The sequence below is a fragment of the Streptomyces sp. PsTaAH-137 genome, assembly GCF_003259365.1.
Lineage (GTDB): Bacteria > Actinomycetota > Actinomycetes > Streptomycetales > Streptomycetaceae > Streptomyces.
Genome location: NZ_QLLY01000020.1, coordinates 1 through 115,343 on the forward strand (window position 1 = coordinate 1; position 115,343 = coordinate 115,343).

At 71.3% G+C, this 115,343-nt stretch carries 95 protein-coding genes and 1 riboswitch (1 of these 96 running past the window's edge); of the genes, 66 read left to right on the plus strand and 29 right to left on the minus strand.

All coding sequences use genetic code 11. From position 1 onward, the window contains the following. The 3 genes from K377_RS33625 to K377_RS33635 form a co-directional block, all read right to left on the minus strand. A partial coding sequence (locus K377_RS33625; RefSeq protein WP_237551428.1) for an alpha-amylase family glycosyl hydrolase occupies positions 1 to 587 on the minus strand: 587 nt, incomplete at its 3' end. A 36-nt stretch (positions 588 to 623) separates the two neighbouring features. After that, positions 624 to 3,317, minus strand: a complete 2,694-nt coding sequence (locus K377_RS33630) for a maltotransferase domain-containing protein (protein ID WP_111667406.1) — start codon at positions 3,315 to 3,317, stop codon at positions 624 to 626. A gap of 196 nt (positions 3,318 to 3,513) precedes the next feature. After that, positions 3,514 to 4,731 carry a S8 family peptidase gene (locus K377_RS33635; protein ID WP_111667407.1) on the minus strand — a complete coding sequence of 406 codons (1,218 nt, stop codon included), beginning with the start codon at positions 4,729 to 4,731 and terminating at the stop codon, positions 3,514 to 3,516. 194 nt (positions 4,732 to 4,925) lie between these two features. Between K377_RS33635 and K377_RS33640 the strand changes: the two genes are divergently transcribed. From K377_RS33640 to glgP, 3 genes are all read left to right on the plus strand, one after another. Next, positions 4,926 to 5,477, plus strand: coding sequence for a 1,4-alpha-glucan branching protein (locus K377_RS33640; protein ID WP_111667408.1), 552 nt, complete (start codon positions 4,926 to 4,928; stop codon positions 5,475 to 5,477). 165 nt (positions 5,478 to 5,642) lie between these two features. Next, positions 5,643 to 6,206 carry a hypothetical protein gene (locus K377_RS33645; protein WP_111667409.1) on the plus strand — a complete coding sequence of 188 codons (564 nt, stop codon included), beginning with the start codon at positions 5,643 to 5,645 and terminating at the stop codon, positions 6,204 to 6,206. A 137-nt stretch (positions 6,207 to 6,343) separates the two neighbouring features. After that, complete coding sequence (gene glgP, locus K377_RS33650) at positions 6,344 to 8,965, plus strand: alpha-glucan family phosphorylase (protein ID WP_111667410.1); 2,622 nt, start codon at positions 6,344 to 6,346, stop codon at positions 8,963 to 8,965. Positions 8,966 to 9,026: 61 nt separating this feature from the next. Here the strand turns inward: glgP and K377_RS33655 are convergent, their stop codons facing one another. From K377_RS33655 to K377_RS33670, 4 genes are all read right to left on the minus strand, one after another. After that, positions 9,027 to 10,589: a M4 family metallopeptidase gene (locus K377_RS33655; RefSeq protein WP_111667411.1), complete on the minus strand. Its 1,563-nt coding sequence runs from the start codon at positions 10,587 to 10,589 to the stop codon at positions 9,027 to 9,029. 242 nt (positions 10,590 to 10,831) lie between these two features. Beyond that, positions 10,832 to 12,907 (minus strand): M4 family metallopeptidase, encoded by a 2,076-nt coding sequence (locus K377_RS33660; RefSeq protein WP_111667412.1) that lies wholly within the window; start codon positions 12,905 to 12,907, stop codon positions 10,832 to 10,834. A gap of 519 nt (positions 12,908 to 13,426) precedes the next feature. Beyond that, positions 13,427 to 15,301, minus strand: a complete 1,875-nt coding sequence (locus K377_RS33665; RefSeq protein WP_111667413.1) for an ABC transporter ATP-binding protein — start codon at positions 15,299 to 15,301, stop codon at positions 13,427 to 13,429. Then, positions 15,298 to 17,172 (minus strand): ABC transporter ATP-binding protein, encoded by a 1,875-nt coding sequence (locus K377_RS33670; protein WP_111667414.1) that lies wholly within the window; start codon positions 17,170 to 17,172, stop codon positions 15,298 to 15,300. Before K377_RS33670 ends, K377_RS33665 begins: the two co-directional genes overlap by 4 nt. A gap of 189 nt (positions 17,173 to 17,361) precedes the next feature. On the opposite strand from K377_RS33670, the gene K377_RS33675 reads away from it, so the two are divergent. The 5 genes from K377_RS33675 to K377_RS33695 all read left to right on the plus strand — a co-directional run bounded on the left by K377_RS33675 (position 17,362) and on the right by K377_RS33695 (position 21,962). Then, entirely contained in the window at positions 17,362 to 18,168 is an 807-nt protein-coding gene (locus K377_RS33675) for a hypothetical protein (RefSeq protein WP_146614808.1), read from the plus strand. 108 nt (positions 18,169 to 18,276) lie between these two features. After that, positions 18,277 to 19,209, plus strand: a complete 933-nt coding sequence (locus tag K377_RS33680) for an ABC transporter ATP-binding protein (protein ID WP_111667416.1) — start codon at positions 18,277 to 18,279, stop codon at positions 19,207 to 19,209. Next, a complete protein-coding gene (locus K377_RS33685; protein ID WP_111667417.1) occupies positions 19,206 to 19,991 on the plus strand; it encodes an ABC transporter permease in 786 nt (261 codons plus the stop codon). The genes K377_RS33680 and K377_RS33685 overlap by 4 nt, the downstream gene beginning before the upstream one ends. A gap of 35 nt (positions 19,992 to 20,026) precedes the next feature. Further along, entirely contained in the window at positions 20,027 to 21,325 is a 1,299-nt protein-coding gene (locus K377_RS33690) for a sensor histidine kinase (RefSeq protein ID WP_111667504.1), read from the plus strand. Then, entirely contained in the window at positions 21,315 to 21,962 is a 648-nt protein-coding gene (locus K377_RS33695) for a response regulator transcription factor (RefSeq protein WP_111667418.1), read from the plus strand. The genes K377_RS33690 and K377_RS33695 overlap by 11 nt, the downstream gene beginning before the upstream one ends. A gap of 22 nt (positions 21,963 to 21,984) precedes the next feature. Here K377_RS33695 and K377_RS41870 read toward each other — a convergent pair whose 3' ends face one another. Next, on the minus strand, positions 21,985 to 23,001 hold the full coding sequence (locus K377_RS41870; RefSeq protein WP_161195012.1) for a haloacid dehalogenase-like hydrolase: 1,017 nt from the start codon (positions 22,999 to 23,001) through the stop codon (positions 21,985 to 21,987). 114 nt (positions 23,002 to 23,115) lie between these two features. Between K377_RS41870 and K377_RS33705 the strand changes: the two genes are divergently transcribed. Then, entirely contained in the window at positions 23,116 to 24,282 is a 1,167-nt protein-coding gene (locus K377_RS33705) for a hypothetical protein (protein ID WP_237551429.1), read from the plus strand. A gap of 13 nt (positions 24,283 to 24,295) precedes the next feature. Here K377_RS33705 and glgX read toward each other — a convergent pair whose 3' ends face one another. Beyond that, positions 24,296 to 26,587, minus strand: coding sequence for a glycogen-debranching protein (glgX, locus tag K377_RS33710; protein ID WP_375605981.1), 2,292 nt, complete (start codon positions 26,585 to 26,587; stop codon positions 24,296 to 24,298). A 163-nt stretch (positions 26,588 to 26,750) separates the two neighbouring features. Between glgX and K377_RS33715 the strand changes: the two genes are divergently transcribed. The 8 genes from K377_RS33715 (at position 26,751) to K377_RS33750 (ending at position 34,548) form a co-directional block, all read left to right on the plus strand. Next, positions 26,751 to 27,959 carry an Ig-like domain-containing protein gene (locus tag K377_RS33715; RefSeq protein WP_258395218.1) on the plus strand — a complete coding sequence of 403 codons (1,209 nt, stop codon included), beginning with the start codon at positions 26,751 to 26,753 and terminating at the stop codon, positions 27,957 to 27,959. Between the two features lie 199 nt (positions 27,960 to 28,158). Then, positions 28,159 to 29,358 carry an Ig-like domain-containing protein gene (locus tag K377_RS33720; RefSeq protein ID WP_111667420.1) on the plus strand — a complete coding sequence of 400 codons (1,200 nt, stop codon included), beginning with the start codon at positions 28,159 to 28,161 and terminating at the stop codon, positions 29,356 to 29,358. A gap of 119 nt (positions 29,359 to 29,477) precedes the next feature. Then, positions 29,478 to 30,245 (plus strand): enoyl-CoA hydratase/isomerase family protein, encoded by a 768-nt coding sequence (locus K377_RS33725; protein WP_111667421.1) that lies wholly within the window; start codon positions 29,478 to 29,480, stop codon positions 30,243 to 30,245. A 284-nt stretch (positions 30,246 to 30,529) separates the two neighbouring features. Continuing rightward, the gene (locus tag K377_RS33730) at positions 30,530 to 31,033 is read left to right on the plus strand and encodes an ATP-binding protein (protein ID WP_111667508.1); all 504 of its coding nucleotides are present in this window, start codon (positions 30,530 to 30,532) and stop codon (positions 31,031 to 31,033) included. 302 nt (positions 31,034 to 31,335) lie between these two features. Continuing rightward, entirely contained in the window at positions 31,336 to 32,130 is a 795-nt protein-coding gene (locus K377_RS33735; RefSeq protein WP_111667422.1) for a polysaccharide deacetylase family protein, read from the plus strand. Further along, positions 32,127 to 33,308: a YncE family protein gene (locus K377_RS33740; RefSeq protein WP_111667423.1), complete on the plus strand. Its 1,182-nt coding sequence runs from the start codon at positions 32,127 to 32,129 to the stop codon at positions 33,306 to 33,308. The genes K377_RS33735 and K377_RS33740 overlap by 4 nt, the downstream gene beginning before the upstream one ends. 51 nt (positions 33,309 to 33,359) lie before the next feature. Further along, positions 33,360 to 34,277, plus strand: coding sequence for a MerR family transcriptional regulator (locus K377_RS33745; protein ID WP_111667424.1), 918 nt, complete (start codon positions 33,360 to 33,362; stop codon positions 34,275 to 34,277). Between the two features lie 55 nt (positions 34,278 to 34,332). Then, positions 34,333 to 34,548, plus strand: a complete 216-nt coding sequence (locus K377_RS33750) for an EF-hand domain-containing protein (protein ID WP_111667509.1) — start codon at positions 34,333 to 34,335, stop codon at positions 34,546 to 34,548. Between the two features lie 68 nt (positions 34,549 to 34,616). Here K377_RS33750 and leuA read toward each other — a convergent pair whose 3' ends face one another. After that, a complete protein-coding gene (gene leuA / locus K377_RS33755; protein ID WP_111667425.1) occupies positions 34,617 to 36,320 on the minus strand; it encodes a 2-isopropylmalate synthase in 1,704 nt (567 codons plus the stop codon). Positions 36,321 to 36,506: 186 nt separating this feature from the next. Between leuA and K377_RS33760 the strand changes: the two genes are divergently transcribed. Together K377_RS33760 and K377_RS33765 are read left to right on the plus strand one after the other, a co-directional pair. Continuing rightward, positions 36,507 to 37,193: a FadR/GntR family transcriptional regulator gene (locus K377_RS33760; protein WP_111667426.1), complete on the plus strand. Its 687-nt coding sequence runs from the start codon at positions 36,507 to 36,509 to the stop codon at positions 37,191 to 37,193. A 67-nt stretch (positions 37,194 to 37,260) separates the two neighbouring features. Further along, on the plus strand, positions 37,261 to 37,923 hold the full coding sequence (locus tag K377_RS33765) for an NADPH-dependent F420 reductase (protein ID WP_111667427.1): 663 nt from the start codon (positions 37,261 to 37,263) through the stop codon (positions 37,921 to 37,923). Between the two features lie 19 nt (positions 37,924 to 37,942). Here the strand turns inward: K377_RS33765 and K377_RS33770 are convergent, their stop codons facing one another. After that, the gene (locus K377_RS33770; protein ID WP_111667428.1) at positions 37,943 to 38,494 is read right to left on the minus strand and encodes a glycoside hydrolase family 25 protein; all 552 of its coding nucleotides are present in this window, start codon (positions 38,492 to 38,494) and stop codon (positions 37,943 to 37,945) included. A 248-nt stretch (positions 38,495 to 38,742) separates the two neighbouring features. Here K377_RS33770 and K377_RS33775 point away from each other — a divergent pair, with 248 nt between their 5' ends. After that, positions 38,743 to 39,732, plus strand: coding sequence for an Ig-like domain-containing protein (locus K377_RS33775; protein ID WP_111667429.1), 990 nt, complete (start codon positions 38,743 to 38,745; stop codon positions 39,730 to 39,732). A gap of 15 nt (positions 39,733 to 39,747) precedes the next feature. Here K377_RS33775 and K377_RS33780 read toward each other — a convergent pair whose 3' ends face one another. From K377_RS33780 to gcvT, 4 genes are all read right to left on the minus strand, one after another. After that, on the minus strand, positions 39,748 to 41,118 hold the full coding sequence (locus tag K377_RS33780) for an L-serine ammonia-lyase (protein WP_111667430.1): 1,371 nt from the start codon (positions 41,116 to 41,118) through the stop codon (positions 39,748 to 39,750). Positions 41,119 to 41,258: 140 nt separating this feature from the next. Further along, positions 41,259 to 42,530: a serine hydroxymethyltransferase gene (glyA, locus tag K377_RS33785; protein ID WP_111667431.1), complete on the minus strand. Its 1,272-nt coding sequence runs from the start codon at positions 42,528 to 42,530 to the stop codon at positions 41,259 to 41,261. A gap of 8 nt (positions 42,531 to 42,538) precedes the next feature. Next, positions 42,539 to 42,916: a glycine cleavage system protein GcvH gene (gene gcvH / locus K377_RS33790; protein WP_111667432.1), complete on the minus strand. Its 378-nt coding sequence runs from the start codon at positions 42,914 to 42,916 to the stop codon at positions 42,539 to 42,541. A gap of 55 nt (positions 42,917 to 42,971) precedes the next feature. After that, positions 42,972 to 44,099 (minus strand): glycine cleavage system aminomethyltransferase GcvT, encoded by a 1,128-nt coding sequence (gcvT, locus tag K377_RS33795; RefSeq protein WP_111667433.1) that lies wholly within the window; start codon positions 44,097 to 44,099, stop codon positions 42,972 to 42,974. 138 nt (positions 44,100 to 44,237) lie between these two features. Beyond that, positions 44,238 to 44,335: riboswitch (glycine riboswitch) on the minus strand. Positions 44,336 to 44,440: 105 nt separating this feature from the next. Between gcvT and K377_RS33800 the strand changes: the two genes are divergently transcribed. From K377_RS33800 to K377_RS33850, 11 genes are all read left to right on the plus strand, one after another. Beyond that, positions 44,441 to 45,115, plus strand: a complete 675-nt coding sequence (locus K377_RS33800; protein WP_375605982.1) for an AAA family ATPase — start codon at positions 44,441 to 44,443, stop codon at positions 45,113 to 45,115. A gap of 91 nt (positions 45,116 to 45,206) precedes the next feature. Next, entirely contained in the window at positions 45,207 to 46,025 is an 819-nt protein-coding gene (locus K377_RS33805; RefSeq protein ID WP_111667434.1) for an enhanced serine sensitivity protein SseB, read from the plus strand. Positions 46,026 to 46,160: 135 nt separating this feature from the next. Then, complete coding sequence (locus K377_RS33810) at positions 46,161 to 46,961, plus strand: enhanced serine sensitivity protein SseB C-terminal domain-containing protein (protein ID WP_111667435.1); 801 nt, start codon at positions 46,161 to 46,163, stop codon at positions 46,959 to 46,961. 438 nt (positions 46,962 to 47,399) lie between these two features. After that, positions 47,400 to 48,404: an ABC transporter permease gene (locus K377_RS33815; protein WP_111667436.1), complete on the plus strand. Its 1,005-nt coding sequence runs from the start codon at positions 47,400 to 47,402 to the stop codon at positions 48,402 to 48,404. Positions 48,405 to 48,510: 106 nt separating this feature from the next. Next, entirely contained in the window at positions 48,511 to 50,283 is a 1,773-nt protein-coding gene (locus K377_RS33820) for an ABC transporter substrate-binding protein (RefSeq protein WP_111667437.1), read from the plus strand. Between the two features lie 123 nt (positions 50,284 to 50,406). Then, positions 50,407 to 51,408, plus strand: coding sequence for an ABC transporter permease (locus K377_RS33825; RefSeq protein WP_111667438.1), 1,002 nt, complete (start codon positions 50,407 to 50,409; stop codon positions 51,406 to 51,408). After that, a complete protein-coding gene (locus K377_RS33830) occupies positions 51,405 to 52,502 on the plus strand; it encodes an ABC transporter ATP-binding protein (protein WP_111667439.1) in 1,098 nt (365 codons plus the stop codon). Before K377_RS33825 ends, K377_RS33830 begins: the two co-directional genes overlap by 4 nt. 26 nt (positions 52,503 to 52,528) lie before the next feature. Then, the gene (locus tag K377_RS33835; protein WP_272920585.1) at positions 52,529 to 53,698 is read left to right on the plus strand and encodes an ABC transporter ATP-binding protein; all 1,170 of its coding nucleotides are present in this window, start codon (positions 52,529 to 52,531) and stop codon (positions 53,696 to 53,698) included. A 167-nt stretch (positions 53,699 to 53,865) separates the two neighbouring features. Next, positions 53,866 to 55,260, plus strand: coding sequence for a M1 family metallopeptidase (locus K377_RS33840; protein WP_111667441.1), 1,395 nt, complete (start codon positions 53,866 to 53,868; stop codon positions 55,258 to 55,260). A 28-nt stretch (positions 55,261 to 55,288) separates the two neighbouring features. Next, positions 55,289 to 55,960, plus strand: coding sequence for a trimeric intracellular cation channel family protein (locus tag K377_RS33845; RefSeq protein WP_111667442.1), 672 nt, complete (start codon positions 55,289 to 55,291; stop codon positions 55,958 to 55,960). Positions 55,961 to 56,022: 62 nt separating this feature from the next. Continuing rightward, entirely contained in the window at positions 56,023 to 56,907 is an 885-nt protein-coding gene (locus tag K377_RS33850) for a thioesterase family protein (protein ID WP_111667443.1), read from the plus strand. A gap of 7 nt (positions 56,908 to 56,914) precedes the next feature. On the opposite strand, the gene K377_RS33855 is transcribed toward K377_RS33850, so the two are convergent. Then, positions 56,915 to 57,781, minus strand: a complete 867-nt coding sequence (locus K377_RS33855; RefSeq protein WP_111667444.1) for an alpha/beta fold hydrolase — start codon at positions 57,779 to 57,781, stop codon at positions 56,915 to 56,917. Positions 57,782 to 57,799: 18 nt separating this feature from the next. Further along, positions 57,800 to 58,423: a TetR family transcriptional regulator gene (locus K377_RS33860; RefSeq protein WP_111667445.1), complete on the minus strand. Its 624-nt coding sequence runs from the start codon at positions 58,421 to 58,423 to the stop codon at positions 57,800 to 57,802. 100 nt (positions 58,424 to 58,523) lie between these two features. Here K377_RS33860 and K377_RS41875 point away from each other — a divergent pair, with 100 nt between their 5' ends. The 3 genes from K377_RS41875 to K377_RS33870 all read left to right on the plus strand — a co-directional run bounded on the left by K377_RS41875 (position 58,524) and on the right by K377_RS33870 (position 60,248). Then, a complete protein-coding gene (locus K377_RS41875; RefSeq protein ID WP_181512707.1) occupies positions 58,524 to 58,679 on the plus strand; it encodes a hypothetical protein in 156 nt (51 codons plus the stop codon). Positions 58,680 to 58,711: 32 nt separating this feature from the next. After that, positions 58,712 to 58,996 (plus strand): hypothetical protein, encoded by a 285-nt coding sequence (locus tag K377_RS33865; RefSeq protein WP_111667446.1) that lies wholly within the window; start codon positions 58,712 to 58,714, stop codon positions 58,994 to 58,996. Between the two features lie 82 nt (positions 58,997 to 59,078). After that, positions 59,079 to 60,248, plus strand: coding sequence for a cysteine desulfurase family protein (locus K377_RS33870; protein ID WP_111667447.1), 1,170 nt, complete (start codon positions 59,079 to 59,081; stop codon positions 60,246 to 60,248). Positions 60,249 to 60,252: 4 nt separating this feature from the next. Here the strand turns inward: K377_RS33870 and K377_RS33875 are convergent, their stop codons facing one another. Further along, complete coding sequence (locus tag K377_RS33875; RefSeq protein WP_111667448.1) at positions 60,253 to 60,960, minus strand: N-acetylmuramoyl-L-alanine amidase; 708 nt, start codon at positions 60,958 to 60,960, stop codon at positions 60,253 to 60,255. A gap of 89 nt (positions 60,961 to 61,049) precedes the next feature. On the opposite strand from K377_RS33875, the gene mnmA reads away from it, so the two are divergent. Beyond that, positions 61,050 to 62,198 (plus strand): tRNA 2-thiouridine(34) synthase MnmA, encoded by a 1,149-nt coding sequence (mnmA, locus tag K377_RS33880; RefSeq protein ID WP_111667449.1) that lies wholly within the window; start codon positions 61,050 to 61,052, stop codon positions 62,196 to 62,198. On the opposite strand, the gene K377_RS33885 is transcribed toward mnmA, so the two are convergent. Both K377_RS33885 and K377_RS33890 read right to left on the minus strand, forming a co-directional pair. Next, positions 62,195 to 62,593 carry a hypothetical protein gene (locus tag K377_RS33885; protein ID WP_111667450.1) on the minus strand — a complete coding sequence of 133 codons (399 nt, stop codon included), beginning with the start codon at positions 62,591 to 62,593 and terminating at the stop codon, positions 62,195 to 62,197. The two genes, mnmA and K377_RS33885, sit on opposite strands and share 4 nt — an antisense overlap. Before the next feature lie 76 nt (positions 62,594 to 62,669). After that, the gene (locus tag K377_RS33890) at positions 62,670 to 62,999 is read right to left on the minus strand and encodes a DUF427 domain-containing protein (protein ID WP_111667451.1); all 330 of its coding nucleotides are present in this window, start codon (positions 62,997 to 62,999) and stop codon (positions 62,670 to 62,672) included. 75 nt (positions 63,000 to 63,074) lie between these two features. On the opposite strand from K377_RS33890, the gene K377_RS33895 reads away from it, so the two are divergent. From K377_RS33895 to K377_RS33970, 16 genes are all read left to right on the plus strand, one after another. Next, the gene (locus tag K377_RS33895) at positions 63,075 to 63,620 is read left to right on the plus strand and encodes a TIGR00730 family Rossman fold protein (RefSeq protein WP_161195013.1); all 546 of its coding nucleotides are present in this window, start codon (positions 63,075 to 63,077) and stop codon (positions 63,618 to 63,620) included. A 16-nt stretch (positions 63,621 to 63,636) separates the two neighbouring features. Further along, positions 63,637 to 64,335, plus strand: coding sequence for an SDR family oxidoreductase (locus tag K377_RS33900; RefSeq protein ID WP_111667453.1), 699 nt, complete (start codon positions 63,637 to 63,639; stop codon positions 64,333 to 64,335). A 172-nt stretch (positions 64,336 to 64,507) separates the two neighbouring features. Beyond that, positions 64,508 to 65,515, plus strand: coding sequence for a methionine synthase (locus K377_RS33905; protein ID WP_111667454.1), 1,008 nt, complete (start codon positions 64,508 to 64,510; stop codon positions 65,513 to 65,515). Beyond that, positions 65,512 to 67,740 carry an NAD-dependent DNA ligase LigA gene (gene ligA / locus K377_RS33910; protein WP_375605983.1) on the plus strand — a complete coding sequence of 743 codons (2,229 nt, stop codon included), beginning with the start codon at positions 65,512 to 65,514 and terminating at the stop codon, positions 67,738 to 67,740. The genes K377_RS33905 and ligA overlap by 4 nt, the downstream gene beginning before the upstream one ends. Positions 67,741 to 67,969: 229 nt before the next feature. Then, positions 67,970 to 70,399, plus strand: coding sequence for a bifunctional diguanylate cyclase/phosphodiesterase (locus K377_RS33915; RefSeq protein WP_111667455.1), 2,430 nt, complete (start codon positions 67,970 to 67,972; stop codon positions 70,397 to 70,399). A 230-nt stretch (positions 70,400 to 70,629) separates the two neighbouring features. Beyond that, on the plus strand, positions 70,630 to 70,926 hold the full coding sequence (gene gatC / locus K377_RS33920; RefSeq protein ID WP_018531282.1) for an Asp-tRNA(Asn)/Glu-tRNA(Gln) amidotransferase subunit GatC: 297 nt from the start codon (positions 70,630 to 70,632) through the stop codon (positions 70,924 to 70,926). A gap of 5 nt (positions 70,927 to 70,931) precedes the next feature. Continuing rightward, positions 70,932 to 72,425, plus strand: a complete 1,494-nt coding sequence (gene gatA / locus K377_RS33925) for an Asp-tRNA(Asn)/Glu-tRNA(Gln) amidotransferase subunit GatA (protein WP_111667456.1) — start codon at positions 70,932 to 70,934, stop codon at positions 72,423 to 72,425. Further along, positions 72,422 to 72,664, plus strand: a complete 243-nt coding sequence (locus K377_RS33930; protein WP_111667457.1) for a hypothetical protein — start codon at positions 72,422 to 72,424, stop codon at positions 72,662 to 72,664. Before gatA ends, K377_RS33930 begins: the two co-directional genes overlap by 4 nt. Before the next feature lie 16 nt (positions 72,665 to 72,680). Next, positions 72,681 to 74,195 carry an Asp-tRNA(Asn)/Glu-tRNA(Gln) amidotransferase subunit GatB gene (gene gatB, locus K377_RS33935; protein ID WP_111667458.1) on the plus strand — a complete coding sequence of 505 codons (1,515 nt, stop codon included), beginning with the start codon at positions 72,681 to 72,683 and terminating at the stop codon, positions 74,193 to 74,195. A 94-nt stretch (positions 74,196 to 74,289) separates the two neighbouring features. Beyond that, positions 74,290 to 75,543, plus strand: coding sequence for an SLC13 family permease (locus tag K377_RS33940; protein WP_111667512.1), 1,254 nt, complete (start codon positions 74,290 to 74,292; stop codon positions 75,541 to 75,543). Positions 75,544 to 75,714: 171 nt separating this feature from the next. Further along, a complete protein-coding gene (locus K377_RS33945) occupies positions 75,715 to 77,934 on the plus strand; it encodes an MMPL family transporter (RefSeq protein ID WP_111667459.1) in 2,220 nt (739 codons plus the stop codon). Beyond that, positions 77,912 to 78,481: a GNAT family N-acetyltransferase gene (locus K377_RS33950; RefSeq protein WP_111667460.1), complete on the plus strand. Its 570-nt coding sequence runs from the start codon at positions 77,912 to 77,914 to the stop codon at positions 78,479 to 78,481. Before K377_RS33945 ends, K377_RS33950 begins: the two co-directional genes overlap by 23 nt. Positions 78,482 to 78,516: 35 nt before the next feature. Further along, positions 78,517 to 79,113, plus strand: coding sequence for a hypothetical protein (locus K377_RS33955; RefSeq protein WP_111667513.1), 597 nt, complete (start codon positions 78,517 to 78,519; stop codon positions 79,111 to 79,113). Between the two features lie 199 nt (positions 79,114 to 79,312). After that, complete coding sequence (locus tag K377_RS33960; RefSeq protein ID WP_111667461.1) at positions 79,313 to 79,504, plus strand: hypothetical protein; 192 nt, start codon at positions 79,313 to 79,315, stop codon at positions 79,502 to 79,504. A 122-nt stretch (positions 79,505 to 79,626) separates the two neighbouring features. Further along, on the plus strand, positions 79,627 to 82,680 hold the full coding sequence (locus tag K377_RS33965) for a helix-turn-helix transcriptional regulator (protein WP_111667462.1): 3,054 nt from the start codon (positions 79,627 to 79,629) through the stop codon (positions 82,678 to 82,680). 60 nt (positions 82,681 to 82,740) lie between these two features. Continuing rightward, positions 82,741 to 82,932 carry a DUF6191 domain-containing protein gene (locus K377_RS33970; protein ID WP_202454841.1) on the plus strand — a complete coding sequence of 64 codons (192 nt, stop codon included), beginning with the start codon at positions 82,741 to 82,743 and terminating at the stop codon, positions 82,930 to 82,932. Here K377_RS33970 and K377_RS33975 read toward each other — a convergent pair. Together K377_RS33975 and K377_RS33980 are read right to left on the minus strand one after the other, a co-directional pair. After that, complete coding sequence (locus tag K377_RS33975; protein ID WP_258395233.1) at positions 82,925 to 84,094, minus strand: sorbosone dehydrogenase family protein; 1,170 nt, start codon at positions 84,092 to 84,094, stop codon at positions 82,925 to 82,927. The genes K377_RS33970 and K377_RS33975 overlap by 8 nt on opposite strands. Positions 84,095 to 84,201: 107 nt before the next feature. Beyond that, complete coding sequence (locus K377_RS33980) at positions 84,202 to 85,143, minus strand: aldo/keto reductase (protein WP_111667514.1); 942 nt, start codon at positions 85,141 to 85,143, stop codon at positions 84,202 to 84,204. A 148-nt stretch (positions 85,144 to 85,291) separates the two neighbouring features. Between K377_RS33980 and K377_RS33985 the strand changes: the two genes are divergently transcribed. From K377_RS33985 to serA, 6 genes are all read left to right on the plus strand, one after another. Continuing rightward, a complete protein-coding gene (locus tag K377_RS33985) occupies positions 85,292 to 86,230 on the plus strand; it encodes a 2-hydroxyacid dehydrogenase (RefSeq protein WP_111667465.1) in 939 nt (312 codons plus the stop codon). Positions 86,231 to 86,679: 449 nt separating this feature from the next. Continuing rightward, the gene (locus tag K377_RS33990) at positions 86,680 to 89,538 is read left to right on the plus strand and encodes a bifunctional diguanylate cyclase/phosphodiesterase (RefSeq protein ID WP_375605984.1); all 2,859 of its coding nucleotides are present in this window, start codon (positions 86,680 to 86,682) and stop codon (positions 89,536 to 89,538) included. A 253-nt stretch (positions 89,539 to 89,791) separates the two neighbouring features. Continuing rightward, positions 89,792 to 91,642 carry an acetolactate synthase large subunit gene (locus K377_RS33995; RefSeq protein ID WP_181512708.1) on the plus strand — a complete coding sequence of 617 codons (1,851 nt, stop codon included), beginning with the start codon at positions 89,792 to 89,794 and terminating at the stop codon, positions 91,640 to 91,642. A 23-nt stretch (positions 91,643 to 91,665) separates the two neighbouring features. After that, positions 91,666 to 92,193, plus strand: coding sequence for an acetolactate synthase small subunit (gene ilvN / locus K377_RS34000; RefSeq protein WP_111667467.1), 528 nt, complete (start codon positions 91,666 to 91,668; stop codon positions 92,191 to 92,193). Positions 92,194 to 92,288: 95 nt separating this feature from the next. Then, positions 92,289 to 93,290, plus strand: coding sequence for a ketol-acid reductoisomerase (gene ilvC / locus K377_RS34005; protein WP_111667468.1), 1,002 nt, complete (start codon positions 92,289 to 92,291; stop codon positions 93,288 to 93,290). Positions 93,291 to 93,568: 278 nt separating this feature from the next. After that, entirely contained in the window at positions 93,569 to 95,170 is a 1,602-nt protein-coding gene (gene serA / locus K377_RS34010; protein WP_111667469.1) for a phosphoglycerate dehydrogenase, read from the plus strand. A 45-nt stretch (positions 95,171 to 95,215) separates the two neighbouring features. On the opposite strand, the gene K377_RS34015 is transcribed toward serA, so the two are convergent. Then, positions 95,216 to 98,140: a helix-turn-helix transcriptional regulator gene (locus K377_RS34015; protein ID WP_111667470.1), complete on the minus strand. Its 2,925-nt coding sequence runs from the start codon at positions 98,138 to 98,140 to the stop codon at positions 95,216 to 95,218. A 215-nt stretch (positions 98,141 to 98,355) separates the two neighbouring features. After that, positions 98,356 to 99,846: an MFS transporter gene (locus K377_RS34020; protein WP_111667471.1), complete on the minus strand. Its 1,491-nt coding sequence runs from the start codon at positions 99,844 to 99,846 to the stop codon at positions 98,356 to 98,358. A 110-nt stretch (positions 99,847 to 99,956) separates the two neighbouring features. On the opposite strand from K377_RS34020, the gene K377_RS34025 reads away from it, so the two are divergent. Beyond that, positions 99,957 to 100,526: a TetR/AcrR family transcriptional regulator gene (locus tag K377_RS34025; protein WP_111667472.1), complete on the plus strand. Its 570-nt coding sequence runs from the start codon at positions 99,957 to 99,959 to the stop codon at positions 100,524 to 100,526. A gap of 10 nt (positions 100,527 to 100,536) precedes the next feature. On the opposite strand, the gene K377_RS34030 is transcribed toward K377_RS34025, so the two are convergent. Beyond that, the gene (locus K377_RS34030; protein WP_161195014.1) at positions 100,537 to 101,721 is read right to left on the minus strand and encodes a CdaR family transcriptional regulator; all 1,185 of its coding nucleotides are present in this window, start codon (positions 101,719 to 101,721) and stop codon (positions 100,537 to 100,539) included. A gap of 185 nt (positions 101,722 to 101,906) precedes the next feature. Between K377_RS34030 and K377_RS34035 the strand changes: the two genes are divergently transcribed. Further along, positions 101,907 to 102,833: a proline dehydrogenase family protein gene (locus tag K377_RS34035; protein ID WP_111667474.1), complete on the plus strand. Its 927-nt coding sequence runs from the start codon at positions 101,907 to 101,909 to the stop codon at positions 102,831 to 102,833. A gap of 66 nt (positions 102,834 to 102,899) precedes the next feature. Next, positions 102,900 to 104,531 (plus strand): L-glutamate gamma-semialdehyde dehydrogenase, encoded by a 1,632-nt coding sequence (gene pruA, locus K377_RS34040; protein ID WP_111667516.1) that lies wholly within the window; start codon positions 102,900 to 102,902, stop codon positions 104,529 to 104,531. A 112-nt stretch (positions 104,532 to 104,643) separates the two neighbouring features. Here pruA and K377_RS34045 read toward each other — a convergent pair whose 3' ends face one another. Next, positions 104,644 to 105,570, minus strand: coding sequence for an NADP-dependent oxidoreductase (locus tag K377_RS34045; protein WP_111667475.1), 927 nt, complete (start codon positions 105,568 to 105,570; stop codon positions 104,644 to 104,646). A 350-nt stretch (positions 105,571 to 105,920) separates the two neighbouring features. Between K377_RS34045 and K377_RS34050 the strand changes: the two genes are divergently transcribed. Continuing rightward, positions 105,921 to 106,064: a hypothetical protein gene (locus K377_RS34050; RefSeq protein ID WP_111667476.1), complete on the plus strand. Its 144-nt coding sequence runs from the start codon at positions 105,921 to 105,923 to the stop codon at positions 106,062 to 106,064. A gap of 17 nt (positions 106,065 to 106,081) precedes the next feature. On the opposite strand, the gene K377_RS34055 is transcribed toward K377_RS34050, so the two are convergent. Continuing rightward, positions 106,082 to 107,653 (minus strand): metallophosphoesterase family protein, encoded by a 1,572-nt coding sequence (locus K377_RS34055; RefSeq protein ID WP_111667477.1) that lies wholly within the window; start codon positions 107,651 to 107,653, stop codon positions 106,082 to 106,084. A 130-nt stretch (positions 107,654 to 107,783) separates the two neighbouring features. On the opposite strand from K377_RS34055, the gene K377_RS34060 reads away from it, so the two are divergent. Continuing rightward, positions 107,784 to 108,836 (plus strand): 3-isopropylmalate dehydrogenase, encoded by a 1,053-nt coding sequence (locus tag K377_RS34060; protein ID WP_111667478.1) that lies wholly within the window; start codon positions 107,784 to 107,786, stop codon positions 108,834 to 108,836. Between the two features lie 259 nt (positions 108,837 to 109,095). Further along, positions 109,096 to 110,184, plus strand: a complete 1,089-nt coding sequence (locus tag K377_RS34065; RefSeq protein WP_111667479.1) for a branched-chain amino acid aminotransferase — start codon at positions 109,096 to 109,098, stop codon at positions 110,182 to 110,184. A gap of 58 nt (positions 110,185 to 110,242) precedes the next feature. Here K377_RS34065 and K377_RS34070 read toward each other — a convergent pair whose 3' ends face one another. Together K377_RS34070 and K377_RS34075 are read right to left on the minus strand one after the other, a co-directional pair. Further along, positions 110,243 to 111,424, minus strand: coding sequence for an NAD(P)/FAD-dependent oxidoreductase (locus tag K377_RS34070; protein ID WP_111667480.1), 1,182 nt, complete (start codon positions 111,422 to 111,424; stop codon positions 110,243 to 110,245). Between the two features lie 131 nt (positions 111,425 to 111,555). Continuing rightward, positions 111,556 to 112,257, minus strand: coding sequence for a TetR/AcrR family transcriptional regulator (locus K377_RS34075; RefSeq protein WP_111667481.1), 702 nt, complete (start codon positions 112,255 to 112,257; stop codon positions 111,556 to 111,558). 143 nt (positions 112,258 to 112,400) lie between these two features. On the opposite strand from K377_RS34075, the gene ureA reads away from it, so the two are divergent. The 3 genes in view from ureA to K377_RS34090 are tightly spaced (at most 10 nt apart) and all read left to right on the plus strand, a layout consistent with a single transcriptional unit that may run on beyond the window. Then, a complete protein-coding gene (ureA, locus tag K377_RS34080; protein WP_111667482.1) occupies positions 112,401 to 113,099 on the plus strand; it encodes an urease subunit gamma in 699 nt (232 codons plus the stop codon). Beyond that, complete coding sequence (locus K377_RS34085) at positions 113,096 to 114,808, plus strand: urease subunit alpha (protein ID WP_111667483.1); 1,713 nt, start codon at positions 113,096 to 113,098, stop codon at positions 114,806 to 114,808. Before ureA ends, K377_RS34085 begins: the two co-directional genes overlap by 4 nt. 10 nt (positions 114,809 to 114,818) lie before the next feature. Further along, on the plus strand, positions 114,819 to 115,343 hold the 5' portion of the coding sequence (locus K377_RS34090; protein ID WP_111667484.1) for an agmatine/peptidylarginine deiminase. The gene runs 501 nt beyond the window's last position; the window shows 525 of its 1,026 coding nt (coding positions 1-525); its start codon is at positions 114,819 to 114,821; its stop codon lies off the right edge, out of view.

Below are 115,343 nucleotides of genomic sequence, written 5' to 3' on the forward strand. Positions count from 1 at the left end.
ACGGCCGGGTTCTCATAGTTCAGGTCCGGCTGGTGGGAGAAGAACCGGTGCCAGAAGTACTGCTTGCGCACCGGATCGAAGGTCCAGTTCGACGCCTCCGTGTCCACGAAGATGATCCGCGCGTCCTGGTACTGCTTGTCGTCGTCCGCCCAGACGTAGTAGTCGCCGTAGGGGCCGTCGGGATCCGAACGCGACTGCTGGAACCACTCGTGCTGATCACTCGTGTGGTTCATCACGAAGTCGATGATCACGCGCATACCGCGCTGATGCGCGGCATCCACGAACTCCACGAAGTCCGCCAGATCACCGAACTCGGGAAGCACCGAGGTGTAGTCCGAGACGTCGTAACCGCCGTCGCGGAGGGGGGACTTGAAGAAGGGAGGGAGCCAGAGGCAGTCCACTCCCAGCCACTGGAGGTAGTCCAGTTTCGCCGTGATGCCCTTGAGGTCGCCGACACCGTCACCGTTGCTGTCCTGGAAGGAGCGGACCAGGACCTCGTAGAAGACGGCACGCTTGAACCAATCCGGGTCCCGGTCCTTCTGGGGAGTGTCCTCGAAGGTGTCGGGTACGGGCTCATTCATGATCATGGGTGGGTGACCCTCCGAATTTCTCTTCCAGAGAATTCATCGCGGCGTGGACGGTCGCAGGACGCTGAGGATGTGCGCGGGCGAACGGCCCGGCTCGAGGCGCACGTAATTCGTCCTGCCCCAGTGGTAGCTGTCGCCGGTGAGCTCGTCACGCACCGCCAGGGACTCGTGCCAGCCGAGCCCCAGGTGTGGCATGTCCAACGAGACCGTCGCCTCCTGGGTGTGGTGCGGGTCGAGGTTCACGACGACCAGAACCGTGTTCGAGCCACTGCGTTTCGAGTACACGAGAACCGCGTCCTTGTCGGCGTGGTGGAAGTGCACGTCCCGCAGTTGCCGTAGCGCCGGGCTGCGCCGCCGGATGTCGTTGAGCGCGGTCAGGAGCGGAGCGATCGTTCGTCCCTCGCGCGCCGCTGACTCCCAGTCCCGCGGCCGTAGTTCGTACTTCTCGGAGTGCAGATACTCCTCGCTGCCGGGGCGCAGCGGAGTGTTTTCGCACAGCTCGTATCCGCTGTAGACACCCCAGGCAGGGGAGAGCGTCGCGGCGAGCACGGCGCGCAGTTCGAAGGCGGGACGGCCGCCGTGCTGGAGAAACTCATGCAGGATGTCCGGTGTGTTGGTGAAGAAGTTCGGCCGCATGCAGGCCGCTTTCTCGCCCGCCAACTCCTCGATGTACTCCGTCAGTTCCTGCTTCGAATTCCGCCAGGTGAAGTAGGTGTACGACTGCTGGAAGCCGATCTCGGCGAGCGTGCGCATCATCGCCGGGCGGGTGAACGCCTCCGCCAGAAAGATGACATCGGGGTCGCCGCGGTTGATGTCCGCGATGACCGCTTCCCAGAACGCGACCGGCTTGGTGTGCGGGTTGTCGACGCGGAAGATGCGGACTCCGTGCGCCATCCAGTGCCGCAGCACACGGGTCGTCTCCGCGATCAGGCCGGGCAGATCGGCGTCGAACGCGATCGGGTAGATGTCCTGGTACTTCTTCGGCGGGTTCTCCGCGTACGCGATCGTGCCGTCGGGCCGGTGGTGGAACCACTCCGGGTACTTCTCCACCCAGGGATGGTCGGGGGAGCACTGGAGCGCGAAGTCGAGCGCCACCTCCAGGTCCAGCTCCCGCGCCCGCGCGACGAACGCGTCGAAGTCGTCCAGGGTGCCGAGGTCCGGGTGGATCGCGTCGTGCCCGCCCTCGGGGGAGCCGATCGCCCAGGGCACGCCGACATCGTGCGGTCCCGGGGACAGCGAGTTGTCCGGGCCCTTGCGGAACGTGGTGCCGATCGGGTGGATCGGCGGCAGATATACGACGTCGAAGCCCATCTCCGCGATCGCCGGCAGGCGCTCCGCCGCCGTGGCGAAGGTGCCGCTCACGGACGGTTTCCCGGGTTCGACGACCGCGCCCTCCGAGCGCGGGAAGAACTCGTACCAGGAGCCGTACAGCGCCCGCTCCCGCTCCACGAGCAGCGGCAACTCCTCGCTGAGGGTGACCAGTTCGCGCAGGGGGTGGCGGGCCAGGACCTCGTCCACGTCCGGGGTGAGGGCGGCGGCCAGGCGGGTCGCGGCCGGGCGGGTGGTGTCGCGCAGCGCGGCGACGGCCTCCAGCACGGGTGCGCGGCGCGACTCCGGGACACCGGCGGCGGCCCGCTCGTGCAGCAACGCACCCTCCTCCAGTACGAGTTCGGTGTCGATGCCCGCCGGGACCTTGATCCGGGCCGTGTGCCGCCAGGTCGTCACGGGGTCGCCCCACGCCTCGACGCGGAAGGTCCAGGAACCCATCGCGTCGGCGGTGACCTCGGCGCCCCAGCGGTCGGTGCCCGGGGCCAGCTCGTGCATCGGCGCCCAGTCGCCCTCCTGCCCGTCCGGGCCGGTCAGCACGACATTGGCGGCTACCGCGTCGTGCCCCTCCCGGAACACGGTGGCCGTCACCCGAAAGGTTTCTCCCACCACGGACTTGGCGGGCCGGACGCCTCCGGCGATCAGCGGGCCGACGTCCCGGATGGGGATGCGGCCTGTCGTGACCTGGACGGGGAGCGGGGCCGGGGCCGTCGACGCGGGCGGCTGTTCGGGGTGGGGGTCCACCAGCGCCGCCAGTACCGCCAGGGCCGGCTGCTCGGGGGAGGAAGGAACGGGCGTGGGGGCCGCTGCCGGGCTGGGGCTCTGCGCGATGGCCTTCTCGGCGGTGGCCTTCTTGGTGGTGGCTTTCTTGGCTGTGGTCTTCTTGGCCACAGCTTTCTTCCCGACGGCCTTCTTTGTGACGGCCTTCTTTGTGACGGCCTTCGTTGCGACGGCCTGCTTCGCGGCAGCCGTCCTTGCGGTCGCTGATTCGGCGGTCGTCGTCTCCGCCGTGGTCTTGCTCGCGGTGGTCGTCTTGGCGACGGCCTTCTCCGCGGCAGATGTCCTGGCGACGGCCTTCTTCGAGACGGCCTTCTCGGCGGCGACCGTCCTCGTGGTGACCTTTTTCGCGACGGCCTTCTTCGCGGCCGTCGCCTTCTTCGCGAGGGCCTTCGTCGCCGCGGTCTTCTTCTGTGGGGGCTTCTTCTCGGGTGCCTTGGTGCGCCCGAGTGCCTTCTTCGCGGGCGTCTTCGGTGCCTTCCGCGCGGGCTGCTCCTGGGGCGCCTGTCGCGGTTCGGACGGTGGCTGATCCGGTATCTGCTGGTCGGGTGTTCGCCGGGCCAGGTCCTGCTGTTCAGGCGTCGGCTGGTCGGGGTTCGGCTGGGGGGACGAGCCCTTTGGGGGCATGACCGCTCCTGTCCGCGGAGGATTCGGGGGTTGCGGAGGCGCACTTCGAGTCAGAGGGCCGTGCGGGGTACCGGGTGAGCCTTCCACGGCCGATGGGCGGGCAATCCGGTGCTTTGTTAACTACTCGCGCGTAAGGGCACACACAACACCGGTCCCGCCGTGGGCGACGGGACCGGTTCATGAACTCACCTTCCGCCTAAGGGGTCTTGACCTGCAACAGCTTGTTCGGTGAGCCGGGTCCGGCGCCGGTCACCCGGCCCGACACGGCCCGCCCGACGAGCGCCTTGCCGACCTCCGCGGGGGTCGCCCACGCATGATCGGCGAGATACAGCGCGGCGGCACCCGCGGCGTGCGGAGACGCCATGGACGTACCGGAGTAGGTGGCTTTCCCTGTGTCGCTCGCGAACGACGCGGACGTGATGTCGACGCCGGGCGCGAACAGGTCTACTCGAGTACCCCAGTTCGAGAAACTCGCACGCGCGTCTTTCCGATCCGTCGCACCGACCGTGATCGCCTCCTTGACCCGGGCGGGGGAGTACAGGCTCGCCGGCAGGCCGTCGTTGCCCGCCGCGACCGTGTACGTGACGCCCGAGGCGATGGAGTTGCGGACCGCCTCGTCGAGCTGGGCGTTGGCGTAGCCACCCAGACTCATGTTGGCGACGGCCGGCTTCCTCGCATGCTTGGTCACCCAGTCGATACCGGCGATGACCTGGGTCGTCGTCCCGGATCCAGCGTCGTCGAGAACGCGCACGGCGACCACGTTAGCCTTCTTCGCGACCCCGTACTCGGTGCCCGCGATGGTTCCGGCCACATGGGTTCCGTGCCCGTTCTCGTCCTGGGCGACCGCGTCGTTCTCGACGAAGTCCCAGCCGGACTTCGCCCGTCCGCCGAAGTCTTCGTGCGTCGTGCGGATGCCGGTGTCGATCTCGTACACGGTCACGCCCTTGCCCGCCGATTTCGGCCAGGTGTAGGACTTGTCGAGCGGCAGATCACTCTGGTCGACGCGGTCCAGGCCCCACGAGGGCGGGTTCTTCTGGGGGCGGTCGTAGGTGACCGCGGTGTCCTGGACGACGGACGCCACCTCCGGATCGGCCGCCAGCCGCCTCGCCCGTGACGCGTCGGCCCGCACCGCGTACCCGTTGAGCGCGGTGCTGTAGGTGTGGCGTATTTCCACCCCGTATTTCGCAGCAAGTCCCTTGCCTGCCACGGACGGAGCGCTCATTCCCCCCTTCAGCGTCACGATGTAGCTGTCCGCCACGGCGCCGGGTTCCCCGGCGCCCTGGATCCGTCCCTGCGCGGGGGCGGCCTGGGCGGGCAGGGTGATGGCCGAGAGCGCCGCGACTGCCGCGAGCACGGTGAGTCCACCGGTCCCGCGCAGCCTTCGCTTCCGCGTCCCTGGCACGGTCACTGCCATGTGCGAGTTCCCCTCCTCAACTCGACGTGCAATCACGCCAGTTGGCAGCCTCTCGTGTGGTGTGAAGCGCCACAAGGTTGTACGAGGGGGCGGAATCGGCCATATCGCCCGTGGCGGGAACGTACGGGGCAGGACGGTTGCGGCGAGAACCGGTCGACCGGTGCCGCGCGGACCGTCTGCGGCAGGATGGCGGCATGTCCATCATTCACCGCACCACCCTCACGCCCACCAAGCTCGAACTGCTCGCCGACTGGCTGCCGAAGCAGCCCTGGTACCGGGGCGCGGGCACCCCTGAGCTCGCCAAGGCCGGCGGCTTCCGGCTCGACGACCCGGCCGGGGAGGTCGGCATCGAGTTCATGGCGGCGACCGACACCTCGGGGCCGGAACCGGTGACCTACCACGTGCCGATGACCTACCGCGGGGCTCCGCTGCCGGACGCCGACGGCGCGCTGATCGGAACCCTCGTGCACGGGGTGCTGGGCGAGCGCTGGGCGTACGACGGCGCGCGGGACCCGCTGCTCGTCGCGGAGCTGACCGCGCTGATCGAGGGTGACGTGCCCGCGCACGCGCAGAGCGTCGACGGCGCCCTCGACCCGACCGTGCACGCCGTCCCCGGCGACGGCCGGCCCGAGATCGTGCGCGTACTGGAGCCCGGCGCCACCACCCCGAGCGGGGTCACCGCCGAATGGGAGACGCCGGACGGCGACCGGGTGCGCGGCGTCTTCGTCGTCGTACGCGCCGACTGACCGCCACCCCCGCCGACGCACCGCCCGGACGGGATGCCGGACACCGCCGGGGCCGCGGTCTCCGCCATCGTGCCCACGCCCGCGACGGCTCGTTGAGGGTGATGTGACGTCACGCCGAGCGGGGGAGAAGCAGGGATGAGTGCACGGATGCCAGTACGGACGGACATGACCGCACGCGACGCCGGACGCCCGGGGCGGTTCGGGGGCGGACGGCGACGGCGGGCCTCTCTCGGCGCGGCCGCGCTCCTGTCGGCGGCCGGCGTGCTGGCCTCCGGCGCCGCCCCGGCGCAGGCCTACAGCCCCAACCCCAAGGTCACCGCCGTCTACCGGGACACGAGCACGTGCCCGTGCAGTGGCGGTGCGCTGACCGATCCCTACGACAGCACGTCGTTCGCGCGCGATCCGGGTGGTTATGCCGTCAAGCTCTCGCTGAAGAAGGGGAGTTCGTTCGTCGGCAAGGTCGAATTCCACCCGAACGACGAGAAGCTCTGGGTGTACGACACCAAGAACGACAACGACACCATCTACGTGCACATCACGTACACCTCGGGCCGCACCACCCACGATCTCGGCACCTACACGGCCCCCGCCACCGCCGCCGTCGCCGACCACATGACCAAGGACTTCGACATCCCCGAGGGCGCCGGAGTCGACATCTCGGTCTACGACGACGCACGCCTGACCGACTACATCGGCGGGGCCCGCGGCACCGGCGGGGCCGTGGCTTAGGGGACGGCGGAATCCGGGCGCCCCGCCGTGCGCCGTGGCTAGCGGGCGGGGATGCGCACTACCTTCGGAGGCTCGGGCCGCACAGTGCTGTGCCGGCCCGGCCCGCTGTGTCCCTGCGTACTTACCGAGGTGATCACGTGAAGGCCATCCGTCGATTCACCGTACGTCCGGTCCTGCCCGAACCCCTCGCCCCGCTCCATGAGCTGGCCCGCAACCTGCGCTGGTCCTGGCATCCGGGAACCCGCGATCTGTTCTCCCTCGTCGATCCGGCGCGCTGGGCCGCGTCCGACGGCGACCCGATGCGGCTGCTGGGTGACGTGCCGCCCTCCCGGCTCGCCGCACTCGCCACCGACGAAGCCTTCCTGGCGCGGCTGAGCGAGGTCGCCGACGATCTGCGCGGCTATCTCCACGACGACCGCTGGTACCAGAGCCGGAGCGGCGGCCCCGAGCGGCTGCCGTCCTGCATCGCCTACTTCTCACCCGAGTTCGGCGTCACCGCCGCGCTGCCGCAGTACTCGGGCGGTCTCGGCATCCTCGCCGGTGACCATCTCAAGGCCGCGAGCGACCTCGGGGTCCCGCTCGTCGGCGTAGGACTCCTCTACCGGCACGGCTACTTCCGGCAGTCACTGTCCCGGGACGGCTGGCAGCAGGAGACGTATCCGGTCGCCGACCCCAACGAACTGCCGCTGTCCCTGCTGTGCGAGCCCGACGGCACCCCCGCGCACATCAGCCTGGCCCTGCCCGGCGGACGCAGTCTCCTCGCGCGGATCTGGCAGGCCCAGGTCGGGCGCGTACCGCTGCTCCTGCTCGACTCCGACGTCGAGCAGAACGACGCCCACGAACGCGAGGTGACCGACCGGCTCTACGGCGGCGGCAGCGAGCACCGGCTCCTCCAGGAGATGCTGCTCGGCATCGGCGGGGTGCGCGCGGTGCGCACGTACTGCCGGCTCACCGGGCACGCGCCGCCCGAGGTCTTCCACACCAACGAGGGCCACGCGGGCTTCCTCGGCATGGAGCGCATCGCCGAACTCGCCACGCAGGGGCTCGACTTCGACGCGGCGACCGAGGCGGTGCGGGCCGGAACCGTCTTCACCACGCACACCCCGGTCCCGGCCGGCATCGACCGCTTCGACCGCGAACTCGTCGCCCGGCACTTCGGCGACGGGGCCGAACTCCCCGCGCTCGACGTGGAACGCATCCTCGGCCTCGGCATGGAGACCTACCCGGGCGGCGACCCGAACGTCTTCAACATGGCCGTGATGGGCCTGCGGCTCGCCCAGCGCGCGAACGGCGTCTCGACGCTGCACGGCCACGTCAGCCGCGAGATGTTCTCGGGCCTCTGGCCGGGCTTCGACCCGGAGGAGGTCCCCATCACCTCGGTGACGAACGGGGTGCACGCCCCGACCTGGGTCGCCCCCGAGGTCTTCCGGCTCGGCGCCCGGCAGATCGGCGAGCGGCGCACCGAGGACGCCCTGTCCGTCGGCGGCTCCGACCGCTGGGACGCCGTCGGCGACATCGCGGACCGCGACATCTGGGAGCTGCGCAGGTCGCTGAGGGGCCAGCTGGTGGACGAGGTGCGCACCCGGCTCGCCGCGTCCTGGCGGCAGCGCGGCGCCGGTTCGGCCGAACTCGGCTGGATCGACGGCGTCCTCGACCCGGACGTCCTCACCATCGGGTTCGCGCGCCGCGTCCCCTCGTACAAGCGGCTCACCCTGATGCTGCGCGACCCGGACCGGCTGATGCGGCTGCTCCTCGACGAGGAGCGCCCGGTCCAGATCGTCGTCGCGGGCAAGGCGCACCCGGCCGACGACGGCGGCAAGCGCCTGGTCCAGGAGCTGGTCCGGTTCACCGACGACCCGCGCGTGCGGCACCGCATCGTGTTCCTGCCCGACTACGGCATGGCGATGGCGCAGAAGCTCTACCCCGGCTGCGACATCTGGCTCAACAACCCGCTGCGTCCCCTGGAGGCGTGCGGCACGTCCGGCATGAAGGCGGCGCTCAACGGCTGCCTCAACCTCTCGGTCCTGGACGGCTGGTGGGACGAGTGGTTCGAGCCGGACTTCGGCTGGGCGATCCCCACCGCCGACGGCACCGCCACCGACGAGCACCGCCGCGACGAACTGGAGGCGAACGCCCTCTACGAACTCCTGGAGAGCCGCGTCGCCCCCCGCTTCTACGAGCGCGGCCCCGAGGATCTGCCCGACCGCTGGATCGAGATGGTCCGCCAGACCCTCACCCACCTCGGCCCCAAGGTGCTGGCGGGCCGCATGGTCCGCGAGTACGTCGAGAAGCTGTACGCCCCCGCCGCCCGCGCCGACCGGGCGCTCACCCCGGACGCGGCCCGGGAGCTGGCCGCCTGGAAGTCCCGGATCCGCGCCGCCTGGCCGCACGTCGCCGTCGACCATGTGGAGGCGTCGGCGGCCTCGGCCGAACTGGGCGCCACTCTCGCGCTCCACGTCCGCGTCGCCCTCGGCGATCTCGGCCCCGACGACGTCGAGGTACAGGTCGTCGCGGGCCGCGTCGACGCCGAGGACAGCATCGCGGAGGCGGCGACCGCCCCGCTGAAGCCGGTCTCGGGCCCGGACGACGACGGCCGCTGGTCCTACGAGGGCCCCCTCTCCCTCGACCGCACCGGCCCCTACGGCTACACGGTCCGCATCCTCCCGGCCCACCCCCTCCTCGCCTCCCCGGCGGAGACGGGCCTGGTGACGGTGCCGCCGGAGGCGCTGGGGGAGGGGGCGGGGGTGCTGATGCGCTGAGGGCACGAGTGAGGGGCGGCACCCTTGAGGTGCCGCCCCTGCAACTACGCCAGTAACAGGCTTACTTGACGTTCACGCCCGCCCAGGCCGCGTCCACGGCCTTGTACTCGGCCGAGTCCGCGCCGTACAGATCCTTCGCGGCGTTCAGCGTGCCGGTGCGGGCCGCCGCGTAGTTGGTGCTCGACGTGAAGTACGTCGTCAGCGCCTTGAACCAGATCTGCTCGGCCTTGTCGCGGCCGATGCCGGTGACCGTCGAGCCGTCGGAGGTCGGGGAGTCGTAGTCGACGCCGTTGATCGTTTTCTTGCCGCTGCCCTCGCTGAGCAGGTAGAAGAAGTGGTTGGCGATGCCCGAGGAGTAGTGGACGTCGACGTTGCCGGCGCCGGTCTTCCAGGCGTCGAGGGAGGCGCCGTCCTTGCTGGGCTTGTCCATGTAGCGCAGCGGGGAGCCGTCGCCGTTGATGTCGATCTTCTCGCCGATGAGGTAGTCGCCGACGTCCTCGCTGTTGTTCGCGTAGAACTCCACCGAGGTGCCGAAGATGTCGGACGTCGCCTCGTTCAGGCCGCCGGACTCGCCGGAGTAGATCAGGCCCGCGGTCGCCGCGGTGACGCCGTGGCTCATCTCGTGCGCGGCCACGTCGAGGGCGGTCAGCGGGTTCTTGTTGCCCTCGCCGTCGCCGTACGTCATGCAGAAGCAGCTGTCGTCCCAGAACGCGTTGACGTACGCGTTGCCGTAGTGGACGCGGGAGTAGGCGCCCTTGCCGTCGCCGTTGATGCCGCTGCGGCCGAAGACCTCCTTGTAGAAGTCCCAGGTCTCCTGCGCGCCGTAGGCGGCGTCGACTCCGGCGGTCGCGGGGTCGTTGACCGTGCCGTCGCCCCACTTGTCGTCGGCGTCGGTGAACAGCGTGCCCTTGCCGGACGAGCCGTTCTTCAGGTCGTACGTGGAGTGGCCGCCGCGGGTGCCGTCGGTCAGGGAGTACGACGAACCCGACTGGGTGGTGCCGATCTCGACGCTGCCGCTGTACTCGGACTCGCCGGTGCCGGTCTTGATCTCGTCGAACTGGGTGATCTTCTTGCCGGACGCGGCGTCCGTGACCACGTGCAGCCGGCTCGGCGTGCCGTCCTTCTTGGTGGACTTCACGACCTTCTCGTACGCGAGTCTCGGCGTGCCGGTCGCCGCCCAGACGATCTTGCGGGCGCCGGACGGGGCCGCCGTGAGGGAGGCACCGGTGGTCGAGACCGCGATCGACTTCGACGTGGCCTTCGTTACGCCCTCGCGCTTGCCGGACTTCGACTCGTGGACGACCAGGTCGCCGCCGAGGACCGGGAGGCCGTCGTAGGTGCGCTCGTAGCGGGTGTGCGTGGTGCCGTCGCGGTCCTTGACCACGTCGCGGACGGCCAGCTTCTCCTTGGAGCCGAGCTTCAGCTCCTTCGCCGTCTCGGCGGTCTGCGCGCTCGCGTCCTTGATCAGGTCCGCCCGGGCGTTCGCGCTGAGAGCCAGTGGGGTGGCTCCGGGCACGGACTGGGCCGCGGCGCCGGTGGCGGTGAACGTCCCGGCGATCAGGGCGCCGGCGGCGACGGCCGTGGCGATGGACAGAGTGGTGCGACGGGATATGTGCGAGGTCACGAAGAAAGCTCCTCAAGTGAAGTGGGGGGATGAGCTTTGCCGTGCGGGTGGTGCGGGGATGACTCTGACAGTTGAGTACTGCACGTGTCATGTACGCGATCGCAGGTTGGCCGGAATTCGTCCGTTGAGCGATAACTGACGTACGGATTGCGAACACCGTGTGACAGCGGACAACGTGAACGGGCGCGCCGCACCGGGGAGTTGAACCACCGGTGCGACGCGCCCAGCTGGTGCGGAGGTGCTTACGGGAACGTCAGCTTGAAGCTGTTGATGTAGCCCGTGTCCTGCGCTCCGAGGTCCTGGACCTTCAGCTTCCAGACGCCGTTCGCGGTCTCCGTGGAGGCGTTGACCGTGTACGTGGCCTGAATGTTGGGGGTCGGGTCGTAGACCGACGAGTGCAGCCGGTACGTTTTCCCGCTCGGGCCGACCAGGTCGACCTGGAGGTCACCGCTCCAGGTGTGCACGATGTCGACGCCCACCGAGAGGTTGGTCGGCGCCTTGCCCGTGATGCCGGAGACGGTCACGGACGAGGTGACCGCGGCGCCCGGGTAGTCCGGGACGTTCACGTCGGTGTCGTTGGTGAACGTCTTGCCGCCCGGGTTGCCGCCGCCACCGGAGCGCGCGCCCACGTTGATCGCGGCGAACGCGTCCTGCACCGCCTTGTACTCGGTCGACGTCGTCCCGTACAGCTCACCGGCCGCCGCCAGCGCGCCGGTGCGCGCACCCGCGTAGTTGGTGGTCGAGGTGAACTTGGTGGTCAGCGCCTTGAACCAGATCAGCGCGGCCTTGTCGCGGCCGATGCCGGTGACGGCCAGGCCGTCGGAGGTCGGCGAGTTGTAGGTGACCCCGTTGATCGTCTTCGTTCCGCTGCCCTCGCTGAGCAGGTAGAAGAAGTGGTTGGCCGGGCCGGACGAGTAGTGCACGTCGACCGAGCCGATGCCCGAGTACCAGGAGTCCTTGGACGCGCCGTCCTTGCTCGGCTTGTCCATGTAGCGCAGCGGGGTGCCGTCGCCGTTGATGTTGATCTTCTCGCCGACGAGGTAGTCGCCCAGGTCGGAGGAGTTGCCGGCGTAGAACTCGACGGCCGCCGCGAAGATGTCGGAGGTCGCCTCGTTCAGGCCGCCGGACTCACCGCTGTAGTTGAGCCCCGCGGTGTTGGAGGTGACGCCGTGCGTCATCTCGTGCGCGGCCACGTCGATCGACGTCAGCGGGTGGGTGTTGCTGGTGCCGTCGCCGTACGTCATGCAGAAGCAGCTGTCGTCCCAGAACGCGTTGACGTACGCGTTGCCGTAGTGGACCCGGCTGTACGCGCCGACGCCGTCGCCGCGGATGCCCGTCCTGCCCTGGACGTTCTTGTAGTAGTCCCAGGTCAGCGCGGCGCCGTAGTGCGCGTCGGCGGCGGCCGTCTCGGTGTTGGACGCGGCGCCGTTGCCCCACACGTCGTCGCTGCCCGAGTAGAGGGTGCCGGTGCCGGACGTGCCGCGGTTCAGGTTGTACGTCTTGTGGCCGCCGCGGGCGCTGTCGTTCAGCGTGTACGTCGAGCCCGACTGCGACGTGCCGAGGGTGACGGTGCCGCTGTACTGGGTGTTGCCCGTGCCCGTCTCGATCGCCTGCCACTCGTGCAGCTTCTTGCCGGTGGTGGCGTCGGTGATCACGTGGAGGGCGTTCGGGGTGCCGTCCTCCTGGAGCCCGCCGACCACGGTCTCGTACGCGAGGGTGGGCTGCCCCTTCTTCGCTCCCTGGCCGAGCCAGACCACCTTGCGCGGCGCCTTGTCGGCCTCGGTCTTCTTCGAACCGTCGGCCTTCGCGAGGGTGAGGGCCTGCGCCTCGGCGGTGGACGCCTTCACGTCCGCCGTCGTGTCCACGCCCTTGAGCTGCGCCTTCGACGCCTTCGTCACGCTCTGCTCGGCACCGGACTTGGCGGTGTCGACGATGAGGTCACCGCCGAGGACCGGCAGTCCCGCGTAGGTGCGCTCGTAACGGGTGTGCGTCGTGCCGTCCTTGTCCTGGAGCACGTCGCGCACGACGAGCTTCTCGGAGCTGCCGAGGCCCAGGTCCTTCGCGGTGTCGGCCTTGCCGGCGTTCGCCTCGCGCAGCAGCTCGGCCCGCTTGGCGGGGGAGAGCTTCACGGGCAGCGCGCCCGGGTCGGCGCCGCGGGCGACGTTCGCCGTGATGCCGGCGGCGGCCGAGGCGGTGCTCTGGGTCGCGTCGGCGGAGGCCGGTCCGGACTGGACGGCGACGGCGAGCAGCGCGGCGACGGCGCCGGCGGCGGCTGCCGCGGTGGCGCGGCGTCTGTGGGAGGTGGAAGAGCTTCTCAACGCTGAACTCCTTCTGCGTGGCCGCGGATTGCGCGGCCAGTGGGGTTCGGGCGGCGGGTGGCCGTCCGGGCAGAACGCAGTGCAGGCGGTGCGGGTGGAGCGCATGGAGCAGGTGAAGCGGCCGGAACGCCCGGATGCTGTGAAGCAGTTGTGCGGCGGCCGATGGGAAGAGTGGCAGCAGCAAGCGCCGACTGTCAGGAGCGCATCAAGAGGTTGGCCGGATTTGGTTCGGTGGGCGGATGAGGCCGTCCGTTATACGGAGTGCGGGACCGGGGTGAAGAGTGGGTGAATTTGCGGTCCGTACCGGTCCGCGGGCCCGCCGTCCCGCCTGCCCGGGGCCGTCACCGCCGAGGCCCACGGGGGCGGCCGCCGTCCCGTGCGGGGCGGCGGCCGGCCGAAGGTGTCGTTCCGCTTCGCGTTCGCGGCGAGCACATCGCCGGTTCCCGGCTACGGGGCCGTCCGGCGGCCGGATTCACGCCGTGGCTGTTTTTCGTCCCGGAGGCGAGCGGCGATGATCGTTCAGCCCACCAGCGACTCCCGCCAGGCCCGGTGCAGACCGGCGAAGACGCCGCTGCCGCCGATGAGTTCGGCCGGCGATCCGTCCTCCACGATCCGGCCGTGCTCCATGACGAGGACCCGGTCGGCGATCTCCACGGTGGACAGCCGGTGCGCGATGACCACGGCGGTCCGGCCGCGCAGCACGGTCCGCATCGCGCGCTGCACCGCCCGCTCCCCGGGGATGTCCAGGGAGCTCGTCGCCTCGTCGAGGATCAGCACCGCCGGGTCCGCGAGCAGCGCCCGCGCGAACGCCACCAACTGGCGCTGCCCCGCCGAGATCCGCCCGCCGCGCTTGCGCACATCCGTGTCGTACCCGTCGGGCAGGGCGGTGATGAAGTCGTGCGCGCCGATCGCCTTCGCGGCCCGCTCGATCTCCTCGCGGCTCGCCTCGGGCCGCCCGATCGCGATGTTCTCGGCGACGGTCCCGGAGAACAGGAACGCCTCCTGCGTCACCATCACCACGCCCCGCCGCAGCTCGGCGGTGGACAGCTCGCGCAGGTCGACGCCGTCGAGCAGGACCCGCCCGTGCGACGGGTCGTAGAACCGCGAAAGCAGCTTCGCCAGCGTCGACTTGCCCGCGCCCGTCGATCCGACGACGGCCACCGTCTGCCCGGCGGGCAGCGTCAGACCGAAGCGCGGCAGCACCTCGCCGCCGGTCCGGTAACCGAACGACACGTCGTCGAAGACGACCTCGCGGCCCGGCTGCCCGTCCGCAGCGGCGGGCAGTTCGCGCGGCGCCTCCGGCTCCGGCACGGACGGCGTCTGCGCGAGGAGCCCCGCGATCTTCTTCAGCGACGCGGCGGCGCTCTCGTACGAGTTGAGGAACATCGCGAGCCGGTCGATGGGGTCGTACAGGCGCCGGATGAACAGCACCGCGGCGGCCAGGACCCCCAGGTCGAGCGTGCCGCCGGCCACCCGGTACGCGCCCCACAGCACCATGCCCGCCACCGCCGTGTTCGCGATGAGCCGGGACCCGACGACGTACCGCGCCATCTCGAGCAGCGCCGTGCCGTTGGCCCGCTCGTGGCGGTGGTTCAGCTCGGCGAAGTGCGCGTCGTTCGCGGCCTCGCGGCGGAACGCCCGCACCGGCCGGATGCCGTTCATCGTCTCCACGAACTTCACGATGACCGTCGCGATCGCCGACGACCGCTCCCCGTACGCCTTCGCGGCCCGCCGCCGGTACGCGCGGATCAGCACGTACAGCGGCACGAACGAGGCCGCGGCCACCGCCCCTGTGCCCAGGTCGAGCCAGAGCAGGCTGACCGTGATGTAGACGGACGCCAGGATGACGTTGACCAGTTCCTGGAGGCCCTCGCTCAGCAGCTCCCGCAGCGACTCCACGTCCGTCGTCGCCCGCGAGATGACCCGCCCCGACGTGTACCGGTCGTGGAAGTCGACACTGAGCGCCTGCGCGTGCCGGAAGATCCGGCCGCGCAGCTCCACCAGCACGTTCTGACTGACGCGGGCCGACAGCTGGATGTACGCGTACTGGAACGCCGCCGACGCGCACGCCGTCAGCAGGAAGGCGGCGCCGACCGCGATCAGCGGGCCGTAGGAGTGGTCGCGGAACGCCGGCACCGCGCTGTCGATCGCGTACGCCACGATCAGCGGCCCGGACTGCACCGCGCCCTGCTGGAGCAGCAGCGCGAGCACCGTCAGCCAGGCCGTACGCCGATGGGGCGCGAGCAGCGAGCGCAGCAGCGTGCCCGTCGCGCCCTTCGGCGTCGGCAGGTCGTCCTGGTCGTACGGGTCCCCGGCGGAGCCCGGCCGCACGTCCTCGTCGGGGGCGCCGTCCTGCGGGGCCGCCGGTCCCGTGGTCACCTGTGCCGTCGTCATGCGTGTGCCGCCTTCCCCGCCTCGGCGGCATCGTGATCGTCGTCGTGGCCGTCGTCGTCCTCCGACATCAGATGCCGGTACTCGGCGCTGGTCCGCAGCAGCTCCTGATGCGTGCCGACCGCCGTGATCCGCCCCTGCGACAGCAGCGCCACCCGGTCCGCGAGCAGCACCGTGGACGGCCGGTGCGCGACCACCAGGGCCGTGCTGTCCGCGAGGACGCGCCGCAGCGCCGCCTCCACCGCGGCCTCCGTGTGCACGTCCAGCGCGGACAACGGGTCGTCCAGGACCAGGAACCGGGGCCCGCCCACGACGGTGCGGGCCAGCGCCAGCCGCTGCCGCTGCCCGCCGGACAGGCTCAGGCCCTGCTCGCCGACCTCCGTGTCCGGCCCCTCGGGCAGCCGCCGCACGAAGTCGGCCTGGGCGACACCGAGCGCCCGCTCCACGTCCTCGTCCGTCGCGTCCGGGGCGCCCATCAGCACGTTCGCCGCGACGGTCGCCGAGAACAGCGTCGGCTCCTCGAACGCCACCGACACCAGCGTGCGCAGCTCCTCGCGCGGCATCGCGGTCACGTCCCGCCCGTCCAGCGTGATCCGCCCGGCCGTGACGTCGTACAGGCGCGGCACCAGCGCGGTCAGCGTGGTCTTGCCGCTGCCGGTCGCGCCGACCAGCGCCAGCGTCTCGCCGGAGCGGATGTGCAGATCGATCCGGGCCAGCGTCGGCACCGAGCCGGGGGCCGCGTCCGGGTAGCGGAACTCGACGCCCTCGAACCGCAGTCCGCTCCCGCCGCCGCCCTCCGCGTCCACCCGCGTGCGCTGCTCGTGGACGCGCGGATCCTCCTCCTTCTCGTCCATCACCTCGAAGTAGCGCCGGGTCGCGGTCGCCGCCTCCTGGCTCATCGCGAGCAGGAACCCGATGGACTCGATGGGCCAGCGCAGCGCGAGCGCCGTCGACAGGAACGCCACCAGCGTCCCCGCCGACAGATCGCCGTCCGCGACCCGCACCGTGCCCAGCACCAGGGCGGTGCCGAGCGCCAGCTCCGGCAGCAGGGTGATGACGACGAGGATCCCGGCGAGCAGCCGCGCCTTGGTCAGCTCGGTGCCGCGCACGGTCTGCGACAGCTCCCGGAACGCCCGCGCGTGGCTGCGGTGCCGCCCGAACCCCTTGATGATCCGGATGCCGAGCACCGACTCCTCGACGACCGTGGTCAGATCGCCGACCTGGTCCTGCGCCCGCCGCGACGCCTCCGCGTACCCATGCTCGAACCGGTAACAGACCGCCATCAGCGGCACCGCGGGCGCGAGCAGCACGAGCCCGAGCGCCCAGTCCTGCACCACGAGGACGGCGAGCCCCGCCACGATGGTGACCGTGTTGACGATCAGGAACGTCAGCGGGAAGGCGAGGAACATCCGCACGACCATGAGGTCGGTCGTGGCCCGTGACAGCAGCTGCCCCGAGGCCCACTTGTCGTGGAACGCCACCGGCATCCGCTGCAGATGCCGGTACAGATCGGCCCGCATCCCCGCCTCGACCCCGGCGAGCGGCCGCGCCACCAGCCAGCGCCGCAGCCCGAACAACAGCGCCTCCACGATCCCGAGCGCGAGCAGCACCCCGGCGCCGAGCCACACGCCGGACGGGTCCCGGTCCGTCACGGGACCGTCGACGATCCACTTCAGCACGAGCGGGAACACGAGCCCGAGACACGACGCGACCACGGCGATCACGGCGGCCCCCGCCCAGCGCGCCCGCACGGGGCGCACGTACGGCCACAGCCGCGCGAGGGTGCGCACGGCCGACTGCCGTACGGGCGGGGCCTGGTGGGGCGCACCGTCACTCCGGTCAGGATCCGTGGTCGTTGCATCTGTAGTCGTCATCAGGGGTGAGACTACGGTTCGGCACTGACAACGCCCACCGGGTTTCGGGCTGGATCCGGACGCGCCGCGACGTGAGAAGATCGCGCGTCGATCCGAGCGGGATCCGAGGAGGATCCGTTCGCCTGATCGCCGTTCGCCGTCGTCCGGCATCTCCGGACGACAACTCTCGTCACGTGTAAGGAGCCTCGATTGAGAAGAGGACTTGGCTTCGGGCTGCTGTCCGGAGCCATAGGGGTGGGGCTCGTCGCGACGACGGCCATGACCGCCGAAGCCACCACCTATGAGGGCGGCGTCTCGTTCTCCAACGTCGTGTTCAACGACGGGAACCCGATCGTCGTCGGCACGACGAACAGGGTGAGCGTCCCGTTGACGTTCACCGTGAAGAGCACCTCGGCGCTCGACGAGTGGGAGGTGTTCGCCTACCGGGGCACGCTCGGCAAGAGCGACTACGGGCTGGCTCTCAGCGAGATCGAGTACAGCTGCTCGAAGTCGACGAGCGGCGGCGTGACGACCCGCGCCTGCGAGCGGGAGATCAGCATCGACCCGCGCCACATGCCCAGCGGCAACGGCGGCTCGCTCGTCAACAGTGACGCCACCGCGTGGAAGACGGCCGGCAGGGGATACAAGACCAGCGGCAGCGCCGACACCGACGGCCTCTCCGGCACCGTCACCCTCCAGCGGTACTCCCGGCTGACCGCCAACGCGTCGCCGGAACCCGCCGTCAAGGGCAAGAAGATCACCGTCACCGGTGTCGTGCAGCGCGCCGACTGGTCCGCCCACAAGTACGTGAACTACGGCGACCGCAAGGTCTACCTCCAGTTCAAGCCCGCCGGTTCGGACACGTACACGTCGGTGAAGTACGCCTACGCGAGCAGCACCGGGAAGCTCTCCACCACCGTCACCGCCGACAAGAGCGGCACCTGGCGCTGGAAGTACTACGGGAACTCCACCACCGGAGCGAGCACCTCCACCGGTGACTCCGTCACGGTCGGCTAGCGACCGTCGGCACCCCCGAGTCGTAGCGGCCCATCAACCGATCGGTTGATGGGCCTTCGAGCGCGATGGGCGATGTCCGGACCCCGCCCCTGACGCGAGCCTTGAGGCATGACGACAGGGACCAGTACAGACACCGGACCGCTCATCGAGGTGAGCGGTCTGCGGAAGGCGTATGCGGGGCGGGCCGTCGTCGACGGGGTGTCGTTCTCCGTCGCCGAGGGCGAGATCTTCGGGATCCTCGGACCCAACGGGGCCGGCAAGACCACCACCGTCGAGTGCGTGGAAGGACTGCGGACACCCGATGAGGGGCGGATCCGGGTCGCCGGGCTGGACCCCGTACGCGATCACGCCGCCCTCACCGGCATCCTCGGCGCCCAGCTCCAGGAGAGCGAGATCCAGCCCAAGCTGACCGTGAAGGAAGCGCTGGAGCTGTACTCGGCGATCTACCCCGACCCCCTCGACTGGCGGCCGCTCGCCGAGCGGCTGCGGCTCACCGAGAAGCTGGACACCCGGTTCGCCAAGCTCAGTGGTGGCCAGAAGCAGCGGCTCTTCATCGCCCTCGCGCTCGTCGGCAACCCGCGCGTCGTCGTCCTCGACGAGCTGACCACCGGCCTCGACCCGCGCGCCCGCCGCGACACCTGGGAGCTGATCGAGGAGGTGCGGGACAGCGGCGTCACCGTCCTGCTCGTCACCCACTTCATGGAAGAGGCGCAGCGGCTCTGCGACCGCATCGCGGTCATCGACAAGGGGCGGGTGGCAGCCCTCGACACCCCGGCCGGGCTGATCCGGCAGGCCGCCGGCGCCACCGTCATCTCCTTCACCCCGTCGGCGCCGCTCGACGAGGACGCGCTCGCCGCGCTGCCCGGCCTCGCCTCCCGCGACCACCGCGACGGCCGGATCACCCTCACCGGCGGCGACGAGACCGTCAACGCGGTCATCACGCTGCTCGCCCGGCACCACATCACCGCCCACCAGCTGCGGGTCTCCGACGCCACGTTGGACGACGCGTTCCTCGACCTGACGGGAGTCGGCCAGTCATGAGCACCGCCGTCGTCACCAACGCCCCGAACAAAGCCCCGAACAAAGCCCCGAACAAGGCTGTCCTGAAGGCCGAGTTCTCCCTCTTCCGCCGCGAGGCCGGCAGCCTGATCGGCATCCTGCTGTTCCCGATCGCCCTGCTGGTGATCCTCGGCTCGATCCCGTCGTTCCGCGAGGTCGACTCCGGGCTCGGCGGCATCCGCCTGGTCGACGCGTACGTGCCCGTCACCGTGCTGCTCGCCATGATTGCCGGCGGCATCCAGTCGATGCCGCCGATCATCACCGGGTACCGAGAGCGCGGCGTGCTGCGCCGCATGTCGACGACACCGGTACGCCCGTCCGCGCTGCTCAGCGCCCAGATGGCCATCCACGGAGCGGCGATCCTGCTGGGCGCCGCGCTCTGCCTGGCCGTCGGCCGCGTCGCCTTCGACGTGGCCCTGCCCCGGCAGCTCCCCGGCTACCTGCTCGCCCTCGTCCTCTCCGTGATCGTCGCCCTCGCCCTGGGCGCGCTGATCGCCTCCCGGGCCCGTACGACGAAGATCTCCAATGCGATCGGCACCGTCGTCTTCTTCCCGGCGATGTTCTGCGCGGGCGTGTGGGTGCCGGTCCAGGCGATGCCGGACGCGCTCGCGCACATCGTCGAGCTGACGCCGTTCGGCGCCGCCGCCCAGGCCCTGAACCAGGCCATGGCCGGGGACTGGCCCGCCTGGTCCCACCTGCTGGTGCTGGCCGTGTGGGCCGTCGGCCTGTCCGGCGCCGCCGCCCGCTGGTTCCGCTGGGAGTGAGCATGACCGAGGGCGCGGACCTGCACACTGGCGGCATGCCCCAAGGATCCGTACGCGACCGCACGGCCGCCGCCGAGCTCGCCGACGCCGTCGCCACCGCCGAGAGCCCCTGGCGCGTCGTGCACCGCTACGGCGCGTACGTGCTGCTCGCCGTAGCGGTCCTCCTGCTGGCCGCCACCTCCGACGTGATCGGCATGTCCCGCACCGACTGGGACGTCGCGGGAGGCCTGTCCGCCCTGGCGCTCGTGCTCCAGCTGGCCTGGACGGCGGCGGAGCCGGAGCCGATGCGGGTGTCGGCCGTGAGCGCGGCCTTCTACTGGACGCGGTGGGCGATCGCGTTCGTCGTCACTCTGATCAACCCGTTCTTCGCGTTCTTCGCCGCGGTCGGCTACTACGACGCCGACCGGCTGCTGCCGCGCTGGCAGCAGCGGCCCGCGATCCTCGCCTCGGTCGTCATCGTGGCGGGCTCCCAGTCCGGCGGTCTCTGGCCCGACAGCCCGCTCGCCTGGGCGGTTTTCGGCGCGCTGGTCGTCGCCAACATGGCCTTCGTCGTCATCACCGGGCACCTTCAGGAGAAGGAACAGGAGCGCGCCCGCGTCCAGGTCCGCACGATCCGCGAACTGGCGGAGACCAACGCGGCCCTCCAGGCGGCCCTCGACGAGAACGCCCATCTGCACTCCCAGCTCCTCGTCCAGGCCCGCGAGGCGGGCGTCGCCGACGAGCGCCGCCGCCTCGCCGCGGAGATCCACGACACCATCGCGCAGGGCCTGACCGGCATCATCGCCCAGATCCAGGTCGTCAAGAACGCCCCCACCCTGGAGATCGCCCGCGAGCACCTGGACCGGGCCGACGCCCTCGCCCGGCACAGCCTCGGCGAGGCCCGACGCTCCGTGCACAACCTCTCGCCCGCCGCGCTCGCCGACGCCGGCCTGCCCGAGGCCCTGAAGAAGACGGTCGCCGACTGGGGCGGACGCACCGGCGTGCGCGCCGAGTTCACCGTCACCGGCACCGCCCAGCCGCTCCACGACGAGATCGAGGCGACGCTGCTCCGGATCACCGAGGAGGCCCTGTCCAACGCCGCCCGGCACGCCCACGCCACCCGCCTCGGCGTCACCCTCTCCTTCATGGCGGGCGAGGTCACCCTCGACGTGCGCGACGACGGCCGCGGCTTCGACCCGCTGGCCCTGCCCGCGAGAACCGGCAGCGGGGGCTTCGGCCTCGACGGGATGCGGGCCCGCGCCGAACGGCTCACGGGCGACGTGACGATCGAGTCCGAGCCGGGCAGCGGCACGGCGATCTCCGCTCGCGTACCTTTGGTGCCCCATGACCAGTGACAGCAGCGCCATCACCCTCCTGATCGTCGACGACCACCCGGTCGTCCGCGACGGCGTCCGCGGCATGTTCGAGTCCGCCCCCGGCTTCACGGTCCTGGGCGAGGCGGCGAACGGGGTGGAGGCGGTCACCCGCGTCGCCGAACTCGACCCGGACGTCGTCCTGATGGACCTGCGGATGCCGGGCGGCGGCGGTGTCGACGCCATCAGGGAGCTGGCCCGGCGCGGCGCCCGCGCCCGCGTCCTGGTCCTGACGACGTACGACACGGACTCCGACACCCTGCCCGCGATCGAGGCGGGCGCCACCGGCTACCTGCTGAAGGACGCCCCGCGCGAGGAGCTCTTCGCAGCGGTCCGCGCGGCCGCCGAGGGCCGCACGGTGCTCTCCCCGGCGGTCGCCTCCCGCCTGGTCACCGCGGTCCGCACGCCCGCCGCCCCCGCCGACGAGACCCTCTCGGCCCGCGAGCGCGAGGTCCTGGTCCTGGTCGCCCGGGGCACCTCCAACAAGGAGATCGCGCGCGAGCTGTTCATCAGCGAGGCCACCGTCAAGACCCATCTCACCCACATCTACGGCAAGTTGGGCGTCAAGGACCGCGCGGCGGCGGTCGCGGTGGCGTACGACCGCAAGATCCTCGGCTGAGCCCCGCCCGTCCGCGCCGGCCTCAGGCGATCTCTTCCGGCGTCACCGTCACCCACCCCTGATCGGCCGTGACCGCCAGCCCCAGCTCCCGTTGGCGCCGCGCCCCGTCCGCCTTCAGCCGCTCCAGCTCCGCCGCCGAGCCGTTCGCGCGGTCGACCCACAGCCGTACGCCCCCGCGCTCGACGTCCACCGACCGCAGCAGCATCGGCCCGTCGCTCGCGGGCGTGTCCCCGGCGGCGAGCACCGGGCCGCGCCAGGCGTCGATGTGCGTACGGATGGCGGCCGGTTTCCCCTCGCACCAGGTCAGCGGCGCCAGCAGCGTGGACGTCAACTCCCAGTCTGACAGCGCCTGTTCGTCGTACGTACCGGCCGCGATCTCCTTGCGGGAACTCGTCACGTCCCCGGTCGACGGGTCCCTGAGCAGCGCACTCGCCCCGATGACGTTCCCCGGCGGCAGGCCGTAGCCGTGGCGCGGATCGGTGAGCAGCATCCGTACGAGATCCTCGGAGGCGGCGCTCACCACATACACCTCGATGCCGTGCGCCCGCAGCACCCGGTACAGCTCCTGCATGCCCCGCGACACCCGCGGCGGCCCGCCCCCGCCGGGCAGCGCGCCCTCGAACGCCAGCAGCGCGTCGACATGGCCCCTGAGCTCCCGCAGGGTGAACCCGGCGAAGACCTGCGCGGCCCACGGGTAGGCGATCAGGTCGTCGAGGGCGCACAGCCGCGCGTAGTACTCGGTCAGCGTCTCCCGGCGGCCCGCCGTGTCCCGGAACGGGACCACCGCGAGCGCGGGGTCGACGGTGTCCCGCGTCAGCACGCCCCGCAGCTCCAGGAAGGGCAGCAGCGACTCCTCCAGATCACCGCGGTACGTGGTGTTGTCCGCGTCGAACACCGCGTAGGCGCCGCTGTGTTCATGGGCGGCGACGACCTCGGCCAGCTCCCCGGCCTGCGGGCGCGGCCAGTGCGACAGCCCGGCGGCGATCTCGTCGACGGTGGTACGGGTACGGGTGCGGGTGCTGGGGTCGATGCGGGTCACGCCGGGACATCGTAGGGCGCCGCGTCCCGGCGGCTCTTACCGGCCTTCTCCGGACACAGCCGGATTCGCCGTTGTCACCCCGCGCCCGGCGACGACACGCTGACCGGCGTGGTCATGTCCTCCGCCACCGGGCGTCCCGACGACGTCCCGGCCCCGCGGCAGCGGCCCGCGCGCGTGCTGCGCGCCCTCGCCGTGTTCGCCGCCGTCCGGCTCACGGGTGCCGTGCTCGTCGTCGTCCTCGACCACTGGGCGGGCCGCCCACCGGCCCAGGCGCTGACGCACACCTGGGACTCCAAGTGGTACCTGAGCATCGCCCGGCACGGCTACGACCATCACTGGCGGGAGTCCGCGGCCGGCCTCCTCCAGACCGACCGGGCGTTCTTCCCGCTGTACCCGGCGCTGATCAGAGCCGTCTCCACGGTGCTGCCGCTGTCGACCGGGCAGGCGGCGCTGCTGATCGCGTGGAGTGCGGCGCTCGTGGCGGCCTGGGGCGTGTACGCGGTCGTCCACCGGGTCCACGGGGTCGCCGTCGCCACCGTCACCGTCGCGCTGTGGGCGATGCTGCCGCACTCGGTCGTCCTCACCCTCGCCTACACCGAGCCGCTGTTCTGCGCGCTCTCCGCCTGGTCGCTGCACGCGCTGCTCACCCGTCGCTGGCTGCTCGCGGGCGCGCTGTCCGCGTTCGCGGGCCTGACCCGGCCGAGCGGGTTCGCGGTCGCCGCGGCCGTCCTGGCGGTGGCCGTCCACGAGGCCGTACGCCACCGGGGGCGGATCCCCGTGACCCTGTGGGCGGGGGCGCTCCTCGCGCCCGCGGGCTGGGCCGGATACGTGCTGTGGGTCGGCGCGCGCACCGGCGACCTGCTGCACGGCTACTTCACCGTGCAGGCCGCCTGGAACTCGCGGATCGACTTCGGCGTCCGGACCCTGCGCTTCCTGCGCGGCCTGTTCCTGGACGGCGGCAAGGCCGGCTATCCGCTGGCGCTGGTGATCGTCGCGGCGGCGCTGCTGCTCTTCGCCCTGCTGTGCCTGGACCGGCCACCGCTCGCGCTCCTGGTGTACACGGGCGCGCTCGTGGCCCTGGTGGTCCTCGGCTCCGGCCCGTTCGGCTCCAAGCCGCGCTTCCTGCTGCCCGCGTTCCCGCTGCTGATCCCGATGGCGCGGGCCATGGTGCGGGGCTGGTGGGCGCGGCGGGCCCAGGTGATCGCGGTGGCGACGGCGCTGGGCGCGGTGTCCCTCTGGTACGGGGCGTACCTGGTGGTCCTCGCCCGGCAGCCGCTCTGAATCCGGCCCGGACCTACGCCCGCACCCGCAGCAGCAGCACCGTCCGCGCCCCCACCGTCACCGTGCCGCCCGCCGGGTGCCGTACGCCGGGCGGTGCCTCCTGGGACTCCTCGCCGGTGTCGACGACGACCTCGTACTCCCGGGCCCACGGCTCGCCGGGCAGCACGAAGCTCTCCGCGCGGTCGCCCGCGTGCAGCACCGCGAGGAAGCTGTCGTCCTCGACCGGTTCGCCGCGCGCGTCCCGGCCCGGGATGTCCCGCCCGGAGAGGTACATGCCGAGCGTCGCCGCCGGCGCGTACCAGTCCCGCTCCGTCATCTCCGTACCCCGGGAGGTGAACCACGCCAGGTCCCGCAGCCCGTCCGCCGAGTGCGCACGCCCCGAGAAGAACGCCCGGCGGCGCAGCACCGGATGCGCGTGGCGCAGCGCGATCAGCCGGGCGGCCAGGTCGAACAGTGCGCGCCAGCCCGGGTCGTCCAGGAGGCTCCAGTCGACCCAGCCGATCTCGTTGTCCTGGCAGTAGGCGTTGTTGTTGCCGCGCTGGGTGCGCCCGAACTCGTCGCCCGCGACCAGCATCGGCACGCCCGTCGACAGCAGCAGCGTCGTCAGCAGGTTCCGCAGCTGCTGCCTGCGCAGGGCCGCCACCGACGGCTCGGCAGGCTCGCCCTCGGCGCCGCAGTTCCACGACCGGTTGTCGTTCGACCCGTCCCGGTTGCCCTCGCCGTTCGCCTCGTTGTGCTTGCGCTCGTAACTCACCAGGTCGCGCAGGGTGAACCCGTCGTGCGCGGTGATGAAGTTGACCGACGCGTACGGCCTGCGCCCGCCCCACGCGTACAGGTCGCTCGACCCCGACAGGCGGTAGCCCAGATCCCGTACGTCGGGCAGCGCGCCGCGCCAGAAGTCCCGTACGGCATTGCGGTAACGGTCGTTCCACTCCGTCCACAGCGGCGGGAAGGCGCCCACCTGATAGCCGCCCGAGCCCACGTCCCACGGCTCGGCTATCAGCTTCACCCGGCGCAGCACGGGGTCCTGCGCGATGACGGCGAGGAACGGGGAGAGCATGTCGACGTCGTGCATCGAGCGCGCCAGCGCCGCCGCCAGGTCGAAGCGGAAGCCGTCGACACCCATCTCCGTCACCCAGTACCGCAGCGAGTCGGTGATCAGGCGCAGCACGTGCGGCTGGACGACGTGCAGGGTGTTGCCGCAGCCCGTGTAGTCGGCGTAGCGCCGGGCGTCGCCCTGGAGACGGTAGTAGCCGCGGTTGTCGATGCCCTTGAGAGACAGCATCGGGCCCAGCTCTCCGGCCTCCGCCGTGTGGTTGTAGACGACGTCGAGGATGACCTCGATCCCGGCGTCGTGCAGCGCCCGCACCATCCGCTTGAACTCGCCGACCTGCTGCCCGGCCGTGCCGGAGGCCGCGTACGCCGCGTGCGGGGCGAAGTAGCCGATCGAGTTGTAGCCCCAGTAGTTCTTCAGGCCCCGGCGCAGCAGATGGTCCTCGTGCGCGAACTGGTGCACCGGCAGCAGCTCCACCGCCGTCACCCCTAGCTTCACCAGGTGCTCGATCGCCGCCGGATGCGCGAGACCGGCGTACGTGCCCCGCAACTCCTCAGGAATCCCCGGGTGTTGCCGGGTGAAGCCGCGCACGTGCAGTTCGTAGATGACCGAGTCCGCCCACGGGGTCTTCGGGCGCCGGTCGTCCGCCCACTCGTCGTCCGGCGCGTCGTCGTGCACCACGACACCCTTGGGGACGTACGGCGCCGAGTCCCGGTCGTCGCGCACGGTGTCCGCCACATGCTGCTCCGGCCAGTCCCGTACGTGCCCGTAGACCTCGGGCGGCAGCCCGAACTCGCCGTCCACCGCGCGCGCGTACGGATCGAGGAGCAGCTTCGCCGGGTTCCACCGGGCGCCCGTCCACGGGTCCCAGCGGCCGTGCACCCGGAAGCCGTAGCGCTGCCCCGGGCGCACCCCGGGCACGAACCCGTGCCAGATCTCGTGCGTCAACTCGGCCAGCGGCGAACGGCTTTCGCGGCCCTCCTCGTCGAACAGGCACAGCTCCACGCGCTCGGCGCCGCCCGCCCACAACGCGAAGTTGGTGCCCGCGACGCCGTCGGGGCCGACCCGGAAGCGGGCCCCGAGCGGCATCGGCGCCCCCGGCCACACCGGACCCACCGGCGGCGTGAACTCCCGCTCTCTGCCCCGCCCGATCAGCGCGGACGGCACCGGCCGTCCCTGACCCGCCGTACCGTTCGGCACGGCCGTCCCCGTGCCGGACTGCACGGCCTCCTGCTCGGGTGCGCTCGACACCTGTCAGCCTCCCGCGGCTCCACGACTGGCGGGCCGGAGCGGGGCGCGCGCGGCGTCCCGGCCGCGCTCCCCTCAAGCCCTCCCCAGTGTTCTGCCCAGAGCTTGCCTCGCACTCACGTTTCCCCAGCGGGGTGCCCGTCGTTGGCCTGGCGTGAAAACTGCTGTGAGGCGCGCGCGGCGCGCAGGGGCGACACTGGGCGCCGTACTGACAGGGGCAGGACTGGTCGGCGCTCTCGCCGGCTGCGACTCGCACGAGGTGCTCGGCAAGCCGCGCGCGCCCGAGGACATGATCCGGGTGACACCGGACGACGCGAGCAAGAACGTGAAGGGCGACGGCACACTCCGGGTAGAGGTCCCGGAGGGCAGGCTGCAGTCCGTCAAGGTCGTCCGGATCCAGGACGCGCAGGAGGAGGCCGTGCCCGGCCGGCTGGACGAGGACGGCACCCGGTGGCGGCCCACCGGGCGGGACGCCGAAGGGCTCGCGCTCGCCGCGCAGTACACGGTCGACGCGGTCGCGGTCGACGACCACGGGCGGCGGATGGCACGCCACACCACCTTCACCACCTTCGTCCCCGACGAGCGCTTCATCGGCTACGTCACGCCGGAGAACCGGGCCACGGTCGGCACCGGCATGATCGTGAAGCTGGCGTTCAACCGGGAGATCGAGAACCGGGCCGCCGTCGAGCGCGCCGTCCGCATCACCGCCGAGCCCGCCGTGCCGATCGCCCCGCACTGGTTCGGCAAGGAGCGGCTCGACTTCCGCCCGCAGAAGTACTGGAAGCCCGGCACCAAGGTCACCGTCGACCTCAACCTGCGTGACGTGGAGGGCGCCTCGGGCGTCTACGGCCTCCAGCACAAGACGTTCACCTTCACCATCGGGCGCAGCCAGGTGTCCACCGTCGACGCGGCCGCGCACACCATGCGGGTCGTCCGTGACGGCGAGCTGCTCGACACCCTGCCGATCACGGCGGGGGCGCCCAGCTCGACCACGTACAACGGGAAGATGGTGGTGACCGAGATGCACGAGGTCACCCGGATGAACAGCCGCACCGTCGGGTTCGGCGGCGAGTACGACATCCCGGACGTGCCGCACGCGATCCGGCTCACCGACTCCGGCACCTTCCTGCACGGCAACTACTGGTCGGGCGGCGCCTTCGGCTCCGCCAACGTCAGCCACGGCTGCGTCGGCCTGCGCGACGTCAAGGGCGGCAGCTCCCTCACCCCCGCCGGATGGTTCTTCGACCACACCCTCGTCGGGGACGTCGTCGAGGTGCGCAACAGCGCTGACAAGAAAGTGGCTGCTGACAACGGGCTCGGGGGCTGGAACATGGACTGGAGGACGTGGAAGGCCGGGGGCGCCGCGCATTCCTAGCCACTGACGCGAAGGGCCGGTGCCCCGGAAAGCGACGGACCACGATCCGAAAGGGGGGTGGGGCACCGGCGGTTGGGACTAAACGGTGACATAGTTCGGGGCTCCGTTTTCCCAGGTCGTGTGGTTATCTTTCGCAGTGCGCGCGCGGACGCGCAGGGGTGCAGGCCCTGGACCCGGGCCTGGCGAGGGGAGAGACATCTTGAACGGGCGACGGCCGATATCGGCGGCTCTGCTGGGCGCGGCACTGCTGCTGGTCACCGCGTGCGGTGGCGGGGGCGGTTCGGACACGGGGAACGACGGCAAGGGAAAATCCGACAAGGCGGGTGAGGACACCAAGGCGTCGGCCGCCGTGGTGACCGTGGCACCCAAGGACGGCGCGAAGAGCGTGGCGACCAGCGGGGCGCTCAAAGTCACGGCCGACAAGGGCAAGTTGACCGCGGTCGAGGTCGCGGACAGCAAGGGCAACAAGGTCGACGGCAAGATCGCGGAGACGGGCACGTCCTGGGCCCCCGACCACCATCTGGCCGCGTCCACCACGTACAAGGTGCACGCGGTGGCCAAGGACGAGGACGGCCGCGAGTCGGCCAAGGACACCAGCTTCACCACGCTCACGCCGAAGAACACCTTCATCGGTACGTTCACTCCGGAGGACGGCTCGAAGGTCGGCGTCGGCATGCCGTTCTCGATCCGCTTCACGCGGGGCATCACGCACCCCGAGGACGTCGAGAAGGGCATCTCGATCACGACCGAACCCGCGGTCGACGTCGAGGGCCACTGGTTCGGCAACGACCGCCTGGACTTCCGTCCCGAGGAGTACTGGGCGGCGGGCACCGAGGTCACCGTGAAGCTCAACCTCGACGGGGTCGAGGGCCGCGACGGTGTCTACGGCAAGCAGGTCCGCACGGTGAAGTTCACCATCGGGCGCAGCCAGGTCTCCACGGTCGACGTGAAGACGAAGAAGATGACCGTCAAGCGCGACGGCAAGACCATCAAGACGATTCCGGTGACCACCGGCAAGCCCGGTTACGACACCTGGAACGGCCAGATGGTCATCAGCCAGCGCCTCACGGTGACCCGCATGAACGGCGAGACGGTCGGCTACGGCGGCGAGTACGACATCAAGGACGTCCCGCACGCCCAGCGCCTGACCGACTCCGGCACCTTCATCCACGGCAACTACTGGGGCGGCGACGCCTTCGGCAACTACAACGCCAGCCATGGGTGCATCGGGCTGCGCGACGTGCGGGGCGGGTACGACGGCAAGATCGCGGCCGCCTGGTTCTTCAACCAGTCGCTCACCGGTGATGTGGTGATCGTGAAGCACTCGAAGGACAAGACGGTCGCCCCGGGCAATGGCCTGAACGGCTGGAACATGTCCTGGGCCGACTGGAAGAAGTAACCGGGTCCCCGCGCCCCGCAAGGGGCGCGGGGAACTGCGCGACCGGCCGTCGCGGCGGGACGGCCGCGTGACGAAGCGCACCACCCCCCACGCGGTGAACGCCCGCTAACCTGCGGAGCATGACCGCAACCCTCGAAATCGCCGACGGCGTGGGCACCATCACCCTGGCCCGTCCCCCGATGAACGCCCTGGACGTCGCCACCCAGGACCGCATCAAGGAACTCGCGGAAGAAGCCACGGCCCGGGACGACATCCGGGCCGTCGTCGTGCGCGGCAGCGAGAAGGTGTTCGCGGCCGGCGCCGACATCAAGGAGATGCAGGCCATGGACCACGCGGCCATGGTCGTACGGTCCCGCGCCCTCCAGGACTCGTTCACCGCGGTGGCCCGCATCCCCAAGCCCGTGGTCGCCGCGATCACCGGCTACGCCCTGGGCGGCGGCTGCGAGCTGGCCCTGTGCGCCGACTACCGGATCGCCGGTGAGAACGCCAAGCTCGGCCAGCCCGAGATCCTGCTCGGCCTGATCCCGGGCGCGGGCGGCACGCAGCGGCTGGCCCGCCTGATCGGCCCGTCGAAGGCCAAGGACCTGATCTTCACGGGCCGCCACGTGCGGGCCGACGAGGCGCTGCGGATCGGCCTGGTCGACCAGGTCGTCCCGGCGGACGAGGTGTTCACCGCCGCCCACGCCTGGGCCGCGAAGCTGGCCCAGGGCCCGGCGATCGCGCTGCGCGCCGCGAAGGAGTCCGTCGACGCGGGTCTGGAGACGGACCTGGAGACCGGCCTCGCCATCGAACGGAACTGGTTCGCGGGCCTGTTCGCCACCGCCGACCGGGAGACCGGAATGCGCAGCTTCGTGGAGGAAGGTCCGGGCAAGGCGAAGTTCGCCTGACGGCCCTCGCGGACGGTGCGTCAATTCCCTTGCGGGCAAGCAGAGTTGATCACGTCCCCCGTTGGAGCGCATTATCCCTGCCTTAAGGGAACCTTAAGCGATCTGGGCCGGTGACGATCATCGACTGCCCGCGCGCGGTGAATCATTGCAGGTCAGACGGGCTGTAACAACCCTCTATCTGTCACTGGCATATGCCAGAAGAGCCCCCCGGAATGAGGCGTTCCGGGGGGCTTATTCAGCCGGAACGGTCCCACGGGCCCCGCTGGGCAGCCATCATGGTGGGCATGGCGGGGCTTGAGGGTGTCGAACAGCCGCGGAGGCACGGCGGTGCGACCGCGGCGCGCTGGTCTCCCGCGGTGGAGGACGAGCACGCGCTGCGGGCGCTGGAGTTGTTCGGTAATCCGACCGAGGCGGAGGTGCCGCTGCCGTCGCGCCCGGAATCGGCGGCGACCGCGCGGCGGCTCGCCCAGGTCGTCATCCTCCGGCACTGGGGCCTCTCCCCGAAGATGACCGAGGACGCGGTCCTGCTCGTCTCCGAACTCGTCGGCAACGCGGTGCGGCACACCGGAGCCCGCGTCTTCGGCCTGCGGATGCTGCGCCGTCGCGGCTGGATCAGGATCGAGGTCCGCGATCCGTCCCGCGGCCTGCCCTGCCTCATGCCGGTCCATGAACTCGACGTCTCCGGGCGCGGCCTCTTCCTCGTCGACAAGATCTCCGACCGCTGGGGCGTGGATCTGCTGCCGCGCGGCAAGACGACCTGGTTCGAGATGCGCGTCGCCGACCGCTGACCCCTGCCCCGCCCGTCCTGGAGACGCACGAAAGCCCCCGTTCTCGCCGTTGTGCGGCGCCGCGGGGGCTTTCGTGTGGTGCGCCGCGGACATGGGGGTGAGTTCCGCGGCGGCTGTGGACGACCGGCCCGGGTCAATGGAGGTCGTAGCACCGATCATGGCAGACGGGACCAGGAACGGCCAAATGAATCATTGGTGACAAGGGTCATCGGCCTCGCAAATAAAGGAAATGTGCAGACGGTGTTCAGCAATCATTAAGGCCCTCGGGTCGGTAGAAGGCTTTCGCCCCGGATCGCCCTTAAATAAGGCGGGTGACTCAGGCAGAACCGATCCGACGCCGCTCCGCCCTGCGCGCGGGAGCCGGACTCACCGCCGCTCTCGCCGCCGGCTGCGCCCCCGCCGAGCAGACCGACACCGCCACCAGCGCGCCGGCCCCGAAAGCCCACCGCACCGCCCCCGCCACCCGCGCCGCACCCGGCCCCCGCCGCTTCCCCGGGCAGCCGGCCCAGATCGCCCACGGCCCGCGCTCCACCGACCAGGTCGCCCTCACCTTCCACGGGCAGGGCGACCCGGACGTCGCCCACGCGCTCCTGAAACAGGCGGAACGGGCCCGCGCCCGCATCACCGTCCTCGCCGTCGGCACCTGGCTCGACAAGCACCCCGACCTGGCCCGGCGGATCATCGACGGCGGCCACGACCTCGGCAACCACACCATGCGCCACATCGGCATCAGCGAGCTGCCCGAGGACGAGGCCCGCGCCGAGATCACCGACTGCGCCGACCGCATCCGCCGCCTCACCGGCTCCATCGGCACCTGGTTCCGGCCCTCCCGCAACCGCACCGCCACCCCGCTCGTCGCCCGCCTCGCCCGCGGCGCCGGCTACCCGCACGTCCTCTCGTACGACGTCGACTCGCTCGACTACACCTCGCCGGGGCAGGAGGCCGTCGTCCAGAACGTCGTCTCGGCCGTGCGGCCCGGCTCGATCGTCAGCCTCCACTTCGGCTACGCGGACACGGTCAAGGCCCTGCCGACCCTCCTCGACCACCTCGACCGTCGCGGCCTGTCCGCGGTGACCTGTACGGAGCTGCTCTCGTGAACCTCACCCGCCGTACCGGCCTCCTGCTGACCGCCGCCGTCCTCGCCGCACTGACCGGCTGCGGCACCGAGACCGGCAGCACCGGGCGCACCACCCAGGGCGCGATCAAGGCCGTGAAGCCGGCCGTACCGAAGCGCCAGGCGGTGTACGGGCTGCCCGGGATGCCGCCCGTCCTCGACACCGAGGACGTCTACGCCGCCGACCGCCCGAACAAGCTCTCCCCGGTGGTCAAGGACTTCCCCTCCCGGATCTACGTCCCCAACACCGAGTCCGACACCGTCAGCGTCATCGACCCCAAGACGTTCAAGGTGACCGAGACGATCCGGGTCGGCCGCCAGCCCCAGCACGTCGTCCCCTCCTGGGACCTCAAGACGCTCTGGGTCAACAACGACAAGGGCAACACCCTCACCCCCATCGACCCGCGCACCGGCAAGGCGGGCGCCCCGGTCGACGTCCACGACCCGTACAACCTCTACTTCACCCCCGACGGCAAGCACGCCGTCGTCATGGCCTCGCTCGACCGCGAACTGGTCTTCCGCGACCCGCACACCATGAAGATCCAGCACACCGAGCCGGTCTCCTGCTACGGCGTCAACCACGCCGACTTCTCCCTCGACGGCCGCTACTTCATCGTCAGCTGCGAGTTCAGTGGCGAACTGCTGAAGGTCGACACCGCGAAGATGAAGGTGGTCGCCCAGCAGAAGCTCCCGTTCCACGGGGCGATGCCGCAGGACGTCAAGGTCTCCCCGGACGGCAAGCGGTTCTACATCGCCGACATGATGGCCAACGGCATGTGGGTGCTCGACGGCGACACCTTCGCCACCCCGAAGCTGCTGCCCACCGGCAAGGGCACCCACGGCCTCTACGTCAGCCGCGACTCCCGGGAGATGTACGTCTCCAACCGCGGCGAGGGCACGATCTCCGTCTTCGACTTCCCCGCGAACCGCCTCACGAAGAAATGGAAGCTCCCCCAGGGCGGCAGCCCCGACATGGGCGGCGTCTCGGCGGACGGCAACACCCTCTGGCTCTCCGGCCGCTACGACTCCGAGGTCTACGCGATCGACACCCGCACCGGCGTCGAACTGGCCCGCATCCCGGTCGGCAACGGCCCCCACGGCCTCGCGGTGTACCCGCAGCCGGGCCGCTATTCGCTCGGTCACACGGGGATCTTCCGCTGACCGTGCCGGACGCTTGAGTCTCCACCCGCTGGAGGGCTCAGACTCCTTGGCATGACCGACGAACGACCCCGGTTGCTCACGATCGGAGAGCTGGCCCGCCGCGCCGGACTCACGGTGCGCACCATCCGCTACTGGTCCGACGAGGGCGTCCTGCACCCCGTCACCCGCAGCGACGGCGGCTACCGGCTCTACGACGCCGAGTCGGTGGCCCGCCTGGAACTGATTCGCACCCTGCGCGAGCTGGGCCTCGGCCTGGACGACGTACGCAAGGTGCTGGCCGGGGAGCGGGACATCGCCTCGGTGGCCGCCGCCCACGTGGTGGCCCTCGACGCGCAGATCCGGGTGCTGCGGCTGAACCGCGCGGTGCTGTCGACGGTCGCCCAGCGGAATTCGAGCGCCGAGGAGATGGCCCTGATGAACAGACTGGCACGGCAGTCCACCGCCGAACGCAAGCGCATCATGGACGAGTTCGCCGAGGAGATGCTGCACGGCCTGGACACCGTCGACCCGGCGGTGCAGGAACGGATGCGCGGCATGAGCGCCGGGCTGCCCGACGACCCGACCCCCGAACAGGCCGACGCCTGGATGGAGCTGGCCGAACTCCTCCAGGACCCCGGATTCAAGGCACGGATGCGCCGGGCCGCCGAGTACAACGCCGCCGACCGCGGCCCCGACGACCAGGCCGGCCGCTCGATGTGGTTCCTCAAGAAACTGGTCACCCTCGCCGGGGACGCCGTCCGCGCGGGCACCGACCCGGCCTCGCCCGAGGCCGACGGCGTGCTGTGCGACCTGCTCGGCCCGGACGCCGACCGCGCCGCGGTCCTGGACCGGCTGCTCGCCACCATGGACGACAAGGTCGCCCGCTACCGCGAACTGCTGTCCGTGCTGAAGGGCTCGACCGCACAGCCCGCGCACCGTCCGGAGTTCGCCTGGGTACTGGCTGCACTCCGGGCCCACCCGGCCGGTTAATCTGACCTCCGTCAATACGGCAACACGAGCAGTACGTAAACGAGGGGTGGTCCCGGTGGCGAGCATCGAGGAAGCACGCAAGGCGTTCGACCGGTTCGACGCGGACGGCGACGGCTTCATCACGGCGGCCGAGTACAAGAGCGCCATGGCGCAGATGGGCGACTTCAACGTCACCGAGTCGGTGGCCGAGGTCCTCATCGCCCGGCAGGACACCGACGGCGACAAGGTGCTGTCCTTCGACGAGTTCTGGGCCAACCTGAACAAGGCCTGAGCACCGGGATACCCACCGCGCCCGCCGGGCCGGGACCACACGGATCCCGGTCCGGCGGACGCGTGTGCTCAACCCTCCGTCGCGGCGGCCCGGTTCACCGCCGACAGCACCGCCCCGACGGACGCGGCCAGCACCGAGGTGTGCCGCGCCGCGCCCCATGCGCGCGCCCGTCCCACCCGGCAGCGCGCGTAGGCGACGGCCTCGCCGCCCGAGCCGGCGCCGAGGGCGTGCTGGGCGAAGGACTCGATGTCGGCGTCCACCCCCGCGGCGCGCAGCGCGTCGCCGAAGGCGGCCAGCGGACCGTTGCCCTTGCCCTCCAGCTCCCGGCGCTCGCCGTCGACCTCCACGGTGCAGGCGAAGTGATGCACCTCCGCGCCGTCCCGCCGGGCGGCCCAGTCGACCAGGCGCACCGGCCCGCCGGCGTCCAGATAGCCGTCCCGGAACAGCGCGTACAGCTCGTCCGGGCCCGCCTCGCGCCCGCTCGCGTCGGTCGCCTCCTGGACCGCCCGCGCATACTCGGGCCGCATCTCCCGCGGCAGGTCGATGCCGTGGTGCTCCCTCAGCAGATACGCCATTCCGCCCTTCCCCGACTGGGAGTTGATCCGGATGACGGCCTCGTACGAGCGCCCGAGATCGGCCGGGTCCACCGGCAGGTACGGCACCTCCCACGGCCCGTCCGGGTCCGCGGCACGGTGTGCGAAGCCCTTGCTGATCGCGTCCTGGTGGGTGCCGGAGAACGCCGTGTGGACGAGGTCGCCCGCGTACGGGTGGCGGGGGTGCACGGGCAGCTGGTTGCAGTGCTCGACCGTCTCGCGCACCGCGTCGATGCCGGAGAGGTCCAGCTTCGGATCGACGCCCTGCGTGTACAGGTTCAGGGCCAGGGTCACCAGATCGACGTTGCCGGTGCGCTCGCCGTTGCCGAACAGACAGCCCTCCACCCGCTGCGCGCCCGCGAGCAGGGCCAGTTCGGCGCAGGCGACCCCGGTGCCGCGGTCGTTGTGCGGGTGCACGGAGAGGATCACGGAGTCGCGCCGGGCCAGGTTCCGGTGCATGTACTCGATCTGGTCCGCGTAGACGTCCGGGGTCGCGGTCTCGACCGTCGTCGGCAGATTGTGCGTGACCGGCCGGTCCGGGCTCGCGTCCCACAGCTCGGTCAGCCCGTCGCAGAGCTCCAGGGCGAAGTCCGGCTCGGTCAGGTTGAAGGTCTCCGGCGCGAACTGGAACCGGATGTGCGCGTCCCCGCGGGCGTGCGCGAGCCGGGCCATGCGGGTGCCCGCCTCCCGGACCAGGGCCAGGATCTCCGCGCGGGTCCGGCCCAGCACCACGTCCCGCCAGACCGGCGACGTCGCGACGTACAGATGGACGACCGCGCGCGGCAGCCCCTCGATGCTCGCGAAGGTGCGCTCGATCAGGTCCGGCTTCGCCGGGGTGAAGACGACCGGGGTCACGTCGTCCGGGACGGCGCCGCTCGTGACGAGCTGCCGTACGAAGTCGAAGTCCGTCCGGCTGGCGGACGGGTAGCCGACCTCGATCTCCTTGAAGCCGGTCCGCACCAGCAGTTCGAAGAAGCGCCGCTTGCGCGCGGCGTCCATCGGCTCGGCCAGCGCCTGGTTGCCGTCGCGCAGATCGACCGGCACCCAGAGCGGGGCCTCGGTGATCCGCCGCCCCGGCCAGCCCCGCTCCCGTACCGGCGGGGCGGCGACGCGTTCGTGATGGGGGCGGTAGCGGTGGAACGGCATGGGGGAGGGGGTCTGTGGATTCCAGCGGTACATCGGACGCGTCCTTCGCGGTCGACGGATGACGACCGGCAGCACGGCACCCCGCGGCGGGGTGCCGGTCGCGTCAGGCCCCGCCGCGGCTGCCGAGAAGAAGGAGTCCGCGCATCATGAACACGGTCGGTAGACTAGCCACACCTCAGCTCCTCAGACAAGTACTCCTCAGACAAGTTGGTGACACCGGTGTCGGTGGGTCCGCTCCGCCCCAGCCCCCTCGTCGAACAGGCCGCCGAGCGCCTGCGCGCCCAGATCGCCGACGGCACCTGGCCCGTCGGCGCCCGGCTGCCCGGCGAGACCACCCTCGCCAAGGACCTCGGCGTCGGCCGCTCCACGGTCCGCGAGGCGCTGCGCGCGCTCGCCGGGGCCGGGATGGTGCGGCCCCGGCAGGGCGCCGGTGTCTTCGTGACGGCGACGCGGCCCGTGGAGGACTTCCCGGCCCGGCTGCGCAGGGCGGCCGTCGCCGACGTCTACGAGGTCCGCACGCTCCTGGAGGTCCAGGCGGCCCGGCTCGCGGCCGGGCGGCGCACCGACGACGACATCGCCGCGATGCGGGCGGCCCTCGCCGCGCGGCGGGCGGCCGCCGACGGTCCCGGCGACGCCTTCGTCGACGCCGACATCGCGCTGCACGCCACCGTCGTCGCCGCCGCCCACAACCCCGTACTGACCGACCTGTTCGCGGAGTTCGCACCGGCCCTGCGGCAGGGCCTCATCGACCTGCTCGACCTCGTCGACGTACCCCGCGCCGAGCGCGACCACGGCGACGCGGCGCACGCGGACCTGGTGGACGCGGTCGTGGCGGGCGACGCCGAGACCGCGGGCCGGGTGGCGCAGGCCGAGCTTGCGGCCGTTCAGGGGAAGCTCGGGTCCTGAGGAATAGCCCGTCCGTTCCCCGGGTTCGCATTCGATGCACATGCATGAATCTCCGAAGGGACGAGACATGAAGATCGGCATCATCGGCGCGGGCAACATCGGCGGCAACCTCACCCGGCGCCTCACCGCCGTCGGCCACGACGTCCACGTGGCGAACTCGCGCGGCCCGCACACCCTCACCGAGCTCGCCGAGGAGACCGGCGCGACCCCCGCCACCATCGAGGACGCGGTCCGCGGCGCCCAGGTCGTCGTGGTCACGATCCCGCTGAAGGCGGTCCCGAACCTGCCCGAGGGGCTGCTCGGCTCGGCGGCGCCCGACGTCACCGTCATCGACACCGGCAACTACTACCCGCAGCAGCGCGACGGGAAGATCGACGGGATCGAGGACGAGGGACTGACCGAGAGCCGCTGGACGGAGCGCCAGCTCGGCCACGAGGTCGTGAAGGTCTTCAACGGCACGTACGCGGCCGACATCGTCGACAAGGCCCGCCCCGCCGGCGCCCCCGACCGCGTCGCCCTGCCGATCGCCGGAGACGACGCGGCGGCGAAGCAGGCCGTCACGGCCCTCCTCGACGAGATCGGCTTCGACGCCGTCGACGCGGGCGGCCAGGACGAGTCGTGGCGCCAGCAGCCCGGCACCCCGGTCTACGGCCTCGCCTCCGACGCCGAGGCCGTCCGCAAGGCGCTGGCCGCGGCGTCCCCGGAGCGCACGGCGGAGTGGCGCGCCTGACGGACGCGCATACCTGCCGTCAGGGCGTGGCCCAGTCGCGCAGCGTGCTCTCGCTCGTGAATCTGGCCACGTTCTTGTCGTGCGGGGTCGACGTGTACTGGTGGATCGTCCACTTCGCCTGGATGCGGGGCTTGCCCGCCGTGACGTAGTCGGCGATCCACAGACCGTCGCCCGCGTACGACGTGGTGTCGTGATTCAGCCAGTAATCGCGGTTGCAGTACAGCAGGACCTTGTTGTTCGGGCGCAGGCGCTTCACCTCGCGGATGAAGTGGTCCTTGTCGGCGTTGCTCGCCCGGGTGCCGTCGCCGGTCGTCTCCCAGTCGACCGCGAGCAGGTCGCCGGCCTTCTCGGGGGCCTTGCTCACGAAGTAGGCGGCCTGGGCGGCGATGTTCCCCGGCCACAGGAAGTGGTAGAAGCCCACGACGCACTCGCCGTCTCTGGCCAGTTTCGTCTGGTGGGTCAGGCGCGGATTGACGTAACTGCGCCCCTCCGTGGCCTTGATGAAGACGAACGACTGGCCGTCCGTGTCGAACGTGGACTGGTAGGAGCTGACGTCGATGCCGTGGAGCATGTGGGGCCTCCTGGTCGGTGGGGACGACGAGGTTGAACTGTCATGGTCCCCGCATGCTCCCGGATCCGAACCTGCCTGCGGGCGGCTTTACGGGGAAGGCGCCGGTTGTGCGGGCGCGCGTGTGGGTGCCCGCAATCTTGGAACACGCTTTACGTGTCCACATGCAACTGAGCCCACCCGGACAGGGGTCTGACAGAAGGCCGGGCCCCGGATTCGGAGGGCGCGGACCGAGGAGAGTGGGGCAGGACGTGGGACGGCGCAAGGGCGGCGGAATAGGTATCGCACTCGTGACGGTCGCGGTGCTCGTGGGGACGAGCGCCTGCGGCTCGGGCGGCGGCAGCGATCAGGCGGACGGGAAGAACGGCAAGCCGGGGAAGCCGAGCGCGAGCGCGTCCCCGTCCCCGACGAAGCCCAAGGGCCCGCCGATGCTGCTGGAGACGATCATGCCGCAGAGCGGCACCACGGTCGGCGTGGCCATGCCCGTCTCGGTGGTGTTCACCAACCCCGTCGCCGAGAAGGCCCGTGCTTCGGTGGAGAAGCACATGAAGGTCAGCGCCTCGCAGCCGGTGGAGGGCGCCTGGCACTGGTTCGGCGACAAGCGCGCCGACTGGCGGCCGAAGGACTACTGGCCCTCGGGGACCAAGGTGAAGGTCGTCGCCGACATGGAGGGCGTCAGCAACGGCAACGGGCGGTACGGCACGCACAGCTACACCCACACCTTCAAGGTCGGCGACGACGTCCGCGCGGACGTGTCGGTCAGCGGCCACACCATGAAGGTCACGAAGAACGGGTCGACGCTGCGCACCCTGTCCATCAACGCGGGCAGCGCCGAGTACCCGACCTGGAACGGCACGATGGCCGTGATCGACAAGCAGGAGAAGGTCCACATGACCTCCTGCAGCGTCGGCATCAGCTGCGACAAGGGCAGCGCCAACTACTACGACCTCACCCTGCCCTGGGACGTGCACCTCACCCAGTCCGGTACGTACGTGCACTACTCGACCGGCGACCCCAACCCGGGCAGCGGCAGCGCCCGCGGCTCGCACGGCTGTGTGCATCTGTCGATGTCGGACGCCAAGTGGTTCTACGGCCAGGTCAAGCAGGGCGACCCGGTGACGATCACCGGCTCGCCGCGCGCCAAGGCCCCGGCCGACAACGGCTACGCGGCGTTCAACCTGAGCTGGGACCAGTGGCTTCAGGGCAGCGGGACCGGAGAGGGGACGACGGCCACGCTGTGACCGCCGCCCCGCCCCTCAGCACTCGATGATGTTGACGGCGAGGCCGCCCCTCGCCGTCTCCTTGTACTTCACCGACATGTCCGCACCGGTGTCCCGCATGGTCTTGATGACCTTGTCCAGGGACACCTTGTGCGAGCCGTCGCCGCGCATCGCCATCTTGGCCGCGGTGACCGCCTTCACGGCCGCCATGCCGTTGCGCTCGATGCACGGGATCTGGACCAGGCCGCCGACCGGGTCGCAGGTCAGGCCGAGGTTGTGCTCCATGCCGATCTCCGCCGCGTTCTCCACCTGCTCCGGGGAGCCGCCGAGCACCTCGGCGAGCGCGCCGGCCGCCATCGAGCAGGCCGAGCCGACCTCGCCCTGGCAGCCGACCTCGGCGCCGGAGATCGAGGCGTTCTCCTTGAAGAGCATGCCGATGGCACCGGCCGAGAGGAGGAAGCGGACCACGCCCTCCTCGTCGGCACCGGGCACGAAGTTGACGTAGTAGTGCAGGACCGCCGGGATGATGCCCGCCGCGCCGTTGGTCGGGGCGGTCACCACACGGCCGCCCGCCGCGTTCTCCTCGTTGACCGCCATCGCGTACAGGGTGATCCACTCCATGGCGTGGGCCAGCGGATCGCCCTCGGCGCGCAGCTTGCGGGCCGAACTCGCGGCGCGGCGGCGGACCTTGAGGCCGCCCGGCAGGATGCCCTCGCGGGCCATGCCGCGGGAGGTGCACGCCTGCATGACCCGCCAGATCTCCAGCAGGCCCGCGCGGATCTCGTCCTCGGTGCGCCAGGCCTTCTCGTTCTCCAGCATCAGCGCCGGGATGGACAGGCCGGTCTCGTGGGTGAGGCGGAGCAGCTCGTCGCCGGTGCGGAAGGGGTGCTTCAGGACCGTGTCGTCGGGGACGATCGGGTTGTCGCCGGCCACGGCGTCCTCATCGACGACGAAGCCGCCGCCGACCGAGTAGTACGTCTTGGTGAGCAGCTCCGCGCCGTCGGCGTCGTGGGCCCACAGGGTCATGCCGTTCGCGTGGTACGGCAGGGCCTTGCGGCGGTGCAGGATCAGGTCCTCGTCGAAGTCGAAGCCGATCTCGTGCACGCCGAGGACGCTGATCCGGCCGGACGTCCTGATCGCCTCGACGCGCTGGTCGGCGTGCTCGACGTCGACGGTGCGCGGGGAGTCGCCCTCCAGGCCGAGCAGCACCGCCTTCGGGGTGCCGTGGCCGTGTCCGGTGGCGCCGAGGGAGCCGTACAGCTCGGCGCGTATCGAGGCGGTGTGGGCCAGCAGGCCCTCGTTCTTGAGGCGGCGCGCGAACATGCGGGCCGCGCGCATCGGGCCGACCGTGTGGGAGCTGGACGGGCCGATGCCGATCGAGAACAGGTCGAAGACCGAGATGGCCACGGTGGAACTCCAATGGTGGTGGTAGACGCCGTTGTCTGCCGGGTGGGGCATGAGAGGGGGACGTGCCACGGGGCACCCTGCTCACTGTCCAGTGTGCGGGGTGCCCCGAGAATTCGTACGACGCAAAGCGTACGGAATGACTACAGGCCGGGGTACAGCGGGTGCTTCTCCGCGAGCGCGGTCACCCGGGCCTTCAGCGCCTCGGCGTCGTAGGACGGCTTGAGGGTCTCGGCGATGACGTCGGCGACCTCACGGAAGTCGTCGGCGCCGAAGCCGCGGGTGGCCAGCGCGGGGGTGCCGATGCGCAGGCCGGAGGTGACCATCGGCGGGCGCGGGTCGTTCGGGACCGCGTTGCGGTTGACCGTGATGCCGACCTCGTGGAGCCGATCCTCGGCCTGCTGGCCGTCGAGCTCCGAGTCGCGCAGGTCGACGAGGACCAGGTGGACGTCGGTGCCGCCGGAGGCCACGTTCACGCCGTGGGCGCGGGCGTCCTCCGAGGTCAGGCGCTCGGCGAGGATCTGGGCGCCCTCGATCGTGCGCTGCTGGCGCTCCTTGAAGCCCTCGCTCGCGGCGACCTTGAAGGAGACGGCCTTGGCCGCGATCACGTGCTCCAGGGGGCCGCCCTGGAAGCCCGGGAAGACCGCGGAGTTCAGCTTCTTCGCGAACTCCTTGGAGCGGGCGAGGATGATGCCGCCGCGCGGGCCGCCGAGCGTCTTGTGCGTCGTGGAGGTGACGACGTCGGCGTACGGCACGGGGTTCGGGTGCAGGCCCGCGGCCACCAGGCCCGCGAAGTGCGCCATGTCGACCCACAGGTACGCCTCGACCTCGTCGGCGATGCGACGGAACTCGGCGAAGTCCAGCTGGCGGGGGTAGGCCGACCAGCCCGCGATGATGACCTTCGGGCGGTGCTCCTTGGCGAGGCGCTCGACCTCGGCCATGTCGACCAGGCCGGCCTCGTCCACGTGGTACGCGACCACATCGAACTGCTTGCCGGAGAAGTTCAGGCGCATGCCGTGGGTGAGGTGGCCGCCGTGCGCCAGGTCCAGGCCGAGGATCGTGTCGCCGGGCTTGGCGATGGCGAACAGGGCGGCCTGGTTCGCGGAGGCGCCCGAGTGCGGCTGCACGTTGGCGTACTCGGCGCCGAACAGCTCCTTCACCCGGTCGATGGCGATCTGCTCGGTGACGTCGACGTGCTCGCAGCCGCCGTAGTAGCGGCGGCCGGGGTAGCCCTCGGCGTACTTGTTGGTGAGGACCGACCCTTGCGCCTCCATGACGGCGACCGGGGCGAAGTTCTCCGACGCGATCATCTCGAGCGTCGACTGCTGGCGGCGCAGCTCGGCGTCGACGGCCTCGGCCACGTCCGGGTCGAGCTCGTGCAGGGATTCGTTCAGTACGGACTTCTGCTCAGTCATGAGGGGGGTCAGCTCCCGGAGAACTCGGTGTACTCGTCGGCGGTGAGCAGGTCGGCCGGCTCCTCGGCGAGGCGGACCTTGAACAGCCAGCCGCCCTCGAACGGGGCCGAGTTCACGAGCGCCGGGTCGTCCACGACGTCCTGGTTGATCTCGGTGACCTCGCCCGTCACCGGGGAGTACAGGTCGGACACGGACTTGGTCGACTCCAGCTCGCCGCAGGTCTCGCCCGCGGTGGCGGTGTCGCCGACCTCGGGGAGCTGGACGAAGACGATGTCACCGAGCGCGTTGGCCGCGTGCTCCGTGATGCCGACGGTGGCGACGCCGTCCTCGGTGGCCGACAGCCACTCGTGTTCCTTGCTGTAGCGCAGCTGCTGGGGGTTGCTCATGAGGCGAATTCTCCTGTACGGGGGAGGGTGCTGATGACGGCGGGGCTGGTCAGGGTCACTTCTGGCGCTTGTAGAACGGCAGAGCCACGACCTCGTACGGCTCGTGCGTACCACGGATGTCGACGCCGACACCCGCCGTGCCCGGCGCGGCGTGCGAGGGGTCCACGTACGCGATGGCGATCGGCTTGCCGAGCGTCGGGGACGGGGCGCCGGAGGTGATCTCGCCGATCACCCGGCCGTCGGCGACGACGGACATCCCGGCGCGCGGGACGCGGCGGCCCTCGGCGATCAGGCCGACCAGCTTGCGGGGCGGGGCGGTCTCGGCGCGCTCGGCGGCTTCCTTCAGCGCGTCGTGGCCGACGAAGTCGTCGCCGTGGGACGTCTTCTCGAACTTCACGACGCGGCCGAGCCCGGCGTCGAACGGGGTCAGCTCCGTGGTCAGCTCGTGCCCGTACAGCGGCATGCCCGCCTCCAGGCGCAGCGTGTCCCGGCAGGACAGGCCGCAGGGGACCAGGCCGTACGCGGCGCCGGCCTCGGTCAGCGCCTGCCACAGCTTCTCGGCGTCGGCCGGGGCGACGAACAGCTCGAAGCCGTCCTCGCCGGTGTAGCCGGTGCGGGCGATGAGCGCCTCGACGCCCGCGACGGTGCCGGGCAGACCCGCGTAGTACTTCAGGCCGTCCAGGTCGGCGTCCGTGACGGACTTCACGATGGCGGGGGAGTTCGGGCCCTGCACGGCGATCAGCGCGTACGCGTCCCGGTCGTCGCGGACCTCGGCGTCGAAGCCCTCGGCGCGCTCGGTGAGGGCGTCGAGGACGATCTGCGCGTTGCCCGCGTTGGCGACGACCATGTACTCGCTCTCGCCGAGCCGGTAGACGATCAGGTCGTCGAGGATGCCGCCGTCCGCGCGGCAGATCATCGTGTAGCGGGCGCGGCCGACGCCGACCGAGCCGATGTTGCCGACGAGCGCGTGGTTGAGCAGGTCCACGGCCTGGGCGCCGGTGACGGTGATCTCGCCCATGTGGGACAGGTCGAAGAGACCGGCCTTCGTACGGACGGCGGTGTGCTCGTCACGCTCGCTGCCGTAGCGCAGCGGCATGTCCCAGCCGGCGAAATCGGTCATCGTGGCGCCGAGCGCGCGGTGCAGGGCATCGAGCGCGGTCAGGCGGGAAGGCGTAGGGCTCATTGCGAGTGCTCCAGGGCATGACGGCGAGGGCGAAGTGTCCTCCCCATCTGTCATCGGAACCTGAGAGGTTCGCCCCGAGGGGCTTGCACCTTGGGTGGGGCCGCCGTACGAGACGGTCGGCCCGCTTTTCAGATGTGCCTCGCCCGCGCGGTTCGGGGCCTGAGAGATTCAAGGGAGGGACTTGCTCCTTCGGCGCCCAGGACAGCGTGTGCCTGGAACTCTCCCGCGCGGATTCAAGCGGCCTGTATGCAGTTGGCGCGCACATCATTGCATGTCCGGGGAACGGGGAAACAGACCGGAGGGCATTACCTACTCTTTACACTTGGCGGGCAGGAAGTGGCGTGACCGGAACGGGGAGGACGATCACGGTGCACAAGGAGTTGGCGGGGGCGTACGCGACCACGGCGCCGGCGGTGGCGGGGGTGCGGATTCCTCGGCAGCGCTCGGTGCGGGACCTGCGGGGGCGGGGCGGCCGCACCCCGCGCCGGATCGGCTTCGCGGCCGGTGACCTGGTCGTGCTGTCGGGGCTGCCGGGCAGCGGGAAGTCCACGCTGATGCGGCGCGTGGTCACCGTGGTGCGGATCGACTCCCAGGACACCCGGGAGCGCTGGGCGGCCCGGATGCCGCGCTGGCTGCCGTACGTGCTCTACCGGCCGCTGGTCCGCGTCGCGCACTACGCGGGCCTGCGCCGCGCGATGCGCTCCGGCGCCAGCCTCGTCGTGCACGACTGCGGGACGCAGGCCTGGGTGCGGCGCTGGGTGACGCGGTCGGCCGGGCGGCGCGGCGCCGCCGTCCATCTGATCCTGCTCGACGTGCCGCCGGACCTGGCGCTCGACGGCCAGCGCGACCGGGGCCGGGGCGTCTCGCGCTATGCCTTCGCCCGGCACCGCAGGGCGGTCACCGCCCTCGTCACGTCGACCGAGTCGGGAGACCTCCCGGCCGGCATCGAGTCGGCGGTGCTCCTCGACCGCGCGGCGTCCGACGCACTCGGCGGAATCACGTTCCTGGAGCGCTGAGACCGCGGGGGAGTCCCCCCGGCGGTACCGCCGAACGGGTTATCGTCGGCCGGACCGCATGTCAGGGCCGGAGCAGAGGTTGAAGGCAGCTATGGAGACGCCGGGCATCCCGGAGCAGCAGGGGCACGAGCACTACGCGCAGGGCGAGGGCGCGGCGCACGCCCACCCGCAGCCGCAGCACACCTGGCCGGCGAACGAGCTGGAGGAGGTCCTCTCCGCGGCGCTCGGCCGGCCCGAGGGCGGCGGCCGCATCGTCGAGGTGCTGGGCCGCAGCCACCTGTGGATCCCGCTGCCCAAGGGCGGCGGCCCGGCCAGCCGCGACCTCGATCTGCCCACGCTGGAGATGGAGGGCCAGGCGTATGTGCCCGTCTTCAGCTCCGAGCACGAGTTCATGCGGGTCACCGGCGGCCGGATGGACTGCACGGTGGCCCCGGCGGCGGAGTTCGCCCGCGGCCTGCCGCCGCAGGTCGGCCTCGCGGTGAACCCGGACGGCACCATCGGGATCCCGCTCCCGCCGCCGGCCGTCGCCGAGCTGGCGCGCGGCGGCCGCACCCCGCTGGACGGTCCCGCGACCGGCGGCCGGGTCGTGCTCTCCGAGCCGGACTGGCAGGACGACCCGGTCGACTTCCTGACCGCGGTGCGCGAGGAGTTCGACGCGTCCGGCACCGTCCGCACGGCGCGCCGCTGCCTGGCGGTCGTCGAGGACGGCGCCCCGTCGCTGTTCATCGGTGTGGAGCTCACCGAGTGGGAGGGCCCGGCGCGGGACGTCCCGCTGGACGCGCTCGGCCGTGCGCTGGGCCGGACGCCGGTCGCCTGGCCGGTCAATCTCGTCTTTCTCGACGTCACTCAGGACCCGGTCGCGGACTGGCTTCGGACCCGTGTTCGTCCGTTCTATGCGCGAGAGGTGTGACACCGTCCGTCAAGTCGGTGTCAGTAACGCCGCTTAAGCTGGTTTCATGACCTGACCGGGCGGTGTCACACCGCCCGGCGCGGGGCGATCGGGCGATCCGCAGACGGGCAGAAGTACACGAAGGGGCGGTTACGGGTGAGTGCGTCGGGCACGGCCGCGGCCGGACAGGTCGAGCAGATGCTGCGCCAGGTGACTCCCGGGCGCTACGACGCGTACGAGGCGCTGCTCCAGGCACTCGCCGATCCCGCGGCGGGCCAGGTGTGGATGCTGCTCTGGCACGGCCAGGCGGGCTCCCCGGACGCCCAGTACGGGAACATGGAGGTCGACGGCTTCGGCTACGCGCCCTGTGTCACCTCCGCCCAAGAGCTCTCCGCCTCCGGCTGGTCGCGCGCGTACGAGGTGGTCGGCGGCGTCGACGCGGCCCGCACCCTCTACCCCGACCACTACGGCCTCTGGCTCAATCCGCACGCGCCGGGCGGCGGCGTCGGCATCCCCTGGCTCGACCTGCGCCGGATCGCGGGCGGCCTCGACCGGCAGCCCGCCGGTCCGCTGCGGCTGTCCGAGCCGACGATCGACCTCCCGCAGTTCTACGCGGTCCTCGCGCAGAACGCGCACCGGACGACCGCCGTGCGGGCGCTGCGCCGCGCCTGGGTGCAGCCCGCGCTCGGCGCCCCCTACCTCGCCATCGGCCTCGATGTGTACGACACGTCGCCCGCGTCGGTGGACTCGGTGCGCGCGATGATGCAGCAGTCCGTCACGGCGGTGCCGGACGGTCTGCCGGTGTCCACGGTCGCGATGTCCGACGAGTACGACCCGGTGGCGATGTGGCTGCGGGCGAACGCCCGGCCGTTCTACGACCGCGAGGCGCACGTCGCCCCTGCGGGGCAGGCCGGTGGCGGGTACGGGTATCCGCCGCCTTACGGCGCCTCGTACTGACCCTTTTGTCATCAAACGCCGGACGGGCTGGGAGCACCCAGCCCGTCCGGCGTTTGAGGGCGAGCCGTTCAGGCGATCCGCCTGAACCTCAATTCATCCTCAACTCCGCGTGTGCGGCGGTCATTTCGGGAAGAGACGGGTTGCGGGAGAGAAGCGCCCTCGTGGGGCCAATGTCCGACTCGCCGCCTCTTCCGCCCCAACTGCCCACTGTTCGCACGCCGTTGACCGCCGTCCGGATAACGGAACCCCCCAGACAGCATCACGTTTAGGCATCCTTTCCCCGTCAAGTCTGGCAACAGATCGCACACAGGTTGAAGACTCCCGCTCCAAGGGGTTCGACCTCGTGTACGACCCCTCTGAGTACGACGGACTGAATCACGCCGCCACCAGCGGCAAGTGCGGGCCGGTCACCGCCGGTTGAGAGGGGTCCCTGCCACGATGACGGCACCATTGCACGACACGACCGCGGAGGCGGAGCCGGTCGCGTCGGTCGACACTGCCGCGAGCCAGTCAGGCGGCAAGGTCGAAGGACGGTCGCTGAAGCAGATCGCCTGGAACCGCCTCAAGCAGGACAAGGTCGCCCTGGCCGGTGGCATCGTTGTCGTCCTTCTGATCCTGGTCGCGGTCTTCGCCCCGCTCATCGTCGGTCTGCTGGGCCACCCGCCCAACGACTTCCACCAGGACAAGCTCGATCCGCTGACGAACCTGCCCACCGGTTCGCTGGGCGGCGTCAGCAGCGACTACCTGTTCGGCGTCGAGCCCAACAAGGGCCGCGACGTCTTCAGCCGGGTCGTCTACGGCGCCCGGATCTCGCTGCTCGTCGCGTTCCTCGCGGCGATCGTCGCCGTCGTGCTCGGCACGGTCTTCGGCGTCGTCGCGGGCTTCTTCGGCGGCTGGGTCGACTCGATCATCAGCCGGGTCATGGACGTGCTGCTCGCCTTCCCGCAGCTGCTCTTCATCATCTCGCTGGTCTCCGTGCTCCCCGACGACATGCTCGGGCTGACCGGAACGGGCGTCCGCGTCGCCATCCTCGTCCTGGTCATCGGCTTCTTCGGCTGGCCCTACGTGGGCCGGATCGTCCGGGGCCAGACGCTGTCGCTGCGTGAGCGCGAGTACGTGGAGGCGGCCCGCTCGCTGGGCGGCGGCAGCCGGCACATCCTGCTGCGCGAACTGCTGCCCAACCTGGTGGCGCCGATCGTCGTCTACATGACGCTGATGATCCCCACCAACATCCTCACCGAGGCCGCCCTCAGCTTCCTCGGCGCGGGTGTGCGCCCGCCGACCGCCTCCTGGGGCGGCATGCTCCGCGACGCGCTCGCGACGTACGAGCACGACCCGATGTTCATGGTCTTCCCCGGTGTCACGATCTTCGTCACCGTCCTCGCGTTCAACCTCTTCGGGGACGGGCTGCGCGACGCGCTCGACCCCAAGGGCACCCGCTAGGCACCAACAGCCCTCTTTCCACAGGCCCCTGTCGCATCGTCAGGCGGCGCACCCGACTGGTTCATCGGCGACTCGCCCGGACCGCGATCTCGGAGGATACGAGAAAATGCCCACAGGTATTCCCAAGCGACGGCTCGCTGCGTGCGCGGCCCTCGTCGTCGGGGCGCTGGCGGCCACTACGGCGTGCGGTGGCGGTGACGGCGACAGCAAGGACGGAGCCAAGGCTCCCGGTTTCAACGCCGCGCTGAACAAGGTCGTCAACGCGTCCACCAAGAAGGGCGGGACGCTGAAGTTCGTCGGCAAGCAGGACTTCGACTCCCTGGACCCGCAGCGCACGTACTACGGCATGACCTGGGACTTCATGCGGTACTACACCCGCACCCTGGTCACCTACGACACCAAGCCGGGCAACGGCTCCAACAAGCTGGTCGGCGACCTGGCCACCGCGCCCGCCACCGTCTCGGACGACGGCAAGACCTACACGTACAAGCTGCGTGACGGTCTGACCTGGGAGGACGGCTCGAAGCTGACCTCCAAGGACGTCAAGTACGGCATCGAGCGCATCTGGGCCACCGACGTCATCACCGGCGGTCCCGGCTACCTGCGCTCCACGCTCGACCCCAAGGGCGAGTACAAGGGCCCGTACAAGGACAAGTCGAAGGACAAGCTGGGCCTGAAGGCGATCGAGACGCCGGACGACCAGACGATCGTCTTCCACCTGCCCAAGGCCAACGGTGACTTCGAGCAGATGCTCGCCATGCCGACCGGCGCCCCGGTGCCGCAGGCGAAGGACACCAAGGAGAAGTACACCCAGAAGCCGGTGTCCTCGGGCCCGTACAAGGTCCAGAGCTACAACACCGGCAAGAGCCTGACGCTGGTGCGCAACACGGCCTGGAAGAAGTCGTCCGACCCGATCCGCCCGGCCCTGCCGGACAAGATCACGGTCACCATCTCCGCCAACCTGGAGGAGAACGACAAGCGCCTGATGGCCGGCGACTACGACGTCGACGTCAACGGCACCGGCATGACCCAGGCCGGCCGTGTCTCGGCCGTCGAGAAGTACCGGGGCAACGTCGACAACGTCCAGACCTCCTTCGTGCGCTACGTGGCCCTGGTCACCGCCACCAAGCCGCTGGACAACGTCGAGTGCCGCAAGGCCGTCTTCTACGGCACCGACTTCGCGAGCATCCAGCAGTCCCGCGGCGGCAAGGTGGCCGGTGGCGAGATCGCCAACTCCACCTTCCCGAAGTCCATCCCGGGCTACAGCGACTACGACCCGTACGGGATCGTCGCCCGCAAGGGCAAGCCGGACGTGGCCAAGGCCAAGGACGCGCTGAAGCAGTGCGGCAAGCCGAACGGCTTCTCCACCAAGATCTCCGCCCGCAGCAACAACCCGGGTGAGGTCGACGCGGCCGAGGCGCTCCAGGCGTCGCTCTCGAAGATCGGCATCAAGCTGACGATCGACTCGATCGACGGTGCCCAGGCCTCCTCGATCACCGGTTCGCCGAAGGTCGTCAAGTCCCGTGGCTACGGCATGACGATGAGCGGCTGGGGCCCCGACTTCAACTCCGGCCAGGGTTACGCGCAGCCGCTGTTCGACAGCCGCTTCATCTTCCCGACCGGCAACTACAACGAGTCGCAGATCAAGGACAAGAAGGTCGACAAGCTCTTCGACGACGCGATCGGCACCACCGACCTGAACAAGGCCAAGCAGATCTACACCGACCTGGACCACGAGATCCTGGACCAGGCCTACTGGATGCCGTTCATCTACGAGAAGAACATCTCGTGGCGCAGCAGCCGCCTGACCAACGTGTACTCGTCCGCCGCCTACAGCGGTCGCTACGACTACGTGATGCTCGGCGTCGGCAACAAGTAGTCGTAGTCCTTCCGGTCGTTGAGCTGATCCCGCTCATGCCGTCGAAACCCGCCAGTCCGAAGGGCAGGTGATGGCCTCGGCGGCGGGGACCCCGAACGGGTCCCCGCCGCCGGGCCGCGCACAGTGCTTGCTTATCTCATCCGGCGCCTGTTCGCCGTCCTCATCATGGTGCTGATCGTGTTGTTCGCGACCTTCACCATCTTCTTCATGCTGCCCAAATGGGCGGGCCAGGACGTCGCCGTCCTCTTCGCCGGCAAGGCCACCAGCCCCGAGGCGCTGGACGGCATCCGCATCAAGCTGGGCCTCAACGACCCGCTGCTCGTGCAGTTCTGGGACTTCGTGCGGGGCATCCCGCTCGGCCGTGACTACACCAACGGCGGCGACATCACCCACTGCCCCGCCCCCTGCTTCGGGTACTCCTTCCGCACCGAGGCACCCGTGTGGGACACCCTCAAGGCGGACGCGCCCATCACCGGCGCCCTGGCGCTCGGCGCCTGCGTCCTGTGGCTGCTCGGCGGCGTCGCCACCGGCGTCACCTCCGCCCTCAAGCGCGGCACCTTCTGGGACCGCGCCGCGATGACCACCGCCCTCGGCGGCGTCTCGCTCCCCGTCTTCTTCACCGGCATGGTCGCGATGGGCATCTTCGTCCACACCCTGGGCTGGGTGCACATCGCCGACTCGCTGTCCACGGACGACTCGATCGGTACGTGGCTGCAGACGCTGATCCTGCCGTGGATCGTGCTCGCCTTCCTCAACGCCGCGATGTACGCGAGACTCACCCGCGCCACCATGCTGGAGATTCTCGGCGAGGACTACATCCGCACCGCGCGCGCCAAGGGACTCGGCGAGTCCGCCGTCATCACCCGGCACGCGCTGCGCTCGGCGATGACCCCGATCCTCACCGTCTTCGGACTCGACCTCGGTGTGCTGCTCGGCGGCGCCGTGCTCACCGAGTCCACGTTCAACCTGCCGGGTCTCGGTCTCGAAGCGGTCCAGGCCATCAGCAACAAGGACCTGCCCGTGATCCTCGGCGTGACGCTGTTCGCGGCCCTCGCGATCGCCGTCGCCAACCTCGTCGTGGACCTTCTGTACGCCGTCATCGACCCGCGAGTGAGGCTGGGATGACCGACCTGCACAAGACCGGAGCGGCGGTCGGCGAACCCGTCACCGCCTCCGGCGCCCCCAGCGCCTTCCTGGAGGTCCGCGACCTCAAGGTGCACTTCCCGACCGACGACGGCCTGGTCAAGTCCGTCGACGGGCTCTCCTTCACCCTGGAGAAGGGGCGCACCCTCGGCATCGTCGGCGAGTCCGGATCAGGCAAGTCCGTCACCTCGCTCGGCATCATGGGCCTGCACACCGCGGGCCAGTACGGCCGGCGCAAGGCGCAGATCAGCGGCGAGATCTGGCTGGAGGGCACCGAACTGCTCTCCGGCGACCAGGACGCCGTCCGCCGGCTGCGCGGCCGCGACATGGCGATGATCTTCCAGGACCCGCTCTCCGCGCTGCACCCGTACTACACGATCGGCAAGCAGATCGTGGAGGCGTACCGGGTCCACCACGACGTCGACAAGAAGACCGCGCGCAAGCGGGCGATCGAGATGCTCGACCGGGTCGGCATCCCGCAGCCCGACAAGCGGGTCGACGCCTACCCGCACGAGTTCTCCGGCGGTATGCGCCAGCGCGCGATGATCGCGATGGCGCTGGTGAACAACCCCGAGCTGCTGATCGCCGACGAGCCGACCACGGCCCTCGACGTGACCGTGCAGGCGCAGATCCTGGACCTGATCCGCGATCTGCAGAAGGAGTTCGGCTCCGCGGTCATCATGATCACGCACGACCTCGGCGTCGTCGCGGAGATGGCCGACGAACTGCTCGTGATGTACGGCGGCCGGTGCGTCGAGCGCGGCAGCGCCACCCAGGTCTTCACCGAACCCCAGCACCCCTACACCTGGGGCCTGCTGGGCTCGATGCCCCGCATCGACCGGGAGCAGACCGAACGGCTCACGCCGGTCAAGGGCTCCCCGCCCAGCCTGATCAACCTGCCGTCCGGCTGCGCCTTCAACCCGCGCTGCCCGTACGCGGACGTCCCCAAGGACAACATCACCCGTACCGAGCGCCCCGAACTGCGCGAGGTCGGCTCCGGTCACTTCTCCGCCTGCCACATGTCGGGCGAGGAGCGGGAGCGGATCTGGACCGAAGAGATTGCGCCGAAGCTGTGACGGACGCCAAAGGACCCGAGACCGAGATGACGATCCCCCAGCAGGCGGCCGACTCTCCCCAGACTCCGCAGACCTCTGCCGACCCGGCGCCGGGCGAGCCGCTGCTCAAGGTCGAGAACCTGGTCAAGCACTTCCCGATCAAGAAGGGCCTGCTCAAGCGGCAGGTCGCCGCCGTGCAGGCGGTCGACGGGCTGACCTTCGACGTCCGCGCGGGGGAGACCCTGGGCGTCGTCGGCGAGTCCGGCTGCGGCAAGTCGACGATGGGCCGGCTCATCACGCGGCTGCTCGAACCGACCGCGGGCCGCGTCGAGTTCGAGGGCCAGGACATCACGCACCTGGGCACCGGCGGCATGCGTCCGCTGCGCCGCGACGTGCAGATGATCTTCCAGGACCCGTACTCCTCGCTGAACCCGCGCCACAACATCGGCACGATCGTCGGCGCCCCGTTCAAGCTCCAGGGCGTCAAGCCCGAGGGCGGCGTGAAGAAGGCGGTCCAGGACCTCCTGGAGCGGGTCGGGCTCAACCCCGAGCACTACAACCGCTACCCGCACGAGTTCTCCGGCGGCCAGCGCCAGCGCATCGGCATCGCCCGCGCGCTCGCCCTGCGGCCGAAGCTGGTCGTGGCGGACGAGCCGGTCTCGGCGCTCGACGTGTCGATCCAGGCCCAGGTCGTGAACCTCCTGGAGGACCTCCAGGACGAGTTCGGCCTGACCTACGTGATCATCGCGCACGACCTCTCGGTCATCCGGCACGTCTCGGACCGGATCGCGGTGATGTACCTCGGCAAGATCGTGGAGCTGGCGGACCGCGACGACCTCTACTCCACGCCGATGCACCCGTACACCAAGGCGCTGCTGTCCGCGGTGCCGGTGCCGGACCCCAAGCGGCGCGGCGTCAAGAGCGAGCGGATCCTGCTGCGCGGCGACGTCCCGTCGCCGATCGACCCGCCGAAGGGCTGCCGCTTCCACACCCGCTGCTGGAAGGCGACGGAGCTGTGCGCGACGAAGGAGCCGCCGCTGCTTCAGCTCGCGTCCGGCCACCAGGTCGCCTGCCACCACCCGGAGAACGCCCCCGACCAGGCCCCCGAGGACACCAAGCTCCTCTCGGCCGCCAAGGAGGCGATCGACGTGGTGACGGTCCCGGCACCGGCGGATGCGGTGGAGGCCGAGGAGCCGGAGGCTCCGGCGGACAAGTAGTAGACGGTTCGGTCGTGGCCGGCCTCGGCTCTCGTCGTGGCCGGTCGCGCAGTTCCCCGCGCCCCTGACTCGGCGTATATGGCCCAGAAAGGGCATGTACACGCCCACCCTTGAGCGGCAGAGTTCCCGTGTCCGGCACACAGGATCACGCTCGAAGGGACGCCCACATGCTCTCCCGTTCGGCAAAACTGGCCGCGCTCACCGTCGCGGCGGCCTCCTTCACTCTGATCGCCGCAGCCCCCGCCCCCACCCCCGGCTCCACCGGCATCGGCGACCCGTACTTCCCGGAGCTCGGCAACGGCGGCTTCGACGCCCGCCACTACGACCTGGACGTCGCCTACAACCCCGACACCGACCGCCTCGACGGCCGGACGACCCTCACCGCGCGGGCCACCCAGAACCTCTCGTCCTTCGACCTCGACCTGCAAAAACTCACGGTCACCCGGATAGAAGTGAACGGCAGACGCGCCGACTTCACCCGCGCCGGCGACGAGATCACCATCACCCCGCGCACCCCGCTCCGCAGGGGCGCCACCTTCACCGCCACGGTCACCTACAACGGCGTCCCCGAACCCCTCAGCGGCCCCATCGTCTTCGGCTCCGACTACGGCTGGATGAAGACCGCCGACGGCGTCTTCGTCGCCTGCGAGCCGAACGCCGCCTCCACCTGGTTCCCCTCCAGCGACCACCCCTCCGACAAGGCGACGTACGACATCCGCATCAAGGCCCCCAAGGGCCTTACCGGAGTCTCGAACGGGCGGCTCGTCAGCACGTACGACACCGACAAGGGCACGCGGACCGTCCACCACTGGCGCGAGTCGAAGCCGATGGCGACCTACCTCGCGACCGCCAGCATCGGGAAGTTCGACGTGAAGACCGGCCGCACCCCCGGCGGCACCCCCCTCTACGTGGCCATCGACCCGGTCCTCGCCAACAGCAACAGCGTCGACGTGTACGGGGTCACCGCCGAGGCCACCGACTACTGGTCGCAGGTCTTCGGCCCGTACCCCTTCGAGGAGACCGGCGCCGTCGTCGACGACATGCCCGAGGCCGGTTTCTCCCTGGAGACCCAGTCCAAGCCCAGCTACTCCGCCGTCCGCAACGAGTCGACGATCGTCCACGAGCTGGCCCACCAGTGGTTCGGCGACTCCGTCTCCGTCGAGCAGTGGAGGGACATCTGGCTCAACGAGGGCTTCGCCACGTACGCCCAGTGGCTGTGGACCGAGCACAAGGGCGGCGCCTCCGCCCACGACTCCTTCCTCGCGGGCTACAACTCCCGCCCGGCGACCTCCTCCTTCTGGCAGACGAAGGTCGGCGACCCGCAGCGCGACACCATGTTCGCCTCCGCCGTGTACCAGCGCGGCGCGATGACCCTCCAGATGCTGCGCGAGCGCATCGGCGACAAGGCGTTCTTCAAACTGCTCCCGCTGTGGACCCGACTCCACCGGTACGAGAACGCCCGGACGTCCGACTTCATCGCCCTCGCCGAACGGGTCTCGGGGCAGCAATTGGACGACCTGTTCGACACCTGGCTGTTCACGACGGGCAAGCCGACGCTCTAGGCGCGAACCCGACAGGTAAAAATATCGGGTGATCCAGGAACTGTTCACCCCCTCCGTCCAGCACTGGCTCGACCTCGTCGGCATCTTCGTGTTCGCCATCTCCGGCGCGCTGATGGCCGTACGCAAGAACTGGGACGTCTTCGGCATCGGCGCCCTGGCCGAGGTCACCGCGCTGGGCGGAGGGCTGTTCCGCGATCTGGTCATCGGGGCCGTGCCGCCGGCCGCCTTCACCGACCTCGGCTACTTCATCACCCCGCTGTTCGCCGCCGCCCTCGTCTTCTTCCTGCACCCCGAGGTCGAACGCACCCAGGTCGCGGTGAACATCTTCGACGCGGCCGGCCTCGGCCTGTTCTGCGTCACCGGCACGACCAAGGCGTACGACTACGGGCTCGGCCTCACCTCGTCGGCCGTGCTCGGCCTGGCCACGGCGGTCGGCGGCGGTGTGCTGCGCGACATGGTCGCCAACGAGGTGCCGTCGCTCGTGCGCTGGGACCGCGACCTGTACGCCGTCCCCGCGATCGTCGGCGCCGTCATCGTGGTGCTCTGCATCCGCTTCGACGCGCTCAACGGGTTCACCAGCGGCGTCGCCGTGCTGACCGCCTTCATCCTGCGGCTGCTGGCGATGCGCTACCACTGGCGGGCGCCGCGCGCGTGGAACCGCAGGTCCACGGCGGTGGAGGTGCCGGAGGAGACACCGTGAGGCTGTCGTGAGGACCGTCTCTAAAGCTACCGCTTAGTAATGAGCTGTCGTACGCTTCCTGCATGGCAGACGCAGCATCCACGCAGGCACCCACCGGCCCGGCCGCGATCGGCGACAGCGAGTTCGACCGCGACACCGCCGTCACCCGGCGCGATCCCGCCGTCCCCGGGGTCTACGACATCGAGCTGTCCGCCGGCTGGACGATCATCAACGCCGTCAACGGCGGCTATCTGCTCGCCGTGCTGGGCCGCGCGCTCGCCGACACCCTGCCGCACGCCGACCCGTTCACGATCTCGGCGCACTACCTGACCGCTTCCGTGGCGGGCCCCGCCGTGATCCGCACGGACGTGGTCCGCACCGGCCGCACCCTCTCCACCGGCCAGGCGTCCCTGTTCCAGTACGCGGAGGACGGCACCGAGGTCGAGCGGATCCGCGTCCTCGCCTCGTACGGCGACCTGGACGCGCTCCCCGACGACGTCCGCACCAGCGCCAAGCCGCCCGCCATGCCGCCGGTCGAGCAGTGCTTCGGCGCCGCCGACGCGCCCTCGGACGGTCCGCGCATCCCGGGCAGCTCGGCCATCACCGACCGCCTCGACGTGAAGCTGGACCCGGCGACCCTGGGCTGGGCCCTCGGTGCCCCCTCGGGCAAGGGCGAGATGCGGGCCTGGTTCGGCCTGGCCGACGGCCGGGACGCGGACCCGCTCTCCCTGCTCCTCACCGTGGACGCACTGCCGCCGACCGCGTTCGAGATGGGCCTCAAGGGCTGGGTCCCGACCGTCGAACTGACCGCCCACATCCGCTGCCGCCCGGCCCCCGGCCCCCTCCGCGTCTCGATCACGACCCGCAACCTCGCGGGCGGCTTCCTGGAGGAGGACGCCGAGGTCTGGGACACCCAGGACCGCCTGGTCGCCCAGTCCCGCCAGCTGGCCCGCGTACGCCTGGGATAGCCGCGACTCAGGGGCGCGGGGAACCGCGCAACGGTCCCAGGAACTCCAGCAGCGCACCCGTGAGCTCGGCCGGAGCGTCCTCCTGGACGAGGTGCCCTGCCCCCTCGATGATCCGCAGCCCGGCACCGGGAATCATCGCGGCCAGCTCCCGCCCGCGGTCGACCGGAATCCAGGTGTCCTCGGCGCCCCAGCACACCAGAACGGGCAGCTCCAACTCCCCGTAACGGCCCTGGATGTCGTCGGTGAACCGCTGGTCGTTCTGCTCGATCTGCCGGTAGAAGGCGTCCCGTCCGGCCTCGGTCAGCCAGGGCGCGACCAGCCGCGCGTGGATGTCGGGCCGCAGCCCGGGGTGACTGCACGAGCTGATGTAGCGGTGCACGAGCGCCTCGTGCAGCTCGCCGGGCAACTGCCGGAAGACGTCGCCGTGTTCGGCGAGCAGCCGGTACGTGGGCGAGCCCCAGGGGGCCAGCGCCACGGGATCCACGAGCGCGAGCCGGGAGTAGGCGGCCCCGTGCAACAGGTGCGCGCGCAGGGCGACGGCGCCGCCGAAGTCATGGGCGACGACGGCGGGCGCCGGGCCCCCGGGGCCCAGGCCCCAGTGCTCCAGCAGCTCGGTGAGGACACGGGCCTGGACGTCGAGGCCGACACGCTGCCCGGAGCGCATCTCCGAGGCGCCGTAGCCGGGCAGGTCCCAGACGTACACGCGGAATCGGGCGGCGAGGGCCCGCGCGGGGGCGCGCCACACGTAGGACGAGAACGGGGTGCCGTGGACGAGGACGACGGGCGGGGCGTCCGGGGCGCCGAGCACGCTCCAGCGGACCTCTCCGGACGAGCCGATGAAGCCGTGGTCGAGTGTCCAGTCGGCTGCTGTCATGACCGTAAGGCTAGTTGCTCATGACGCGTCCAGCCAGTGCCTGCGCCCCAGGCTCACCAGCCTCAACTGCCGCTCCGCGAGCGCCGCCGCGCGGGGAGAGTCGGCCGGGGGAGTGGTGAGGAAGGCGGCGGCCGCCATCATCATGTGGTCCACGTACAGGCCGGCCAGCATCAGCAGATCGTCCTCGCTCCACCCCGCCGACTCGGGATCCCGGCGCAGGCCCGCCCGCACCTCCTCGGCGAACTGCCCGAACTGGGCGGCGATCGCCTCCCGTACCCGCTGCACCCCGCCGTGCCGCTCGCGCGCGATGAACCGCACATGGGCCGGGTGCGCGCGCACGTGCGCGGCGATCAACTCCACGGTCCGCGCGATGCGTTCGTCGCTGTCCCAGGTCGCCGTCAGCAGCTCCGAGACGACCACGTGCAGACTGCCGACCGCCTCCTCCACCAGCGCGGTCCCGAGATCGGCGATCGAGTCGAAGTGCCGGTAGAACGCGGTCGGCGCCATGCCCACGGCCCGGGTCACCTCGCGCAGCCCCAGGCTGCTGAGGCTCTGCTCCTCCAGCAGCTCCAGCGCCGCGTCGAGCAGCGCCTGCCGGGTCTTCTGTTTCTGCGCCTGACGGCTGCCGAGGGTGTGACTCATGTCATCCAGTTAACAACTGTTCTCCGTAATTGGACACCCGGGTGCGCGGTTAGACTCAATAGTCAGTGAACAGTTGTAACCCAACTCTGAGAGGTTTCCCGTGCTGTTCCTCGTAGTGGCCCTGCTGCTCCTGGGCTTCGCCCTCGGCACCGTCGCCCACGCACCGCTGTCCTTCACGCTCGTGGCCGCCGCCGTCATCGGCGTCTGGCTGGCCGTCTTCGCCGTGCGCGAGCGCGGTCGCCGCCACCAGCACTGAGTACGCAACCAGTCCATTCAGGGGGTACCACCATGCAGCTCACCGCACAGGCGCCGACCAAGGCCGCCCGGCCCGCCGGACGCCGTGACACCGACGGCATGGCCGTCGCCTCGTTCGTCCTCGGCCTCGTCGGCCTGCTCGTCATGAACGTCTTCCTCGGCCCCGTCGCGATCGTCCTCGCGGGCCTCGCGCTGTGGCGCGGCACCGAGCGGCGCGGCCGGGCCCTGCTCGGTCTCGGCCTCGGTGTCGCCGACCTCGTCGTGCTCGGCGCCCTCGTCGCCGCCGACGGCACGTTCTCCTGGAGCATCACGGGCTGACGCCCCTGGTGGGCCGCGCGTGGGAACGGGACCCCATGCGGCGGCCGAAGGGCTCCGGCGGGCTCGTAGAATCGTGCCCACCATGGCTTACCTCGACCACGCCGCGACCACCCCGATGCTTCCGGAGGCGGTCGAGGCGCTGACCGCCCAGCTCGCCGTCACCGGCAACGCCTCGTCCCTGCACGCCGCCGGACGCCGCGCCCGCCGCACGGTCGAGGAGTCCCGCGAGACCCTCGCCGAGTCGCTCGGCGCCCGCCCCAGCGAGGTCGTCTTCACCTCGGGCGGCACCGAGGCCGACAACCTCGCCGTCAAGGGCCTGTACTGGGCCCGCCGCGCCGCCGACCCGGCCCGCACCCGCGTCCTGTCCAGCCCCGTCGAGCACCACGCCGTCCTCGACGCCGTGCACTGGCTCGCCGAGCACGAGGGTGCCACCGTCGAGTACCTCCCCGTCGACGCGCACGGCCGCGTCCACGCCGAGGCGCTCCGGGACGCGATCGGGCGCAACCCGGCCGATGTCGCCCTGGCCACCGTCATGTGGGCCAACAATGAGATCGGCACCATCCAGCCGGTGCGCGAACTCGCCGACGTGGCACAGGAGTTCGACATCCCGCTGCACGCCGACGCGGTCCAGGCCTACGGCCAGATCCCGGTCGACTTCGCGGCCTCCGGCCTCGCGGCGATGACCGTGTCCGGCCACAAGATCGGCGGCCCGTACGGCATCGGCGCGCTGCTGCTCGGCCGCGAGTACACGCCCGTACCCGTCCTGCACGGCGGCGGCCAGGAGCGGCACGTCCGCTCCGGCACCCTCGACGTCCCCGCCATCGCCTCCTTCGCGACGGCGGGCCGGCTGGCCCACGAGCACCGTGACCGGTTCGCCCGCGAGATCGGCGCGCTGCGGGACGACCTGGTCACCGCGGTGCGCACCGCGGTCCCCGAGGCGATCCTCGGCGGCGACCCGGCCCCCGGCGGCCGCCTCCCCGCCAACGCCCACTTCACCTTCCCCGGCTGCGAGGGCGACTCCCTGCTCCTCCTCCTGGACGCGCAGGGCATCGAGTGCTCCACCGGCTCGGCCTGCACCGCGGGCATCGCCCAGCCCAGCCACGTCCTCCTCGCCACCGGCACCGACCCCGACCTGGCCCGCGGCACGCTGCGCTTCTCCCTCGGCCACACCTCGACGAGCGCCGACGTCGAGGCGGTCGCGAAGGCGATCGGCCCGGCGGCGGAACGCGCCCGCACGGCCGGCCTGAGCTGACCCGTCAGGCCTTCGCCGACCCGGGACGCCTGTCCGTCCGGGTCGGCCTGTTCGCCTTGTAGGCCGCCCGTACGAGCTTCATGTACCGGTCCCAGTCCCAGTGCGGCCCGGGATCGGTGTGGTCGGTGCCCGGTACCTCCACGTGCCCGATGATGTGCTTGCGGTCCACCGGTATCCCGTACCGTCTGCAGATCCCCGCGGTCAGCTTCGCCGAGGCCGCGTACATCGCGTCGGTGAAGTCCTCCGGCCGGTCCACGAAGCCTTCGTGCTCGATGCCGATGCTGCGCTGGTTGTAGTCCCTGTTCCCCGCGTGGAACGCGACGTCCAGCTCCCGGATCATCTGCGCGATGTGCCCGTCCTTGCGCACGACGTAGTGCGCGGACGCCCCGTGCCACGGGTCCTTGAACACCTGCAGCGTGCCGCTGTAACTGCCCTGCGTGACATGGATGACGACCATGTCGATCGGGTAGTCCGCGGGGCGGTCCGCCCGCCGCCAGTTCGCCGCGGCCGCCGCCACCCACTCCGCGCCCTTGAAGTCCACCTCGCCCGCCGTGCGCGGCTTGTCCACGCCGGGCATCTGCCACCACATCCGGGCGAGATCACCGCGCGCCAGCACACCGACACCCACGGCCGACACCAGCCCGCCGACGATCAAGGTCCGCCGGCTGACGCCCCGGTCACGGTCCTTGCCACCCGACCCCTGCTTCCCCACGCGGCGCCCCCGTCCCACCTTTCGCGTACATGTTCCATAACGGATATCGGAGCGATTCGGTTCCAGGCTCCCCGTACTCTGTTAGTGCTATGACTTCCCAGACCTCGCACGCAGCGCAGCGCCCCGCCCAGGACCGCCCCCTCCGCGTTCTCGCCGCCATGTCCGGCGGCGTCGACTCCGCCGTCGCGGCTGCCCGCGCCGCGGAAGCCGGCCACGACGTGACAGGCGTCCACCTCGCCCTGTCGGCGAACCCGCAGTCGTTCCGCACCGGCGCCCGTGGCTGTTGCACCATCGAGGACTCCCGCGACGCGCGCCGCGCGGCGGACGTCATCGGCATCCCGTTCTACGTCTGGGACCTCGCCGACCGCTTCCGCGAGGACGTCGTCGAGGACTTCGTCGCCGAGTACGAGGCCGGGCGCACCCCGAACCCGTGCCTGCGCTGCAACGAGAAGATCAAGTTCGCCGCGCTGCTCGACAAGGCGCTGGCCCTCGGCTTCGACGCGGTCTGCACGGGCCACTACGCGCAGGTGATCGTCAACGAGAACGGCGACCGCGAGCTGCACCGCGCGGCCGACATGGCCAAGGACCAGAGCTATGTCCTCGGCGTCCTGGACGACCGCCAGCTCGCCCACGCGATGTTCCCGCTCGGCGACACCGAGACGACGAAGGACGAGATCCGCGCGGAGGCCGAGCGCCGCGGCCTCGCCGTCGCCAAGAAGCCCGACTCCCACGACATCTGCTTCATCGCCGACGGCGACACCCAGGGCTTCCTGGCCTCCCGCCTCGGCAAGGCGGAGGGCGACATCGTTGACGAGTCGGGCACCAAGCTGGGCACCCACGAGGGCGCGTACGGCTACACCATCGGCCAGCGCAAGGGCCTGCGCATCGGCACCCCGGCCCCCGACGGCAAGCCCCGCTACGTCCTGGACATCTCCCCGGTGAACAACACGGTGACGGTGGGCCCGGTGGCCGCCCTCGACGTGTCCGCCCTGACCGCGATCAAGCCCCGCTGGTGCGGCGCGGCCCCCACGGGCCCCGGCACGTACACGGCCCAGCTCCGCGCCCACGGCGGCGAGACCGAGGTGACGGCGGAGCTGGTCGACGACGAGCTGCGGGTGTCCTTCGACGCCCCGGTGCGCGGCGTCGCGCCCGGCCAGGCGATCGTGCTCTACGCGGGCACGCGCGTGGTCGGCTCGGCGACGATCGCGACGACCGACCGGGCGACGGCGGTCGCCTAGCCGCTGACCCGGCCCGCCAGATAGTGGTGGAGCACCCCCGCGAGGTCGGTGCTCCACTGCGTCGCCACGGAGCGGCGGCGGGCCCGGACCCGGCACTCGTAGACCGGGCCGTCCGTCATCACCGCGGTCACGTACAGGCCGTCCGGCACGGGCTGGAACCGCACCGTGCGCACATACGCCCACGGGAGGTCGATCCCGTGCGGCCCCTGCTCGAAGTGGACGCCGTCGGAGTCGACCACCAGTCCGTTGTGGTCGTCGGCGGCGATGAACTCGGGGCCCGGAGCGGGGCCCACCGCCGGGGGCACGGACGGCGGCGGGGGAAAGACCGGCGGATGCGCGGGCGGCGGCCCGAAGCCGCCCTGGGGAACGTTCTGCTGCCCGTCGCCGTACGTCATGACGGTCTCACCCTTCGCCGCGCGCGGTGTCTCTGCGTGTCCCCGTATTCGACCACGCCCCACGCGGTGGCAGTCCCTAGTCGGCGTCGACCTGGGTCTCGTAGAAGCACAAGTGGCCCTTGATCGCCGCCACCCCGGGCTTCGGCTCCTCGTACGCCCACACCAGGTCCTGGGCGCCGGGCAGCGACCAGTAGGAGGCGTGGCCCTTGAAGGGGCAGTACGTCGTGGTGTCCGACGGCGTCAGCAGCTCGGTCCGCACATCCTCCGGAGGGATGTAGTGCCGCTCCGGACAGCCGGTCTCCTTCAGCAGCAGCGCCCTCGTGCTGTCGGCCAGCACCTCCCCGTCCCGGACGACGCGCACGCGCCGTGCATCCTGCTCGATCGTGATCGTATGTCCATCAGCCATGACTGTGTCAGCGCTCACACGGGCCGGGTTCTTCCCGGTGCGGCCGCCCGATCGCGGGCCCGTACCGTGAACACCATGAACATCTGCGTCTTCCTCTCCGCCGCCGACCTCGACGACCGCTACACCGCGCCCGCCCGTGAATTCGCCGAGCTCCTCGGCAGGGGCGGGCACACCCTCGTGTGGGGCGGCAGCGAGAGCGGGCTGATGAAGGTCGTCGCCGACGGGGTGCACGAGAGCGGCGGGGGACTGGTCGGGGTCTCCGTGGAGTTCCTCGCCGCCAAGGCGCGGGCAGTGACCGCGCCCGACGAGATGGTCGTCGCTGCCGACCTCGCCGAGCGCAAGCGGCTGCTCCTGGAGAAGTCCGACGCCGTCGTGGTCATGGTGGGCGGCACCGGGACGCTCGACGAGGCCACCGAGATCCTGGAGCTGAAGAAGCACGGGAAGACCGACAAGCCCATCGTGCTGCTCAACTCGGCGGGGTTCTACGACGGCCTCAAGGAGCAGTTCCGGCGCATGGAGGACGAGGGATTCCTGCCGATCCCCCTCACCGACCTGGTGTTCTTCGCCGAGGAGCCGGTCGGCGCCCTCGCCTACCTCGAAGAGTCGTACGGGCAGCGGTAGTGCGAGCATGGCGCCCATGACCAGCACAGCCACACATGTGATCACCGGCGCCGGATCCGGCATCGGCGCCGCCGTCGCCCGGCGCCTCCACGCGCGCGGGGACCAGCTCGTCCTCCACGCGCGCGACGCGGGCCGCGCCAAGGAACTCGCCGCCGAGTTCCCCGGCGCCCGCACCCTCGTCGGCGACCTGGCCGACCCGGACAAGCTGTCGTGGGCCTTCTCCCACCAGTCGCTGCCCGACCGGGTCGACTCGCTGCTGCACATCGCCGGCGTCGTCGACCTGGGCCCGGTGGGTGAGCTGACCCCGAAGACCTGGCGCCACCAGCTCAACGTCAACCTCATCGCCCCGGCCGAGCTGACCCGCCACTTCCTGCCCCAACTCCGGCTCGCCCAGGGGCACGTGGTGTTCGTCAACTCCGGCGCGGGCCTCAACGCGAGCGCCGACTGGTCCGCGTACGCCGCCTCCAAGCACGGCCTGAAGGCCCTCGCCGACTCGCTGCGCCAGGAGGAGCACGGCAACGGCGTACGGGTCACGTCCGTCTACCCCGGCCGCACCGCCAGCCCCATGCAGGCCAAGGTGCACCAGCAGGAGGGCAAGGAGTACGACGCGGCCCGCTGGATCGACCCCGAGTCGATGGCCACCACCATCGTCATGGCCCTCGACCTCCCGCGCGACGCCGAGGTGAACGACCTGACGGTCCGCCCGGGACGCTGACGGCCGGGGCTCGCCAGGGCCCCGACAGGGGCGCGGGGAACTGCGCGACCAGCCACGCACGACCGTCACTCCGCCACCGGCAGCACCCGCCGGTCACGACCCGGCACCGAGGGGCGCAGCCTCGAGCCGTACACCCCGCTCCTCGCCGGCAGGCGTTACGTACCCTGCTTGCGTGAGCGAAAAGAGCGACTTCAAGTGGGGGCCCGCGACCGGCGTCGGGTCGATGCCCGGCGGTGACGCCCGGGAGGCCGCCAAGACCGTCACCGGCAGCTTCGAGGACTTCCCGTTCCTCGCCGAGCTGCCCGCGCGCGGGCCGGGCGCCGACATGATCGGCAGGACCGCGGGACTGCTCGTCGACCTGTACGCGCGCGTGGAGCCCAGCGGCTGGCGGATCGGCGACCGGCCCGGCCGCGACACCAAGCGCGCCAGGTCGTGGCTGGGCGAAGACCTCGACGCGCTGGAGGAGTTCACCCAGGGCTACGAGGGACCGCTCAAGGTGCAGGCCGTCGGGCCGTGGACCCTCGCCGCCGCGCTGGAGCTGCGCAACGGCGAGGCCGCGCTCTCCGACCCGGGCGCCTGCCGCGACCTCGCGGGCTCGCTCGCCGAGGGCCTGCGCGCCCACCTCGCCGACCTGCGCCGCCGCGTCCCCGGCGCCCACCTCGTGCTCCAGCTCGACGAGCCCTCCCTCATCGCCGTCCTGCGCGGACAGATCAGGACCGCGAGCGAGTACCGCACCCACCGCGCCGTCGACCGGCAGCTCGTGGAGAGCACCCTGCGCGACGTCCTCGGCGTCCACACCGACGGACCCGCCGTCGTCCACTCCTGCGCCCCCGACGTCCCGTTCGCGCTGCTGCGCCGGGCCGGCGCCGACGCGATCTCCTTCGACTTCTCGCTGCTCACCGAGCGTGACGACGAGGCGATCGGCGAGGCCGTCGAGGGAGGCACCCGGCTCTTCGCCGGTGTCGTGCCGGGCGTGGACACCGCATTGTCGGACCCTGCCGGTAGCGTCATGGGTGTCAGGACGCTGTGGCGCAGGCTGGGGCTGAATCCGGGGTCGCTCGCGGACTCGGTCGTGGTCACGCCGTCGTGCGGACTCGCGGGCGCGTCGCCCGCGTACGCCCGCGCGGCGCTCGCCCACTGCGCCCGGGCGGCGAGATCACTCGCGGACAACCCTGAGTGACCGGGGACGAAGGCAAACGGGAGGACGAGAAGGTGGCGGAGACCGAGAGTTCCGTGCCCGCGTCGGCGCGGGACGAGCACGCCCGGCTGGCCGAGCAGATCGAAGAGCACCGCTTCCGGTACTACGTGAAGGACGCGCCGGTCGTCTCCGACGCCGAGTTCGACAAGCTGCTGCGCTCCCTCGAAGCCCTTGAGGAGCAGTACACCGAGCTGCGCACCCCCGACTCGCCGACCCAGAAGGTGTCCGGTCACTACGAGACGGAGTTCACGGCCGTCGAGCACCGCGAGCGCATGCTCTCGCTCGACAACGCCTTCGACGACCTGGAGTTGGCGGCCTGGGCCGAGCGCGTCCACAAGGACGTCGGCGCGCCCGGCTATCACTTCCTGTGCGAGCTGAAGATCGACGGCCTCGCGGTCAACCTGACGTACGAGCACGGACGCCTGACCCGCGCGGCCACCCGCGGCGACGGCCGCGTCGGCGAGGACATCACGCCCAACGTCCGCACGATCGCCGAGATCCCCGACCGCCTCCGGGGCGAGCGCATCCCGGACCTCGTCGAGATCCGCGGCGAGGTCTTCTTCCCGATGGAGAAGTTCGAGGAGCTGAACGCCCGGCTGGTCGAGGCCGGCGACAAGCCCTTCGCCAACCCGCGCAACGCGGCGGCGGGTTCGCTCCGCCAGAAGGACCCCCGGGTCACCGCGACCCGCCCGCTGCACATGGTCGTGCACGGCATCGGCGCCCGCGAGGGCTTCGACATCGACCGCCTGTCGCAGGCGTACGACCTGCTGCGCGAGTGGGGCCTGCCCACCGCGAAGCACAACAGGGTGGTCGACGACCTCGACGGCGTACGGGAGTTCATCGCGTACTTCGGGGAGAACCGCCACTCCGTGGAGCACGAGATCGACGGCGCCGTCATCAAGCTCGACGAGATCCCGCTCCAGGGCCGGCTCGGCTCCACCGCGCGCGCCCCGCGCTGGGCCATCGCCTGGAAGTTCCCGCCCGAAGAGGTCAACACCAAGCTGGTCAACATCCGGGTCGGCGTGGGCCGCACCGGCCGCGTCACCCCGTACGCGCAGGTCGAGCCGGTGACGGTGGCGGGCTCCGAGGTCGAGTTCGCGACGCTGCACAACCAGGAGATCGTCAAGAAGAAGGGCGTGCTCATCGGGGACACCGTCGTCATCCGCAAGGCCGGTGACGTCATCCCCGAGATCCTCGGCCCCGTCGTCGACCTGCGCGACGGCAGCGAGTACGAGTTCGTGATGCCCGCCGAATGCCCCGAGTGCGGTACGCCGCTGCGGGCCATGAAGGAGGGCGACATCGACCTGCGGTGTCCCAACGCCCGCACGTGCCCGGCCCAGTTGCGGGAGCGGCTGTTCTATCTGGGCGGCCGCCAGTGCCTGGACATCGAGAACTTCGGGGCGGTCGCCGCCGCCGCGCTCACCGCTCCGCTGGAGCCCGCCGAGCCGCCGCTGACCGACGAGGGCGATCTGTTCGACCTCACCATCGAGCAGCTGCTGCCCATCAAGGCCTATGTCCTCGACCCCGACAGCGGCCTGCCCAAGCGGGACCCGAAGACCGGCGAGGACAAGGTCGTCACGGTCTTCGCCAACCAGAAGGGCGAGCCCCGGAAGAACGCGGTGTCGATGCTGGAGAACATCGCCGCCGCCAAGGACCGCCCGCTCGCCCGGATCATCAACGGCCTCTCGATCCGGCACGTGGGCCCCGTCGCCGCCGAGGCGCTGGCCCGCGAGTTCCGGTCGATCGACCGCATCGATCAGGCCACCGAGGAGGAGCTGGCCGCCACCGACGGGGTCGGCGGGATCATCGCGGCCTCCGTGAAGCAGTGGTTCGCCGAGGACTGGCATCGGGAGATCCTGCGGAAATGGCGTGCGGCCGGTGTGCGCACGGAGGAGGAAGGGAGCGGTGAGGACGAGGGGCCGCGCCCGCTCGAAGGCCTCACCGTCGTCGTCACCGGCACCCTCCAGAACTTCACCCGGGACGGCGCGAAGGACGCCCTGCAGAGCAGAGGCGCCAAGGTGACAGGTTCCGTTTCCAAGAAGACGTCCTTTGTCGTTGTCGGGGACAACCCGGGATCCAAATACGACAAGGCCATGCAGGTGAAGGTTCCGGTTCTGGACGAGGACGGCTTCGCCGTGCTGCTCGAACAAGGACCCGACGCCGCTGCCGAACTGGCGCTTCCCGCCGAACAACCGACTGAGGAGTAGCGGTTGAAGGCCACCCGTTCAGCGCATATCAGATGCATACGGGTGGCCGGGTCGCATTCGGGTATCCACGGCCGGGCGCGTCCGTCTGGTGCCCGTGGAAGCCTTCTGCGGCCTACTGTTGAGGGTGTGCGCCTGCCGTGTCCTGCTGCGGATGGGGCAACCTCCGCTCCGCAGAAGCCAGGGGAGCGGGCTGCGGACATGGGCACCGCCGGCTGTGAGAGGGACGGGAATGGAACCGACCGAGAGCGCCGCCCCGGACTCACGACTGCGTCCGCGCCGGCGGCTGCGGCGCGGCACGGCCCGACGCCCCGACGAGGGCGGCGGGGACAGCGACAGCGGTCACGGGGAGAGCGAACGCGGTGGTGTGGTGAACTGGCGCAATTGGTGGCGTGAGAGCGGGCTGGGTCTCGCCCGGCTCGGCGCGGACCGGACCCGGGGCGGCCGGGCGGCCTTCGACCTCCAGGGCCCGGCGGGCGTGGAGCCGCAGGGCGCCGGCGCCCGGGCCGAGGGCACGACCGTCTTTCCCGTCGAGCGGCACCCCGCCGCCCTGACCTCGGGCGGCCATGTGGGCGTGGCCACCCCCGCCCAGAACCACCACGGCGGACCGGCCGACAGCGCCCGGGCGACGGCGCTCCCGCTGCTGCCCGGCGCGGTCGTCGCGCTCGCCGCCGTGGTGCTCGCCGCCGGGTTCTACCGGGCGTTCACCGGGAGCCACGCGCTCTTCCCGGCCGGCGTCGTCGGCTGGTCCCTCGCGGTCCTGACCGGCATCATCGTCGGCCATCTCGTCGCCCTCGGCCGTGACCGCTGGTGGGGCGGCACCGGCTCCGGCGGCGCCCTCACCCTCGCCGTCCTGCTGCTGTACGGCTGGGTGCCCGCCGGGATGGTCAGCCTCACCGTCGTCGTGCTCGTCGGCGTCGCCCGCAGACACCGCTGGCGCCAGGGCGTGCTGCACGGCGCGATCGACATCCTCGGCATCGGGGCGGGCGCCCTCGTGCTGGCCGCGTTCGGCCGCGTACCGTCCGTCGAGACCCCCTGGAAGCCGGAGACCTGGGACTTCTTCACGGCCCCCGAGATCGCCCTGGTCGCGGCCTCGTACCTGCTGGTCACCCGGCTCCTGCTCTACTACGTGCACGCGCCGCGCAGCTCCGGCCTGCCCAAGGTCGACCGCACCGCGCTCGTCCGGCAGGGCCTGGTCGGCGTCGCGCTGCTCGGCCTCGCGCCGCTGGTCTGCGTCGTCGCCATCGCGCTGCCCGTGCTGCTGCCGCTGTTCTCGATCCCGCTGATCGCGCTCGACTCCACGCTCTGGATCGCCCGCGCCCGCGCCGAGGAGCAGCTGCGCGACCCGCTCACCGGACTGCCCAACCGGCAGTGGCTGCTCGAACGCACCTGGACCGCGCTCGACGACGCCGAGCGGATCGGCGCCCGCAGCGCGCTCATGCTGATCGACCTCGACCGGTTCCGCTCGGTGAACGACACCCTCGGGCACCTCGCCGGCGACCGGCTCCTGCTGCAGATCGCGGACCGGCTGAGAGCCGCACTGCCGCGCGGGGCGGAGGCCGCGCGGCTCGGCGGGGACGAGTTCGCCGTGCTGCTGCCGGTCGCCGACTCGACGACGTCCGCGTCCCGGGTGGCCCGTGCGCTGGTCGCCGCCCTCGGCTCGCCGCTCGACCTCGACGGACTCACGCTGGTCCTCGAAGCGAGCGCGGGCCTCGCCGTCTTCCCGGACCACGCCCTCGACGCCGAAGGGCTGCTGCGCCGGGCCGACGTCGCGATGTACCAGGCCAAGCGGGACCGTACGGGCGTCGAGGTCTACGAGTCGAAGCGGGACTCCAACACCCCGGACCGGCTCGGCCTGTTGGGCGATCTGCGGCGCGCGCTCGACGCGGGCGACGTGGAGCTGCACTACCAGCCGAAGGTCCGTTTCGACGGGCAGGTGGCCGGGCTCGAGGCGCTGGTGCGGTGGGTGCATCCCGAGCGCGGGAAGGTTCCGCCTGACGAGTTCATCGCCATCGCCGAGTCCTCCGGCCTCATGCCGCACCTGACCGAGTACGTCCTCGAGACGGCGCTGGCCCAGGTCGCGCGCTGGCGCGCCCAGGGGCTGTACGTGCCCGTCGCGGTGAACGTGTCGCCGCGCGACGTGCACACCCCCGGGTTCGCGGGCGCCGTCGCCGCGCGGCTGGCCCGGCACGGGGTTCCCGCCGGATCGCTTCAGCTGGAGATAACGGAACATGTGCTTCTGGAGGACCCGCAGCGGGCCGCCGACACCCTGGCCGGGCTGACCGGTCACGGGGTGAAGATGTCGCTCGACGACTTCGGTACCGGGTACTCGTCGCTGGTGCATCTGCGGCGGTTGCCGGTCAGCGAGCTGAAGATCGACCGGTCGTTCGTGGCGCGGCTCGCGGTGGACACCGAGGACGCCGAGATCGTGCGGTGCACCGTGGACCTGGCGCACTCGCTCGGGCTGCTCGTCGTCGCCGAGGGCGTGGAGGACGACGAGACGTGGGAGCGGCTGCGGGATCTGGGGTGTGACGCGGTGCAGGGGTGGCTCGTCGCCGCCGCGATGCCGCCCGACGAGACCACTGCGTGGCTCCGGGCCCGGGGTGACCGCGGCTGGCAGCGGGCCGCCACCGTGGCCCTGCCCGGCGCCGACGAGGCCTGATCCGTCGTCGATCGGGTGCGGCTCTCGTCGTGGCTGGTCGCGCAGTTCCCCGCGCCCCTGAAGGGCGAGCGAAGCTCGCTTCAGGGGCGCGGGGAACTGCGCGAGAAGCCCCACCGGGCCGCAGCCGGAGAGGTACAGAGACCGTGCGGGCATAACCGTTTACCGGGCACAGGTCGGGGACCCATAGGATTGAGGCCAAACCACACACACTCACCCCAGAGGATCGCTGCATGCCTGGCATCACGCGCGAGGAGGTCGCCCACCTCGCCCGGCTGGCGCGTCTGGAGCTGAAGCCCGAAGAGCTCGACCACTTCGCAGGCCAGCTCGACGACATCATCGGCGCGGTCGCCCGCGTCAGCGAGGTCGCCGACCAAGACGTACCGCCGACCTCCCACCCGCTGCCGCTGACGAACGTCATGCGCGCGGACGAGGTCCGTCCGTCGCTCACCCCCGAGCAGGCGCTCTCCGGCGCCCCGGCCCAGGAGCAGCAGCGTTTCAAGGTGCCGCAGATCCTGGGGGAGGACTAATCACCATGACGGACATCATCAAGCTCACCGCCGCCGAGATCGCCGCGAAGATCGCTTCCGGTGAGCTCACGGCCGTCGAGGTCACCGAGGCCCACCTGGCCCGGATCGAGGCCGTCGACGAGAAGGTCAACGCGTTCCTGCACGTCGACCGCGAGGGCGCGCTGAAGCAGGCCGCCGCCGTCGACGCCAAGCGCGCCGCGGGCGAGAAGCTGGGCCCGCTGGCCGGCGTCCCGCTCGCGCTGAAGGACATCTTCACCACCGAGGGCATCCCGACCACGGTCGGCTCCAAGATCCTCGAGGGCTGGATCCCGCCGTACGACGCCACGCTGGTCAAGAAGCTGAAGGCCGCCGACGTCGTGGTCCTCGGCAAGACCAACATGGACGAGTTCGCCATGGGGTCCAGCACCGAGAACAGCGCGTACGGCCCGACGGGCAACCCGTGGGACCTCACCCGCATCCCCGGCGGCTCCGGCGGCGGCTCCTCGGCCGCGCTCGCCGCGTACCAGGCCCCGCTGGCCATCGGCACGGACACCGGCGGTTCCATCCGCCAGCCCGCCGCCGTCACCGGCACCGTCGGCGTGAAGCCCACGTACGGCGGCGTCTCCCGCTTCGGCATGGTCGCGTTCTCGTCCTCCCTGGACCAGGGCGGGCCCTGTGCCCGTACGGTCCTGGACGCGGCGCTGCTGCACGAGGCGATCGCCGGGCACGACCCGCTCGACTCCACGTCCATCGACGCCCCGGTCCCGCCGGTCGTCGAGGCCGCGCGCAACGGCTCGGTGCAGGGCATGCGCGTCGGCATCGTCAAGCAGTTCCGCGGCGAGGGCTACCAGGCAGGCGTCCTCCAGCGCTTCGACGAGTCCGTCGAGCTGCTGAAGTCGCTCGGCGCCGAGATCGTCGAGCTGGACTGCCCGTCCTTCGACCTGGCGCTGTCCGCGTACTACCTGATCGCCCCGTCGGAGTGCTCCTCGAACCTCGCCCGGTTCGACGCCATGCGCTACGGCCTTCGGGTCGGCGACGACGGCACGCACTCCGCCGAGGAGGTCACCGCGCTGACCCGCGAGGCCGGCTTCGGCGACGAGGTCAAGCGCCGCATCATCCTGGGCACGTACGCACTCAGCTCCGGCTACTACGACGCGTACTACGGCAGTGCCCAGAAGGTCCGTACCCTCATCACCCGCGAGTTCGAGGCCGCCTTCGAGAGCGTGGACGTGATCGTCTCCCCGACGACGCCGACCACCGCGTTCCCGATCGGCGAGCGTGCCGACGACCCGATGGCGATGTACCTCGCGGACCTGTGCACGATCCCGACCAACCTGGCCGGCAACTCCGCCATGTCCCTGCCCTGCGGCCTCGCGCCGGAGGACGGGCTGCCGGTCGGTCTGCAGATCATCGCCCCCGCCATGAAGGACGACCGGCTGTACAAGGTCGGCGCCGCCGTCGAGGCCGCCTTCGTGGAAAAGTGGGGGCACCCGCTGCTCGAGGAGGCACCGTCGCTATGAGTCCCATGACTGCCAAGGCCAAGGGTTTCAAGAAGTCCAAGCCCGGCGCGTACCTGTCGATCGCCACGACCGCCTTCGGCGCGGTCGGCGTGGTCAAGCAGGCCCGGATGGCCCGGAAGGACAACGACACGCTCCGTCTGGTCGACGCCGCGGTCTCCGCCGTCGCCATCGCCACCGGCCTGGCTCTGCTCTTCCGGGAGCTGAAGAAGCTCGGCGACGACGACGTCCTGCTGGGCTGAGAGGGAAAGTTTCACCGTGACTGCCACGACTGACCTGGTGTCGTACGAGGATGCCCTCGCGGCGTACGACCCCGTCATGGGCCTTGAGGTCCATGTCGAACTCGGCACGAAGACGAAGATGTTCTGCGGCTGCTCCACCGAGCTGAAGCAGGACGCCAACAGTCAGACCTGCCCCACCTGTCTCGGCCTGCCCGGCGCGCTGCCGGTCGTGAACGAGATCGGCGTCGAGTCGGCCATCAAGATCGGCCTCGCGCTGCACTGCGAGATCGCCGAATGGTGCCGGTTCGCCCGGAAGAACTACTTCTATCCGGACATGCCGAAGAACTTCCAGACCTCCCAGTACGACGAGCCGATCGCCTTCAACGGCTACCTCGACGTGCAGCTGGAGGACGGCGAGGTCTTCCGCGTGGAGATCGAGCGCGCCCACATGGAGGAGGACACCGGCAAGTCGACGCACGTCGGCGGTGCCACCGGCCGCATCCAGGGCGCCTCGCACTCGCTGCTCGACTACAACCGCGCCGGCATCCCGCTCATCGAGATCGTCACCAAGCCCATCGAGGGCGCGGGCGAGCGGGCCCCCGAGGTCGCCAAGGCGTACGTCGCCGAGCTGCGCGAGGTCATCAAGGCGCTCGACGTCTCCGAGGCCCGCATGGACAAGGGCCAGATGCGCTGCGACGTGAACCTGTCGCTGCGTCCGAACGGCACCGAGAAGTTCGGCACGCGCTCCGAGACGAAGAACGTGAACTCGCTGCGTTCCGTCGAGCGCGCCGCCCGCTTCGAGATCCAGCGCCACGCCGCGGTGCTGAACTCGGGCGGCACGATCGTGCAGGAGACCCGTCACTTCCACGAGGAGGACGGCTCCACCACCTCGGGCCGCATCAAGGACAACGCCGAGGACTACCGGTACTTCCCGGAGCCCGACCTGGTCCCCGTCGCCCCGTCCCGCGAGTGGGTCGAGGCGCTGCGGTCCGAGCTGCCCGAGCTGCCGCTCGCGCAGCGCAACCGGCTGATCGAGGAGTGGGCGATCTCCGCCCACGACATGCAGTCCATCCGCAACGCCGGCGCCATCGGCCCGATCGTCGCGACGATCAACGCCGGTGCCGACTCGGCCTCCGCCCGCAAGTGGTGGATGGGCGAGCTGGCGCGCAACGCCAACGAGCAGGGCGTCGAGCTCGGCGAACTGCCCATCACGCCCGAGTACGTGGCCCGCGTGTCCGAGCTGGTCGCCAAGGGCGACCTCAACGACAAGCTGGCCCGTCAGGTCATCGACGGGGTCCTCAAGGGCGAGGGCACCCCGGACGAGGTCGTCGAGAAGCGCGGCCTGAAGGTCGTCTCCGACGAGGGCGCGCTGAACACCGCCGTGGACGAAGCGATCGCGGGCAACGCCGGCATCGTCGCCAAGATCCAGTCCGGCAAGGTCGCCGCCGCCGGAGCCCTCGTGGGCGCCGTCATGAAGGCGACCCGGGGTCAGGCCGACGCGGCCCGCGTCAAGGAACTGATCCTGGAGAAGCTGGGCGTCAGCGAAGGCTGAGTTCACTTTTTTGCGGAGGGGCTGGATATATCCAGCCCCTCCGGCGTTTGAGGAGCGGGGTCCGGGGCGGAGCCCCGTGGAACGGAGCAGCACTCTGAGCACGACGTCGGCCGAGATCCTGGCCATCATTCTCCTGCTGGCCACGCTCGCCTTCGCGGTCATGCGTCCCCGCAACTGGCCCGAGGCCGTCGTCGCCGTGCCCGCGGCGGCCCTCGCGATCGCCGCCGGCACGGTCACTCCGGAGCACGCCTGGTCCGAGACCAAGGACCTGCTCCCCGTCGTCGGCTTCCTCGCCGCGATCCTTCTCCTCGCACAGCTCTGCGCCGACGAGGGCCTGTTCAAGGCCGCCGGTGACGCCGTGGCCCGCGCCTGCCAGGGCAGCCCGACCCGGATGCTCGGCGGGGTCTTCGCGGTCGCCGCCGCCATCACCGCCGTACTGAGCCTGGACGCCACCGTCGTCCTGCTCACCCCGGTCGTCTTCGCCACCGCCGCCCGGATCGGCGCCCGTCCGCGCCCGCACGTCTACGCGAGCGCCCATCTGGCCAACTCCGCGTCGCTCCTGCTGCCGGTCTCCAACCTCACCAACCTGCTGGCCCTCACCGCGAGCGGCCTCACCTTCACCCGCTTCGCCGGGCTCATGGCGCTGCCCTGGCTGGTCGCCATCGGCATCGAGTACCTCGTCTTCCGCCGGTACTTCGCCGACGACCTGGCCGCTCCGGCGCACGCCCCGGACGAGGCGGAGCCGGCCGGCGTCCCCGTGTTCACGCTGACCGTGCTCGCGCTGACCCTCGCCGGGTTCGCCGTCACCTCCTTCGCCGGGATCGAGCCGGTGTGGGCCGCCCTCGCCGGTGCCGTCGTGCTCGGCGTGCGTGCTCTCGCCCGCCGGGACTCCACCCCGGGCGAGCTGCTGAAGTCGGCGAACCTGCCGTTCTGCGTCTTCGTCCTCGCCCTCGGCGTCATCGTCAAGGCGGTCGTCGACAACGGGCTCGGTGACGTCATCGGCCACGTCCTGCCCGGCGGCTCCTCGCTGCCCGCGCTGCTCGCCGTCACCGCGATCGCGGCGCTCCTCGCGAACCTGATCAACAACCTGCCCGCGACCCTCGCCCTGCTCCCGGCCGTCGCGCCCGCGGGCCCGGGCCCGGTCCTCGCCGCGCTCATCGGCGTCAACGTCGGCCCCAACCTCACGTACGTCGGCTCGCTCGCCACCCTGCTGTGGCGGCGCATCGTGCACGCCCACGGCACCGAGCCCGAACTGGGCGACTTCACCCGGCTCGGGCTGCTCACCGTCCCCGCGACCCTCCTGCTGTCCACCACGGCGCTGTGGGCGGGGCTCCAACTCCTCGGCTGAGAAGGAGCTGTGAGGCCGCGGGACACCCTTGTGAGTAAGGACACGAAAGCGACAAACGATCACGTTTGCCTGTAAGAGTGACTGGCCACTGCTCACGTGTTCTTTGCGGGCTCGTCCCTTTTGCGCGGCTGCTCCCTGGCAAAGATCCATGAACCACCTGGGAGCACGCCTGTGGCTACTCTCGCCCGCTGGTGCGTCCGGCACCGGCTCGTCGTCCTCCTGCTGTGGCTCCTCGCGCTCGGCGGCACCAGTGTGGCCGCCGCGGTCGCCGGGTCCGCGTACTCCAACGACTACGAGGCGCCGGGCACCGAATCCGGCCGTGCCACCCAGCTCCTCGACGCGAACTTCTCCGGGCTCGGCGGCGACAGCGACACCGTGGTCTGGCACATCGAGAACTCCACGGTCCGGGCCGCCGACGTCGAGAAGACGATGAGCAACACCCTCGACGAGATCGCCGGGCTGCCCGGCGTCGCCTCCGTCGTCTCGCCGTACGACAGCCGGGGCGCCGACCTGATCAGCGCCGACGGGCACACCGCGTACGCGACCGTCACCTTCGACGAGCAGGCCGACAACATCCCGGTCGCCCAGGCGCGGGCCGTCGTCGACGCCGCGAAGGACGCCGAGACCCACGGGCCCGACGGACTGGAGGTGGAGCTCGGCGGCAGCGCCGTCGCCCTCACCGAGTCGACCTCGGCGCACCTGTCCGAGGTGATCGGCGTCGTGGTCGCCGCCGTCGTCCTCTTCCTCGCCTTCGGCTCCCTCGCCGCCGCCGCGCTGCCCATCGCGACCGCCCTGGTCAGCGTGGGCACCGCGTACGCCGGGATCGTGCTCCTCGGGCACGCCATGACCGTGGCCGACTTCGCCCCGATGCTCGGCATGCTGGTCGGGCTCGGCGTCGGGATCGACTACGCGCTGTTCATCGTGACCCGGCACAGAAAGGGCCTCAAGCGCGGGCTGCCGGTGGCCGTCGCCGCCGAACGGGCCGTGGCCACCACCGGACGCGCCGTCGTCTTCGCGGGCGCGACCGTCTGCGTCGCCCTGCTCGGCATGCTCCTGCTGAACCTGAGCTTCCTCAACGGCGTCGCCATCGCCGCCTCCGTCACCGTGCTGCTCACCGTCGCCGCCTCGGTGACCCTGCTGCCCGCGCTGCTCTCGTTCATCGGGACGCGCGCCCTGTCCCGGCGCGAGCGGCGCCGCCTCACCGAGCACGGGCCCGAGCCGGAGCTGCCGACGGGGCTCGCCGCGCGCTGGGCCGCGTTCGTCGAGCGCCACCCCAAGCTGCTCGGCGGGATCGCGCTCGCCGTGATCACGGTCCTCGCGCTGCCCACCCTCTCCCTCCACCTCGGCACCTCCGACCAGGGGAACAACCCGAAGTCCGCGACGACCCGGCAGGCCTACGACCTGCTGGCCGACGGGTTCGGGCCCGGGGTCAACGGCCCGCTCACCCTCGTCACCGAGGTCGACGGCGCCCGGGACAAGGCCGCAATCCAGGCGCTGGCCGGCGAGCTGCGGACCACCGACAACGTCGCGGCCGTCTCCCCGATCACGTACAACGGCGACGACTCGGCCGCGTACCTCACCGTCGTGCCCGCCTCCGCCCCCCAGTCACAGGCGACCAGCGACCTCGTCGACGACCTGCGCACGGACGTCGTGCCGCAGTCCGGGCTCGACGTCCAGATCGGTGGAGTCACCGCCAGCTACGACGACTTCGCCGAGGTCATCGTCGGCAAGCTGCCGCTGTTCGTCGGCGCCGTGGTCGGCCTCGGCTGCGTCCTGCTGCTGCTCGCCTTCCGGTCCATCGGTATCCCGCTGAAGGCGGCGGCCATGAACATCGCCGCCGTCTGCTCCGCCTTCGGCGTCGTCGTCGCGATCTTCCAGTGGGGCTGGGGGAGCGAGCTGCTCGGGCTCGGCGCGGCCGGGCCCATCGAGCCCTTCCTGCCCGTGATCATGGTGTCGGTCCTCTTCGGGCTCTCCATGGACTACCAGGTCTTCCTGGTCAGCCGGATGTACGAGGAATGGCTGGAGACCGGCGACAACCGGCGGGCCGTCCGGGTCGGCCTCGCCGAGACCAGCCGCGTGATCAACTCGGCCGCGGTGATCATGATCTCGGTCTTCCTGGCCTTCGTGCTCAGCGGCGACCGGGTCATCGCGATGTTCGGCATCGCGCTCGCGGTGGCCGTCGCCGTGGACGCCTTCATCCTGCGCACGCTGCTCGTGCCCGCCCTGATGCACCTGCTGGGCGGTGCGAACTGGTGGCTGCCCCGGTGGCTCGGCAGGATCCTGCCCCGCATCAGCATCGAGCCGCCGGAGTGCCGCGCGGCCCATGAGAAGGTGACCCTGCCCGGACAGCGACAGGTGAAGGAGCCCGATGTACGCGATCCCGCTCGGTGACGAGGGCGCCGAACTGCGGCCCCTGGAGACCTGGCACGCCGAGGAGTTCCTGGCGAACCTGGACCGCGGGCGCGAGTTCATCGGGCAGTACATCCCGTTCGGCTCGCGGGCCACGGACGTGGACTCGGCGCGGAGCACCCTCCAGCGCTACACCGACATGCGGGCCGCGGACACGGGCTCGTACCACGGCATCTGGCTGGACGGGCGGCTGGTCGGCGGGGTGCTCACGCTCAACTTCGACGCCGCGGCGGGCAATGCCGAGGTGGGCTGCTGGCTGGAGCCTGCGGCGACCGGGCGCGGCCTGATCACGCGGGCGATGCGCGTGCTGCTCGACTGGGTCGTCGAGGAGCGCGGCATCCACCGGGTGGAATGGGTGGCCGCGTCCGGGAATGTCGCGAGCCTGAAGGTGGCCGAGCGGCTCGGTTTCCGCAAGGACGGCGTGCGGCGCGAGGCACATGAATGGCGCGGAAAGCGCCATGACCTGGAGATCTGGTCGCTCCTCGCCCCGGAGTGGCGCAGCGCACGCGACGCGCACAAGGATCGTTAAGACACTTCTCAGACAGCGTCCGTACGGTGCGCAGCATGACTACGAAGACTGACGCGCAGCGCGACGCAGAGATCCGGGAGGAGGACGCCCTCTCCCAGGAGACCGCCACCGAGCCGGAGGCCGTGGAGACCACCGCTCCCGAGGCCGGGGCCACAGAGGACGACGATGCCGCCGCGGAGGCGGCCGCCGAGGCCGAACTCGCCCAGCTGGCCAAGGACAACGCCGAGGCGGACCGTCCCTCCGGGGTCGGCCAGGGCGCGGCCGCCATCGTCTCCGTCGCCCTCGGCGTCGTCGCGATGAGCGGCAGCTGGCTCGGCACCGTCGCCTCGGCCCGTGAGTCCCTCATCGGGCAGCTCAACACCTCGCAGTCCGCCAGCGTCGCCACCCAGGTCTCCGAGGTCTACGGCGACTCCTGGCACGCCGCCGCCCTGGTCGGCGGTGTCTTCTCCCTGATCGCGCTGATCGTCGGCGCGTTCGTGCTGGTCCGGCCCGCTTTCGGGGTGCCCGGCCGGCCGCAGGCGATCTGGATCAAGTCCGTGGCGTGGGCCGGTGTCTCGCTCGGCGTCCTGGGGCTGCTGCTCGCCGTCGCCAAGTACTCCGACCTCCTGCTCGGGCTGCCCAAGACCAGCTGAGCCACGATCCGAGGTCCTGAGGTACTGAGGTCCTAAGGTCCTTACGAGGGTCCTAAGGATCCCGGGGAGCCGCCTAAGGCACCCCGGGGCCCGCCGGATGCGGCACTCTCCCGATGTGCTGCACCCCCCTGGGAAACGAGAGTTGAGGCATCGCGGAAGACACCGCGAGAGCAACGGCGATCGTCACCAGGGAGACGAGATGTTCGAGTACGAGATGCACCAGGTCCGCTCCGCCGAACTCATCCGGCAGGCCGACGAGCACCGCCGGGCGCGGGCCGCCCTCGCGGACCGCAAGACCCGCAAGGCGGAGCGGAGTTCCACCACCAAGGACGCCGAGGGGCCGGTGAGTACCGGCGGTCCGCGTCGCTCGCGCTTCGCCCGTACGGCGTGAACACGGTGTCCCGGCCCGGAGCCAGAGGGGGCCGGACGGAAGGGGAGGACGGCACGGCTGCCGTCCTCCCCTTCTCCACGCTCCCGGCAGAAAACAGTGCCGGGCTGTCAGACGCGTGTGCGATGCTCAGCGACGTGGAGACCAGGTCCGTCAGCCCGGTGTTCGTCGGCCGCGCCGACGAACTCGGCATATTGAACACCGCCCTCGGCCGCGCCGCCGCAGGCGAGCCGCAGGCCCTGCTGCTCGGCGGGGAGGCCGGTGTCGGCAAGACCCGGCTCGTCGAGGAGTTCGCCGCGAACGCCTGCGCGCGCGGCGCCGTCGTCGTCACCGGCGGCTGCGTCGAGATCGGCGCCGACGGCCTGCCGTTCGCCCCCTTCTCCACCGCCCTGCGCGCCCTGCGCCGCGCCCTGCCCGACGAGCTGGACCGGGCCGCCGCCGGACGCGAGGACGAACTCGCGCGCATCCTGCCGGAACTGGGCGACGGCCTGGCCCGGGGCCGCGACGGCCGCGGCGACGAGAGCGCCACCGCCCTGCTCTTCGAACTGACCGCCCGCCTCCTCGAACAGGTCGCCGCCGAGCGCACCGTCGTGGTCGTCCTGGAGGACCTGCACTGGGCGGACGCCTCCACCCGCCATCTGCTGGCGTACCTCTTCCGCACCCTGCGCAGCGGCCGCCTCGCCGTCGTCGCCACCTACCGCGCCGACGACGTGCACCGCCGCCACCCGCTGCGCCCCCTGCTCGCCGAGCTCGACCGGCTGCGCACCGTCACCCGCATCGAGCTGGGCCGCCTCACCCGCGACGAGGTGTCCCGCCAGGTCGCCGGGATCATCGCCGCCGAACCCGAGCGCTCGGTCGTCGACGACATCTTCCGCCGCTCCGACGGCAACGCCTTCTTCGTCGAGGAACTGGCCGTCTCCGCCGCCGAGGGCTGCGCCACCGGCCTCACCGACTCCCTGCGCGACGTCCTGCTCGTCCGCGTCGAATCACTCTCCGAGTCCGCCCAGCGCATCGCCCGGATCTGCGCCGAGGGCGGCTCCACCGTCGAGTACCCGCTGCTCGAAGCCGTCGCCGGGCTCGGCGCCGACGAACTCATCGAGGCGCTGCGCGCCGCCGTCGGCGCCAACATCCTGCTCGCCACCACCGAGGGCGACGGCTACCGCTTCCGCCACTCCCTGGTCCGCGAGGCGGTCAGCGACGACCTGCTGCCCGGCGAGCGCTCCCGCATCAACCGCCGCTACGCCGAAGCCCTGGAGGCCGACCCGACGCTGGTCCCCGCCGACTCCCGCGTCATGCGCCGGGCCAGCTACTGGTACCACGCCCACGACGCGGCCAAGGCGCTGCCCGCCGTCCTCGACGCCTCCGTGGAGGCCCGCCACCGGCACGCCTACTCCGAGCAACTGCGGCTCCTGGAGCGGGCGATGGAGCTGTGGGACAGGACACCGGAGGAGATCCGCGCCGCGCTCCACATGGGCGACTACTCCTCGGCCTACCGCTCCTGCGGCTGCGACCCCGCCGAGACCCGGCTCGACTTCCTCGACCTCATGGCCGAGGCGGCCGACGCGGGCCGGCTGTGCGGCGAGCGGGAGCGCGCCCTGAAGATCGGCAAGCGCGCGATCCGCATCCTGGAGGACGCCGAGGCCGACGGCGCGGGCGACCCGCTGCTCGCCGCCTGGTTCTGGCTCCAGCGCTCGCGGATCATCTCCCACATCGCGCGCGGCAACGGCTGGGACGAGATCGCCAAGGCGCAGGAGCTGGTCCGCGGCCTGCCTCCGTCCGCCGTGCACGCCGAGGTCCTCGCGCACGCCGCCGCCTGGGGCATGCTGCACCGCCCGGGCGCCGAGACCCTGGCCGCCGCCGAGCGTGCCGTGGAGTACGCCCGCATGGTCGGCGACCAGGAGGTCGAGCTGCACGCCCGGCTGGTGCGCGGCGGCCTCCTGGTGGACGCGGGCTCCGTCGAGCAGGGCTTCACCGAGCTGTACGAGGTGCGCGAGCGCTCCATGGAGCTGGGCCTGATGGCCCGGACCAACAACGTGAACGTCAACCTGCCCTCCGCCCTGGAGAGCGCGGGCCGCTCCGCCGAGTCCGTGCGCATCTGCGAGGAGGGCATCGCCTTCTACCACCGCCACGGCCTCACCGACACCAAGGGCTGGATCGTCTCCAACAAGTCCGAGTCCCTGGTCTCCCTGGGCCGCTGGGACGATGCCGTCGACGCGGCCGAGTGGGCCCGCGGCTTCTGCCTGAGCGACAAGCCGCGCGCCACGTCCCTGACCCAGCTGGCCGCCGTCGCCGTCGGGCGCGGCGCCTTCCAGGAGGCGGACCGGCAGCTCGCCGCCGCACGGCGCTACATCGGCACCCACGATCCCCAGCCGCAGTACGACCTGCCGATCGCCCATCGCGCCATCGAGCTCGCCGCCGCCCAGGGCCGCCTGCTCGACGCCCGTACCGAACTGGCCAGGATCGTCGACGCCGGGCTGCCGCCCGGCAGCCACCGCTATCTGTGGCCGATGCTGCGCACCGCCGCCGAGGCCGAGGCCGACGCCCGGGGGCTGCCGGCCGCCGACGCCGGACGCGCCGAGGCCGTCGCCCGGATCAGGGCCGCCGCCAAGCGGCAGGCCACGCCCGTCCCGGTCTGGCTCGCCCACGACCAGTGGGTCCGTACCGAGCTGCTGCGCGCCGAGGGCCGCGACACCCCCGACGACTGGTCCGCCACCGTCACCGTGCTCGAACCCCTCGACCGCCCCTACGACCTCGCCCGCGCCCGGCACCGGCTCGCCGAGTCCCTGCTGGCCCGCGCCGAGGACGACGACCGCGACCGCGCCACCGAACTGCTCCGCCTCGCCGCCGCCGTCGCGAGCCACCTCGGTGCCCGACCGCTCGCCGAGTCCGTCGCGCTGCTCGCCCAGCGCGCCCGGATCGGTCTCACCCGTGACGCGCCGCGCCGGGACGTCCCCGCCGACCCCGCCGAGGAGCTGGGCCTGACCAGCCGCGAGCGCGACGTGCTGCGCCTGGTCACCGCGGGCCGCAGCAACCGCCAGATCGCCGAGGAACTGTTCATCTCGCCGAAGACCGCCAGCGTCCACGTCTCCAACATCCTGGCCAAGCTGGGCGTGGCGGGCCGCGGCGAGGCCGCCGCGCTCGCCCACCGCCTGCGGCTCTTCCCGGCCGTCCGGAGCTGAGTCGTACGCTGGACGGCGGAGCCCGGCCGGACGAGCCAGGGGAGGCACACCGTGTTCAACATGTTCGAGGAGCTGTTCTCGCCCGGACGCAAGCACACGAACGACGAGCGCAAGCGCCTGGAGCTGACCCGCGTCGATCTCGACGACGGCGACCCGGGCCGCGGCCCGATAGACCTCACCTCGGGCAAGGTCGTCGTGCGTCGGCCTCGTCCGGAGCCCGATGACGAGACCGCCGACGACGAGGTCAGCTGACCTCCAGCTCCAGGATCCGGTCGTCGCCCTTGCCGGGCGTGCCCCGGCTGTCGGTCTCGCTCGTCACCAGCCACAGCTTGTCGCCGCCGGCCGCGACCACCGTGCGCAGCCGCCCGTACTTCCCCTTGAGGAACGCCTGCGGATCGTGCGCCGCCTTCGTGCCGTCCAGGGGAACCCGCCACAGCCGCTCGCCCCGCAGGCCCGCCATCCAGATCGACCCCTTCGCGTACGCGATGCCGCTGGGCGACGCCTCCGAGGTGTGCCACTGGGCGATCGGGTCGTGGTACTGGGAGTCGTCGCTCTTGCCCTCGGCGTCCGGCCAGCCGTAGTCGTCACCGGCCACGATGTTGTTCAGCTCGTCCCAGGTGTCCTGGCCGAACTCCGAGGCCCACAGCCGCTTGTCCGTGTCCCAGGCGAGGCCCTGCACATTGCGGTGCCCGTACGAGTAGACGGGGGAGTCGCCGAAGGGATTGCCGGGCGCGGGCTCTCCGTCCGGGGTGAGCCGCAGGATCTTGCCGCCCGTGGACTTCCGGTCCTGCGCCAGCTCGGTGTGGTACGTCTCGCCGGTGCCGACGTACAGCAGATCGTCGGGGCCGAACGCGATCCGGCCGCCGTTGTGGTTGGTGCCCTTGGGGATGCCCTTGAACACCGTGTCCGGCGCGCCCAGCTGCTCGCCCGCGGGCTTCTTGTCGTCGTAGATCATGCGTGCGACGCGGTTGTCCGACGCGGTCGTGAAGTACGCGTAGACCATGTGGTCCGACGCGTAGTCGGGGGAGAGGGCGAGGCCGAGGAGGCCGCCCTCACCGGCCGGGGCCACCCCGGGCACCGAGCCCAGCTCCGTCTTCTTCCCGGTGTCCGTGTCCACCCGGGTGATCGTCCCCTCGTCGCGGGACGAGACGAGCAGTCCGCCCTCGGGCAGCGGGGCGAGCCCCCACGGCGACTTCAAGTTCTCGGTGACCGTGCGCACCACCCGGACCGAGCCCTTCGCCGCGGGCACGGTGCCCGAGGATCCGGAGGCACTGGGCGTGTCCGCGCCGGACCGGCCGGACGGCGTTCTCTTCTCGCCCGCGCCTCCGTCGTCCCCGGACGAGCAGCCCGCGGTGAGCAGCAGCGCGGCGCAGGCGGCCAGGGCGAGTGCGGGCCGGACAGCTGTACGTGGCACGGTCGGGTCCCTTCGACACAGGAAGCGCGGGATGTGCGCGGTTCTCCTGTTCATACTCCGCTCGCCCCGCCCGGGTTCCCGATCTCCGCGCAGACAATCCGTAGGGGTCAGTCCCAGGAGCCCCGCGCCGGGGGCAGCCCCGCGATCTCCGCCAGATCGGCGTCCGTCAGCGTCAGGTGCGCCGCCGCCGCGTTCTCGGCCGCCCAGCGCTCGTGCTTCGTGCCCGGTACGGGGATCACGGTGCGGCCGCGCGACAGCACCCAGGCCAGCGCCACCTGCGCCGGTGTCACGTCCGCGCCGTGCCGCGCCGCGATCCGGCGCAGCCCCGCCACGACGGGCTGGTTCGCGGCCATCATCTCGGCGGTGAAGCGCGGGTGCCGGGCCCGTACGTCGTCGGGCTCGAAGCCCTCGCCCGGGGTGAGCGTCCCGCTCAGGAAGCCGTTGCCCAGCGGCATCGCCGCCAGGAAGCCCACACCGCGCGCCGAGCACCACGGCAGCAGCGCCGCGAGCGCCTCCGGCGACCACACGGACAGCTCGGCCATCACCGCGCTCACCGGGAAGACCTGCTGGATCCGCTCCAGCTGCCGAATCGTTCCGGCATGCAGCCCGTCCCTCCCGCCGCGGCGGGAGGCCCGGGCCCCCACCGCGCACAGCCCGAGCGCGCGCACCTTCCCGGCGCGCACCAGCTCCGCCATCGCACCCCAGGTCTCCTCGACGGGTACCTCGGGGTCGGCGCGATGCAGCTGATACAGGTCGATGCGGTCCGTCTGGAGGCGGCGCAGCGACGCGTCGCAGGCCCGCCGCACATACCCCGGGCGGCCGTTGGCGACGATGTGCTGCTCGCCGACGAGCAGCCCCACCTTGGTCGACACGAACGCGTCCGCGCGCCGCTCCTTCAGGACCCGGCCGAGCAGCAGCTCATTGGTGAACGGCCCGTACATGTCCGCCGTGTCGAGCAGCGAGCACCCCCGGTCCAACGCCGTGTGCACCGCCCGCAGGGACTCCTCCCCGCGCCGCCGCGAGCCGGTGTACGCCCAGTTCATCGGCATGCAGCCGAGTCCGACCGCCCCCACCTCGAGCGCCGCGGCGCCGATCGCCCGGCGCGCACCTGCTGGCTCCACGTGCCCGTGACCCTCCCTCGCTGAGGCCCCCAACCTAACCTCTGCGCCCGAGACGCTCTGACATAGCCTCCTGACCATGACTGGTGATGTATGGCTCCCCTTCCCCGCCGACGAGGTCCCCGGGCTCCCCGAAGGGCTCAACTACCGCTTCTGGGACGGTGACTCCGAGTTCCCGGCGGACCCGGCGGAGTGCGCCTTCTACGTCGTTCCCTACGCGAAGGGCGCCGAGGTCTCCGTACGCCCGCTGCCGCGGATGAGCGCCGTCCACACGGTCCAGACCCTCACGGCGGGCGTGGACCACGTACAGGGCGGGCTCAAGTACCTGCGCCCCGGTGTGCAGTTGTGCAACGCGCGCGGTGTGCACGACGCCAGCACCGCCGAACTCGCGCTCACCCTCACCCTCGCCTCCCTGCGCGGCATCCCCGACTTCGTGCGCGGCCAGGAGCGCGGCGAGTGGCTCTCCGGATTCCGCCCGGCGCTCGCCGACAAGACCGTGCTGATCCTCGGATACGGCGCCATCGGCAGCGCCGTCGAGGACCGGCTCGTCCCCTTCGAGGTCGCGCGGGTCGTGCGCGTCGCACGCTCCGCCCGCACCACGGAGCGCGGCCCGGTGCACGCGCTGACCGACCTGCCCGGCCTGCTGCCCGAGGCCGACGTTGTCATCGTCGTCACCCCGCTCACCGAGGACACCCGCGGCCTCGTGGGCGCGGACTTCCTGGCCCGGCTCAAGGACGGCGCGCTCCTGGTGAACGTCGGGCGCGGTCCCGTCGTCGACACCAAGGCGCTGCTCGCGGAGGTCGAGAACGGCCGGATCCTCGCCGCCCTGGACGTCACCGACCCCGAACCGCTGCCCCGGGACCATCCGTTGTGGCAGGCTCCGGGAGTGCTCATCTCGCCGCACGTCGGCGGACCCACGTCCGCCTTCCTGCCCCGCGCCAAGAGACTGCTCGCCGCCCAGCTGACCCGGTTCGCGGAGGGAAAGCCCCTCGACAACCTCGTGCTCACCGTCGGCTGACAGCCGTCACCGGCGTCCCCGCGGCCCCACGGATCCCTTCCGTGCGACCGCCCGCCCCCGGGTGCTGACGCTCCGCGCCCGCCCGGATGCACCCCGTGCCGCCATCGCCGCTGGTCGTCACGGAGAGTAGAGGAACTATGTCCCTGAGTGACGAGACTGGTGTATCGTCCCGACTGGGGCAGCGCCGCTCGGCACCATGCGGCGCCGGGGACTTGTGACGGACTGCGAGGGGGGCGACGGGCGATGCACGGCCTATGGGCACACAATCCGACGCGGCGGGACCGACGGCTGGTCCGCCGGTCCTCACGTTCGCCCGTGCACGGGCGAAGTACCGGCTGCCGCAGGGGACACACGTACCGGAGCGGACCGCGCGGCGGCCGCAGAAAGCATCCGCAGACCGGGCAGGGCAAGACAGACGTGGGGGCAGCCCGGCGGACCGGGGCGGGCCGGTGACCGCCAAGGCGGCGTCGGCCGCGGCGCTCGGCACTCCGCTGCGCACCGGGGGGCCGATGCCCGCCCGGTCACCCGAGCACCGGATGGGCGCGGGCTCGCAGCTGCTGCTCGTCCTGGTCTGCGCGGGATACGCCGTCGGCTCCGCGCTCGGCTGGGGCTCCGACCGGATCGCCCTGTTCATGGGCGACTTCGGGCTGAGCGTCGCCGCCGGCACCGCGGCCGTGTCGAACTTCCTGTACGCCCGCAGCCGGCGCAGCCGTTTTCGATCCGCCTGGCTGCTGTTCGCCTTCTCCTCCCTGATGGCCTCGCTCGGCAACGGGGTGTGGGGCTGGTACGAGTTCGTCCTCCACGAGCCCGTGCCGAGCCCCAGCCTCGCCGACCTGTTCTTCCTCTGCTTCGCGCCGCCCGCCATCATCGGTCTGCTGGTTCTCGCCAAGCGGCCCATGACGAAGGCCGGCTGGATCTGCCTCGGGCTCGACGCGTGGCTGATCGCCGGCTCCCTGATCACGCTCTCCTGGAGCCTCGCCCTCGCGCACACCGCCGAGTTCGAGGGCCAGAGCGTCAGCAGGACGGCCCTCTCGCTCGCCTATCCGCTGCTCGACATCGCGCTCGTCAGCATGGTCCTCGCCCTGCACTTCCGGCGCTCGCCCGGCAACCGCACGGCGGTGAACACGGCGATCGGCGCGCTCGCCCTCACCGTGATGTGCGACGCCCTGTTCACCTCGCCGCTGCTGCACGCCACATACCGCTCGGGGGAGATCCTCGACGCGGGCTGGTTCGCCGGCTCGCTGCTGATGGCGTACGCGCCCTGGGTGGGCGGCGCGGGCAGGACGGCCCGCGAGGAGCACCCCGCGAGCGCGGGACGGCGCTACCAGGTGAGTCACACCCGGCCCATCTCGGGCTCGCTGGCGGCGCTCACGCCGTATCTGGCCGCCGCCGTCTGCACCCTGGGCATCCTCTACAACGTGCTGAACGGGCACAGCGTCGACCGGATCGTGCTCTTCACCGCCTGCACCGTCGTCCTGGCCCTCGTGGTGCGCCAGGGCATCATGCTGCTGGACAACATCACGCTCACGCAGGAACTGGCCCAGAAGGAGAACCACTTCCGCTCCCTGGTGCAGGGCTCCAGCGACGTCATCATGATCGCCGCGCCGAACGGGGTACTGAGATACGTCAGCCCGGCCGCCGCCGGCGTCTACGGCCGGGACGCGGAAGAGCTCGTCGGTTCCGAGCTGGCCTCGATCATCCACCCCGAGGACCTGGGGCGGGTGGTGCACGAGGTGCGCCGGTTCCTCGCCGCGAGCCAGGTCGAGGAGCCCACCACCCGGATCGAGTGCCGCTTCCGCTCCGGCACCGGCTCCTGGCTGAACGTGGAGTCCACGATCAACCGCCACCACGGCGGCCTCATCCTCAACAGCCGGGACGTGACCGAAAGGGTCCGCCTCCAGGCGCAGTTGCAGCACAACGCCGAGCACGACCCGCTCACCGACCTGCCCAACCGCGCCCTGTTCACCAAGCGGGTCAGCCAGGCCCTCACCGGGCGGCGGGCCACGGACCGCGGCACCGCCGTGCTCTTCATCGACCTCGACGGCTTCAAACAGGTCAACGACACGATCGGCCACCAGGCGGGCGACGAGCTGCTCGTGCAGGCGGCAAGAAGGCTGGCCGACTCCGTACGTGCCTCAGACACCGCGGCTCGCCTCGGCGGTGACGAGTTCGCGGCACTGATCGTCGGCGACGGAAGCCGCGACCACACCGCCAGGGAGCAGCACATCTACGAACTGGCCGACCGGCTGAGAATCAGGCTCTCCCAGCCCTACTCGATCGACGGGCACGACGATGTGCGCGTCGCCGCCTCCATCGGCGTCTCGTTCGCCGAGCCCGAGATCACCGCGGGTGAACTCCTGCGCAACGCCGACCTGGCCATGTACCGCGCCAAGGCGGCCGGCAAGGGGCGGGTGGAGCTGTACGCGCCGCAGATGCAGGCCGACGTCGTGCGCAAGGCCGAGCTGGCGACCAGGCTGCGCACGGCGCTGCACGACGGCGAGTTCGCGCTGCTGCACCAGCCGGTCGTGTCGCTCGACGACGGCCGGATCACGGCGGTCGCCGCGCAGGCCCGCTGGCGCTCCGCGCAGGGCATCCTGTTCACCCCGGCCGAGTTCCTGCGGGTGGCCGACGACGGCGACCGCACCGCCGAACTGGGGCGCTGGATGCTGGAGGAGGCCGTCGAGCAGGCCGCCGAGCGCGGGCACACCGGCCACGCCGTCCCGGTGGCCGTGCGGATCACCGCGCGTCGACTGCTCGACCGCTCCATGCCGCTCGGCTCCATCGAGGCGCTGCTGACCCGGCACGGGCTGCCCTCCGGCGCGCTCATCATCGAGCTCGCCGACAGCGACCCCAGGGTGCCGCTCGACGAGCTGGAGCGGCGCCTCACCGCGCTGCGCAGGCTCGGTGTCCGGATCGCGCTGGACGGATTCGGCAGCGGCTATGCGGCCATCACGGCGCTGCGCCGACTCCCCGTCGACGTACTGAAACTGGACAGGTCGCTCGTCGAGGGCGTCGTCGAGTCGGCCCGGCTCCACAAGATCACCAGCGGGCTGCTCCGGATCGCCGGCGACCTCGGGCTCACCTCCGTGGCCGACGGCGTCGACCTGCCCGAACAGGTCGTGGCGCTGCGGTCGATGGGGTGCACGCACGGGCAGGGCATGGCGTTCTCCGGGCCGCTCGACGAGTACCGGCTGCGCCGTGCGCTGGTCTCGGGGGAGTACCCGGTTCCGCTGGGGCCGATCGAGCCGGTCTTCGTGGGCGGACCGCCTCCGCGCTCACATAATGAGACTCCCGTCCCACCCACTTGACAGTGAATGGGCGCCGGGGGGAGGGTCAGTGCCATGCGCACCCGAATTCTCGTACTTGGAAAGCGCGTCGGCTGAAGCTGGGACCACCGGTTCGGACATCGGAATCCCAGCGACCGCACCCGGCGCGCTCCCCTCGCTTGCCTCACGGCACGAGGGGTTTTTTGTTGCACCGGGACAGGACGCACGTGCCAGACAGACCGCAACACCCTGCACAAACCTCGCAAAAACCCTCAGCATCGAGAAGAGAATGCCGATGACCGAGCAGGCCACCGGGGCCCACCATCCGCAGCCGCGGCCCCGTTCCGGAGGACAGCAGTCCGCCCCCGTCGAGCACGTCACGGGTGCGAAGTCCCTCATCCGCTCGCTTGAGGAGGTCGGGGTCGACACCGTATTCGGCATCCCCGGCGGCACGATCCTTCCCGCGTACGACCCGATGATGGACTCCGCCCGGGTCCGTCACGTGCTCGTCCGCCACGAGCAGGGCGCGGGCCACGCGGCCACCGGATACGCGCAGGCCACCGGCAAGGTCGGGGTGTGCATGGCCACGTCGGGGCCGGGTGCCACCAACCTGGTGACGCCGATCGCGGACGCGATGATGGACTCCGTCCCGCTGGTCGCGATCACCGGCCAGGTCGTCTCCAAGGCGATCGGCACGGACGCCTTCCAGGAGGCGGACATCGTCGGCATCACCATGCCGATCACCAAGCACAGCTTCCTGGTCACCAAGGCCGAGGAGATCCCGCAGGCGATCGCCCAGGCCTTCCACATCGCCTCCACCGGCCGCCCGGGCCCCGTCCTCGTGGACATCCCCAAGGACATCCTCCAGGCGCAGACGACGTTCACCTGGCCGCCGCAGCAGGACCTGCCCGGCTACCGCCCGGTGACGAAGCCGCACGCCAAGCAGATCCGCGAGGCCGCGAAGCTCATCACCAGTGCGAAGCGGCCCGTCCTGTACGTCGGTGGCGGCGTCCTCAAGGCGCAGGCCACCGCCGAGCTGAAGGTCCTCGCCGAGCTCACCGGAGCGCCCGTCACCACCACCCTGATGGCGCTCGGTTCGTTCCCCGACAGCCACCCGCTGCACGTGGGAATGCCGGGCATGCACGGTGCGGTCACCGCCGTCACCGCGCTGCAGAAGGCCGACCTGATCGTCGCCCTCGGCGCCCGCTTCGACGACCGCGTCACCGGCAATCTGGACAGCTTCGCGCCGTTCGCCAAGATCGTCCACGCGGACATCGACCCCGCGGAGATCGGCAAGAACCGCGCCGCCGACGTGCCGATCGTGGGCGACGCCCGCGAGGTCATCGCCGACCTGATCCAGGCCGTGCAGAAGGAGCACAGCGAGGGGCACACCGGCGACTACAGCGCCTGGTGGAAGGACCTCAACCGCTGGCGCGAGACCTACCCGCTCGGCTACGACCAGCCCGCGGACGGCTCGCTCTCCCCGCAGCAGGTCATCGAGCGGATCGGGCAGCTCGCCCCCGCGGACACGATCTTCGCGGCGGGCGTCGGCCAGCACCAGATGTGGGCCGCGCACTACATCCAGTACGAGAAGCCGGCGACCTGGCTGAACTCCGGCGGCGCCGGGACCATGGGCTACTCGGTCCCCGCCGCGATGGGCGCCAAGGCCGGTGCCCCGGGCCAGACCGTCTGGGCCATCGACGGCGACGGCTGCTTCCAGATGACCAATCAGGAACTGACCACCTGCGCCCTGAACAACATCCCGATCAAGGTCGCCATCATCAACAACGGCGCCCTGGGCATGGTCCGGCAGTGGCAGACGCTGTTCTACAACCAGCGCTACTCCAACACCGTGCTGCACGCGGGCCCGGACGGCGAGACCCCGCCCAACAAGGGCACCCGCATCCCGGACTTCGTCAAGCTGTCCGAGGCGATGGGCTGCTACGCCATCCGCTGTGAGCGCCCCGAGGACCTCGACAAGTGCATCGAGGAGGCGAACTCGATCAACGACCGCCCGGTCGTCGTCGACTTCATCGTCCACGAGGACGCCATGGTGTGGCCGATGGTCGCCGCCGGCACCTCCAACGACGAGATCATGGCCGCCCGGGACGTCCGCCCCGACTTCGGCGACAGCGAAGAAGACTGAGAGCGCAGGAGAAGGAACTCACCATGTCCACCAAGCACACGCTCTCCGTCCTCGTCGAGAACAAGCCCGGTGTCCTCGCCCGGATCACCGCCCTCTTCTCGCGCCGCGGCTTCAACATCGACTCGCTCGCCGTCGGCGTCACCGAGCACCCCGACATCTCCCGCATCACCATCGTGGTGAATGTCGCGGACCTGCCGCTCGAACAGGTCACCAAGCAGCTCAACAAGCTGGTCAACGTCCTGAAGATCGTCGAGCTGGAGCCCGGCGCGGCCGTCCAGCGCGAGCTGGTGCTCGCCAAGGTCCGCGCCGACAACGAGACGCGCTCGCAGATCGTCGAGATCGTCCAGCTCTTCCGCGCCAAGACGGTGGACGTCTCCCCGGAGGCCGTCACCATCGAGGCCACCGGCTCCGCCGACAAGCTGGAGGCGATGCTCAAGATGCTGGAGCCGTTCGGCATCAAGGAGCTCGTCCAGTCCGGCACCATCGCGATCGGCCGCGGCTCGCGCTCCATCACCGACCGGAGCCTGCGCGCCCTCGACCGCACCGCGTAACCCCGCACGCCCTCTCGTATACCGAGACCCCGAAACTTCACTTCCGCACCCCGCCGTACGGTGGGACGCAACACCGCACACCAAGGAGAACCCCAGTGGCCGAGCTGTTCTACGACGACGACGCCGATCTGTCCATCATCCAGAACCGCAAGGTCGCGGTGATCGGATACGGCTCCCAGGGCCACGCCCACGCGCTCTCCCTGCGCGACTCGGGTGTCGACGTGCGCATCGGTCTGCACGAGGGCTCCAAGTCCAAGGCGAAGGCCGAGGAGCAGGGCCTGCGCGTCGTCACCCCGGCGGAGGCCGCCGCCGAGGCCGACGTCATCATGATCCTCGTCCCGGACCCGATCCAGGCCCAGGTCTACGAGGAGTCCATCAAGGACAACCTGAAGGACGGCGACGCGCTGTTCTTCGGCCACGGCCTCAACATCCGCTTCGACTTCATCAAGCCGCCGGCGGGCGTCGACGTCTGCATGGTCGCGCCCAAGGGCCCGGGCCACCTGGTGCGCCGCCAGTACGAGGAGGGCCGCGGCGTTCCGTGCATCGTGGCCGTCGAGCAGGACGCCACCGGCAAGGGCTTCGAGCTGGCGCTGTCGTACGCCAAGGGCATCGGCGGCACCCGCGCCGGCGTCATCAAGACGACCTTCACCGAGGAGACCGAGACCGACCTCTTCGGCGAGCAGGCCGTCCTCTGCGGTGGCACGGCCGCGCTGGTGAAGGCGGGCTTCGAGACGCTGACCGAGGCCGGCTACCAGCCGGAGATCGCGTACTTCGAGTGCCTGCACGAGCTGAAGCTCATCGTCGACCTCATGTACGAGGGCGGCCTGGAGAAGATGCGCTGGTCGATCTCCGAGACCGCCGAGTGGGGCGACTACGTCACCGGCCCGCGGATCATCACGGACGCCACCAAGGCCGAGATGAAGAAGGTCCTCGCCGAGATCCAGGACGGCACCTTCGCCCGCGAGTGGATGGCCGAGTACCACGGCGGCCTGAAGAAGTACAACGAGTACAAGGAGCAGGACGCCAGCAGCCTGCTGGAGACCACCGGCAAGGAGCTGCGCAAGCTCATGAGCTGGGTGGACAACGAGGAGGCGTAAGCCTTCGGGACGGGGCCGCGGCGCACGCCGCGGCCCCGTTCTCCATGGGGTCTCCATGGCGCGGCCACACGATCGTGGCCGGGTTGTCCAACCCGTCCAGCCACGGACGGGTGATCCTTCCAGGGAGGCGCAAGACCATCTCCCTGACGCCACTACACTGCTGAACTATTCGCGTCGGGCCCACAGCGTCGTGCGTCTTCCACGCGGCCATGCACCCACCCCTCCACCGCTTGCGGCCGTCGGGACGGCCGTCCGCATTGGGACTTGTGAGGACTCACGTGAGCACTGCTGCCAACGGCAAACCCGTCGTACTCATCGCTGAAGAGCTGTCGCCCGCGACTGTCGACGCCCTGGGCCCGGACTTCGAGATCCGGCACTGCAACGGAGCGGACCGCGCGGAACTCCTCCCCGCCATCGCCGACGTCGACGCGATCCTGATCCGCTCGGCCACCAAGGTCGACGCCGAGGCGATCGCCGCCGCGAACAAGCTGAAGGTCGTCGCACGAGCCGGCGTCGGCCTGGACAACGTGGACGTGTCCGCCGCCACCAAGGCCGGCGTGATGGTCGTCAACGCCCCGACGTCGAACATCGTGACCGCCGCCGAGCTGGCCTGCGGCCTCCTCATCGCCACCGCGCGCAACATCCCGCAGGGCTCGCAGGCCCTCAAGGCCGGCGAGTGGAAGCGCAGCAAGTACACCGGCGTCGAGCTCGCCGAGAAGACCCTCGGTGTCGTCGGCCTCGGCCGCATCGGCGCCCTCGTCGCGCAGCGCATGTCCGCGTTCGGCATGAAGGTCGTCGCGTACGACCCGTACGTGCAGCCCGCGCGCGCCGCGCAGATGGGCGTGAAGGTCCTCTCGCTGGACGAACTCCTTGAGGTCTCCGACTTCATCACCGTGCACCTGCCGAAGACCCCCGAGACCCTCGGTCTCATCGGCGACGAGGCGCTGCACAAGGTCAAGCCGAGCGTCCGCATCGTGAACGCCGCGCGCGGCGGGATCGTCGACGAGGAGGCGCTGTACTCGGCGCTCAAGGAGGGCCGCGTCGCCGGCGCCGGCCTCGACGTGTACGCGAAGGAGCCCTGCACGGACTCCCCGCTGTTCCAGTTCGACCAGGTCGTCTGCACCCCGCACCTCGGCGCCTCCACGGACGAGGCGCAGGAGAAGGCGGGCGTCGCGGTCGCCAAGTCGGTGCGGCTCGCGCTCTCCGGCGAGCTCGTCCCCGACGCGGTCAACGTCCAGGGCGGCGTCATCGCCGAGGACGTCAAGCCGGGTCTGCCGCTCGCCGAGCGCCTCGGCCGGATCTTCACCGCGCTCGCCGGTGAGGTCGCGGTCCGCCTCGACGTCGAGGTGTACGGCGAGATCACCCAGCACGACGTGAAGGTGCTCGAACTCTCCGCGCTCAAGGGCGTCTTCGAGGACGTCGTCGACGAGACGGTGTCGTACGTGAACGCCCCGCTGTTCGCGCAGGAGCGCGGTGTCGAGGTGCGCCTGACGACCTCGTCCGAGTCGCCCGACCACCGCAACGTCGTCACGGTGCGCGGCACCCTCAGCGACGGCCAGGAGGTCTCGGTCTCCGGCACGCTGGCCGGCCCCAAGCACCTCCAGAAGATCGTCGCCGTCGGCGAGTACGACGTGGACCTGGCGCTCGCCGACCACATGGTCGTGCTGCGCTACGAGGACCGTCCCGGCGTCGTCGGCACCGTGGGCCGTGTCCTCGGTGAGGGCGGCATCAACATCGCGGGCATGCAGGTCTCCCGTGCGGACGTCGGTGGCGAGGCCCTCGCGGTCCTCACCGTCGACGACACCGTCCCGCAGTCCGTGCTGACGGAGCTGGCCTCGGAGATCGGCGCCACCTCGGCGCGCTCGGTCAACCTGGTCTGAGAACAGCGGAATTGAGGGCCGGGTCACCCGCGGGTGACCCGGCCCTCAGCCGTTCCCGCCGGTCTCCGCCGGCTCGATCAGGCCCTCGCGATAGGCGATGCCGACCGCCTCGGTGCGGCTCGCGGCGCCCAGCTTGGCGAGGATGTTGGAGACGTGGACGCTCGCCGTCTTGCCGCTGATGAACAGCTCCTCGCCGATCTGCCGGTTGGTGAGCCCGCGGCCGAGCAGCCGCAGCACGTCGCTCTCCCGCGCGGTCAGGGCGGCGATGCGGTCGTCGGCGGCCGGGGCGGGGGAGAGGCGGCCCCGGCGGACCAGGGCCTCCAGGTCCTCGCGCAGCGGTTCGGCGCCGAGAGCCACGGCCGTCTCAAGGGCCGCGTGGGCCTGCTCGGCGGCCTCCTCGCGGCGGTCGGCGATGAGCAGCGCCTCGGCCAGCCTCCTTCGGCAGCGCGCCAGTTCGTACGGGTCGCCGTAGCCGAACGCCGTCACGGCGCGCTCCCAGGCCGGTGCGTCGGGGCCGGTGGCGGCGCGGGTCCGCTCGGCCTCGGCGCGGGCCAGCCAGGCCAGGCCCTCGGGCCCCTGCGGGGTGCCGTCGTCGCCCCGGGCCGCCGTGGTCCTGGCCATCCCGGCCAGTTCGTCGGCGATCCGCGTCCAGTGCTCGGCGCCCGCCGTGTCGCCGGACAGGCGGGCCGCCTCCGCCGCGTCCGCGACCGGCGACAGGGCCAGCGCGGAGAGCCGCACCAGGACGTCGGGCAGCTCGGTGGTGGAGGCCTCCGTGAGCGCGTCGATCGCGGCCCGCACCTGCCGCACGGAGTCGTCGGCGGCACCGCGCAGGGCCGCCGCGTCGGTCAGCACGATGCTCGCGACGAGCGTCGCCATCCAGTCCGCGGGGCCGCTCAGCAAGGTGCGGGCGCCTGCGACGGCGGTGTCCAGGTCGCCGCGCGCCAGGGCGACGTACAGCGCGGGCGCGGTGGTGAACCCGCCCGCGGTCGGGAGCAGTTCGCTGTCGGTGGCGGCCGCCCGCGCGCACTCGTCCCAGCGGCCCAGCGTGTAGAGCAGTAGGGACTGGAGGTAGCGCAGCTCCAGGGCGTACGGGGAGGAGAGCAGCCCGGCGCGGCGGGCGCGGTCGATGCCGTCGCCGAGCCAGGCCAGACAGGCGTCGAGCTCCCCGGACTCGTAGCAGCCGAGGGCGAGGCTGTAGAGGGCCCGCATCTCGACCGGCAGGTTCCCGGCGGCGCGGGCCAGGTCGCGGGCCCGCGTCAGCCGCTCCCGGCCTGGCTCGGTGCGCCGGTTGTCGGGTGACAGGCCGACCAGCGAGACCATCAGGTCGGCCTGGGCGTCGGTCAGCCGCAGTTCCTCGGCGATGTCGAGCGCCTGCCGGGCGACCTGCTCGGCGTCCTTGTCGCGGCCCACGTTCCGGGCGGCCAGGACGTGGGTCGCGGCCGCCCACACCCACGTACGGGACGGGGGCTCGGCCGGGATCAGGGCCAGCGCCTCGCTGCTGTACGTGAACGCGGCTTCCAGGTGGTCGATGCGTATGAGGTTGCCCGCGAGGGTGTAGCGGACCCGGGCGGCGAGTTCGGAGTCGGTGTCCGGGCCGGCCTGGGCGAGCGCGTGGCGGGTGAGCTGGACCGCGCGATGCGGGTCGCCCGCGTGGGCGGCGGCCGCCGAGGCGCGCAGGGTGAGGGCGACCGGGTCGGTGTCCGCGGGGCGGGCGGGGGCGTCCACCGCGGACCACAGGTCGAGGGCGCTCTCCAGGTGGCGCAGTTCCTCGGCGGGCGCGCCGACGCGCTGGGCGTGCTCGGCGGCTTCGAGGGAGGCCGTCAGCGCGTCGGCCAGGTCGTGGCTCTCGCGCGAGTGGTGGGCGCGCTCGGCCGCGCTCTGCGGCGGATGGCCCGGGCGGCCGAGCAGTTCGGCGAACAGGCCGTGCAGCCGCACCCGTTCGCCGGGCAGCAGGTCCGCGTAGACGGCCTCGCGGGTGAGGGCGTGGCGGAAGGAGTACGTGCCGTCGTCGTCCGGCAGCAGCAGCTGGTGCCCGACGGCCTCGCGCAGCGCCGACTCCAGCTCCTCCTGCGGCAGCCGGACGGCGTCGCGCAGCAGGTCGTGGCCGACCCGGCGTCCCGCGACGGCCGCCGTGCGCAGCACCTGCTGGGTGGTCTCCGACAGTTGCTCGATGCGGATGAGCAGGACGTCGCCGAGGCCGCCGAGGCCCTCGTCGCCGGGGAGCGCGGCCAGCAACTCCTCGGCGTAGAAGGCGTTTCCCTCGGCGCGGTCGACGATGCGGCGGACCGTGCTGTCGGGGACGGGGGTGCTGCCCAGCGCGCGCACGAGCCGGGCCACGTCGGCGTCGGCCAGTGGGCGCAGCTCCAGGCGGTCGACCGAGGGGAGTCTGATCAGTTCGGCGAGGAGCGGGCGCAGGGGGTGGCGGCGGTGCAGGTCGTCCGTGCGGTACGAGGCGAAGAGCGGGAGGCGCAGGACGCCCCGGCTGAGCAGGAAGCGGAGCAGGTCGCGGGAGGACTGGTCGGCCCAGTGCAGGTCTTCGAGGATCAGCAGGAGCGGGGCCAGGTCGGCCAGGTCGGCGAGGAGGCTCGCGACGCCCTCGAAGAGCTGGAGGCGGGAGCCGGGGTCCGGCGCCGCGGTTCCGGCCGAGCCGATCAGGCGGTCCACCGCGGGGTGCGCCGCGAAGGCCGGGGCGAGGCGGTCGTCGGTCGCCGCCGCGCCGAGGATCTCCGTGAACGGGAGGTAGGGCAGGCCCACGTCGCCGAGGTCCACGCAGTGGCCGGTCAGGACGGTGGTGCCGGTGCCGGCGGCGTGGGCTGCCGCCTCTGTCAGGACGCGGGTCTTGCCCACGCCCGCGTCTCCGGCGAGCAGGACGGCGCGGGGGTCGCCTGCGGCGGCTCGCTCCAGGACGCCGGTGAGCCGGGCGAGTTCGCCCTCCCGGCCGATGAACGGCGTACCGAATGTCTGTGCCACCCGCCCATCCTGGCACGCCCGCCTCCGTCGTGGCTGGTCGCGCCCGGGTTGTTCGTCGGGTGCGGGCCGGTGGGGGGCTGGTCGCGCAGTTCCCCGCGCCCCTGGGTAGTTGGTCACGCGCGGGCCGGTGGCCGCTTCTCGCGCAGTTCCCCGCGCCCCTGAGATGCGCACTTCGTGCGGCATCTCATCAGGGGAGGCTGCGCGGAGCGCATGCCTCAGGGGCGCGGGTTGCGTAGGGTGCGGGTTGCCAGGAGGGCTGCGATCAGGAGTACCGCGATTCCGGCGGACGCCGCCACGTGCATTCCATCGGTGAAGGCCTCCCGTGCAGCGGTGAGCAGCCCCGGTGACCGGTCGGCCAGGGCCAGCGCGCCGCCCAGCGTCTCGCGAGCCCCGGCCGGAGCCCCCACCAGATCGTGCCGGTACACCGCGGTGCCGATCGAGCCGAGCACCGCCATACCGAGCGCCCCGCCGAACTCCTGCCCCGTCTCCAGCAGGGACGACGCCGCACCCGCCTTCTCGACCGGAGCCGCGCCGAGCGCCAGATCGGTCAGCTGGGAGCCGACGATGACCGCGCCGCAGGCCAGGACGCCGGCCCCGGCCAGCACGGTCCACAGCGAGTCGGTGCCGGTGAGCGCCAGCAGGCCGTACCCGCAGGCACTGGTCAGGAACCCGATCGCCACGACCGTGGAGCGCTGCACACCGCGCTGGACGAGGACGGTGGCGACGGGCGCCGCGCAGCCGATGAGGACGCTGGGCAGCAGCGCCCACAGGGCGGCCTCCAGCGCGCTCATGCCGAGGACCGACTGGAGGTACTGCGTGGTGAAGTACGCCGAGCCCAGCATCGCGAACGCCGAGATCAGATTGAGCAGCACGGCCGGACCGAACCCGCGGTGCCGGAACAGCGCGGGGGAGATCAGCGGTGACGCGGTCCTGCGCTGGCGCCGGACGAAGAGGAGCGAGAAGACCAGGCCGACGGCGATCGAGACGACGTAGGACGGCTCGAACCCCTCGGAAGGGATCTCCTTGATCCCGTAGACGAGGGGAAGCACCGCGGCCATCGACAGCGGCACGCTCAGCAGGTCGAAGCGGCCGGGGTTCGGGTTCTTGAACTCGGGGAGCAGCAGCGGCGCGAGGATCAGCAGGAGCACCATCGCGGGCAGGTTCACCAGGAACACCGAGCCCCACCAGAAGTGCTCGACGAGGATGCCGCTCATCACCGAGCCGAGCGCGATGCCGCCGGTCATGACGCCGGACCAGATGCCGATGGCCTTCGCCCGCTGCCCGGCGTCGCGGAACATGGTGCGCACCAGCGCCATCGTGGACGGCATGAGCGTGGCGCCGCCGATGCCGAGCACGGCGCGGGCCGCGATGAGCATCTCCGCGCTGTTCGCGTACGCCGCGCAGACGGAGGCCGCGCCGAAGGCCACCGCGCCGGTCAGCAGCAGCTTGCGGCGCCCGATGCGGTCGCCGAGCGAGCCCATCGTCATCAGCAGTCCGGCGAGCACGAACGCGTAGATGTCGAAGATCCACAGCTGCTGGGTGCCGGTCGGCGCCAGGTCTGCGCTGATCTGGGGGATCGCGAAGTAGAGCACCGAGACGTCCATGGAGACCAGGAGCAGCGGCAGCATCAGGACGACCAGGGCGGTCCATTCCTTGCGCCCCGCAAGGGAGTTGGGGGCTGTGGTGGTGCTCGTCGGGTTCGTCATGAGCAGGACTGTACGGACGTATTAAACGCTTGTCTAGTACGGGTGTATAGAACGATCGTGTAAGACGTGGGTATAGGACGGCCGTATGGACACGGGGTACGGTGCCTCGCATGGGACACCGTGAGGATCTGCTCGAAGGCGCCAAGCGCTGCCTGCTGGAGAAGGGGTTCGCGCGGACGACCGCGCGCGACGTCGTCAAGGAGTCGGGGACGAACCTGGCGTCCATCGGCTACCACTACGGATCGAAGGACGCGCTGCTCGCCCAGGCCTACGTGGCACTGGCCGAGGCGGCCGCGGAGGAGTGGGGCGGGCCGGGCGAACTGCCGGGCGCGCCGGGCTCGCTGGAGCGGATCAGGGCCGTCGTCGGGGGCGTCACCGACAGCTTCGGCAAGCCCGGCTCCATCTGGCACCTGAGCATGGAGCTGATCACGATGGGCGACAAGATGCCGGACCTGCGCGCGCAGATGGTCGCGGCCCAGCGGGAGGCGGGGCGCGGCTTCATCGGCATGGTCATGGGGGAGGAGCCGCCGGCCGACGACCCGAGCGTGGACACCCTCGGCAAGTTCTTCTCGGTGCTCGTCATCGGCCTCTTCGCCCAGTACACCTTCGACCCGGAGTTCTCGCCGAGCGCGGACGAACTCACGGAGGGGCTGCGGCAGTTGATGGAAGCGGCCCGCTAGCGGACACCACCTAGAGCCGCGCCGCCTTCAGGCCCATGTGCAGCAGCAGCCGGTCCTCGCCCTCGTCCAGGTCGAGCCCGGTGAGCTGCTCGACGCGGGACAGGCGGTAGTAGAGGGTCTGGCGGTGGATGCCGAGGGCCGCCGCCGTACGCCCCGCCTGGCCCGCGCAGTCGAGGAACACCTCGGCGGTGTGCGCCAGTTGGCGGTGGGCGGGGGAGAGCAGCGCGGTCAGCGTCGGGTCGTGCGCCGAGTCGGCGGGCAGCGCCGTCAGCAGCCGGTACGGGCCGATCGCCGACCACTGGGCGTCGGGGCCGAGCCGGGGATTGGCCAGCGCGGTGCGGGCGGCGGCCCGCGCCTCGTGCCAGGATGTGGCCAGCTCCGCCAGATCGGTGCGCGGAGCGCCGATGCCGGCCGCGACCGGGCCCGCGCCCGCGCCCGCGCGGGAGCGCAGCTTCTCCGCCGCCGTGAGCGCCGGGGTCAGCACCTCCGACGAGCGCAGCCGCACCAGCAGCGCCAGGCACTGGCCCGTCGTACCCCAGGGGACGGTGCACAGCGCGTCCGCCGCCGGAAGGGTACGGACCGACGGCGCGTCGTCCGGGTCGGCCGAGGGCCAGGGCGCCACGCACACCACCGCGTGCAGCCCGTCGGCCCGCGTGCCCAGCGCCGTCCGCAGCGCGGCCACCGCCATGTCCCGCTGCCAGCCGCGCTCGGCGGTCAGCACCGAGTGGAACTCGCGGGTCAGGTCGGCGCCCGCCTGTGCCTCGTCCGCGAGCAGTGCGCCGATCCGGCCCGCGACCTCCATCGCCGCGTCCAGCTGTTCCTGGGCGGGCCCCGGCTCGTCGTCCAGGAGCCATACGTAGCCGAGCACGAATCCGCGGTGGCGCACGGGCAGGCAGATGCGGCCGCGGTAGACGCCCGCCTCGGGGGTCGCCGGGATGCGCACCGGCTCCGTGGCGCGGGCGATGCCGAAGCCCTCGAACCAGGCGCGGACCGCCGGCGTCGAGCTGCGCGTGAGGATCGAGCGGGTGCGGACCGGGTCGAGGGCCGCCTCGTCGTACTCGTCGGCGCTCACCTGCTGGCCGAACGCGATCAGCCGGAAATCGCGGTTCTCCAGCGTCGCGGGGGCGCCGAGCAGCGCCGAGATCTCGTCGACCAGTTCCTGGTAATCGCCCTTCACCCCACCATTCTCACGCACCTCAGGCGTTCCTTCATACAGATGTCTGAGGTGGCGGCCACAGATGCGTGACAGCTGTCAATGGCACAGGATCGGAGGGATCCTTAGATTTCACGGTGGTTCCACGTGCCGTTCCCGCTATGGCAGCTATCAGAGCTTTATGGGGGTTCGGTTCCATCCGTACTCATGCTCCATGGAGGTGCCCCGTGCTGGCTCCCCTGATCCTCGCCGCGTCGCGCAGCGACAAGATGCGCGCCTTCGTGTCGGCGGCGCCGGGCACCAAGCAGGTCGTCGACCGCTTCATCGCGGGCGAGAGCGTCGACGACGTGATCCCGGTCGTGTCGGACGCTGCCGCGAAGGGCCTGGAGGTCACGCTCGACGTCGTCGGTGAGGACATCACCACCGTCGAGCAGTCGCACGCCGCGCGCGACGCCTACCTGGAGCTGATCGAGCACCTCAAGGACCTCGGCCTCGGCCCGCAGGCCGAGATGTCCGTGAAGCTCTCCATGTTCGGCCAGGCGCTGGAGAACGGCCACGAGCTGGCCCTTGCCAATGTCCGTCCGGTCGTCGAGGCCGCCGCCGCCATCGGCACCACCGTCACGCTCGACGCCGAGGACCACACCACCCTCGACTCGATGTTCGCCATCCACGAGGAGCTGCGGAAGGACTTCCCGCAGACCGGCTGCGTCATCCAGTCCTACCTCTTCCGCACCGAGGACGACGCCCGCCGCCTGGCCGCCGCCGGCAGCCGCGTGCGCATCGTGAAGGGCGCCTACAAGGAGCCCGCCGAGGTCGCGTACCAGGACAAGGCCGAGATCGACAAGGCGTACGTCCGGATCATGCGCATCCTCATGGAGGGCGACGGGTACCCGATGATCGGCTCGCACGACCCGCGCCTGATCTCCATCGCCCAGGAGCTGGGCCGCCAGGCCGGGCGCAAGCTGGACGAGTACGAGTTCCAGATGCTCTACGGCATCCGCAGCGAGGAGCACCTGCGGCTCGCCGCCGAGGGCCACCGGATGCGTGTCTACACCGCGTACGGCACCGACTGGTACGGCTACTTCATGCGCCGCCTCGCGGAGAAGCCCGCCAACCTGCTGTTCTTCGGCCGCTCGATCCTCACCAAGGGCTGAGCCCCACCGCTTCCGTAAGACAGACCGACTCCCCCGACCCCCCGAAGGAGATACGGACCCATGACGCTGGACGCCGTGACCCAGGTCCCCGCCCCGGTCAACGAGCCGGTGCACGGCTACGCCCCCGGTTCCCCGGAGCGCGCCCGCCTGGAGGCCAAGCTCAAGGAGCTGGCCGAGAACCCGATCGAGCTGCACTGCACCATCGGCGGCGAGAAGCGGATGGGTGGCGGCGAGCGCTTCGACGTCGTGCAGCCGCACAACCACAAGGCCGTCATCGGCACCTACGCCAACGCCACCACCCAGGACGCCCAGGACGCGATCGACGCCGCCCTGGCCGCCGCCCCGGCCTGGCGCGCGATGGCCTTCGACGACCGCGCCGCGATCATCCTGCGCGCCGCCGAGCTGCTCTCCACCACGTGGCGCGAGACGCTGGCCGCCTCGACCATGCTCGGCCAGTCGAAGACCGCCCAGCAGGCCGAGATCGACACCCCGTGCGAGCTCGTCGACTTCTGGCGCTTCAACGTCCACTACGCCCGTCAGATCCTCGCCGAGCAGCCCCCGGCGAACTCCACCGGCGTGTGGAACCGCATGGACCACCGCCCGCTGGAGGGCTTCGTCTACGCGATCACGCCGTTCAACTTCACGGCCATCGCGGGCAACCTGCCCACCGCCCCCGCCCTCATGGGCAACGTGGTGGTCTGGAAGCCGTCCCCGACGCAGACCCACGCCGCCGTGCTGCTCCTCAAGCTCCTTGAGGAGGCCGGCCTGCCCAAGGGCGTCATCAACCTGGTGACCGGCGACGGCATCGCCGTCTCCGAGGTGGCCCTCAACCACCGTGACCTCGCGGGCATCCACTTCACCGGTTCGACCAAGACCTTCCAGCACCTGTGGAAGACGGTCGGCACCAACATCGAGAAGTACCGCACCTACCCGCGTCTCGTCGGCGAGACCGGCGGCAAGGACTTCGTCGTCGCCCACCCGAGCGCCGACCGCGCCGTCCTCAAGACGGCCCTGACCCGCGGCTCCTTCGAGTACCAGGGCCAGAAGTGCTCCGCGTCCTCGCGCGCCTACATCCCGGCCTCCATCTGGAACGACGGGTTCAAGGAGGAGTTCGCGGCCGAGGTCGACGGCATCACCATGGGTGACGTCACCGACCTGTCGCACTTCATCGGCGCCCTGATCGACGACCGCTCGTTCGCCAAGAACAAGGCCGCGATCGACCGCGCCAAGGCCGACGACTCCTGCACCATCGTCGCCGGTGGCACCTACGACGACTCCGTCGGCTACTTCGTGCGCCCGACCGTCATCGAGTGCACCGACCCGGCCAACGAGGTCTTCACGACCGAGTACTTCGGCCCGATCCTCGCGATCCACGTGTACGAGGACGACCAGTACGACGCCGTTCTGGAGCAGATGGAGTCGGTCTCCGACTACGCGCTCACCGGCTCCGTCATCGCCAACGACCGTGCCGCCGCCGCGTACACGATGGAGAAGCTGCGCTACGCCGCCGGCAACTTCTACATCAACGACAAGTCGACCGGTGCCGTCGTCGGGCAGCAGCCGTTCGGTGGCGGTCGCGCCTCCGGTACGAACGACAAGGCCGGCGCCCCGCAGAACCTGATGCGCTGGACGCTGACCCGCGCCATCAAGGAGACGCTGGTCCCGCCGACCGACTACACGTACCCGCACATGGGCTGACACCGGCTCCGCGATACCCCCGCCCTCTGACCTGCCCCCCCCCCGCGGTCAGAGGGCGGTGTTTTTTTGTCGTTCGTCCGCGACCAGCCACGACGAGAGGCGCACTCGGCCATTACTCGACCAGCGTCAGGACGACCTTGCCCTGGGTGCGGCCGGTGCCGTTGAGTTCGTGGGCCTTGCCCGCGCCCTCCAGCGGCAACCGGGCCGAGACATGCGACCGGATCCGGCCGGCGGCCATCAGCGCGGCCACCTTCCCCAGCGTCACCCCCGACGGCCGCACCGACACGGGCACGAACGAAACCCCCCGCGCCTGCGCGTCCTGCGCCGTCACCCCGGGATCGGCCAGCACCACGGAGGCCAGCAGCCCCCCGGGCCGCAGGGTGGCCAGAGTCCGGGGCCCGTAGGCGCCGCCGACGAGATCGAGGGCCACGTCCACCTCGCGGACCGTCCGGGCGAAGTCCGTCGTCGTGTAGTCGAGGGGCTCGTCCACCCCGAGCCCGCGCAGGAACGCGTGCTTGTCGGCGCGGGCGGTCCCGATCACGTACGCGCCCTCGGCCTTGGCGATCTGTACGGCGATGTGCCCGACCCCGCCCGCCGCCGCGTGCACGAGCACCCGCCGCCCCGGCGCCATGTGACCGGTGTCGACCAGGGCCTGCCACGCGGTGAGCGCGGCGGCCGGCACCGCGGCGGCGTGCACATGGTCGACCGTCGCCGGTTTCGGGGCGAGGTGGTCGGCCCGGGCGACGACACAGTCCGCGTAGGCCCCGCCGGGGATCATGCCGAACACCTCGTCGCCGGGCCGTAAGCCGGTCACGTCGGGGCCGCACACCTCCACCACCCCGGACAGATCCCGCCCGAGCGTGAACGGCGGATCGCCGAAGAGCGGAGCCTCACCGGTGCGGGCCAGCCGGTCCACCGGGTTCACCCCCGCCGCGTGCACCCGGACCAGTACCTCTCCCGCGCCCGGCACGGGCCGTTCCACCTCGACCAACTCCAGTACGTCGGGTCCGCCGAGCCGCCGCTGAGTGATCACACGCATGGTGGGACTCCTCCCCAGGGGTCCGGCCGGGCCACCGTGGCCCGGCCGGTTCTGGGGTCCATCGTGGAGGGCGCCCGCGCCCCGCGCCATGGGCCCTGGCCGAAGGCGGCCCGGTGTGGAGTCCGTCTCAGATAGTAGGAAGTCCGAGTAATTGTGGAGACAGAAGCAGAGACCTGCCCTAGCTTTGTAGGAGCCGAACGACTCGCCCGATCCGGCGAATGGCGGCCGTGAGCCGAGCACATGGCAGGCAACCCCTGCAGCTCTGGTTCCCCGCCCCTTCCGGCGCCTCGAAATCCCCGTGGGTCAGCGCTCCCCGCGCGCCCTCATGCGATCTCAAGGAGTCGATCTCCATGGCCACTGCGACGCCCGCCCGCCGCCGAGTCCGCCACGTCTCTCCCACCTCCGAAGCCGACCGCAGGGCGGCCAGGAGTGCCGCCGCCGCCCTCCAGCGCTCCTTCGACCGCAGGGACAACGGCGGGGAGACCGGTCACTGAGACCGGTCGGGCCTCCGTCAGGCCCCCCGCTTCACCTCGAAGTGATCGACGCGCGTGCCGTCATGGGCCAGCGCCGACACCTTCAGGCGCGGGTGCGCGCCGGACTCCGCCTCGACCCTGAGCAGCGAGAATCCGCGGTAGCGCACCCGTGACCAGTCCACGGTCTCGTTCTTGACCTGCCCCGACTTCGTCGCCCAGACGAAGCTGTCGACGGGCTTGTGCGCCCGCTCGTGCCCCTCGTAGGTCTCCTTGCTGCCGGGCCGGAACCCGTACAGGTCACGGCCGCCGCCGCCCGCGGTGACGTACACGATGCCGTCGCGCACGGGGTCGGCCGTGCCGCCGATCGGGACGGCCCGGCCGACAGCCCCGCCGCGCAGCGCGTCGGTGCGCTCGTAGACGTGGTTGTGCCCGTTGATCACCAGGTCCACCCGGTGGTCGTCGAACAGCGGCAGCCACTCCTTGCGCACGCCGCCGTCGGAGGCGTGCGCCGAGGTCGAGTACGCGCAGTGGTGGAAGAACACGACGACGAAGTCGATGCCGTCCGCGGCCCGCAGCTTCTTCAGCGTGCGCTCCAGCCAGGCCGTCTGGCGTCCGCCGCTGTGGCCCAGGTTCGCCGTGATCTCGTAACTGACGTCGTTGGCGTCCAGCGCCACGACGCCCACATTGCCGTACGTGAACGTGTACGCGCCCGGCGTCGACCTGGCGTCGAAGCCGCTGTCCGGCAGGGACCAGCGGGCGAGTTGGCCGCCGTAGCCCTCGGGGGAGTACCAGGCCTCCATGTCGTGGTTGCCGGTCGTCACCATCCAGGGGACGGTGCGGGCCACTTGCTCGTTCTGCTTCAGGAACAGGTCCCAGAACCCGGGGTCGTAGCCGTCCGTCTTCTTGCCGTGCCCGGTGCCGTCCGCGTAGCAGAGGTCGCCGGCGTGCAGATGGAAGGCGGGTTCCTGCTTCAGCATCAGATGGTCGCTGGACGCCGCCGTGTCGCCGACGCCCTGGTCGCCGAAGGCGGTGAAGGTGAACGAGGAGGGCGGCGCCGCCGGGGCCGTGCGGAAGTGCGCGATCGCCGAGCGGTGCGCGGGGGCGGCCGGGTCGTGGCCGTCGTGCCCGACGCCGTAGTAGTACGTCGTGCCCGGGGTCAGCCGGTCCAGCGCCGCGTGCACATAGAACTGGTCGAGGGCGAGCCGGACCCCGCTCACGCCCGGGGTGTGCAGGTCGCGCACCTCCGCCGCGATCTTCCGGCCCAGGTCGTCGGGGCGCAGCCCGATGCGGACGTACGGCGCGCGGACCGCGGCCGGTACCTGCCAGGAGATCCGCATCTGGGTGCGCGGGTCCGCGCCGAAGGCGAGATGGCGGCCGAAGGGCGACAGCGCCGAGCCCGCAGTCGCGGACGCCGAGGGCGACGGCGATGCCGATGTGTTCGCCGTCCCCGTACCGTCGCCCGCGCAGCCCGTGAGCAGCCCGCCCGCGACCGCGCCCGCCGTCACCAGCGCCCGGCGCCTGCCGAACTTCGTGCGCAGATACTCGTACTGCTCCGGCATGCTCATCCGCCGCGCGAGCCGCGGCGGGATGCCGACGTCGGGGGTGTCCATGCGGGTCAACTTCCCAGCAGGCCCCAACTACCGCCACACCAAGGGGTGAACACTCGGCGACCGCACGACGGCATGTCCGAATGATGGACAGCGCGTGTCATCCCATGGGACAGCGAGTACCGTGGCGGCCATGTCGGCAAGCTCTCGCATCCTGAATCTCGCAGTGATCCCCGGTGACGGTATCGGCCAGGAGGTCGTGGCCCAGGGTCTCAAGGTCCTCTCCGCCGTCCTTCCGCAGGATGTGAAGCTGGAGACCGAGGAGTACGACTTCGGCGCCAAGCGCTACCACGCGACCGGTGAGACCCTCACCGACGCCGACCTCGACTCGCTCAAGAAGCACGACGCCATCCTGCTCGGCGCCATCGGCGACCCGTCGGTGCCGTCCGGCGTCCTGGAGCGGGGCTTCCTGCTCAAGCTCCGCTTCGCCTTCGACCACCACGTGAACCTGCGTCCGTCGAAGCTGCTGCCCGGCGTCTCCACCCCGCTCGCCGGCCAGCCCGAGATCGACTTCGTCGTCGTCCGCGAGGGCACCGAAGGCCCGTACACCGGCAACGGCGGAGTGATCCGCAAGGGCACCGAGCACGAGGTCGCCACCGAGGTCTCCGTCAACACCGCGTTCGGTGTGGAGCGAGTGGTGCGCGACGCGTTCGCCCGCGCCCAGGCCCGTCCGCGCAAGAAGCTCACGCTGGTCCACAAGAACAACGTGCTGACCTTCGCCGGGCACCTGTGGACGAACATCTTCAACAAGGTGGCCCAGGAGTTCCCCGAGGTCACCACCGACTACATCCACGTCGATGCCGCGACCATCTACCTGGTCACCGACCCGGCCCGGTTCGACGTGATCGTCACCGACAACCTGTTCGGCGACATCATCACCGACCTCGCCGCGGCCGTCTCCGGCGGCATCGGCGTCGCGGCCTCCGGGAACATCAACCCGGGCCGCGAGTTCCCGTCGATGTTCGAGCCCGTCCACGGCTCGGCGCCGGACATCGCCGGCCAGGGCAAGGCCGACCCGACCGCCACGGTCCTCTCGGTCGCCCTCCTCCTGCGTCACCTCGGCTACGAGTCGCAGGCCGAGCGCATCGAGACCGCCGTCTCCGCCGACCTCGGCGAGCGCGGCGATGCCGTCCGCTCGACCGACGAGATCGGTGACGCTCTCGTCGCCCGAGTAGTAGCCGGCTGACCCGGCGCGCATTCCAGTAGAGAAGCCGCCGGGTCGCACCACGCACCCGGCGGCTTCTCCTGTGCGGCCCCAGGTGCCACCATCGACCCCGGGCCGCATCACCTTCCGCACTCGTCCGGCAGGCACGTTTCGAGCACACCCCTCCGCGCGCGATAATCGAACGCGGGGCCGCGACGCACGCGAAAGCTCGGACGTCCTAGTACAAGGAGTGCAGACGTGAGCGCGGTCCGTCACAACCAACGGTGAAGGACACGCAACCATGACGACGCCCACGATCGAGCTCAAGCCCTCTTCGACCCCGCTGTCCGCCGCGGAGCGCGAGGCGATCCTGGAGAGCCCCGGATTCGGCCGCCACTTCACCGACCACATGGTGACGATCCGGTGGACCGAGGGCCGCGGCTGGCACGACGGACAGCTCGTGCCGTACGGCCCGCTCTCCCTCGACCCGGCGACGAACGTCCTGCACTACGCGCAGGAGATCTTCGAGGGCCTCAAGGCCTACCGCCAGCCCGACGGCTCCGTCGCCACCTTCCGCCCCGACATGAACGCCAAGCGCTTCCAGCACTCCGCCTGGCGCCTGGGCATGCCCGAGCTGCCCGTCGAGACCTTCGTCGAGGCCTGTGACCTGCTCGTCCAGCAGGACAAGGACTGGGTCCCGGCGCACGGCGGCGAGGAGTCCCTCTACCTGCGCCCGTTCATGATCGCGACCGAGGTCGGCCTCGGGGTGAAGCCGGCGTCCGAGTACCTCTTCATCGTCATCGCCTCGCCGGCCGGCGCGTACTTCTCCGGCGGCGTGAAGCCCGTCTCCATCTGGCTCTCCGAGGACCGCGTGCGCGCCGTCCCCGGCGGCGTCGGCGACGCCAAGACCGGCGGCAACTACGCCGCGTCCCTGCTCGCCCAGGCCGAGGCCGCCGCCAAGGGCTGCGACCAGGTCGCCTACCTCGACGCCGTCGAGCACAAGTGGGTCGAGGAACTGGGCGGCATGAACCTGTACTTCGTGTACGGCGACCGGATCGTCACGCCGACCCTCACCGGCTCCCTCCTCGCGGGCGTCACCCGCGACTCGCTCCTCCAGGTCGCCCGCGACCTCGGCTACTCGGCGCACGAGGACCGCGTCTCCATCGAGCAGTGGCAGGCCGACGCCGCGTCCGGCGAGCTGACCGAGGTCTTCGCCTGCGGCACCGCGGCCGTCATCACGCCCGTCGGCACCGTCAAGCGCGCCAGCGGCGAGTGGCAGCAGTCCGGCGGCGAGGCCGGCGAGGTCACCATGAAGCTGCGCGACGCGCTCCTGGACATCCAGCGCGGCAAGAAGCAGGACGAGCACGGCTGGATGCACCGGCTGGGCTGAGCACCCGACGGCGAAGGGCCCCGCACCGCGCACCGCGGTACGGGGCCCTTCGCCGTTCTCACGCCCCCTCGGGCCCGACCCCCGCGAACAGGTCGAGCAGCCGCGCCTGAGCGTCGGGGCCGAACATCATCGTGAGGTTCGCCGCCGACTCGGCCGCCATCTCGGCGCTGCGCGGGAAGAGTTCCTTCTCGTACGCGGCCAGCGCGGCCTCCGTGTCGTCCGGGTGCCCGGCGATCGCGCGGGCCAGCTCGGCGCCGTCGAACATGGCGAGGTTCGCGCCCTCGCCCGCGAACGGCGACATCAGGTGCGCGGCGTCGCCGAGCAGCGTGACGCCGGGCACCCGCTCCCAGGTGAGACCGGAGGGCAGAGCGTGGATCGGGCGCGGCACCAGAGCGCCGTCGGCCTCCGCGATCAGGGCGCGCAGCCGGTCGTCCCAGCCCTCGAACCGCGCGAGCACCGCGGTGCGCGCGGCCTCGGTGTCCGTGAAGTCGATCGAGCCGAGCCAGTCCTCGGGTGCCTTCACCGCGACGTAGGTGTGCACGCGGCCGTCGCTCTCGCGGTGGGTGAGCAGCGCCCGCTCGTCGCCGAGGGCGAAGGCGCTGCCGCCGCCGTTGAACGCGGCGATCTCCGCGTGCCGCGCGTTGCCCGGCAGGATGTCGGCCTCCACGAAGGAGATGCCGGTGTACGCGGGCCCGGCCCCGGTCAGCAGCGGGCGGATCCGGGACCAGGCGCCGTCGGCGCCGATCAGCAGGTCCGTGGTGAAGCGGCGGCCGTCGGCGAGGGTGACCAGGTGGCGGCCCGGGACGTCGGCGGGCTCGGCGCCGGTGACCTTCGCGCCCCACCGGATGGTGCCGTCGGGCAGGGAGGCCAGCAGGAGGCGGCGCAGGTCGGCGCGGTTGACCTCGGGGCGGCCGCCGTCGCCGGTGTCCGGCTCGTGGCTGACCAGGGTGCCGTCCGGGGCGATGACCCGGGTCTCCTCGCCGCCGGACAGCACGATCGCCCGGAAGTCGTCGTACAGGCCGGCCGCGCGCAGCGCCTCCTGCGCGGTCTCCTCGTGCAGGTCGAGCATGCCGCCCTGGGTGCGGGCGTCGGCCGAGGCGTCCAGGTCGAGAACCGTGCAGGCGATGCCGTTCACGTGCAGGACGCGGGCGAGCACGAGGCCGCCGAGTCCCGCGCCGACGACGGCGACCGGGAGGTGCGGGGTGTGCGGGGTCTGCGGGGTGGGGGTCGTGGCGTTCATGGTGGCCTCCCTGGGTGCCGCGAGGGGTGTTCGGTGCTGGTGCGGTGCTTCCCCTCCACGGTAACGAACATGTTCGTAACGAACAAGTTCGTTGATGGGTGTGCGGACCCGGAGAATCGGGTTCACGCAGGTCAGAGGGGTGGTTCGGGGGCCGCTTCGATGCCCGCGATCAGCGCGGCGATGCCCCAGTCCAGCCGCCCCGGGGCGCCCGCGACGAGCACCCCGGCCAGCCGGACGATCTCCGGATGCCGGGCGGGCGACGCCTCGGCGATCGCGGTGAACGTGGCGTCCATCGCGTCCGTGCCGTCGTCACCCGCGTGCTCGGCGGCCGTCGCCGTCGCGTACTGAAGGAGCAGATCCACGCCCCAGGCCGCGCGGGCGTCCGGCACCCCGCCCTCGCGCAGCAGGACGAGCACGGCCTCCACCAGGTCCAGATAGTGCTCGCCCGAGGGGTGCACGGTCAGCGCGGAGCGGGCCAGCGACGGATGGCGGAACAGCATGTCGCGGTACGAGACGAGCAGCCGGGTCAGCCGCGCGCGCCAGTCGCCGTCCGTGTCCCGGGCCGGGCCGAGATCCACCTCGGCGAGCAGCGCGTCGAGCACGGCGGCGTGCAGCTCGTCGGTGTTGCGGACGTAGACGTACAGCGAGGCGGGGCCGGTGTCGAGCTCGGCGGCCAGGCGCCGCATCGTCACCTTGCCGAGCCCCTCGGCGCGCAGGACGCGTACGGCGGCGGCGACGATGCCGCTCCGGCTCAGGGCGGGCTTGGCGGGCCGCTCGCGGCGGCTGCGCGGGGTGCTGGTCCGGTCGGTCCCGGTCCGGTCGCTGCTGGTCACGGGGCCACGGTAGCCGCCCTGCCGGAGGCCCCGCCGTTTAGACCGCTGCTCAATCGCGTAATAGCCCAGCTCGTCGCAGGTGTCTTCCCCTCCACCCGGACAGCATTTAGAGTGGCATTCAAATCTTGAGGAGGTACGACGGCGTGCGACTCACCCCCACCGAGCGCGACCGGCTGCTGCTGTTCGGCGCCGCGGAGCTGGCCCGCTCCCGCAAGGCCCGCGGGCTGCGGCTCAATGTGCCCGAGGCGACCGCGCTGATCGCGGACACCGTCTGCGAGGCGGCCCGCGACGGGAAGCGGCTCGCCGAGGCGATCGAGGCGGCGCGGTCCGTGCTCGGTCCCGACGACGTGCTGCCGGGCGTCGCCGACGTCGTCACCGAGGTGCACGTCGAGGCCGTCTTCGACGACGGCTCGCGGCTCGCGGTCGTGAGCGGCCCGATCGCGGGGGAAGGGCTCGGCGAGGCGGCCCCGGGCGCCCTGCTGCCCGGCCCCGACCACGCCGACCCGGAGCCCGAGCTGACGCTGACCGTCACCAACACGGCGTCCGTCCCGGTCTCGGTGACGTCCCACTTCCACTTCTTCGAGGCGAACCCGCGCCTGGACTTCCGCCGGGAGCGCGCCTACGGGATGCGGCTCGCGGTGCCCGCGGGCTCGTCCGTGCGGTTCGGGCCCGGCGAGTCCGCCGACGTGCCCCTCGTACCGATCGGCGGCCAGCGGATCGCCATCGGCTTCGCCGGTCTCGTGGACGGGCCGCTCGACGCGCCCGGCGCCCGCGAGGAGGCGCTGCGCCGCGCCGCCGCGTGCGGATATCTGGGAGTACCGACTGAGGAGGTCGACCGATGAGCCGCCCCGGAGGCCACCCCGCCGAAGCCCGCCGCCTGACCCCGTACGAGTACGCGGCCACGCACGGCCCGCGCGCCGGTGACCGGATCCGCCTCGGCGACTCCGGGCTCACCGTCAAGGTCGAGTCGGACTCGCAGGCGTACGGCGACGAGTTCCTGGCCGGGTTCGGCAAGACCGCCCGCGACGGACTGCACCTGAAGGCCGCCGCGGTCCGCGAGACGTGTGACGTCGTCATCTCGAACGTCGTCGTGATCGACGCCGCGCTCGGCATCCGCAAGGTGTCGATCGGCATCCGCGAGGGCCGCATCCACGCCATCGGCCGGGCCGGCAACCCGGACACCCTCGACGGCGTGGACGTCGTCGTCGGCACCGGCACGTCGATCGTGTCGGGGGAGGGGCTCATCGCCACCGCCGGCGCCGTCGACACCCACGTCCACCTGCTCTCCCCGCGGATCATGGAGGCATCCCTCGCCTCCGGCGTGACCACGATCATCGGGCAGGAGTTCGGCCCGGTCTGGGGCGTCGGCGTCAACTCGCCGTGGGCGCTCAAGCACGCCTTCTCCGCCTTCGACGCCTGGCCCGTCAACATCGGCTTCCTGGGCCGCGGCTCGTCCTCGCACGACGCGCCGCTGGTCGAGGCCCTCGCCGAGGGCGGCGCCTGCGGGTTCAAGGTGCACGAGGACATGGGCGCGCACACCCGCGCGCTGGACACCGCGCTGCGCGTCGCCGAGGAGCACGACGTCCAGGTCGCGCTGCACAGCGACGGCCTGAACGAATGCCTGTCGGTCGAGGACACCCTGAGGGTGCTGGAGGGCCGGACCATCCACGCCTTCCACATCGAGGGCTGCGGCGGCGGTCACGTACCGAACGTGCTGAAGATGGCGGGCGTCCCGAACGTCATCGGTTCCTCCACCAACCCCACCCTGCCCTTCGGCCGGGACGCCGTCGCCGAGCACTACGGCATGATCGTCTCCGTCCACGACCTCAAGCCCGACCTGCCCGGCGACGCCGCCATGGCCCGCGACCGGATCCGCGCCGGGACGATGGGCGCCGAGGACGTGCTGCACGACCTGGGCGCCATCGGCATCACCTCGTCCGACGCGCAGGGCATGGGCCGCGCCGGGGAGACCGTCCGCCGCACGTTCGCGATGGCCGGGAAGATGAAGGGCGAGCTGGGCGACCCGGGCGTCGGCCACGACAACGACCGCGTCCTGCGCTACATGGCGAAGCTGACCATCAACCCCGCCATCGCGCACGGCCTCGCGCACGAGATCGGTTCCATCGAGCCCGGCAAGATGGCCGACATCGTGCTGTGGCGCCCGGAGTTCTTCGGCGCGAAGCCGCAGCTGGTCCTGAAGTCCGGCTTCCCCGCGTACGGCGTCGTCGGCGACCCGAACGCGGCCACCGACACCTGCGAACCCCTCGTCCTGGGACCGCAGTTCGGCGCGCACGGCGCCACCGCCGCCGAGTTGTCGGTGGCCTTCGTGGCGCAGGCCGCCGTCGACGACGGGCACGACACGATGCCCACCCGCAGGCGCCGGGTCGCCGTGCGCGGCACCCGCGGCATCGGCCCGGCCGACCTGCGGTTCAACTCCCGCACCGGCGCGGTCGACGTGGACCAGCGCACCGGCCTCGTCACCCTCGACGGAGAACCGCTGCGCTCCGAGCCGGCCGACTCCGTCTCCCTCAACCGTCTCTACTTCCTCTGAGGTTCCTGTCATGACCTACGTGATGCCGCCCGAGTGGGCCCCGCACGAGCGCACCTGGATGGCGTGGCCGAGCCCCAACCCGACCTTCGCCGACGACACCGAGCTGGCCGAGGCCCGTACCGCGTGGGCGGCCGTCGCCAACGCCGTGCGCGCCTACGAGCCGGTGACCATGGTCGTCGGACCGGGACAGCACGACTCCGCCCGTGCACTCCTCGACCCGGCCGTCGAGCTGGTCGAGCGTGACCTGGACGACGCGTGGATGCGCGACATCGGTCCTACGTTCGTGAAGCACGCGGAGTCCGGTGAACTGGCCGCCGTGGACTGGACGTTCAACGGCTGGGGCGCCCAGGACTGGGCCCGCTGGGAGCACGACTCCAAGGTCGCCCGGCATGTCGCCGACCTCACCGGCGTCCCCGTCCACTCCTCGGTCCTGGTCAACGAGGGCGGCGGCATCCACGTCGACGGTGAGGGCACCGTGCTCCTCACCGAGACCGTCCAGCTCGACCCGGACCGCAACAACGGCTGGACCAGGGAG

What these genes read in the sequence shown, in the direction of transcription:
- K377_RS33630 (WP_111667406.1), bottom strand. Translation starts at nt 3,317, where the DNA reads ATGCCCCCAAAGGGCTCGTCCCCCCAGCCGAACCCCGACCAGCCGACG.
- K377_RS33635 (WP_111667407.1), bottom strand. Translation starts at nt 4,731, where the DNA reads ATGGCAGTGACCGTGCCAGGGACGCGGAAGCGAAGGCTGCGCGGGACC.
- K377_RS33640 (WP_111667408.1), top strand. Translation starts at nt 4,926, where the DNA reads ATGTCCATCATTCACCGCACCACCCTCACGCCCACCAAGCTCGAACTG.
- K377_RS33645 (WP_111667409.1), top strand. Translation starts at nt 5,643, where the DNA reads ATGACCGCACGCGACGCCGGACGCCCGGGGCGGTTCGGGGGCGGACGG.
- K377_RS33665 (WP_111667413.1), bottom strand. Translation starts at nt 15,301, where the DNA reads ATGACGACGGCACAGGTGACCACGGGACCGGCGGCCCCGCAGGACGGC.
- K377_RS33670 (WP_111667414.1), bottom strand. Translation starts at nt 17,172, where the DNA reads ATGACGACTACAGATGCAACGACCACGGATCCTGACCGGAGTGACGGT.
- K377_RS33680 (WP_111667416.1), top strand. Translation starts at nt 18,277, where the DNA reads ATGACGACAGGGACCAGTACAGACACCGGACCGCTCATCGAGGTGAGC.
- K377_RS33685 (WP_111667417.1), top strand. Translation starts at nt 19,206, where the DNA reads ATGAGCACCGCCGTCGTCACCAACGCCCCGAACAAAGCCCCGAACAAA.
- K377_RS33690 (WP_111667504.1), top strand. Translation starts at nt 20,027, where the DNA reads ATGCCCCAAGGATCCGTACGCGACCGCACGGCCGCCGCCGAGCTCGCC.
- K377_RS33695 (WP_111667418.1), top strand. Translation starts at nt 21,315, where the DNA reads ATGACCAGTGACAGCAGCGCCATCACCCTCCTGATCGTCGACGACCAC.
- K377_RS33705 (WP_237551429.1), top strand. Translation starts at nt 23,116, where the DNA reads ATGTCCTCCGCCACCGGGCGTCCCGACGACGTCCCGGCCCCGCGGCAG.
- K377_RS33725 (WP_111667421.1), top strand. Translation starts at nt 29,478, where the DNA reads ATGACCGCAACCCTCGAAATCGCCGACGGCGTGGGCACCATCACCCTG.
- K377_RS33730 (WP_111667508.1), top strand. Translation starts at nt 30,530, where the DNA reads ATGGCGGGGCTTGAGGGTGTCGAACAGCCGCGGAGGCACGGCGGTGCG.
- K377_RS33745 (WP_111667424.1), top strand. Translation starts at nt 33,360, where the DNA reads ATGACCGACGAACGACCCCGGTTGCTCACGATCGGAGAGCTGGCCCGC.
- leuA (WP_111667425.1), bottom strand. Translation starts at nt 36,320, where the DNA reads ATGTACCGCTGGAATCCACAGACCCCCTCCCCCATGCCGTTCCACCGC.
- K377_RS33765 (WP_111667427.1), top strand. Translation starts at nt 37,261, where the DNA reads ATGAAGATCGGCATCATCGGCGCGGGCAACATCGGCGGCAACCTCACC.
- K377_RS33770 (WP_111667428.1), bottom strand. Translation starts at nt 38,494, where the DNA reads ATGCTCCACGGCATCGACGTCAGCTCCTACCAGTCCACGTTCGACACG.
- glyA (WP_111667431.1), bottom strand. Translation starts at nt 42,530, where the DNA reads ATGACTGAGCAGAAGTCCGTACTGAACGAATCCCTGCACGAGCTCGAC.
- gcvH (WP_111667432.1), bottom strand. Translation starts at nt 42,916, where the DNA reads ATGAGCAACCCCCAGCAGCTGCGCTACAGCAAGGAACACGAGTGGCTG.
- gcvT (WP_111667433.1), bottom strand. Translation starts at nt 44,099, where the DNA reads ATGAGCCCTACGCCTTCCCGCCTGACCGCGCTCGATGCCCTGCACCGC.
- K377_RS33805 (WP_111667434.1), top strand. Translation starts at nt 45,207, where the DNA reads ATGGAGACGCCGGGCATCCCGGAGCAGCAGGGGCACGAGCACTACGCG.
- K377_RS33815 (WP_111667436.1), top strand. Translation starts at nt 47,400, where the DNA reads ATGACGGCACCATTGCACGACACGACCGCGGAGGCGGAGCCGGTCGCG.
- K377_RS33820 (WP_111667437.1), top strand. Translation starts at nt 48,511, where the DNA reads ATGCCCACAGGTATTCCCAAGCGACGGCTCGCTGCGTGCGCGGCCCTC.
- K377_RS33830 (WP_111667439.1), top strand. Translation starts at nt 51,405, where the DNA reads ATGACCGACCTGCACAAGACCGGAGCGGCGGTCGGCGAACCCGTCACC.
- K377_RS33835 (WP_272920585.1), top strand. Translation starts at nt 52,529, where the DNA reads ATGACGATCCCCCAGCAGGCGGCCGACTCTCCCCAGACTCCGCAGACC.
- K377_RS33840 (WP_111667441.1), top strand. Translation starts at nt 53,866, where the DNA reads ATGCTCTCCCGTTCGGCAAAACTGGCCGCGCTCACCGTCGCGGCGGCC.
- K377_RS33850 (WP_111667443.1), top strand. Translation starts at nt 56,023, where the DNA reads ATGGCAGACGCAGCATCCACGCAGGCACCCACCGGCCCGGCCGCGATC.
- K377_RS33855 (WP_111667444.1), bottom strand. Translation starts at nt 57,781, where the DNA reads ATGACAGCAGCCGACTGGACACTCGACCACGGCTTCATCGGCTCGTCC.
- K377_RS33860 (WP_111667445.1), bottom strand. Translation starts at nt 58,423, where the DNA reads ATGAGTCACACCCTCGGCAGCCGTCAGGCGCAGAAACAGAAGACCCGG.
- K377_RS33865 (WP_111667446.1), top strand. Translation starts at nt 58,712, where the DNA reads ATGCAGCTCACCGCACAGGCGCCGACCAAGGCCGCCCGGCCCGCCGGA.
- K377_RS33870 (WP_111667447.1), top strand. Translation starts at nt 59,079, where the DNA reads ATGGCTTACCTCGACCACGCCGCGACCACCCCGATGCTTCCGGAGGCG.
- mnmA (WP_111667449.1), top strand. Translation starts at nt 61,050, where the DNA reads ATGACTTCCCAGACCTCGCACGCAGCGCAGCGCCCCGCCCAGGACCGC.
- K377_RS33885 (WP_111667450.1), bottom strand. Translation starts at nt 62,593, where the DNA reads ATGACGTACGGCGACGGGCAGCAGAACGTTCCCCAGGGCGGCTTCGGG.
- K377_RS33890 (WP_111667451.1), bottom strand. Translation starts at nt 62,999, where the DNA reads ATGGCTGATGGACATACGATCACGATCGAGCAGGATGCACGGCGCGTG.
- K377_RS33895 (WP_161195013.1), top strand. Translation starts at nt 63,075, where the DNA reads ATGAACATCTGCGTCTTCCTCTCCGCCGCCGACCTCGACGACCGCTAC.
- K377_RS33900 (WP_111667453.1), top strand. Translation starts at nt 63,637, where the DNA reads ATGACCAGCACAGCCACACATGTGATCACCGGCGCCGGATCCGGCATC.
- K377_RS33915 (WP_111667455.1), top strand. Translation starts at nt 67,970, where the DNA reads ATGGAACCGACCGAGAGCGCCGCCCCGGACTCACGACTGCGTCCGCGC.
- gatC (WP_018531282.1), top strand. Translation starts at nt 70,630, where the DNA reads ATGCCTGGCATCACGCGCGAGGAGGTCGCCCACCTCGCCCGGCTGGCG.
- gatA (WP_111667456.1), top strand. Translation starts at nt 70,932, where the DNA reads ATGACGGACATCATCAAGCTCACCGCCGCCGAGATCGCCGCGAAGATC.
- K377_RS33930 (WP_111667457.1), top strand. Translation starts at nt 72,422, where the DNA reads ATGAGTCCCATGACTGCCAAGGCCAAGGGTTTCAAGAAGTCCAAGCCC.
- K377_RS33950 (WP_111667460.1), top strand. Translation starts at nt 77,912, where the DNA reads ATGTACGCGATCCCGCTCGGTGACGAGGGCGCCGAACTGCGGCCCCTG.
- K377_RS33955 (WP_111667513.1), top strand. Translation starts at nt 78,517, where the DNA reads ATGACTACGAAGACTGACGCGCAGCGCGACGCAGAGATCCGGGAGGAG.
- K377_RS33960 (WP_111667461.1), top strand. Translation starts at nt 79,313, where the DNA reads ATGTTCGAGTACGAGATGCACCAGGTCCGCTCCGCCGAACTCATCCGG.
- K377_RS33965 (WP_111667462.1), top strand. Translation starts at nt 79,627, where the DNA reads ATGCTCAGCGACGTGGAGACCAGGTCCGTCAGCCCGGTGTTCGTCGGC.
- K377_RS33970 (WP_202454841.1), top strand. Translation starts at nt 82,741, where the DNA reads ATGTTCGAGGAGCTGTTCTCGCCCGGACGCAAGCACACGAACGACGAG.
- K377_RS33980 (WP_111667514.1), bottom strand. Translation starts at nt 85,143, where the DNA reads ATGCCGATGAACTGGGCGTACACCGGCTCGCGGCGGCGCGGGGAGGAG.
- K377_RS33985 (WP_111667465.1), top strand. Translation starts at nt 85,292, where the DNA reads ATGACTGGTGATGTATGGCTCCCCTTCCCCGCCGACGAGGTCCCCGGG.
- K377_RS33995 (WP_181512708.1), top strand. Translation starts at nt 89,792, where the DNA reads ATGACCGAGCAGGCCACCGGGGCCCACCATCCGCAGCCGCGGCCCCGT.
- ilvN (WP_111667467.1), top strand. Translation starts at nt 91,666, where the DNA reads ATGTCCACCAAGCACACGCTCTCCGTCCTCGTCGAGAACAAGCCCGGT.
- K377_RS34020 (WP_111667471.1), bottom strand. Translation starts at nt 99,846, where the DNA reads ATGACGAACCCGACGAGCACCACCACAGCCCCCAACTCCCTTGCGGGG.
- K377_RS34025 (WP_111667472.1), top strand. Translation starts at nt 99,957, where the DNA reads ATGGGACACCGTGAGGATCTGCTCGAAGGCGCCAAGCGCTGCCTGCTG.
- K377_RS34045 (WP_111667475.1), bottom strand. Translation starts at nt 105,570, where the DNA reads ATGCGTGTGATCACTCAGCGGCGGCTCGGCGGACCCGACGTACTGGAG.
- K377_RS34050 (WP_111667476.1), top strand. Translation starts at nt 105,921, where the DNA reads ATGGCCACTGCGACGCCCGCCCGCCGCCGAGTCCGCCACGTCTCTCCC.
- K377_RS34055 (WP_111667477.1), bottom strand. Translation starts at nt 107,653, where the DNA reads ATGGACACCCCCGACGTCGGCATCCCGCCGCGGCTCGCGCGGCGGATG.
- K377_RS34060 (WP_111667478.1), top strand. Translation starts at nt 107,784, where the DNA reads ATGTCGGCAAGCTCTCGCATCCTGAATCTCGCAGTGATCCCCGGTGAC.
- K377_RS34065 (WP_111667479.1), top strand. Translation starts at nt 109,096, where the DNA reads ATGACGACGCCCACGATCGAGCTCAAGCCCTCTTCGACCCCGCTGTCC.
- K377_RS34070 (WP_111667480.1), bottom strand. Translation starts at nt 111,424, where the DNA reads ATGAACGCCACGACCCCCACCCCGCAGACCCCGCACACCCCGCACCTC.
- K377_RS34085 (WP_111667483.1), top strand. Translation starts at nt 113,096, where the DNA reads ATGAGCCGCCCCGGAGGCCACCCCGCCGAAGCCCGCCGCCTGACCCCG.